The 91,582-nt window shown below is 64.5% G+C and carries 84 protein-coding genes, 6 tRNA genes, 1 pseudogene and 1 riboswitch; of the genes and pseudogenes, 41 read left to right on the top strand and 50 right to left on the bottom strand.

What is annotated here, in order from left to right:
- Positions 1 to 261 precede the first annotated feature (261 nt).
- Genes mksF through mksB form a run of 3 tightly spaced genes read right to left on the bottom strand, consistent with a single transcriptional unit; the run spans position 262 to position 5,073 of the window.
- On the bottom strand, positions 262 to 3,093 hold the full coding sequence (mksF, locus tag Q7C30_RS05030) for an Mks condensin complex protein MksF (RefSeq protein ID WP_116889206.1): 2,832 nt from the start codon (positions 3,091 to 3,093) through the stop codon (positions 262 to 264).
- Positions 3,090 to 3,797: an Mks condensin complex protein MksE gene (mksE, locus tag Q7C30_RS05025; RefSeq protein ID WP_029614188.1), complete on the bottom strand. Its 708-nt coding sequence runs from the start codon at positions 3,795 to 3,797 to the stop codon at positions 3,090 to 3,092. The genes mksF and mksE overlap by 4 nt, the downstream gene beginning before the upstream one ends.
- Complete coding sequence (gene mksB, locus Q7C30_RS05020) at positions 3,787 to 5,073, bottom strand: Mks condensin complex protein MksB (protein ID WP_295481398.1); 1,287 nt, start codon at positions 5,071 to 5,073, stop codon at positions 3,787 to 3,789. The genes mksE and mksB overlap by 11 nt, the downstream gene beginning before the upstream one ends.
- Before the next feature lie 221 nt (positions 5,074 to 5,294).
- On the opposite strand from mksB, the gene Q7C30_RS05015 reads away from it, so the two are divergent.
- Positions 5,295 to 6,098, top strand: a complete 804-nt coding sequence (locus Q7C30_RS05015; RefSeq protein ID WP_317870884.1) for an energy transducer TonB — start codon at positions 5,295 to 5,297, stop codon at positions 6,096 to 6,098.
- Positions 6,095 to 6,550, top strand: coding sequence for a ribosomal protein S18-alanine N-acetyltransferase (gene rimI, locus Q7C30_RS05010; protein ID WP_039580275.1), 456 nt, complete (start codon positions 6,095 to 6,097; stop codon positions 6,548 to 6,550). Before Q7C30_RS05015 ends, rimI begins: the two co-directional genes overlap by 4 nt.
- Before the next feature lie 6 nt (positions 6,551 to 6,556).
- On the opposite strand, the gene Q7C30_RS05005 is transcribed toward rimI, so the two are convergent.
- The 4 genes from Q7C30_RS05005 to Q7C30_RS04990 all read right to left on the bottom strand — a co-directional run bounded on the left by Q7C30_RS05005 (position 6,557) and on the right by Q7C30_RS04990 (position 9,898).
- On the bottom strand, positions 6,557 to 7,708 hold the full coding sequence (locus Q7C30_RS05005) for a hypothetical protein (RefSeq protein WP_317870883.1): 1,152 nt from the start codon (positions 7,706 to 7,708) through the stop codon (positions 6,557 to 6,559).
- A gap of 153 nt (positions 7,709 to 7,861) precedes the next feature.
- Entirely contained in the window at positions 7,862 to 8,617 is a 756-nt protein-coding gene (locus tag Q7C30_RS05000) for a hypothetical protein (RefSeq protein ID WP_317870882.1), read from the bottom strand.
- Between the two features lie 186 nt (positions 8,618 to 8,803).
- Positions 8,804 to 8,880, bottom strand: a tRNA-Met gene (locus Q7C30_RS04995).
- A gap of 94 nt (positions 8,881 to 8,974) precedes the next feature.
- Positions 8,975 to 9,898, bottom strand: a complete 924-nt coding sequence (locus tag Q7C30_RS04990) for a FecR domain-containing protein (protein WP_317870886.1) — start codon at positions 9,896 to 9,898, stop codon at positions 8,975 to 8,977.
- A 199-nt stretch (positions 9,899 to 10,097) separates the two neighbouring features.
- On the opposite strand from Q7C30_RS04990, the gene Q7C30_RS04985 reads away from it, so the two are divergent.
- The 3 genes from Q7C30_RS04985 (at position 10,098) to Q7C30_RS04975 (ending at position 12,954) form a co-directional block, all read left to right on the top strand.
- The gene (locus tag Q7C30_RS04985) at positions 10,098 to 11,321 is read left to right on the top strand and encodes an MFS transporter (RefSeq protein ID WP_317870881.1); all 1,224 of its coding nucleotides are present in this window, start codon (positions 10,098 to 10,100) and stop codon (positions 11,319 to 11,321) included.
- 246 nt (positions 11,322 to 11,567) lie between these two features.
- Complete coding sequence (locus Q7C30_RS04980) at positions 11,568 to 11,711, top strand: hypothetical protein (protein ID WP_295481403.1); 144 nt, start codon at positions 11,568 to 11,570, stop codon at positions 11,709 to 11,711.
- A gap of 82 nt (positions 11,712 to 11,793) precedes the next feature.
- A complete protein-coding gene (locus Q7C30_RS04975) occupies positions 11,794 to 12,954 on the top strand; it encodes an MFS transporter (protein WP_317870880.1) in 1,161 nt (386 codons plus the stop codon).
- A 3-nt stretch (positions 12,955 to 12,957) separates the two neighbouring features.
- Here Q7C30_RS04975 and Q7C30_RS04970 read toward each other — a convergent pair whose 3' ends face one another.
- From Q7C30_RS04970 to Q7C30_RS04960, 3 genes are all read right to left on the bottom strand, one after another.
- Positions 12,958 to 15,429 carry a TonB-dependent siderophore receptor gene (locus Q7C30_RS04970; protein WP_317870879.1) on the bottom strand — a complete coding sequence of 824 codons (2,472 nt, stop codon included), beginning with the start codon at positions 15,427 to 15,429 and terminating at the stop codon, positions 12,958 to 12,960.
- Between the two features lie 97 nt (positions 15,430 to 15,526).
- Positions 15,527 to 16,483 (bottom strand): FecR domain-containing protein, encoded by a 957-nt coding sequence (locus tag Q7C30_RS04965; RefSeq protein WP_317870878.1) that lies wholly within the window; start codon positions 16,481 to 16,483, stop codon positions 15,527 to 15,529.
- Positions 16,470 to 16,985 carry a sigma-70 family RNA polymerase sigma factor gene (locus Q7C30_RS04960; protein ID WP_317870877.1) on the bottom strand — a complete coding sequence of 172 codons (516 nt, stop codon included), beginning with the start codon at positions 16,983 to 16,985 and terminating at the stop codon, positions 16,470 to 16,472. Before Q7C30_RS04960 ends, Q7C30_RS04965 begins: the two co-directional genes overlap by 14 nt.
- A 182-nt stretch (positions 16,986 to 17,167) precedes the next feature.
- Between Q7C30_RS04960 and Q7C30_RS04955 the strand changes: the two genes are divergently transcribed.
- The 4 genes from Q7C30_RS04955 (at position 17,168) to Q7C30_RS04940 (ending at position 22,004) form a co-directional block, all read left to right on the top strand.
- On the top strand, positions 17,168 to 17,794 hold the full coding sequence (locus Q7C30_RS04955) for a DNA-3-methyladenine glycosylase (RefSeq protein ID WP_317870876.1): 627 nt from the start codon (positions 17,168 to 17,170) through the stop codon (positions 17,792 to 17,794).
- A gap of 80 nt (positions 17,795 to 17,874) precedes the next feature.
- A complete protein-coding gene (ada, locus tag Q7C30_RS04950) occupies positions 17,875 to 18,936 on the top strand; it encodes a bifunctional DNA-binding transcriptional regulator/O6-methylguanine-DNA methyltransferase Ada (RefSeq protein ID WP_317870875.1) in 1,062 nt (353 codons plus the stop codon).
- Between the two features lie 54 nt (positions 18,937 to 18,990).
- Positions 18,991 to 21,396 (top strand): DUF3772 domain-containing protein, encoded by a 2,406-nt coding sequence (locus Q7C30_RS04945; RefSeq protein ID WP_295481410.1) that lies wholly within the window; start codon positions 18,991 to 18,993, stop codon positions 21,394 to 21,396.
- Positions 21,393 to 22,004, top strand: coding sequence for an SMI1/KNR4 family protein (locus tag Q7C30_RS04940; RefSeq protein ID WP_317870874.1), 612 nt, complete (start codon positions 21,393 to 21,395; stop codon positions 22,002 to 22,004). Before Q7C30_RS04945 ends, Q7C30_RS04940 begins: the two co-directional genes overlap by 4 nt.
- 19 nt (positions 22,005 to 22,023) lie before the next feature.
- Here Q7C30_RS04940 and Q7C30_RS04935 read toward each other — a convergent pair whose 3' ends face one another.
- Positions 22,024 to 22,275 (bottom strand): hypothetical protein, encoded by a 252-nt coding sequence (locus Q7C30_RS04935; protein ID WP_317870873.1) that lies wholly within the window; start codon positions 22,273 to 22,275, stop codon positions 22,024 to 22,026.
- A gap of 418 nt (positions 22,276 to 22,693) precedes the next feature.
- On the opposite strand from Q7C30_RS04935, the gene Q7C30_RS04930 reads away from it, so the two are divergent.
- Positions 22,694 to 22,984: a DUF1778 domain-containing protein gene (locus Q7C30_RS04930; protein WP_029614347.1), complete on the top strand. Its 291-nt coding sequence runs from the start codon at positions 22,694 to 22,696 to the stop codon at positions 22,982 to 22,984.
- On the top strand, positions 22,942 to 23,463 hold the full coding sequence (locus tag Q7C30_RS04925) for a GNAT family N-acetyltransferase (protein ID WP_037028358.1): 522 nt from the start codon (positions 22,942 to 22,944) through the stop codon (positions 23,461 to 23,463). Before Q7C30_RS04930 ends, Q7C30_RS04925 begins: the two co-directional genes overlap by 43 nt.
- 72 nt (positions 23,464 to 23,535) lie before the next feature.
- On the opposite strand, the gene Q7C30_RS04920 is transcribed toward Q7C30_RS04925, so the two are convergent.
- Genes Q7C30_RS04920 through Q7C30_RS04905 form a run of 4 tightly spaced genes read right to left on the bottom strand, consistent with a single transcriptional unit; the run spans position 23,536 to position 29,130 of the window.
- Entirely contained in the window at positions 23,536 to 25,470 is a 1,935-nt protein-coding gene (locus Q7C30_RS04920) for an acetyl/propionyl/methylcrotonyl-CoA carboxylase subunit alpha (protein ID WP_317870872.1), read from the bottom strand.
- The gene (locus Q7C30_RS04915; RefSeq protein WP_317870871.1) at positions 25,467 to 26,267 is read right to left on the bottom strand and encodes a gamma-carboxygeranoyl-CoA hydratase; all 801 of its coding nucleotides are present in this window, start codon (positions 26,265 to 26,267) and stop codon (positions 25,467 to 25,469) included. Before Q7C30_RS04915 ends, Q7C30_RS04920 begins: the two co-directional genes overlap by 4 nt.
- A gap of 43 nt (positions 26,268 to 26,310) precedes the next feature.
- Positions 26,311 to 27,918, bottom strand: a complete 1,608-nt coding sequence (locus tag Q7C30_RS04910; protein ID WP_317870870.1) for a carboxyl transferase domain-containing protein — start codon at positions 27,916 to 27,918, stop codon at positions 26,311 to 26,313.
- A gap of 48 nt (positions 27,919 to 27,966) precedes the next feature.
- Complete coding sequence (locus Q7C30_RS04905) at positions 27,967 to 29,130, bottom strand: acyl-CoA dehydrogenase family protein (protein WP_029614344.1); 1,164 nt, start codon at positions 29,128 to 29,130, stop codon at positions 27,967 to 27,969.
- A 253-nt stretch (positions 29,131 to 29,383) separates the two neighbouring features.
- On the opposite strand from Q7C30_RS04905, the gene Q7C30_RS04900 reads away from it, so the two are divergent.
- Entirely contained in the window at positions 29,384 to 29,791 is a 408-nt protein-coding gene (locus Q7C30_RS04900) for a MerR family DNA-binding transcriptional regulator (RefSeq protein ID WP_317870869.1), read from the top strand.
- A 123-nt stretch (positions 29,792 to 29,914) separates the two neighbouring features.
- Here the strand turns inward: Q7C30_RS04900 and ychF are convergent, their stop codons facing one another.
- The 8 genes from ychF to Q7C30_RS04860 all read right to left on the bottom strand — a co-directional run bounded on the left by ychF (position 29,915) and on the right by Q7C30_RS04860 (position 36,720).
- Positions 29,915 to 31,015, bottom strand: coding sequence for a redox-regulated ATPase YchF (gene ychF, locus Q7C30_RS04895; RefSeq protein ID WP_029614336.1), 1,101 nt, complete (start codon positions 31,013 to 31,015; stop codon positions 29,915 to 29,917).
- 22 nt (positions 31,016 to 31,037) lie between these two features.
- Complete coding sequence (gene pth / locus Q7C30_RS04890; protein WP_295481418.1) at positions 31,038 to 31,622, bottom strand: aminoacyl-tRNA hydrolase; 585 nt, start codon at positions 31,620 to 31,622, stop codon at positions 31,038 to 31,040.
- Positions 31,623 to 31,701: 79 nt separating this feature from the next.
- Positions 31,702 to 32,301, bottom strand: a complete 600-nt coding sequence (locus Q7C30_RS04885) for a 50S ribosomal protein L25/general stress protein Ctc (RefSeq protein WP_029614334.1) — start codon at positions 32,299 to 32,301, stop codon at positions 31,702 to 31,704.
- Between the two features lie 121 nt (positions 32,302 to 32,422).
- Positions 32,423 to 33,364, bottom strand: coding sequence for a ribose-phosphate pyrophosphokinase (locus tag Q7C30_RS04880; protein WP_029614333.1), 942 nt, complete (start codon positions 33,362 to 33,364; stop codon positions 32,423 to 32,425).
- Positions 33,365 to 33,411: 47 nt separating this feature from the next.
- Positions 33,412 to 33,486 (bottom strand) — tRNA-Gln (locus tag Q7C30_RS04875).
- A gap of 20 nt (positions 33,487 to 33,506) precedes the next feature.
- Entirely contained in the window at positions 33,507 to 34,367 is an 861-nt protein-coding gene (gene ispE / locus Q7C30_RS04870; protein WP_039580213.1) for a 4-(cytidine 5'-diphospho)-2-C-methyl-D-erythritol kinase, read from the bottom strand.
- Between the two features lie 4 nt (positions 34,368 to 34,371).
- Positions 34,372 to 34,989: a lipoprotein insertase outer membrane protein LolB gene (gene lolB / locus Q7C30_RS04865; RefSeq protein WP_317870868.1), complete on the bottom strand. Its 618-nt coding sequence runs from the start codon at positions 34,987 to 34,989 to the stop codon at positions 34,372 to 34,374.
- A 3-nt stretch (positions 34,990 to 34,992) separates the two neighbouring features.
- The gene (locus tag Q7C30_RS04860; protein ID WP_317870867.1) at positions 34,993 to 36,720 is read right to left on the bottom strand and encodes a tetratricopeptide repeat protein; all 1,728 of its coding nucleotides are present in this window, start codon (positions 36,718 to 36,720) and stop codon (positions 34,993 to 34,995) included.
- A gap of 239 nt (positions 36,721 to 36,959) precedes the next feature.
- On the opposite strand from Q7C30_RS04860, the gene hemA reads away from it, so the two are divergent.
- The 5 genes from hemA to murI are packed head-to-tail and all read left to right on the top strand — an operon-like array spanning position 36,960 to position 41,688.
- Positions 36,960 to 38,237, top strand: a complete 1,278-nt coding sequence (gene hemA, locus Q7C30_RS04855) for a glutamyl-tRNA reductase (RefSeq protein ID WP_039580205.1) — start codon at positions 36,960 to 36,962, stop codon at positions 38,235 to 38,237.
- Positions 38,234 to 39,316: a peptide chain release factor 1 gene (gene prfA / locus Q7C30_RS04850; protein ID WP_317870866.1), complete on the top strand. Its 1,083-nt coding sequence runs from the start codon at positions 38,234 to 38,236 to the stop codon at positions 39,314 to 39,316. The genes hemA and prfA overlap by 4 nt, the downstream gene beginning before the upstream one ends.
- Positions 39,316 to 40,146, top strand: coding sequence for a peptide chain release factor N(5)-glutamine methyltransferase (prmC, locus tag Q7C30_RS04845; protein ID WP_317870865.1), 831 nt, complete (start codon positions 39,316 to 39,318; stop codon positions 40,144 to 40,146). The genes prfA and prmC overlap by 1 nt, the downstream gene beginning before the upstream one ends.
- The gene (locus Q7C30_RS04840) at positions 40,140 to 40,895 is read left to right on the top strand and encodes a molybdopterin-synthase adenylyltransferase MoeB (RefSeq protein ID WP_317870864.1); all 756 of its coding nucleotides are present in this window, start codon (positions 40,140 to 40,142) and stop codon (positions 40,893 to 40,895) included. Before prmC ends, Q7C30_RS04840 begins: the two co-directional genes overlap by 7 nt.
- Positions 40,888 to 41,688 carry a glutamate racemase gene (gene murI / locus Q7C30_RS04835; protein ID WP_317870863.1) on the top strand — a complete coding sequence of 267 codons (801 nt, stop codon included), beginning with the start codon at positions 40,888 to 40,890 and terminating at the stop codon, positions 41,686 to 41,688. Before Q7C30_RS04840 ends, murI begins: the two co-directional genes overlap by 8 nt.
- A gap of 36 nt (positions 41,689 to 41,724) precedes the next feature.
- Here the strand turns inward: murI and Q7C30_RS04830 are convergent, their stop codons facing one another.
- The 5 genes from Q7C30_RS04830 to Q7C30_RS04810 all read right to left on the bottom strand — a co-directional run bounded on the left by Q7C30_RS04830 (position 41,725) and on the right by Q7C30_RS04810 (position 46,796).
- Positions 41,725 to 42,429: an SDR family NAD(P)-dependent oxidoreductase gene (locus tag Q7C30_RS04830; protein WP_317870862.1), complete on the bottom strand. Its 705-nt coding sequence runs from the start codon at positions 42,427 to 42,429 to the stop codon at positions 41,725 to 41,727.
- Between the two features lie 10 nt (positions 42,430 to 42,439).
- Positions 42,440 to 43,867, bottom strand: a complete 1,428-nt coding sequence (gene phrB / locus Q7C30_RS04825; protein WP_317870861.1) for a deoxyribodipyrimidine photo-lyase — start codon at positions 43,865 to 43,867, stop codon at positions 42,440 to 42,442.
- 1 nt (position 43,868) lies between these two features.
- The gene (locus tag Q7C30_RS04820) at positions 43,869 to 44,759 is read right to left on the bottom strand and encodes a MerR family transcriptional regulator (protein WP_317870860.1); all 891 of its coding nucleotides are present in this window, start codon (positions 44,757 to 44,759) and stop codon (positions 43,869 to 43,871) included.
- Positions 44,749 to 45,714: a DUF523 and DUF1722 domain-containing protein gene (locus tag Q7C30_RS04815; protein ID WP_317870859.1), complete on the bottom strand. Its 966-nt coding sequence runs from the start codon at positions 45,712 to 45,714 to the stop codon at positions 44,749 to 44,751. The genes Q7C30_RS04820 and Q7C30_RS04815 overlap by 11 nt, the downstream gene beginning before the upstream one ends.
- Positions 45,715 to 45,809: 95 nt before the next feature.
- Positions 45,810 to 46,796, bottom strand: coding sequence for an NAD(P)/FAD-dependent oxidoreductase (locus Q7C30_RS04810; RefSeq protein ID WP_317870858.1), 987 nt, complete (start codon positions 46,794 to 46,796; stop codon positions 45,810 to 45,812).
- Between the two features lie 187 nt (positions 46,797 to 46,983).
- Between Q7C30_RS04810 and Q7C30_RS04805 the strand changes: the two genes are divergently transcribed.
- Both Q7C30_RS04805 and hemH read left to right on the top strand, forming a co-directional pair.
- Entirely contained in the window at positions 46,984 to 47,889 is a 906-nt protein-coding gene (locus tag Q7C30_RS04805) for a TIGR01777 family oxidoreductase (RefSeq protein WP_317870857.1), read from the top strand.
- Between the two features lie 13 nt (positions 47,890 to 47,902).
- Positions 47,903 to 48,916: a ferrochelatase gene (gene hemH / locus Q7C30_RS04800; protein WP_029615103.1), complete on the top strand. Its 1,014-nt coding sequence runs from the start codon at positions 47,903 to 47,905 to the stop codon at positions 48,914 to 48,916.
- 45 nt (positions 48,917 to 48,961) lie between these two features.
- Here the strand turns inward: hemH and Q7C30_RS04795 are convergent, their stop codons facing one another.
- Both Q7C30_RS04795 and upp read right to left on the bottom strand, forming a co-directional pair.
- The gene (locus Q7C30_RS04795) at positions 48,962 to 50,236 is read right to left on the bottom strand and encodes a uracil-xanthine permease family protein (RefSeq protein ID WP_317870856.1); all 1,275 of its coding nucleotides are present in this window, start codon (positions 50,234 to 50,236) and stop codon (positions 48,962 to 48,964) included.
- 2 nt (positions 50,237 to 50,238) lie between these two features.
- Positions 50,239 to 50,877, bottom strand: a complete 639-nt coding sequence (upp, locus tag Q7C30_RS04790; protein ID WP_029615105.1) for a uracil phosphoribosyltransferase — start codon at positions 50,875 to 50,877, stop codon at positions 50,239 to 50,241.
- A gap of 164 nt (positions 50,878 to 51,041) precedes the next feature.
- Here upp and Q7C30_RS04785 point away from each other — a divergent pair, with 164 nt between their 5' ends.
- The 4 genes from Q7C30_RS04785 to Q7C30_RS04770 all read left to right on the top strand — a co-directional run bounded on the left by Q7C30_RS04785 (position 51,042) and on the right by Q7C30_RS04770 (position 53,060).
- Positions 51,042 to 51,599: a hypoxanthine-guanine phosphoribosyltransferase gene (locus Q7C30_RS04785; protein WP_304484810.1), complete on the top strand. Its 558-nt coding sequence runs from the start codon at positions 51,042 to 51,044 to the stop codon at positions 51,597 to 51,599.
- Positions 51,600 to 51,602: 3 nt separating this feature from the next.
- Complete coding sequence (locus Q7C30_RS04780; RefSeq protein ID WP_039580179.1) at positions 51,603 to 52,076, top strand: WbuC family cupin fold metalloprotein; 474 nt, start codon at positions 51,603 to 51,605, stop codon at positions 52,074 to 52,076.
- A gap of 152 nt (positions 52,077 to 52,228) precedes the next feature.
- Positions 52,229 to 52,699 carry a hypothetical protein gene (locus Q7C30_RS04775; RefSeq protein ID WP_295481169.1) on the top strand — a complete coding sequence of 157 codons (471 nt, stop codon included), beginning with the start codon at positions 52,229 to 52,231 and terminating at the stop codon, positions 52,697 to 52,699.
- A 70-nt stretch (positions 52,700 to 52,769) separates the two neighbouring features.
- Complete coding sequence (locus Q7C30_RS04770; RefSeq protein ID WP_317870855.1) at positions 52,770 to 53,060, top strand: PA4642 family protein; 291 nt, start codon at positions 52,770 to 52,772, stop codon at positions 53,058 to 53,060.
- Between the two features lie 48 nt (positions 53,061 to 53,108).
- On the opposite strand, the gene mqo is transcribed toward Q7C30_RS04770, so the two are convergent.
- Together mqo and Q7C30_RS04760 are read right to left on the bottom strand one after the other, a co-directional pair.
- Positions 53,109 to 54,614 (bottom strand): malate dehydrogenase (quinone), encoded by a 1,506-nt coding sequence (gene mqo / locus Q7C30_RS04765; RefSeq protein WP_039580175.1) that lies wholly within the window; start codon positions 54,612 to 54,614, stop codon positions 53,109 to 53,111.
- 607 nt (positions 54,615 to 55,221) lie between these two features.
- Entirely contained in the window at positions 55,222 to 55,455 is a 234-nt protein-coding gene (locus Q7C30_RS04760; protein WP_317870854.1) for a hypothetical protein, read from the bottom strand.
- A 197-nt stretch (positions 55,456 to 55,652) separates the two neighbouring features.
- Here Q7C30_RS04760 and Q7C30_RS04755 point away from each other — a divergent pair, with 197 nt between their 5' ends.
- Entirely contained in the window at positions 55,653 to 56,237 is a 585-nt protein-coding gene (locus Q7C30_RS04755; RefSeq protein ID WP_317870853.1) for a YajG family lipoprotein, read from the top strand.
- 74 nt (positions 56,238 to 56,311) lie between these two features.
- Here the strand turns inward: Q7C30_RS04755 and Q7C30_RS04750 are convergent, their stop codons facing one another.
- The gene (locus Q7C30_RS04750; RefSeq protein WP_029615113.1) at positions 56,312 to 56,518 is read right to left on the bottom strand and encodes a hypothetical protein; all 207 of its coding nucleotides are present in this window, start codon (positions 56,516 to 56,518) and stop codon (positions 56,312 to 56,314) included.
- A gap of 146 nt (positions 56,519 to 56,664) precedes the next feature.
- Complete coding sequence (locus tag Q7C30_RS04745) at positions 56,665 to 57,831, bottom strand: 1-acyl-sn-glycerol-3-phosphate acyltransferase (RefSeq protein WP_317870852.1); 1,167 nt, start codon at positions 57,829 to 57,831, stop codon at positions 56,665 to 56,667.
- 126 nt (positions 57,832 to 57,957) lie between these two features.
- Here Q7C30_RS04745 and Q7C30_RS04740 point away from each other — a divergent pair, with 126 nt between their 5' ends.
- The 3 genes from Q7C30_RS04740 to Q7C30_RS04730 are packed head-to-tail and all read left to right on the top strand — an operon-like array spanning position 57,958 to position 59,037.
- Positions 57,958 to 58,143: a CPXCG motif-containing cysteine-rich protein gene (locus Q7C30_RS04740; RefSeq protein ID WP_029615114.1), complete on the top strand. Its 186-nt coding sequence runs from the start codon at positions 57,958 to 57,960 to the stop codon at positions 58,141 to 58,143.
- On the top strand, positions 58,143 to 58,403 hold the full coding sequence (locus Q7C30_RS04735; protein WP_317870851.1) for a DUF2007 domain-containing protein: 261 nt from the start codon (positions 58,143 to 58,145) through the stop codon (positions 58,401 to 58,403). The genes Q7C30_RS04740 and Q7C30_RS04735 overlap by 1 nt, the downstream gene beginning before the upstream one ends.
- A gap of 13 nt (positions 58,404 to 58,416) precedes the next feature.
- Complete coding sequence (locus Q7C30_RS04730; RefSeq protein WP_317870850.1) at positions 58,417 to 59,037, top strand: SOS response-associated peptidase; 621 nt, start codon at positions 58,417 to 58,419, stop codon at positions 59,035 to 59,037.
- A gap of 19 nt (positions 59,038 to 59,056) precedes the next feature.
- On the opposite strand, the gene Q7C30_RS04725 is transcribed toward Q7C30_RS04730, so the two are convergent.
- Positions 59,057 to 61,162 (bottom strand): methyl-accepting chemotaxis protein, encoded by a 2,106-nt coding sequence (locus Q7C30_RS04725; RefSeq protein ID WP_317870849.1) that lies wholly within the window; start codon positions 61,160 to 61,162, stop codon positions 59,057 to 59,059.
- Between the two features lie 156 nt (positions 61,163 to 61,318).
- Here Q7C30_RS04725 and Q7C30_RS04720 point away from each other — a divergent pair, with 156 nt between their 5' ends.
- A complete protein-coding gene (locus tag Q7C30_RS04720; RefSeq protein ID WP_039580166.1) occupies positions 61,319 to 62,134 on the top strand; it encodes a M48 family metallopeptidase in 816 nt (271 codons plus the stop codon).
- Between the two features lie 109 nt (positions 62,135 to 62,243).
- Here Q7C30_RS04720 and Q7C30_RS04715 read toward each other — a convergent pair whose 3' ends face one another.
- The 3 genes from Q7C30_RS04715 to Q7C30_RS04705 all read right to left on the bottom strand — a co-directional run bounded on the left by Q7C30_RS04715 (position 62,244) and on the right by Q7C30_RS04705 (position 65,193).
- Positions 62,244 to 62,828: a TMEM165/GDT1 family protein gene (locus tag Q7C30_RS04715; protein WP_029614231.1), complete on the bottom strand. Its 585-nt coding sequence runs from the start codon at positions 62,826 to 62,828 to the stop codon at positions 62,244 to 62,246.
- A gap of 97 nt (positions 62,829 to 62,925) precedes the next feature.
- A riboswitch (yybP-ykoY riboswitch) is annotated at positions 62,926 to 63,039 on the bottom strand.
- Between the two features lie 41 nt (positions 63,040 to 63,080).
- Positions 63,081 to 64,079: a class I SAM-dependent methyltransferase gene (locus Q7C30_RS04710; RefSeq protein WP_317870848.1), complete on the bottom strand. Its 999-nt coding sequence runs from the start codon at positions 64,077 to 64,079 to the stop codon at positions 63,081 to 63,083.
- Positions 64,080 to 64,227: 148 nt separating this feature from the next.
- Positions 64,228 to 65,193 (bottom strand): 2-hydroxyacid dehydrogenase, encoded by a 966-nt coding sequence (locus Q7C30_RS04705; RefSeq protein ID WP_317870847.1) that lies wholly within the window; start codon positions 65,191 to 65,193, stop codon positions 64,228 to 64,230.
- A 276-nt stretch (positions 65,194 to 65,469) separates the two neighbouring features.
- Here Q7C30_RS04705 and Q7C30_RS04700 point away from each other — a divergent pair, with 276 nt between their 5' ends.
- From Q7C30_RS04700 to Q7C30_RS04670, 7 genes are all read left to right on the top strand, one after another.
- A complete protein-coding gene (locus Q7C30_RS04700; protein WP_039580158.1) occupies positions 65,470 to 67,152 on the top strand; it encodes a fatty acid--CoA ligase in 1,683 nt (560 codons plus the stop codon).
- Between the two features lie 310 nt (positions 67,153 to 67,462).
- Entirely contained in the window at positions 67,463 to 69,349 is a 1,887-nt protein-coding gene (locus Q7C30_RS04695) for a DUF1302 domain-containing protein (RefSeq protein WP_317870846.1), read from the top strand.
- A 24-nt stretch (positions 69,350 to 69,373) separates the two neighbouring features.
- Entirely contained in the window at positions 69,374 to 70,738 is a 1,365-nt protein-coding gene (locus tag Q7C30_RS04690) for a DUF1329 domain-containing protein (protein ID WP_295481148.1), read from the top strand.
- A 187-nt stretch (positions 70,739 to 70,925) separates the two neighbouring features.
- Positions 70,926 to 73,490 (top strand): ATP-dependent chaperone ClpB, encoded by a 2,565-nt coding sequence (gene clpB, locus Q7C30_RS04685; protein WP_116889136.1) that lies wholly within the window; start codon positions 70,926 to 70,928, stop codon positions 73,488 to 73,490.
- A gap of 354 nt (positions 73,491 to 73,844) precedes the next feature.
- A tRNA-Asn gene (locus Q7C30_RS04680) sits at positions 73,845 to 73,920 on the top strand.
- Positions 73,921 to 73,924: 4 nt separating this feature from the next.
- Positions 73,925 to 74,001: transfer RNA gene (locus Q7C30_RS04675), tRNA-Pro, on the top strand.
- Positions 74,002 to 74,007: 6 nt separating this feature from the next.
- Positions 74,008 to 74,083 (top strand) — tRNA-Lys (locus Q7C30_RS04670).
- 216 nt (positions 74,084 to 74,299) lie between these two features.
- Here the strand turns inward: Q7C30_RS04670 and Q7C30_RS04665 are convergent.
- On the bottom strand, positions 74,300 to 74,737 hold the full coding sequence (locus Q7C30_RS04665) for a hypothetical protein (RefSeq protein WP_317870845.1): 438 nt from the start codon (positions 74,735 to 74,737) through the stop codon (positions 74,300 to 74,302).
- Positions 74,738 to 75,067: 330 nt separating this feature from the next.
- Complete coding sequence (locus Q7C30_RS04660) at positions 75,068 to 75,700, bottom strand: response regulator transcription factor (RefSeq protein WP_317870844.1); 633 nt, start codon at positions 75,698 to 75,700, stop codon at positions 75,068 to 75,070.
- A 102-nt stretch (positions 75,701 to 75,802) separates the two neighbouring features.
- Between Q7C30_RS04660 and Q7C30_RS04655 the strand changes: the two genes are divergently transcribed.
- Positions 75,803 to 77,419, top strand: coding sequence for a hybrid sensor histidine kinase/response regulator (locus tag Q7C30_RS04655; RefSeq protein WP_317870843.1), 1,617 nt, complete (start codon positions 75,803 to 75,805; stop codon positions 77,417 to 77,419).
- A gap of 57 nt (positions 77,420 to 77,476) precedes the next feature.
- Positions 77,477 to 79,093: a hybrid sensor histidine kinase/response regulator gene (locus Q7C30_RS04650; RefSeq protein WP_317870885.1), complete on the top strand. Its 1,617-nt coding sequence runs from the start codon at positions 77,477 to 77,479 to the stop codon at positions 79,091 to 79,093.
- Between the two features lie 6 nt (positions 79,094 to 79,099).
- Here the strand turns inward: Q7C30_RS04650 and Q7C30_RS04645 are convergent, their stop codons facing one another.
- The 3 genes from Q7C30_RS04645 to Q7C30_RS04635 form a co-directional block, all read right to left on the bottom strand.
- Entirely contained in the window at positions 79,100 to 79,780 is a 681-nt protein-coding gene (locus Q7C30_RS04645) for a response regulator transcription factor (RefSeq protein WP_317870842.1), read from the bottom strand.
- Between the two features lie 77 nt (positions 79,781 to 79,857).
- Positions 79,858 to 80,475 carry a hypothetical protein gene (locus Q7C30_RS04640; RefSeq protein WP_317870841.1) on the bottom strand — a complete coding sequence of 206 codons (618 nt, stop codon included), beginning with the start codon at positions 80,473 to 80,475 and terminating at the stop codon, positions 79,858 to 79,860.
- Positions 80,476 to 80,569: 94 nt separating this feature from the next.
- Complete coding sequence (locus tag Q7C30_RS04635) at positions 80,570 to 83,674, bottom strand: autotransporter domain-containing protein (RefSeq protein WP_317870840.1); 3,105 nt, start codon at positions 83,672 to 83,674, stop codon at positions 80,570 to 80,572.
- A 282-nt stretch (positions 83,675 to 83,956) separates the two neighbouring features.
- On the opposite strand from Q7C30_RS04635, the gene phnN reads away from it, so the two are divergent.
- Entirely contained in the window at positions 83,957 to 84,508 is a 552-nt protein-coding gene (gene phnN / locus Q7C30_RS04630; RefSeq protein WP_317870839.1) for a phosphonate metabolism protein/1,5-bisphosphokinase (PRPP-forming) PhnN, read from the top strand.
- 45 nt (positions 84,509 to 84,553) lie between these two features.
- On the opposite strand, the gene Q7C30_RS04625 is transcribed toward phnN, so the two are convergent.
- Together Q7C30_RS04625 and Q7C30_RS04620 are read right to left on the bottom strand one after the other, a co-directional pair.
- A complete protein-coding gene (locus Q7C30_RS04625; RefSeq protein WP_039580135.1) occupies positions 84,554 to 85,849 on the bottom strand; it encodes an NAD(P)/FAD-dependent oxidoreductase in 1,296 nt (431 codons plus the stop codon).
- Between the two features lie 270 nt (positions 85,850 to 86,119).
- Positions 86,120 to 86,749 carry a DUF1780 domain-containing protein gene (locus Q7C30_RS04620; protein ID WP_039580132.1) on the bottom strand — a complete coding sequence of 210 codons (630 nt, stop codon included), beginning with the start codon at positions 86,747 to 86,749 and terminating at the stop codon, positions 86,120 to 86,122.
- A gap of 112 nt (positions 86,750 to 86,861) precedes the next feature.
- Between Q7C30_RS04620 and Q7C30_RS04615 the strand changes: the two genes are divergently transcribed.
- Entirely contained in the window at positions 86,862 to 87,539 is a 678-nt protein-coding gene (locus Q7C30_RS04615; protein WP_317870838.1) for an energy-coupling factor ABC transporter permease, read from the top strand.
- 20 nt (positions 87,540 to 87,559) lie between these two features.
- On the opposite strand, the gene yacG is transcribed toward Q7C30_RS04615, so the two are convergent.
- Genes yacG through Q7C30_RS04595 form a run of 4 tightly spaced genes read right to left on the bottom strand, consistent with a single transcriptional unit; the run spans position 87,560 to position 90,576 of the window.
- Entirely contained in the window at positions 87,560 to 87,760 is a 201-nt protein-coding gene (gene yacG, locus Q7C30_RS04610; RefSeq protein WP_029614418.1) for a DNA gyrase inhibitor YacG, read from the bottom strand.
- On the bottom strand, positions 87,757 to 88,380 hold the full coding sequence (coaE, locus tag Q7C30_RS04605; RefSeq protein WP_116889126.1) for a dephospho-CoA kinase: 624 nt from the start codon (positions 88,378 to 88,380) through the stop codon (positions 87,757 to 87,759). The genes yacG and coaE overlap by 4 nt, the downstream gene beginning before the upstream one ends.
- Positions 88,380 to 89,246, bottom strand: coding sequence for an A24 family peptidase (locus Q7C30_RS04600; protein WP_317870837.1), 867 nt, complete (start codon positions 89,244 to 89,246; stop codon positions 88,380 to 88,382). The genes coaE and Q7C30_RS04600 overlap by 1 nt, the downstream gene beginning before the upstream one ends.
- Before the next feature lies 1 nt (position 89,247).
- On the bottom strand, positions 89,248 to 90,576 hold the full coding sequence (locus tag Q7C30_RS04595; protein ID WP_317870836.1) for a type II secretion system F family protein: 1,329 nt from the start codon (positions 90,574 to 90,576) through the stop codon (positions 89,248 to 89,250).
- 82 nt (positions 90,577 to 90,658) lie between these two features.
- Here Q7C30_RS04595 and Q7C30_RS04590 point away from each other — a divergent pair, with 82 nt between their 5' ends.
- On the top strand, positions 90,659 to 91,099 hold the full coding sequence (locus Q7C30_RS04590) for a pilin (RefSeq protein WP_116889120.1): 441 nt from the start codon (positions 90,659 to 90,661) through the stop codon (positions 91,097 to 91,099).
- Between the two features lie 52 nt (positions 91,100 to 91,151).
- A tRNA-Thr gene (locus tag Q7C30_RS04585) sits at positions 91,152 to 91,227 on the top strand.
- Positions 91,228 to 91,431: 204 nt separating this feature from the next.
- Here the strand turns inward: Q7C30_RS04585 and Q7C30_RS04580 are convergent.
- Positions 91,432 to 91,582, bottom strand: a pseudogene (locus tag Q7C30_RS04580) (IS256 family transposase); the annotation flags it as partial.

The raw sequence follows: 91,582 nt of genomic DNA, 5'->3' as shown, positions 1-91,582 counted from the left end.
AGATGAGCTGCGCCCCAAATGTTGGACACACCTCTACGTTCGGGACGCAGTTCAAACACGTGTGGGAGCGGCCTTGTGTCGCGATCGGGCGCGAAGCGGCCGCAAATCTGGCTACCGAGATCTTCCTGAAAGTCCGCAGTGGCTGATTTCACGGCCGCTTCGCGCCCGATCGCGACACAAGGCCGCTCCCACACGTGTTTGAACTGCGTCCCGAACGTAGAGGTGTGTCCAACATTTGGGGCGCAGCTCATCTTCACGATATCAGGCCAGTTCCTCGGCCTGATCCTCCCGCACGATCGCCTTCTCCACATCCCGCCGACTGATGTACTTCCAGTCCGATTCGTCGATGTAGATCCCGTTCGGCCCGCTGCCGCCCTCCAGGTCGATCGCCACGTGGGCCGACACCTGCGGCTTCACGCTTGCCAGGATCGGCACGAAGCCCAACTGCTGGCTGGTCTCCAACAGCGCCGCCTGGTTGCGTTCGTCGATGTCCGCCGCTTCGTCGAGGTAGTACGGCAGGCGGATGCGGCTGGCCAGGTCGCGATCCATCAGGTGCAGCAACAGGTACATGTTGGTCAGCGCCTTGATGGTCATGGTGGTGCCGTTGGAGGCGGCGCCGTCGATGTCGGCGTGGATCACCGGCTGACTGTTGATCTTGGTGATCTCGAAGGCCAGTTCGAACAGGTCCTTCAGGCCCAACTGGTTATGGTTGGCCGCCACCAGGCGCGCCAGGTACTCCTTGGCCTCTTCGTTCTTGTTGTCCTGCTCGGCGTTCTGCGTGAGGTCGAACACCGACAGGGTCTCGCCTTCCTCGTACTGGCCGGCGCTGTGGATGATCTGGTCGATGTGCTTGAGCGCTTCCTTGTTCGGCGCCAGCACCACGCGGAAGCTCTCCAGGTTCGACACCTGGCGGCGGTTGATCTCGCGGTTGAACAGGGCCAGTTGGTGCTCGAGGCTGTCATAGTCGCTGCGGATGTTGCGCAAGGTCCGGGCGATGTCGGTGACGGCGGCGCGGCGGGCCTTGGCCAGGGTCAGCGCTTCCTCGGTGCGGTGCGAATAGGCGTTGATCAACAGCGACAGGCGGCGCTCCATGTCGTCTTCGCTGTCGAACTTGGCCACGCCCTTGAGGCGTACCTGGGCATACAGCGCCTCGATCTGGTTGTCCACGCGCTGCAAGGCCTGCCAGCTGTCCTGGTAGTCGTTGAGCAGCGGCAGCAGGTTGTCCATCGAGTCGTCCACCGGCTCCATGAACGGCGTGCCGAACGGCAGGTCGGCCGGCAGCAGTTGGCGGCGACGCAGGGCGTCGTCCAGGGTGCGCTGCTTGGCTTCCATGTCGGCGATCTGGCGGCCGACCAGTTGCAGCTTGGCCGACAGTTGCTGGACGCGCTCGGTAAACGCGTCGCTGGAGCGCTTGAGCTCGTCCTGGGCCGCTTCGAACTGGGCTAGCTGTTCGAGCTTCTCCGGCTCTTCTGCGCTCAGCGTCTCGCTGCGGCGGAAGTCTTCCAGGGCCTTCTGCGCGTCCAGCACCTGCTGGTACAGCGCCTCGGTCTGGGCCTTGCTCGCGGCGCGATCCAGGGCCACGGCCTGCTGGGTCTTGAGCTGGCGCAGCTCTTTTTCCAGGCGCTCCTTCTGATCGCGCAGGGCGGCGCGGTCGGCCAGGGCCTGCAGCGCCGGCGGCTCGATGTGCGACAGGTCGATGGACAGCCCCGGCACCTCGAAACGTTCGCCCTTGAAGCGGTCGAGCACCTGTTCCAGGGTGCTCACCCACTGATCGCCGTCGTCCACCTCGATGCCGCGCTCGCCCAGCGGCAGGCTGAACAGCGCGCCGTTGAACAGGCGCATCAGGCGGTCGACGTCCTGCTGCGAGAATTCCTCGCGCAGGCGCGCATAGCTGTTGTTGTCGGCGTGCTCGAGCTGCTGCTTGACGGCCTTGAGGCGTTTTTCCAGGTCGCGCACGCGCTCGTCGAGGTCTTCGGCGGAGAACTGGCGCGACTGCGCCAGGGCGCCGGCCAGTTCGTCGTGGGCGTCCTTGGCCGCCAGCAGTTGCTGCTCCAGCACCTTGACGTCATCGACCAGGGCGAAGCGGTGCTTGAGCACCGACAGCTCGCCAAGCCAGCGCTGGATGCCGGTGATCTCCCGCTCCAGGCGCATCAGCTCCTGGGTGCCGCCGCGCTGGTCGTTCTGCAGGGCGTCCTGCTCGGCCCGGTAGTGCTCGGCCTGGATCACCAGTTCGTCCTTGCGCGCGGCCGCGTAGTCCTGCCAGGTGCCGAGCAGGCTGTCGAGCAGCGGCGAGAGGCGGTGCAGCTTGCCGCGCAGAATGTCGCGCTGGGCCACGCCACCGGCCAGGGCCTCGACCAGCGGACCGGCCGCGACCAGCGCGTTGTAGTCCTGCTCCATGCGTCGCACGTCGCGGAAGGCTTCTTCGCACGCCGCGATGTAGTCGACACTGCCCGAGCGCAGGCTGTGCTCGAAGGCGTCGAGGAACAGTTGCTTGAGCTTGGCGGCGGTGATCTCGCGCATGTGCAGCAGGTTGATGAACAGCGCGCGGAAGGTCTTCAGGCTCTGTTCGCTGGTCGAGCGCAGCGGAATCAGGGTCAGGTCCAGCGGCACCGAGGTGTGTCCGCCCACCAGCAGCCGGCGCAGTTCGTCCGGCTTGAGCTCGTAGGCCTTCAGGCCATTGCGCTCCAGGTTGGTGAACAGCTCCTTCTGGCGCAGGCAGGTGTCGTCTTTCTGGTAATGGGCCAGGTCCAGCTCACCCTGGTAGGCAAAGAACTGGTGACCGAAACCGCCGCCGGGTCCACGGCCGACCACGCCGATCACGTGCGGGCCGTGGGGCAGGTTCAGTTCGCAGAGGATATAGCTGGTGTCGCTGGCGAAGTAGAACCGCCGCGACTGCTCCAGGCTGTACTTGCCGAAGGCCATGTCCGACATGCGCGCCAGAATCGGGAATTGCAGCGCGTTGATCGATGCCGATTTACCCAGGTTGTTGGCGCCGTACACCGACAGCGGGTGCTCCAGCGGGAACAGGCCGAGGCTGTAGCCGGCGGTGTTGAGCAGTGCGAAGCGGCGAATGCCGTAGCGTTCCTGGCTCATGCGTCAATCTCCTGTTGCTCTTCGCGGATGGCACGGGCCAGGGCGTCTTCTTCGGACTCCTCGCCGTCGAACGGCGTCAGGTCCAGCGGGTCGTCGGTGCGGTGCAGTTCTTCGGGCGTTTCTTCCTCGATCAGCACCGGTGTCGGCAACGGCAGGTCGCTGTGCAGGGTGGCGGCCAGGTCGCGGTCCTGCTGGACTGACAGGCACACGTCGAGGAAACGGTGCATCGGCGGCAGGAAGCGGTAGATGCCACCTTCCTCGAAGGCGAAGCCCAATTGCGTCATGCGCCGCAGGATTTTCTCTTCGAGCTCCTCGACCGTCTGTACCTCGGCCTGCAGGAACAGGTCGCGGTACTTCTCCAGCAGCGAGGGCAACTCGTCGCGGCCGATGCTGCCGCCGTCGAGGACGGCGATCGGGTCGCGGCCCTGGTCGGCCAGGTGCTCGACCAGGATGAAGGTGAACAGTGCCAGGCGTTGGGCGGTCTTGTTCACCTGCGCGGCGGCCTGTTCGGGGACGAAGTAGTAGAAGCCGCGGGTGTCGCACACCAGTTCGAAGCCCAAGGCCTTGAACAGGCTGCGGTAGGCATCCTGGAAGTTCGACAACTGGGCGTACAGTTCCGGGTCGCGGCGGCTGATGTGGAAGCCCTTGAACAGCTCGCGGAAGATCGGCGCGAGCTGGGACAGTTCGGAAAGATCAAGATGCATGGACGGGACTCGCGGTGGATTCGGTGGCGGCCGGCGAGGGCTCGCGGCTGGAGGTCAGGGCGAAGGAGCGCAGGCTGACCACGTGTTCGCGGGTGAGGTAGTCCTGGCGCTCCAGGCGCGCGCGGTTGAAGCGCTTTTCACGCGACAGGCGCGAGAACCAGTACAGCAGTTCGTCGGTGGCGCCTTCGGGCTCCTGCTCCAGCAACCAGACCATCAGGTCGGGCAGCGGCAGGGCGTCTTCGCAGCGTTCGAGCATTTCCTTGACCGTGCGTGGCGCGCGCGGCAGCGGGCCTTTGTCGGTCCTGTGCGCCTTGGGGAAGCGCGCCGGCTTGGGCTCGAAGCGGGCCAGCGCATACACATAGGCTTCGACCTGGCTGGCGCTGCCAAGGAAGGTGCTCTGCGGTCGGGTGAACAGCGGCATGGCCGCCTGTGGCACGGCATCCAGGCCTTTCTTGCGGATCACCGACAGGGCCAGCGCGGCGCCGCGGGTCACGGCGTTGTGCCGACGGGCTTCCTCGCGCAGCGGCAGCAGCAGTTCACGGGCATGGCGCAGGGTGAGCTGGGCGCTGGTCTGCATCTCGAGGATGCGCGCGTGGGTGCGCAACAGCATGTCGTCGTCGACCAGATGACCCAGGCGCGCCTGCTCGCCGAGCAGGCGCAGCAGCACGGTCTCGACCTTGCGTACGCCCTGCTCGAAGGCGCCGTCGGCATTGACCAACTGGATCATCGGCTCGACGTATTCGTCCCAGGTCGCCAGCACTTCGGCGTAGCGCTGGCGCAGGGGGATCTGGCGGTTGCTGGTCTTGGCCCGTTCGGCCACGGCCACCAGCGCCTGCTCGTCGTTATCGAGCTTCTTCAGCACGTCGCGCACGCGCATGTCGAGCAGGCGCAGTTGGCGCGCCAGGTCGTCGCTGTCGCGGTTGTCGAAGGCGTCCTGGATATGCCCGGCCAGACGCTCGAGGTGGCGCAGGTAGGCTTCGATCTCCAGGCACAGGCCCAGGCGGTGCTCGCGGCGCAGGTAGGCGAGAAAATCGTGGATCTGCGCGTTGAGCTCGAAGCGGTTCGGGCTCTTGGCCACCGGGACCAGGATGTCCAGGCGGATCCACACGTCGAGCAGTTGGGTGATGTCCTGCGCGGTGCTCTCCACCTGCTGGCGGGCCAGTTGCTGGCGCAGCTCGACCAGGCTCAGGGTGCCCTGGTCGAAACGCTCGCACAGCGGCTCGATCAAGGCCCAGTGTTCGGCTAGGGCGCGCAGGACGCGCTTGGGTTCGATCATTGGCGGGTCGACTCGTTGCCAAATAAAAGCGGCGATTGTACTGCATCAGGGGGGCAGGGTTTCACCCCTTGGTCCGGGTTTTGCCCGGTCTGGGTGGCCTGGTCGCGGATGAACCCGCGCCTGGGCGGTGCGCGCGGCCTCGGAAGCGGGATTGGCTCGGAAAATTTCCGCCAACGGCGTTAGAATGCCCGACCGCCACCCAACCCTCCGGAACCTGAGCCGTGCTGACCGAGCCCCGCCGCCGCGCCTACCTGTCCGCCATGCAAGTGGTGCACTGGCTGCCGCGCGCCGAACTGCCGTTCGCGGCGCCTTCGCGGCCCGAGTTGCTGCTGCCGGTGGCGCCGGTGGAGACACCGGACTTCGAGGTGCAGCCGGCGCGCCCGGCAGCCGCCACTCAGTCCGAGGCCGTGCCGGTCGCCGGCCAGGTGCGTCAGATCGAGCGGCCGAAGATCGAGATTCCGCGCCCAGGCAGCACGCCCAAACCGGCCGCCCCGGTGGCCGAGCGCGAGCCGGAGGCGCCCAAGGTCGCAAGGCCCGCGCCGGTGCCGCCGCCGCGCTTCGCCTTGCAACTGCTGCGCGCGGGCAAGTGCCTGCTGTTGGTGGAGTTGGCCACCGGGCAGCCGTTCCAGAGCCGCGACCCGTCCTATCTGCTGCTCAAGGACATGCTGCGCGCTGCCGGCCTGCCCGACGCCCCGCAGATCGTCGGCGAGCCGGTGCGTTGGCCGCTGCTGTTGCGCAGCACCATGGACCAGGGCCCGGAGGCGGCGCGCGACTTCGTCCAGGGCTTTGTCCAGGCGCGCCTGGAGGAAGTCCCCAGCCACTGTGTGTGGTTGGTCGGCCTGCCGGCCATACGCTTCGCCGCCGCTGCCGACGAGCAGGCGTACTACCAGATGCTCACGGTCGAGGGCCTGGGCGAGGTCTGGGCACTGCCGGGTCTTGAACTGTTGATGGACGAGCCGCCGCGCAAGGCGCTCGTCTGGAAAGCCATGCGCCAGCTGATGGCGCGCTGGAAGAGCGTTGAATGAGTGACTCGATCAGTTTCCGCCCGATGACCGAGGCGGATCTGGATGCCGTACTGAAGATCGAATATGCCGCCTTCAGTCATCCCTGGACCCGCGGCATCTTTCAGGATGCGCTCAAGTCCTACGAAGTGTGGTTGATGTTCGACGGCCAGCAGCAGGTGGGACACGGGGTGATCAACGTGATCATCGACGAAGCGCACCTGCTCAACATCACCGTCAAGCCGGAGAACCAGGGGCGCGGACTGGGCCTGCGCCTGCTCCAGCACCTGATGGCACGGGCCTGGCAGCTCAATGGCCGGGAATGCTTCCTGGAAGTGCGCGCCAGCAACCAGTCGGCCTATCGGTTGTACGAGCGTTATGGCTTCAACGAAATCGGCCGGCGCCGGGACTACTACCCGGCGCCGGGCGGACGCGAAGATGCGCTGGTGATGGCCTGCACCTTGCTCGAGGACTGACGCGGGCTAAAGCTCCACTTCGGCCGGCTTGCGCAAATCGCGCAGGCTGCGCGTCACGCTCCCGGTGTTGCACTTGGCGGCGGCCTGTGCCGGCGTCATGTCGCGGATGCTGCGGTAGAACAGCTCGCAGGTCTGCTTCTTCTGCGTCACTTGCCACTTGGTCGCACAGGCCTCCAGCGTCGCCTTGGCATCGGCGTTAGGATTGCGCCCCATTCCGGCCTGCCAGCAGGCGGCGGTCAGATCCTGGCCCATCATCTTCAGCCCCGCCGCGTCGGCCTTGTCCTGATCGCCGCCGGTGTTGTTCTTGTCCGCTGCATACCAGATCGCACTGGGGTGGTTGGCGCCGAGCACCGGCACCTGGCTGTCGGCCTGCGGGCTGATGCTGACCAGCCCCAGCACGTTCACCTTAGGCCCGTACTGCTGCTGGATCCAGCTGCGCACCGGGGCGCCGAAGGCCACCATCGGCAGCGGCTGGGCGCCCTGGCGCAGGGTCATCTGCTTGACCATGCGCGTCTGGTAGTCGCTGAAGTAGCTGTAGGTACCCTCCAGGTCCTTGCCGGCGCTGGCGGGCGCGGCAATCGGGGCGATGTCGACGATGGTCTGGTAGGCCGGGGTCTGGCTGGCGTCGATGCCGTTGAAGGTGAGCAACTGTGCCCAACGGTCGGTGGTGTTCGAGCGCAGGTAGTCCTGGGCCTGGGTGAGCGAGTAATCCGGTGGGAAATGCAGCAGCTCGATGCTGCGGCGGTTCTCCAGGGCCATGCCCAGCGGCAGGAACAGGTACCAGTCGTAGGCCCATTTGCCGTCCTTGTTCAGACGGGTGGCGCCCTGATAGGCCAGCTCGCCACTGTCGAGCAACTGGCGCAGCGGCTCGGCGTAGCTCGGTGGGACATCGCTGATGAGGGCTTGCACATGGTCGTCGCTGTTTCGACTGACCTGAACCTGGGCGTTGGCGTAGCCGTCGCGACGCACGCTTTGGGTCAGGTAGTGCTCGACGGTCTGCTCCAGAGTCCAGTCGCGAAAGCAGATCACATGGCAATTATTGGGAAAGGCGAACAGGCGGGTGACCCGCTGCGCATCGCCCAGGTCGATGCGCGCATCGGCCTGGACCAGGCCGCTGAAGGCGAGGGCGGCCAGGGCCGATACAGCCAGCTTGTGCATGCGTAACTCCTTGTCGGTGGCCGCCGGGGCCGGCGGGCTGTCCATAATAAGGCGCTACGCTTGCAAACATCATGTCTCGACGCGTGAGCCGCCTGTTTTGCAGGGGCGGCGATGGCCGCTTGGGTGCAGCGTATGCAGGCCATCCCGTCTGATTCAGTCGTGTTCAGACTGCTTTGGCTTCACCAGTGTGCGTAGGGGCTTGGGTGAAAGTTGCGTTTCTCGAATGACACGCCCCGTGGCGCCATCAATCTTGTACACCGTCCTGTCAACCAGCAAGAACATACTCTTGCTATCGACCAAGATCAGATGTCCCGTCAATCTTGTTGACGTGCTTGTGATGACCGTCACTGTACTGTCGAGACCCTGGGAGGCCTCCAGGCCGGTGTATTTTGCAAAGTCGTCCAGACCATTCTTCAATCCCCGCTGCACGCCTATGGCCGGTGCCATGAAGGCTGTGAACAGGGTGATTCCAATCCATGTGGAGAGCCCTAATACAACCGGGAAGGGTAGTCGCTTGGTGACCAAAGACACGAAGATCGCGGCTATCACAATGAATGCCAGTGCCACGAGCGCAGGGCCGATGATTGGCACGCTATTCGCTGCACTCATCGCGCCCGACCATGCACTGACGTACCCATATAACAGTAGGGTCGGTATACCCAAGGCAATCTCGTTGATATCGATACCGAATCTGTCGTACGAGCCGATCAGCGTCGAATAACCATACACCAGCAGACCACCTTGAATGCTCCAAGCACCCGTAGCCACAAGTTTGAACGCGAGGTCAGTATTGGCTTTTGTAACTTTTGACTGATCAAGCGCTTGCGGTGGTTGTTCGGCGGCATGTGTAGAGATGGTCAACGGCGTCAGCCATTCAACTTTGAGCGTTTTATTCCTGTTCCAAAACACTGCACTGTCCTTAGTGGGAAATTGAGGAGCGCACGATACCTGGCCGCTTATTTGTGAACCAAACGGAAATGATGATCGAGCGACAGCACGTGGTTGACCGTGGCCGCGGCGGGCGTGCGCTGAAGAAGCTGAAGAAATCGCAGGCAAAGAAAAAGGGCTTACCTTGCGGTAAGCCCTTTTCAGGTTTGGTGGCTACACAGGGACTTGAACCCCGGACCCCAGCATTATGAATGCTATGCTCTAACCAACTGAGCTATGTAGCCAATGGCGCGCATTATTCTCTTGTGATGCCCCTGTGTCAACACTCATTTCAAAAAAAATTCACACGGTTTCAGACGCTTAGCCGTGCACCTCACCTCAATGGACGATCAGCGCCTGGCCGAGCAAGGGGTAGGCCCGCAGTTGCTGGCCGGCGATCAGCGCATCCAGCGTATTGCTGGCAGGGTCCAGCGCAAAATCGCCACTGATTCGGCGTTGCCCGATCTGCGCGTCCAGCACCCACACCCGCATACCCCGATAACCGGCCAGCGCCTCCAGCACCTGCTGCAAAGGCAGGTCGCGGGCGATCAAGCGACCGTCGCGCCACGCCTGAAGGCTGCGGGTGTCGACTTTTTCCACCGCCTCCAGATGCCCCGAATCGAACCGCACGCGCTCGCCGGCCGAGAGCAGGCGCTGGTCGCCGCCCTGGCGGATCAGGGCCTTGCCGTTGAGCACCACCAGCTCGTCGTGATCGCCGTAGCGGCTGAGCCTCAGGCGCGTGGCGAAGACCTGGATCGACACATCGTCCACCTGGACTTCCAGCGCGCGCCCATCGAGGTTGACCTCCAGATCCACCAAGCCCTGCACCAGTTGCAACTGTCGGGTGCGACCGCGCAAGTCCACGTTCATCGCGCTGGCACCGTCCAAGTGCAGGGTGGAGCCATCGGCCAGACGCACGCTGCGCCGCTCGCCAGCACTGGTGTGCAGTTCGCTGCCCAGGCGCTGCATCAGTGGCCAGTAGACAAAGGCCAGTGCGGCCAGCAGCAGCAGGAACAGCGCGCCGAGCAGGCTGCCCCAGTGGCTGCGGCGCAGCGCCAGCGGTCGTGGACGCGGCCGCCCGGCCGGGGTCGGCACTGAGCCAGGACGGTGCTGCAGGGCGGCAAAGGCGCGAGCGTTTTCCGGGTCCTGGCACCACTGGGCGAAGGCCTTGCGCTGCTGCGCGTGACTGCCGGGGCGGCTCAGCAGGGCCAGCCACTGCAGCGCTTCTTGGTGGGGATCAGGGTCGAACCGCGCGGCTGGCATCGGGCTCATGGTATCGGTCGGCTCGCGAAGCGGGCAGGGTGCCCGGAACTGAGGGAAGGGAGCGAAAGATGCTAATTGTAGTGAGAACCATTTACAAGTACGCATCGGATGGATGGCACCCCGCTGGCAAATTAGGGGTGGCTTCGTATCGAGATGTTTCTAATAATCGGAGCCCAACCAGAGCACGGATGTCGAGCCCATGGCCATCAGCAGTACCCCGAGCAGCCCCGCGATCCCCAGCGCTACGCCGACCTCCGGCAGCAGTCCGCTGGTGATGCGGATCATCACGTTCTGCGCGCTGGCGCACCTGATCAATGACCTGATCCAGTCGGTCCTGCCGGCCATCTATCCGATGCTCAAGGCCAACTACGACCTGAGCTTCGCCCAAATCGGCCTGATCACCTTGACCTTCCAGGTGACCGCCTCGCTGCTGCAGCCCTGGGTCGGCTTCTACACCGACAAACGCCCTACGCCGAACCTGTTGCCGATGGGCACCCTGTGCACCCTGGTGGGGATCGTCATGCTCGCCTTCGTCGACAGCTTTGCGATGATCCTCCTGGCCTCGGCGCTGGTGGGCATCGGCTCGTCGACCTTCCACCCGGAGACCTCGCGCATCGCCCGGCTGGCGTCGGGTGGGCGCTTCGGCCTGGCGCAGTCGACCTTCCAGGTAGGCGGCAATGCCGGCTCCGCATTCGGCCCATTGCTGGCAGCGGCCATCGTCATTCCGTTTGGCCAGACCCATGTGGCCTGGTTCGGTCTGGCAGCCCTGTTCTTCTTCGGCGTGACCCTGGTGCTGCGGCGCTGGTACAAGGACCACCTGAACCAGTACAAGGCGCGCAAGGGCGGCGTCGCCAGCCATGGGCTGTCGCGTCGACGCGTGCTGGCGGCGCTGGTGGTGCTGGGCCTGCTGGTGTTCTCCAAGTACTTCTACATGGCCAGTTTCACCAGCTACTTCACCTTCTATCTGATCGAGAAGTTCGGTCTGTCGGTGGCCAGTTCGCAATTGCACCTGTTCCTGTTCCTCGGCGCCGTAGCCGCTGGCACCTTCTTCGGCGGGCCGATCGGTGACCGCATCGGGCGCAAGGCGGTGATCTGGTTCTCGATTCTGGGGGTGGCGCCATTCACCCTGGCGCTGCCGTATGCCGATCTGTTCTGGACCACCGTGCTGAGCCTGGTGATCGGTTTCATCCTGGCCTCGGCGTTTTCCGCGATCGTGGTGTACGCGCAGGAACTGGTGCCGGGTAACGTGGGCATGATCGCCGGGATCTTCTTCGGCCTGATGTTCGGCTTCGGCGGCATCGGCGCGGCGCTGCTCGGCTACCTGGCCGACCTGCGCGGCATTGAGTACGTGTACGGATTGTGCTCGTTCCTGCCGTTGTTCGGCTTGCTGGCGGTATTCTTGCCATCGACCGGGAAGCGTTGAGCCGGGGCCGCTAAGCGGTCCAATCGCGGCACAAGGCCGCGCCCACAAAGTCCGCGTAAAGCCGTAGACATGGGGCTGCGCGGAACTTGTGGGAGTGGCCTTGTGCCGCGATGGGCTGCGCAGCAGCCCCAATGCCACCACTACAGATCTTGAGTGAACAGCATCATGGCGCTGCCTGGGCGTTGACGGATCGGATGGCCCTGGCCTAGAGTCCGACCCCCTCATCTTTTTGCAGCGAACCTCGCAATGCGCCGCACCCGTAGCCTCAGCCCCTGCTGCCAGCCTGTCGCCCCGACAGCGCGCCGCGCGTGGCCGAGCGACACGGTGCTCAAGCGTCGACGCAGCGTGCTGTTCGCCTTCACCTTCTCCCCGCACCTCGCCTCGAGCTGATCCAGGCCTGCGTCTGCCGTGTGTTCTCGACACGGCCGTGGGCGCCTGCGTTTGTCGATCCTTCGGTGGGGTGGAAAAGTACATGAACATGCGTTTGCTGGCGGGCCTGTTGTTCGCCGTGTCGGTGGTGGGCTTCAGCCTGGGGGCCAGCCTGCCGCTGGTGTCGTTGCGTCTGCACCAGGCCGGGGCGGGCACCCTGGAAATCGGCATGGTCTCGGCGATTCCTGCCGCCGGGATGATGCTCTCGGCCTTCATGGTCGATGCCTGCTGTCGGCACTTCAACCGGCGCACCCTCTACCTGCTGTGCTTCAGCCTGTGCGCCTTGAGCATCGGTTTGCTGGAATGGGCTTTCGACAGGCTCTGGCTGCTGGCGCTGCTGCGCCTGGCTTTGGGGATCGGCATGGGCATCGCCATCATTCTCGGCGAGTCGTGGGTCAATGCGCTGTGCGCGGAGCACAACCGCGGCAAGATCATGGCGCTGTACGCCACCAGTTTCACCGGCTTTCAGGTGCTCGGCCCGGCGCTGCTGGCGTTGCTCGGGCCGAACAGCCCATGGATCACCGCCGTGGTCACCGCCGGTTACGGCCTGGCCCTGCTGTGCATTGTGTTCAGCGTGCCGAACGACTGCGTCGAGCATGACGAGGAGGACGCGCGCAGCTTCACCCTGGCGGGGTTCTTCCGCGTCGCACCGGCACTGTGCGTAGCGGTGCTGTTTTTTTCGTTCTTCGACGCCGTGGTGCTCTCCTTGCTGCCGGTCTACGCCACCAGCCACGGCTTTGCCGTGGGCGTGGCGGCGCTGATGGTGACGGTGGTGTTCGCCGGCGACATGCTCTTCCAGCTGCCGCTGGGCTGGCTGGCCGATCGGGTCGAGCGTACCGGGCTGCACCTGCTGTGCGGCCTGGTGGCCATGGCCATCGGCATCGCCTTGCCCTGGCTGCTGAACCTGACCTGGCTATTGTGGCCGCTGCTGGTGCTACTTGGCGCAGTGGCCGGCGGCATCTACACCCTGGCGCTGGTGCTGATCGGCCAGCGCTTCAAAGGACGCGACCTGGTCACCGCCAACGCCAGCGTCGGGCTGCTGTGGGGCGCCGGTAGCCTGGTCGGTCCGTTGCTCAGCGGGGCGGCGATGGATGTCGCGCCCCACGGCCTGCCCATGGCCCTGGCGCTGATGGCCGGGCTGTTCGTGTGCTTCGCCCGCCAGGCGTATCGGCACGTTCAGCGGGTGTCAGTCCAGGCGGGCTAGGCCTCAGAAGCTGCCGCGCAAGGTGACCGAGACGTTGCGTGGGTCACCCCAGTAGTAGCCAGTCGGCGTCGGCGCCACCTGACGGTAGTAGCGGCGGTCGAACAGGTTGTTGGCGTTGACCTGCAGCGAGTACTGATCGTTGAAGCGGTAGTTGACCATGGCGTTGTACACCGCGTAGCCCGACTGGCTGGCCACCGCATTGCCGCTGCGGTTGTAGATGTCGCTCTGCGCCTGCACCCCACCGCCAACGGTCCACGCCTCCCATTCGCCTGGCAGGCGATAGCTGGTGAACAGGCGCAGCAGACGCTTGGGGTCGGTGGTGCGAATGGCGTTGCCGGTGTTGCCGGTGGTGTCCTTGAGGTATTCGGTGGTGTTGTAGGTGTAGCCGCCACTGACGTTCCAGCCCGGCAGCACTTCGCCGGAAATCTCCAGCTCGAAGCCCTGGCTACGGTTCTTGCCGGCCGCCACCTTGCAGTAGCCGCTGGTGTAGTTCGGCGGGCAGGGGTTGGGGCCGCTGATGTCGTCCAGCGGGTTGCCGACTTGGTAGATACGGAAGAACGCCAGCGAGGTGTTCAGTCGGCCGTCGTAGAACTCGCCCTTGATGCCCGTCTCGTAGGCTTCGCCGGTGACCGGTGCGAGCACCGAGCCGCTGGCGTTGGTGGCAGTCTGCGGGTTGAAGATTTCGGTGTAGCTGGCGTAGGTGCTGAAGGTGTCGTTGAGGTCGTAGATCAGCGCGGCGTAGGGCACCAGCTTGTTGTCGACGCTGAATGTGCCGTTGGAGCGGGTGTTGTTTTCCTGCTCGTAGTCATACCAGTTGCTGCGCGCGCCGATGATGGCAGTGAGCGGGTCGGCCAGGGAAATGCGCCAGGTGGCGTACGCACCTTCCTGGGTGGTGCGGGTGCGCACCGGGTGCGCGGTGATGTCGATCGGTGGATTGGCCAGGCTGCGCTTGGGGTCCCAGGTGCGGATATCGAACAGTCCCGACTGCACGAAATTGGTTGCCGAGGCGTAGGAATCGTTACGAATGCGCTCGACCCCGACCATCAGTTCATGGCGGCGACCGAACAGGTCGAATGGCCCGTTGAGGGTGGCGCTGAGATTGTTCTGCAGGCTTTCTCCGCCATCGCCCTCTGTGACCTGGTAGCGCATCAGGTAGGGGTTGTTGGTGGAATTGGCGGTGCCGGTGGCGCGGGTGAAGTAGGTCTGCTTGAAACCGTCGTCGGCCAGTTGGAAATGGGTGCGCTGGGCCATCAGCTTGAGCGTCCAGTCGTTGTCGAAGCGGTGTTCGAGTTCGGCGAAGCTTTGCAGGTTGCTGCGGTTCCAGCGGTTCCAGTCGGCGCCCAGGTAGGTGCTGCGGCCCAGCGGCAGGGGCGAGCCGTCGTAGTCGGCCGGCAGGTTGCCCCAGGCCCCGGTGGCATCGAGCTGGGTCCATTCAAGACCGGTGGTCAGGGTGGTGCTGTCGCTGAGGTCGAAGGCCAGCGCGCCATACAGCACGTCCTTGCGCTCCTGGCGCGAGCGCTGGAAGTGGTCCTTGTCGTCGTGCACGGCGATGATCCGGCCGCGGACATTGCCAGTGTCGGTCAGCGGGCCGGAAACGTCGGCCACATAGCGTTGGGCGTTCCAGGTGCCAAGGGTGAGGCTGCCGCTGCCCTGGTAGTCGTAGGTCGGCCGCTTGCGCACCAGGTTCACCGTGCCCGACGGGTTGCCCGAGCCGCGCAGCATGCCGGTGGCCCCGCGCAGGATCTCGGCACGGTCGATGATCGCGGCATCGCTCTGGATGAAAGAGCCGCCACCGCTGCTCTGCACCACGGTGGCGCCATCGTACTGGATGGCGTCGATGGAGTAGCCGCGTGAGTAGTACTGCACCCGCTCACTGTCGGTGAGGTTGACCACCACGCCGGGCGTCTGCTCCAGCAGGTTGGTCAGGTTGGTGATCTGCTGGTCGTCGATGCGCTGACGGGTGACCACGGTGACCGACTGCGGTGTGCGGCGGATGCTCTGCGGGGTTTTGCCGATGGTCACCGCACCGGTGGTGTAGGAGCCGGTGTGTTCGGTGGTTTCGCCCAGCAGGTCGCTGGAGATGCTGGTGGCGCCCAGTTGCAGGGCATCGCCGACGTCCAGCGCCGGCATCAGGATGAAGCTGTTCGCGCTTTGCTGCTGGGCCTGTACGTCGCTGCCCTGCAACAGGATCGACAGGGCCTGGGCGCTGTCATGGCGGCCCTGCACGCCGCCGGTGGTCTTGCCCGCGAGGCTGGCGGCATCGAACGAGAGGTTCAGCCCGCCTTGGCGCGCCAGTTGTTCCAGCGCTGCGGCCAAGGGCCCCGGAGCAATGTTCCAGGAAAGCTGCTGACGTTGGTCGGCCGGCGCGGCCACGGCTTGGACACAAAGGCCGCTGCCGGCCAGGCCCAGGCCGAAGGCGGCGGCGTGGATGGCACGGCGCAGTCCAGTGGAGGAGGGGGAACACGGGCGAATCATGGAGCGCTCCTGAAGTCGGGGTGAGCCACGTATGGGCTTGATTCCTTCAGGCCGGACGAGAATGAGATTCCACCTCATTTATTTTTGGCCAAGTGTGTCACACGTTACGGATCGACACCCAATACCGCGTCCGATAATCGACACGCACCGGCAGCGTGTTGGCGATCAGATACAGAATCTGATCGGTGTCGGCCAACTGATAGGTGCCCGACACCTCGAGCCCGGCCACTTGCGGGGCGCAGCGGATGAACCCTGGTCGATAGCGTGACAACTCCGTCACGAAGGCACCGAGCGGCATCTTCTGCACGCTCAGCACGCCCTCGGTCCAGCCCCACGGATCACCCTGCAACTGGGCCGCCTCGACCCCGCCTGCAGGACTGACGTTCAGCACTTCACCCGGCCCCACGCGCCGCGACTGAGCGGACGCCGGGAACAGCTGCACCTCGCCGCTGCGCACGGCCAGCAGCAGGCCGGCGTCATGCTCGCGCAGCAGGAGATGGCCATCGCGGGTGTTCAGCTCGCCGACCGGCGTCTGAATATGGAAGGGGCGCTTATCGTCGGCCTGGCTGGCCAGGCTGACCTCACCCCGGATCAGCGTCAGCAACCGTTGGTTGGCGCTGTAGCGCAGGTCGATGGCGCTGGCGGTATTGAGTTGCAGGCGGCTGCCGTCGCTGCCCCGCAGGTCGCGGCGCTCGCCCGTGGCGGTGCGGCTGTCGGCCATCAGCGCGGGCAGGCCCAACGGCTCGCGCAGGCCCCAGGCCGCGCCCGTGCATACCGCCAGGCCTGCCAGCAGCTTGAGCGTGTCGCGCCGGGCCAACCGCTGGCGCTGGCTGTGGTCGAGGGTGCGCCGGCTCAGGGCCGAGGGCAGACCCGCCAATTCCTCGCCCATGCGGCTGACTCGTTGCCAGGCCAGAGCGTTGAGCGGATGACGCTGCAGCCAGCCCTGGAACTGCCGTTCAAGCCGTGCATTCGGCTCGTCGAAGCGCAGCTTGACCAGCCAGGCAATGGCCTCGTCCACCTGCGCCTGGGCTGGTGACTGCTCAGTGTTCGGCATAGTGCACCCGGTAGCAGGCGGCCAAGGCCTTGGCCAGGTCGCGTTCGACCGTGGCCCTCGACACCTTCAGGTGTGCGGCGATCCGGGCGATGCTCAGACCGTCGAGCTGGGCCAGCAAAAAGGCCTCCCGCGTTCGCGGCTTGAGCTGATGCAGGGCGCGATCCAGGCGCTCGAGGGTGTCGAGGATCACCAGACGGTGTTCCTCGCTCGGCACCTCGCCTTCCGGCACGCCGGCCAAACTTTGCTGATAGGCACGCTCCAGGGCGCGGCGGCGGTACTGGTCGATCATCAGGCCGCGGGCGACGCTGCTCAGATACGCGCGCGGTTCCTTGAGCGGCGAAACGTTGCGCGCACGCAGCAGGCGCACGAAGGTGTCCTGGGCCAGGTCGGCGGCATGCTCCCGGCAACCGACCCGCGCCTGCAGCCAGCCACGTAGCCAGGCGTTGTGGGTCTGGTAGAGCTGATCGATGTCGGCAGACGCGAGCGTGTCGTTGAGCGGCATCAGACGGCGGTCCTGGAGGGGAAGAGGGTGGAAGTACGATTGTTAATGGTTCTCAATTCTAGGCGCGTGACGATCTGCCAGCAATGGCGCAGTGCGAATTCGCCGGGCAGGATTCGGCGATACGCTGAGCCGCGCGTGGTCTACCCTGTGGGCTTCGTCTCTGCGCCACCGGTAGCCGCCCCATGATCCACGCCGACCTTTCGCCCCAGGCTTTCGAGCAGGCCCGCGCGTTTCTCAGCGACCTGGACCCGGACTGGGCTCGGCTCGTTGCCCGCGTCGGCCACTGCCTGCACCGCGCCAAACCCGCACGGGAACCCTTCGAGGCGTTGGTGCGCGCGGTGGCCTACCAGCAATTGCACGCCCGGGCCGCCGAGGCGATTCTCGGCCGGCTGCTGGCGCTGTACCCGAATCAACGCTTCCCCGCGCCCGAGCAACTGCTCGCGACCGATCCGCAGCTACTGCGCGATTGCGGGCTCTCGGCGCGCAAGCTGGCGACCATCCTGGGCATCGCCCAGGCCCGCCTGGACGGGCAAGTACCGACGTTGCAGCAAGCGCGGACGATGGCCGACGCTGCGCTGGTCGAGCGCCTGGTGAGCCTGCACGGTGTCGGCCGCTGGACCGTGGAAATGCTGCTGATCTACAGCCTTGAGCGCTCGGACATCCTGCCGGTGGATGACTTCGGCATACGCGAGGGGTACCGTCGCCTGAAGGGGCTGGAGCGCGCGCCGACGCCTGCGCAGATGCGCGTGTTGGGCGAGCCGTGGCGTCCGTATCGAACCGTGGCAGCCTGGTATCTCTGGCGTGCCTGACAATAACCGAGCAAGAAGCGGAGTGCTCGCCTGAGCGGCGCCTGTCACCGTTGCAGCCAATTCCGTCAGAGGCGTCGATCATGTCTGTCATTCCCTACTGCACCGATGCTCAGCGCTGGCAGGCCGTACAGACCCGTGACCCTGCCGCGCGTGGCCACTTCGTGTATGCCGTGCGCAGCACCGGCATCCATTGCCATCCCGGTTGTCCCTCGCGCCTGGCCAAGCGCGAAAATATCGAGTTCTTCAGCGACACCGTCGCCGCCCAGGCGGCGGGCTACCGGCCTTGCAAGCGCTGCATGGCCAAGAGCGGCGAACCCGAGACCCGGCGCACCACGCTGGTGGCTCGAGCCTGCCGCCTGATCGAGTCCAGCGACAGCGCCGTGCCACTCGCGCAGTTGGCTGGGCAACTGGCGGTCAGTCCCTTCCATCTGCATCGCCTGTTCAAGGCCGAAACCGGCCTCACGCCCAAGGCCTACGCCACGGCGTTTCGGGCCAGGCGACTGCGCGATGGGTTGGAGCAAGCGGGCAGCATCACCGAGGCGATCTTCGCGGCCGGCTTCAATTCCAACAGCCGGTTCTACGCCGACGCCGACCAGCGCCTGGGCATGCGCGCCCGTGACTACCGGGCCGGTGGCGCCGGAGCGTGCATTCGCTTCGCGCTGGGCCAGTGTTTTCTGGGGGCGATCCTGGTAGCGCAGAGCGAGCGGGGCATTTGCGCCATCGCGCTGGGCGATGACCCGCAGGTGCTGCTCGAACACTTGCAGGATCAGTTTCCCAAGGCCGAACTGATCGGTGGCGACAGCGCGTTCGAGCGTCTGGTGGCCGAGGTGGTGGGCTTCGTCGAACAGCCGTCGCTGGGCTTGCGTCTGCCCTTGGACGTACAGGGCACGGCCTTCCAGGAGCGGGTCTGGCAAGCCCTGCGCGAGGTGCCGGCCGGCACCCAGGTGAGCTACAGCGATATCGCCGAGCGCATCGGCGCGCCCAAGGCGGTGCGTGCGGTCGCCCTGGCCTGTGCGGCCAATCGCATCGCTGTGGCCATTCCCTGCCATCGGGTGGTGCGCCGCGATGGCGATCTGAGCGGCTATCGCTGGGGCGTGGCGCGCAAACGTGCACTGCTGAAACGAGAAACGGTGCTCACCTGAGCGCGGAGGCAGCGTAGAATTCTTCGCCTATCGATTTGCATAGAGGGGAAGTCGATGAGGCATGTCAGCCTTGAGCGTTTTTATGCAGTGATCTTGGCTTTGTTGTTGTGCGTAGCGACGCCGGCCTGGTCGGCACCCGGCGATGCCCCGGCGAGCCTGGCGGCCGCCGAGCAGCAGACCCTGGACGAACACGCCAGCCTGCAGGATTTGAGCGACCGGCTCGACCAGATCCGCCAGGGCGTTACCACCAACGCCAACGACGATGTGCTGTCGCAACTGCGCCAGTCGGCCTTGCAGGTGCAGCGCCAGGCCGATGCCCTGGCCACCCAGCGCACCGCCGACGTCGCCCGTCTGGACGATCAGCTCAACGTACTCGGCCCGGTGCAGCCGGACGAGCCCGACAGCCTGACCCGCCAGCGCCAGCAACTGGACAAGCAGAAGAAGGCGCTGGTCGGCGAACAGACCGAGGCCACCCAACTGACCCAGTCGGCCCGCGACCTGTCCACGCAGATCGTCAACCTGCGCCGCAGCCTGTTCAACTCGCAGATCAGCAGCCGTGCGGCCAGCCCGCTGAGCCCGGCGTTCTGGTCGAGCTTCATTCGCCCCACCGATGAAGACGTGTCGCGCCTGCGCGACCTGCGCGGCGAAGCGGCCGATGCCGTGGCCACGGCGTTCAATGCCGAGCACCGCTGGTGGTTCATCACCTCGCTGGTGGCGGCGATTCTGGTCTGGACCCTGGTGCGCCGCGTGCTCGAACGGTTGTTGGCCGACGCCATGATCCGCTGGCTGCCCGAAGGCCGGTTGCGTCGCAGTGCCCTGGCCCTGAGCGTGGCCCTGGCCACCTTGGCGACCATTTCCGGGTCGGTGTCGCTGCTGCGCTGGGGCCTGGAAAGCAGCGCCGAGCTGGGCGCGGACCTGGCCAGCCTGACCAACCATATCCTCACCCTGGTGGTGTTCAGCGCCTTCATTTCCGGCCTGGGCCGCGCCATGCTGATGCTGCAACGGCCGTCGTGGCGCTTGCCGCCGATCCCCGACGAGGTGGCCGAAGCGTTGGCCTGGTTCCCGCAAGTGCTGGCCCTGACCCTGGTGCTGCTGCTGACCCAGGAGCGCATCAACAGCGTGATCGGCACCAGCCTGGCGCTGACCCTGGCCACCAACGGCCTGACCGCGCTGGTGGTGTCGCTGCTGTTCGTCGCGGCGCTGGTGCGCTACCGCCGCACCCGACGCCAGCACGGCCTGGAGCGCCCCGCCGGCCTGGCCGGGCTGATTCCGTTCGTGGTGGTGCTGTGGGTCATTGCGATTCTGGCGTCTCTGCTCGCCGGCTACCTGACCCTGGCCTACTTCCTCACCGCCAAGCTGCTGTGGATCAGCGTGGTGGCGGTGTGCGCCTACCTGCTGGTCACGGTGTTCGGCGACCTCTGCGAAACCCTGCTGTCGCCACGTCAACCCGGCGGCGCGGCCCTGGCCTCGGCGCTCGGCCTGCAGCACCGCCATCAGGCCCAGGCCAGCACCTTGCTGGGCGGGCTGGGGCGCACGGTGATGCTGTTCATCGCCGCACTGCTGGCGTTCATGCCCTCGGGCACCAGCCCCAGCGAGCTGCTGCTGAGCCTGGCCGACTGGGACGGCAGCGGCGGCAAGCTGCTGGGCAATTTGAACATCGTGCCCCAGGACATCTTCCTGGCCCTGGCGATCTTCCTCGGCGGCCTGTTCGGCTTGCGCGTGCTCAAGCGCTGGCTGAGCGAGCGGCTGCTGCCGGAAACCGACATGGACGCCGGCATGCGCGCCTCGCTGGTGACCCTGGTCGGTTACCTGGGCTTCCTGTTCCTGGCCATGCTGGTGATGTCGACCCTGCACATCAACCTGACCAGCCTCACCTGGGTGGTCAGTGCGCTGTCGGTGGGTATCGGTTTCGGCCTGCAACAGATCGTGCAGAACTTCATCTCCGGCTTGATCCTGCTCACCGAGCGACCGGTGAAGGTCGGCGACTGGGTCAGCCTGGCCGGCGTCGAGGGCGATATCCGGCGCATCAATGTGCGCGCCACCGAGATCCAGATGTCCGATCGCTCGACGGTGATCGTGCCCAACTCGCAGTTCATTTCCCAGAACGTGCGCAACGTCACCATGGCCAACGCGCTGGGTGTGGTCGGCGTGACACTGACCCTGCCGCTGGACACCGATGCCGGGCGGGTGCGCGAGTTGCTGCTGCAAGCGTTCAAGGAACATGAAGGCATTCTCGATGCCCCGGCGCCGTCGGTGACCTTCAAGGATTTGACCGCCAGCGGCATGCTGATCAGCGCCAGCGGCTACGTGGCCAGCCCCCGCCAGGTGGGGGGGGCGCGCAGTGACCTGCTGTTCACCATTCTCGGCCGCCTGCGCGATGAAGGCATTGCGCTGTCTTCGCCGCAGAGTATGGTGCTGCTGCAAGATGCCCAAAAGCCTTCTGAGGAACCGACGACATGACGCTCGACGCACATCAGCAAAGCCTGACCCTGGCCACCGATTACCTGGCCGAAGTGCGCAAGCGCCTGGGCGAAGACGAAGCCGAGCAGTTCGCCCGCGCCCATGGCGCTTCGCCTGAAGATCTGCAGCGCCTGGTGCAACGCTACCCACAGTGCCCGCCGGCGCTGATCGCCTTGCTGCAGCAGGTGGACGGCACCCATTGGCGCGAATATCCGGGCGGCGAAATCGCCGTACCGATCCTCGGTTCCGATGTGGTGGAGTACCCGTACTACCTGCGCTCGGTGGCGCAGATCCTCGAGGACAGCGAGGCCGCGCCGACCAGCATCGCGCAGATCTATGAGGAATATCTGGACGAAGACCCCGAGTTGCTCGGAGCCGGTATCGATGCTCATGCGCCGCTCAATCGACGGTTGTGCTTCGCCTACTGCATCAACAATGGCGGCACCTCGCAGTTGTACGTCGACTTCGACCCGGCACCGGGCGGGGTGTCGGGGCAGGTGGTGCGCTACCTGCACGACCCTGACAGCTACAAGGTGATCGCGTCTGATTTCAACGCTTACCTGCATGCGCTGTTCGAGGCCGAGTTCGACTTCATCTTCGAGGACTGAGCGACGCTAAGTGCCGTGCTCAACGGCTGCGGTTGGCGAGTGCATGCTCGGCCAACAGTCGGCCCAATTGCGCGCTCTGTGCGGCATTGAGCAACATCGCCGTGCCTGCTGCGCCCGCGTTGGCGCAGCAGAATTCGTCGAGGGTGTCCTCGATACCGCGCAGCAGTTGGATGAGATGGACGAGGCCGTCCGGGATCGGCAGGTTGGGTTGGAGGGTGAAGAGGGGATGTGGCCGAGTGGTGTCAGGAGGATCGGGGACGGTCTTTTTCATGGCTTTAATTCCGAGTTCGTCTCTAGAACCTGCCAGATGTCTTCCTCTCACAGAATCAGGTGGCAGCCGTACGCGGGGTGAGAGACCGGCGAACATCGGAATTCCGGCCAGGCCAAAGCCTGCCCGCGAACGGCTGCCATAACGCTGGCACGATGTATCGCCGGGCTCTCACACCCGGTCGCCAAATGACGACCTGGGGAAATTAGCCCTGCTTGCCATGCCCAACAACAGCGACGCTTCTGGAGCGGGCGTAGGATAGTTCCCAAGTAGTGGCACATGAAGATCCGCCCGAAGGCTTCAGAAAATTCCCACACTTGCTATCGGTAACGCCTTTAGCTATACAGCTATACATCTGCGTTACGCGGATGTACCTTTCGTTGCGGCGCCCAAAGCGCCATTCAGGTATCAGGAGCTCTCCATGAGTGAACTGCGCAGCCAGGATCGAAGTAAGTCCGTAGCGTTGAACATGCGAGTCGCCGAGCATCGCCGCGATCTTATCGATGCTGCCGTCGAAATCGTCGGCGGAGATCGAACAACGTTTGTGCTCGACGCAGCGTGTAAGCGTGCCGAGGAGGTGCTTCTCGAGCAACGTCTGTTCTTGCTCGACGACCAGGCGTTCGATCAGTTCGCCAAGGCATTGGAAAACCATCCCATCAGGAGCAATGCATGCGTGAAGAAGCTGCTGGCAAGGCCCAAACGCTGGGACTGAGCGCGCCGTGTCGATTGGAAGAACAGCATGATGTCCGCCAGTTCGACTGCGGCGAGGCGTCCATCAATCAGTATCTTTGGGACAAAGCGCTGGACGCGCAACGCGCCAGGCATGCCGTAGTGTACGTGACGTGTTTCAAAGGGACTCGTAACGTTGCGGGTTTTTACACCCTCTCCAATGGCTCAGTGGCCAGGGCCCACGCTGCGACAGCCAGGATCCGTCGCAATGCCCCCAACGACCTGCCAGTGGTCGTGTTGGGGCGCTTGGGCGTGACGCGTCAGGTAGCGGGGAATGGTGTAGCCACCGATCTGTTGCAAGACGCCCTAGAGCGAACGCTGGTCGCTGCTGAGATGGTCGGATGTGTCGCCTTGATCGTTCATCCATTGACCGAGCGACTGGAAGCGTTCTATGCCAAGACAGCCGGATTCATCGCCTGTCCAGGCCTCTCGCCCAAGACAATGATGCTGTCGCTGAAATAGCGGCCTTTCGATGCCCGTTGGGCGAACACGAGCGCCAATCGGCCTCCACCCGGCGCACGGCAGTCTGAAGGCTCAAGGCCCTTCCTCAAGCTCGACCAGCACAGCCCCATCGGCCACCAACTCACCCTCGTTGCAATACACCGCTTTCACCCTCCCGCTGTGCGGCGCGCGAATGCTGTGCTCCATCTTCATCGCTTCGAGCAACACCAGTGCCGCGCCGGCTTCGACCTGATCGCCCGGGGCCACTAGAACCTGTACAACGCTGCCATTCATCGGCGCGCTCAGACCGCCGGGGTGAGCGTGGCTGGCGCAGGCCGCAATAGGGTCGAAGCGGGTGATGGCGTGCAGCTCTCCCGCCCATTTCAGATACAGCGTGTCGCCCTGGCGAACGGCGGGGAGACGTTGACTCGGCTGGCCAGCCACCCGCAACTGCTCGCCCTGCAAGCGGTTCTGGCCATGGGCGCGCACGCGGCGCTCCACGCCCTGGCAGCTCAGGTGCAGTTCGATCTCGGCGCCGCCGCCGGACCGCCAGCCGGAGGTCGCCGTCCACGGTGAGTAGGCATCGTCGGCGCGGCTGCGCAGTGGCTCGCTCTGGATGAAGGCATCGGCGGCGCAGTGCCAGAAGGCGTCTGGCAGGGTTACGGGCGCAGGCAAGAGCTGCGCCTGATGCCTGGGGATGAACCCGGTGTCGAGCTCGGCACGGGCGAACGCGGGATGGCTGAGTACGCGCCTGAGGAACGCCAGGTTGGTCTTCACGCCGCCGACCAGGGTCTCATCGAGGATTGCCAGCAAGCGCAAGCGCGCCTCCTCACGGTTCTCGCCCCAGGCGATCAGTTTGCCCAGCATCGGGTCGTAGAACGGCGACACGCCGTCGCCCTGGGCCACGCCGCTGTCGATGCGCCGGCCCGGCCCCTCGGCGGCCTCGCGGTACAGCGAAAGGGTGCCGGTGGCTGGCAGGAAATCGTGATCGGGGTCTTCGGCATACAGCCGCACCTCGATGGCATGGCCGCGCAGTGGCACCTGCGCCTGCTGCAAGGGCAGCGGCTCGCCACGGGCCACGCGAATCTGCCAGGCCACCAGGTCGAGGCCGGTGATCAGTTCAGTGACCGGATGCTCGACCTGCAGGCGGGTATTCATCTCCATGAAGAAAAAATCGCCGCGTTCGTCGAGCAGAAATTCCACCGTGCCCGCACCCACATAGCCGATGGCCTGCGCGGCCTTGACCGCCGCTTCGCCCATGGCGCGGCGCAGCTCGGCGGACAAGCCCGGTGCCGGGGCTTCTTCGACCACCTTCTGATGGCGGCGCTGGATCGAGCAATCGCGCTCGTTGAGGTACAGGCAGTGGCCGTGGCGGTCGGCGAACACCTGGATTTCCACATGGCGCGGTTTGAGGACGTATTTCTCCACCAACATGCGCGCGTCGCCGAACGACGATTGCGCCTCGCGCTGCGCGCTGGCCAGAGCGTCGGCCAGTTCGGCTTCGCGCTCGACCACTTTCATGCCCTTGCCACCGCCGCCGGCCGCGGCCTTGAGCAGCACCGGATAGCCGATGCGCTGGGCCGCGGCGCTGAAGGTTTCCAGGTCTTGGGCCTCGCCGTGATAGCCCGGCACCAAGGGCACGCCGGCGCGCTCCATCAGCGCTTTGGCGGCCGATTTGCTGCCCATGGCTTCGATGGCCGAGGCGGGCGGACCGAGGAAGAGCAGCCCGGCGTGTTCGATGGCGCGGGCAAAGCCTGCGTTTTCCGAGAGAAAGCCGTAACCGGGATGGATCGCCTGTGCGCCGCTGGCCTTGGCCGCGTCGATGATCCTGTCGATCAACAGGTAGCTCTCGGCCGGCTTGGCGCCGCCCAGGTCCACCGCCAGATCGGCTTCACGCACATGCCGCGCGTTACGGTCGATGGCGCTGTGGACCGCCACGGTACGGATGCCCATGGCTTTGGCGGTGCGCATCACCCGGCAGGCGATTTCGCCTCGGTTGGCGATCAACAGCGTGTCGAGAAGGTTCATGGATGCGATTCCTGCCAGCTCGGTTGACGTTTTTCCAGGAAGGCATTCAAGCCCTCCTGACCTTCGGTACTGACCCGCAGTCCGGCGATGTCCGCTTCGGTGCGGGCGCGCAGATCGGCACTCAGGGCGCCGCTGCCGACGTCACGCAGCAGGCGCTTGCTGACGCGCATGGCCTGGGGGCTGTTCTGCAACAGTTGGGCGATCCAGCGATGGCACTGCGCGTCCAGCTCGTCGGCAGCACAGGTAGCGGCAAGCAGGCCGAGTTCGCGCGCGCACTGGCCATCGAAACGTTCGGCGGTCAGGGCGAAGCGTCGCGTGGCGCGCTCGCCCAGCGCCTGCACGACGAAGGGGCTGATCACCGCCGGCGCCAGGCCGATACGCACTTCCGACAGCGCGAACAGGCTGTCGTGGGTGCCGATGGCCATGTCGCAGCAACTGACCAGGCCGACCGCGCCGCCAAAGGCCGCGCCTTGCACCACTGCCAGGGTCGGCATCGGCAACTCGGCGAGCCTGTACATCAGCTCGGCCAATTGCTGGGCATCGCGCAGATTGGCGTCGTAGTCGAGCCCGGCTGCCTGCTGCATCCACGCAAGGTCGGCGCCCGCGCAAAAGTGCTTGCCGCGCCCGCGCAGCAGCAGGAAGCGCAGCGAGGCGTCGGCTGCGATCAGGTCCAGCGCTTGGATCAGTTCGCCAATCATTTCGGCGTTGAAGGCGTTGTGCTTGTCCGGGCGGTTCAGCCACAAGGTGGCGAATCCGCGTGGGTCGTGTTCCAGGTGCAGGGTGGTGAAGTCGGTCATGGTCAGGCCTGTCACGTGACGAAAGGAGGGCGCCCGAGGCGCATCACATACGGAAGACGCCAAAGCGGGTCGGCTCGATCGGCGCATTGAGGCTGGCCGAGAGCGCCAGGGCGAGCACCTCGCGGGTCTGTGCCGGGTCGATCACGCCGTCATCCCAGAGCCGGGCGCTGGAATAGAAGGCATGCGCCTGCTGCTCGTACTGCTCGACGATGGGTTGCTTGAGGCGCTGCTCGTCCTCGGCCGAGTAGTGCTCGCCGCTGCGCTCGGCCTGCTCGCGTTTGACCTGCACCAACACCCCGGCCGCCTGCTGGGCGCCCATCACACCGATCTTGGCGTTGGGCCACATCCACAGGAAACGCGGGTCGTAGGCGCGTCCGCACATGCCGTAGTTACCGGCGCCGAAGCTACCGCCGATGATCACCGTGAACTTCGGCACCTGGGCGCAGGCCACCGCGGTGACCAGCTTGGCGCCGTGCTTGGCGATGCCGCCTTCTTCGTATTTCTTGCCGACCATGAAGCCGGTGATGTTCTGCAGGAACAGCAGCGGGATGCCGCGTTGGCAGGCCAGTTCGACGAAATGGGCGCCTTTCTGCGCCGCCTCGGCGAAGAGGATGCCGTTGTTGGCCAGTATCGCCACCGGGTATCCCGCCAGCCGGGCGAAGCCGCACACCAAGGTGGTGCCGAACAGGGCCTTGAATTCATCGAACTGCGAGTCGTCGACCAGGCGCGCGATCACCTCGCGCACGTCGAAGGGCTGCCTGGGGTCTTTGGGAATCACCCCGTACAGCTCATCGGCGGCATGGCGCGGTGCGATGGGGGCGTGCACATCGAGCTGGCCGAGCTTGCGCCAGTTCAGGTTGGCGACACAGCGTCGGGCCAGGGCCAGGGCGTGCTCGTCGTTTTCGGCATAGTGGTCGGCCACGCCGCTGGTCTTGCAGTGCACGTCGGCACCGCCCAGTTCCTCGGCGCTGACCACTTCCCCCGTGGCGGCTTTGACCAGCGGCGGGCCGGCGAGAAAGATGGTCGCCTGCTGGCGCACCATGATGGTCTCGTCGCTCATGGCCGGCACATAGGCGCCGCCGGCGGTGCACGAGCCCATGACCACGGCGATCTGTGCGATGCCCAGGGCACTGAGGTGGGCCTGATTGAAGAAGATCCGCCCGAAATGCTCGCGGTCGGGGAACACCTCGTCCTGGCGCGGCAGGTTGGCGCCGCCGGAGTCCACCAGGTAGATACACGGCAAACGGTTCTCGCGGGCGATGGCCTGGGCGCGCAGGTGTTTTTTCACGGTCAGTGGGTAGTAGCTGCCGCCTTTCACCGTGGCGTCGTTGGCGACGATCATGCACTCCACGCCTTCGACGCGGCCGATGCCGGTGATCACCCCGGCTGCAGCCACCTCTTCGCCGTAGACCTCATGGGCGGCGAGCGGGCCGATCTCGAGGAACGGTGAGCCGGGATCGAGCAAGCGATTGATCCGCTCCCTGGGCAGCAGCTTGCCACGCGAGGTATGCCGCACCTGGGCTTTCTCGCCACCGCCCTGGTGGATGCGGGCGAGCAGTCGATGCAGCTCGTCCAGTTGATCGAGCATGGCCGCGCGGTTGGCGGCGAAGTCGGGACTGCGAACGTTGATCTGGGACGTCAGGATAGCCATGTGAGCCTCGATAGCGGTGCGCCAGTGATGCTTGAGCGTGCGGCGATTTCAACGGGTCTCGTTGAACAGCTCGCGACCGATCAGCATGCGGCGGATTTCGCTGGTGCCGGCACCGATCTCGTAGAGCTTGGCATCGCGCAGCAGGCGCCCGGTGGGGAACTCGTTGATGTAGCCATTGCCGCCGAGGATCTGGATCGCTTCCAGGGCGATCTGCGTGGCGCGCTCGGCGGTGTAGAGGATCACCCCGGCGGCATCCTTGCGCGTGGTCTCGCCACGGTCGCAGGCCTGGGCGACGGCGTAGAGGTAGGCGCGGCTGGCATTGAGCTGGGTGTACATGTCGGCGATCTTGCCCTGGATGAGCTGGAACTCGCCGATGCTCTGGCCGAACTGCTTGCGGTCGTGGATGTACGGCACCACCACGTCCATCGCGGCCTGCATGATGCCGACCGGCCCACCGGAGAGCACCACGCGTTCGTAGTCCAGGCCGCTCATCAGCACGCGCACGCCGCCATTCTCCTGGCCGAGGATGTTTTCCTCGGGCACCTCGACGTCGTCGAAGAACAGTTCGCAGGTGTTGGAGCCGCGCATGCCCAACTTGTCGAACTTCTGGCTGCGGGTGAAGCCTTTCCAGTCGCGCTCGACGATGAACGCGGTGATGCCATGGGCGCCCTTGTCCAGGTCGGTCTTGGCGTAGATCACGTAGGTGTTGGCATCCGGGCCATTGGTGATCCAGGTCTTGGAGCCATTGAGCACATAGCGCTCACCGCGCTTTTCGGCGCGCAGTTTCATGCTGACCACATCGGAACCGGCATTCGGCTCGCTCATGGCCAGGGCACCGACGTGCTCGCCGCTGACCAGCTTTGGCAGGTAGCGGGCTTTCTGGTCGGCATTGCCGTTGCGCTTGATCTGGTTGACGCACAGGTTGGAGTGGGCCCCGTAGGACAAGGCCACCGAAGCCGAGCCGCGGCTGATTTCTTCCATGGCGATGACGTGCGCCAGGTAGCCCATGCCGGAGCCGCCGTATTGCTCGTCGACGGTGATGCCGAGCAGCCCCATGTCACCGAACTTGCGCCACAGGTCCGCAGGGAACTGGTTTTCAGCATCGATGGCGCTGGCGCGTGGCGCCAGTTCGGCGGCGACGAAGCTCTGCACTTGCTCGCGGAGCATGTCGAGGGTTTCGCCCAAGGCGAAGTTCAGGCTGGGGTAGGTCATGGCTCACCTTGATTATTGTTCGGATGAGGGAGGGACATACGTCGTTCGATTTTCACTTTACGTTAACGTAAACTTGCAGCGGAAATGTGTCAACAGGTCGATGTGCTTACCGCACCTCGGTGAATTGAGGGATTGGGTGGTGGTGGCATCATGCGTTGACGTTAACGTAATGAGTTGCTAGCGTCGGTCTACCGCTTTTGCGAGCCCAAGTCGCTGCGCCTGGAGCTCGTGCTCTTTCTTAAAAGGATTCAACGTGGCTGCCAAGACCTACAGCATTTCCGAGCTGGCACGCGAGCTGGACGTGACCACCCGGACCATTCGTTTCTACGAAGAGCAGGGCATGCTGGCGCCGAGTCGGCGTGGCCAGGAGCGCATCTACACCCCCAAGGACCGCGTCACCCTCAAGCTGATCATGCGCGGTAAGCGCATCGGCTTTTCTCTTGCCGAATGCAAGGCGCTGATCGAGCTGTACGACCCGCAAGGCGACAACAGCAACCAGCTCACCAACATGCTGGGCAAGATCACCGAGCGGCGGATGCAACTCGATCAGCAGCTGTTGGACATTCAACAGATGCAGTTGGAGCTGGATATCGCCGAGGAGCGGTGTCGGGCGGCGTTGCAGGGTAAAAGCACGGTGCAGGAAGAGGACGTTCCAGGTTGAATCAGCGCCATCCGCAGTGACATTCAGCAGTGCACGCAAAAACTTTCAGACAAAGAAAAACCCCTGTCAGGCGTCAGCCCGACAGGGGTTCGTGGTGCGATCCGACAGGACCGGAACGCTGGCTCAGACGTTGAAACGGAAGTGCATCACGTCGCCATCTTTGACGATGTAGTCCTTGCCTTCCAGGCGCCATTTACCGGCTTCCTTGGCACCGGCTTCACCCTTGAACTGGATGAAGTCGTCATAGGCAACCACTTCGGCGCGGATGAAGCCTTTCTCGAAGTCGGTGTGGATCACGCCGGCAGCCTGCGGGGCGGTAGCGCCGACGCGCACGGTCCAGGCGCGAACTTCCTGCACGCCAGCGGTGAAGTAGGTCTGCAGGTTGAGTAGCTCGTAACCCGCGCGGATCACCCGGTTCAGGCCGGGCTCTTCCAGGCCCAGGGCTTCGAGGAACATGTCCTTCTCTTCGCCGTCGTCGAGCTCGGCGATCTCGGCTTCGATCTTGTTGCACACCGGCACCACCACCGCGCCTTCTTCCTCGGCGATGGCCTTGACCACGTCCAGGTGCGGGTTGTTGTCGAAGCCGTCTTCGGCCACGTTGGCGATGTACATCACCGGCTTGCTGGTCAGCAGGTGGAAGCCACGCACCACGGCCTTTTCATCGGCGCTCATGTGCTTCATCAGGCTGCGCGCGGGCTTGCCTTCGGTGAAGTGCGGGATCAATTGCTCGAGGATGGCTTTCTGCGCCAGGGCTTCCTTGTCGCCGCCCTTGGCGTTGCGCGCGACTTTCTGCAACTGTTTCTCGCAGCTGTCGAGGTCGGCGAAGATCAGTTCCAGGTCGATGATCTCGATGTCGCGCTTGGGGTCGACGCTGTTGGAAACGTGAATCACGTTCTCGTCTTCGAAGCAGCGCACCACGTGAGCGATGGCGTCGGTCTCGCGGATGTTGGCCAGGAACTTGTTGCCCAGGCCTTCACCCTTCGAGGCGCCGGCGACCAGACCGGCGATGTCGACGAACTCCATGGTGGTCGGCAGGATGCGGTTGGGCTTGACGATCTCGGCCAGCGCCGCCAGGCGGGCGTCGGGCATGGGCACGATGCCGCTGTTCGGCTCGATGGTGCAGAAAGGGAAGTTCTCCGCCGCGATACCAGATTTGGTCAGGGCGTTGAACAGGGTGGACTTGCCGACGTTGGGCAGGCCGACGATGCCGCAATTGAAACCCATGGGAATTCCCCTTTCTAGAGAGTCAGGCCTTCTGGCTGTGCAGCTCGCGCATGGCCTTGGCGAAGTCGCCGGCCAGGACGTCCGGCAGCACGCCGAGGGCAAAATCGATGCTGGTGTCGAGCTTGTCCTGCTCGGCGCGCGGCGCGCGGCCCAGGACGAAGTTGGAGACCAGTTTTGCATCGCCCGGGTGGCCGATGCCAAGCCGCAGGCGGTGGAAGTCGTTCTGGTTGCCGAGCTGCGCGATGATGTCGCGCAGGCCGTTATGCCCGCCGTGTCCACCGCCGCGCTTGAGCTTGGCGACGCCTGGGGGCAGGTCGAGTTCGTCATGCGCCACCAGGATCGCTTCCGGCTTGATGCGGAAGAAATTCGCCAGAGCCGCCACGGACTGGCCGCTGCGATTCATGTAGGTGGTGGGGATGAGCAGACGAACGTCTTGGCCTTGATGGCTGAACTTAGCCGTCAGGCCGAAATACTTCTTGTCGACGGTCAGCGACACGCGCTGGGCGTTGGCAAGGCGTTCAACGAAAAGAGCCCCTGCGTTATGCCGGGTCTGTTCGTATTCGGGGCCGGGGTTACCCAGGCCGACGATCAACTGGATGGCGGTCACGTCAGGGACTCTTCCTTGGAGTGGCGGGGTTACAGGGCGCGCGGCACTGTAACCCGACCGACACCGGCGCGCGAGTGGATTACTCGGCAGCGCCTTCTTCTTCGGCTTCAGCGGACACGCGTGGTGCGTGAACGTTGGCGATAGCCTTGTCATCACCGTGGGCCAGTGCGACGAATTCAACGCCTTTCGGCGCTTTCAGATCGGACAGGTGGATGATGGTGCCGATTTCAGCGTTTGCCAGGTCGACTTCGATGAACTCAGGCAGGTCTTTCGCTTCGCAGGAAACTTCGATTTCGTTTTCTACGTGGGAGACTTCACCGCCTTTCTTGACCGGCGCTTCTTCGCCGATGAAGTGAACCGGGACCTTGGCGGTCAGCTTCTGGCCAGCCACGACGCGGACGAAGTCGGCGTGCATGATGAAGCCTTTGGCTGGGTGACGCTGCAGTGCCTTGACCAGGACGTTCTGCTTCTTGCCGTCGACGTTCAGTTCCAGAACGTGGCTGAAGGCAGCCTCGTTTTCGAACAGCTTGGTGATTTCCTTGGTCAGGATGGTCAGGGACTCGGCGTCCTTGTTACCACCGTAGACAACGGCAGGGATGCTCAGCGAGTGACGCAGGCGGCGGCTCGCACCTTTCCCCAGGTCAGTACGCGCTTGGGCGTTCAGGGTGAATTCGTTCATTGTGTTTCTCCAAAATAGCCCCCCGAGGACGTTTGCGACCAGCGTCAACGGGGATGGCAAAAAAGCCCCGCCCCAACAACGGGTGTTGGGGCGGGGCGCTTTTCGTCAGCGTGCGTTCCGCTTAGCGGAACATCGCGCTGATCGATTCTTCGTTGCTGATGCGGCGGACCGCTTCAGCGACGACCGGTGCGATATCCAACTGGCGGATACGGTCACAGGCCTGAGCAGCGGCAGACAGCGGGATGGTGTTGGTCACCACCAGCTCGTCGAGTACCGACTTCTCGATGTTCTCGATCGCACGACCCGACAGTACCGGGTGAGTGCAATAGGCGTAGACCTTGGCAGCGCCGTGGTCTTTCAGGGCCTTGGCCGCGTGGCACAGGGTGCCGGCGGTGTCGACCATGTCGTCTACCAGGATGCAGGTGCGTCCTTCGACGTCGCCGATGATATGCATCACCTCGGAGTGGTTCGCTTTCTCGCGGCGTTTGTCGATGATCCCCAGATCGACGCCCAGCGACTTGGCCACGGCGCGCGCACGCACCACGCCACCGATGTCGGGGGAAACGATCATGAGGTTATCGAAACGCTGGTCTTCGATGTCGTCGACCAGTACGGGCGAGCCGTAGATGTTGTCGACGGGGATATCGAAGAACCCCTGGATCTGGTCTGCGTGCAGGTCGACGGTGAGTACACGGTCGATACCCACGACAGTGAGCATGTCAGCGACCACTTTGGCGCTGATGGCTACACGTGCCGAACGCGGACGACGGTCCTGGCGGGCGTATCCGAAGTAGGGAATCACGGCGGTGATTCGCGAAGCTGAGGAGCGGCGGAAGGCGTCGGCCATCACTACCAGTTCCATCAGATTATCGTTGGTCGGGGCGCAGGTCGGCTGAATGATAAACACGTCCTTACCGCGGACGTTCTCATTAATCTCAGTGCTGATTTCGCCGTCGGAGAACTTGCCGACAGAAACATCACCCAGTGGGATATGCAGCTGACGTACGACACGCCGAGCCAGATCGGGGTTGGCATTCCCCGTGAAGACCATCATCTTGGACACGCGCAGTACCTGAAGGCTGAGGGTAACCTGGATGAGTATAAGGAAAATGGCAGGGGCGGCTGGATTCGAACCAACGCATGGCAGGATCAAAACCTGCTGCCTTACCGCTTGGCGACGCCCCTGTATCTGTTGCTGCGAACGCTTATGCGCTCGACTTCTTGATCAGACTCTGCAGCTTGCGATGCAACATCGAAACGTTGCTTCCCTTTGCCACAAACCCTGCTTGGGTCGCTGAAAGAAGGGCCAGAACTCTACCAGCTTCGGCTTTGCTTGGGAAGGCCCCAAACACACAACTTCCAGTGCCGGTCATTCGAGCTTCGGTGAATTTACCCAGTGAATTCAGCGCATTGCGAACTTCTGGATACCGTTGCTCTACCACCGGTTGGCAGTCATTTCGACTGTTTCCCTCGGGAACGGGGCGCATCTTAAGGGGGAGGGAATCACGTGTCAACTCTGGATGCGAAAAAATTTCCGCTGTGCTGACAGACACTTGCGGCACCAACACCACATACCAAGGCTCGGGTGGATCGACCGGCGTGAGCTGCTCGCCCACGCCCTGGGCGAAGGCCGCGTGCCCACGGACGAACACCGGCACATCGGCGCCCAGGGTCAGGCCGAGCGCAGCCAGACGATCGACGCTCCAGTCGAGCTGCCAGAGATGGTGCAGGGCTAGAAGGGTAGTGGCGGCATCGGAACTGCCGCCACCGATGCCGCCGCCCATGGGCAGAACCTTGTCCAGCCAGATATCGGCGCCCAGGCCGCAGCCGGACTGCGCTTGCAGCGCGCGGGCGGCGCGCACGATCAGGTTGCTGTCGTGGGGTACGTGGTCGATGGCGGTGTGCAGGCGGATCTGGCCGTCGTCACGCCGCTCGAAGGTCAATTCGTCAGCGTGGTCGAGGAACTGGAATACGGTTTCCAGTTCGTGATAGCCATCGGCGCGACGCCCGGTGATGTGCAGCCACAGGTTGAGCTTGGCCGGGGCGGGCAGGGTGAGTCGGGACATCGGTTCAGTGCCCCAACTGACGCGGCTGCCAGTCCTTGATCACCAAGGTCACATCGATGTTCTCGCCGTGCAGCTTGAGGCGCTCGGGCAGCCAGTAGCCGTTCTGCTCGCTGTAGCTCAGGTACTCCACCTCCCAGCCATCCTGGGTCAGACGCGCCAGGCGGCTGTCGCCATCGAGGGTGAGCTGGCTTTTGCTATCGGGGGCCGGCAGGCCACGTACCCACCACACCAGGTGCGACACCGGCAGGCGCCAGCCGAGTTGTTCTTCGAGCAGGGCCTCGGGACTGGTGGCCTCGTAGCGGCCCTGGTTGGCCACTTCCAGCACCACGCCGCCGGGTCTCCCGGTCAGGCGCGCGGCACCGCGGCCGAGCGGGCCGGCCAGGCGAATGTCGTAGTAGTCCTGGCGCTGCAGCCAGAACAGCGTGCCGCTGCCAGAGTCGCGCGGGGCGCGGATGCCGACCTTGCCGTTGATCTGCCAGCCGTCGAGGCTGCTCAACTGCTGCTTGTGCTCGCGCCACAGTTGCGGGCTGCCCTTGCCCTGCACGGCTTCACGGGCGCCCATGCCGGCACAGCCGGCCAGCAGGGCGATGAGGGCGAAGGTAAGAAGATGACGCACAGGCATGGTTCAGAGGGTCTCGGATCCGGTCAGGCGCAGGACGGTCTTGCGCAGAATGGGGTTGTCGGGCTGCTCGGCGAAGGCCTTGGCCCACACCTGGCGGGCCTCGCGGCGCTTGCCATTGGCCCACAGCACTTCGCCCAGGTGGGCGGCCACTTCGGGGTCGGGCAGGCGCTCGAGGGCCTGGCGCAGCAGGCGCTCGGCCTCGTCCAGATGGCCCAGGCGATAATTGACCCAGCCCAAACTGTCGAGCACGGCGGGGTCATCGGGGGTGATCTGGCTGGCTTTCTCGATCAGCGCCTTGGCTTCGCCGTAGCGGGTGGTGCGGTCGGCGAGGGTGTAGCCCAGGGCATTGAGGGCCATGGCGTTTTCCGGCTCGCGGGTGATGATGGCGCGCAAGTCCTGCTCCATCTGCACGATGTCGTCGCGCTTTTCCGCCAGCATGGCGCGGGTGTAGAGCAGGTTGAGGTCATCGGGGTAACGCTTGATCGCCTGCTGCAGCACCTGGTCGGCCTGGTCTTCCTTGCCATTGTTGCCCAGGGTCTCGGCTTCGATCAGGTACAACTGGATCGCGTAGTCGGGCTGTGCTTCACGGGCTTCGGCCAGGTGACGCGAGGCCTCGGCGCTGCGGCCGTTGGCGATGAGGATGTCGGCCTGGCGCAATTGCGCGGGCAGGTAATCCGGGCCAGGACCTACCAGCGCATATTCGCGCAGGGCGGCGGCTGGCAGGTTGCGCTCTTCGCGGATGCGTCCCAGGTTCAGGTGCGCGGCGTCAACGTTGCTGTCGCGTTCGACCATTTCCTGCAAATAGCCTTCGGCTTCATCCCAGTCTTTGTTCTCCATGCTCACCAGTGCCAGCGAATAACGCAGTTCGTCGTCATCGGGGTACTGCTGCAGCAGGTTCTCGAACTCGGCCTTGGCTTCGCTGATGTGGTTCTGCTCGACCAGCGTGCGCGCGTAGGTGATGCGCAGGCGCTTGTCCTCGGGGTTGTCGCGGATCGCCGTGCGCAGCAGCGGCAGCGCTTCGTCGCCGCGCTCGAGGGTTTGCAGCAGGCGTGCGCGCAGCAGGATCGGCGCGATTTCGCCGTTGCGCGGCGGGTGCTGTTCCAGCAGGTCGAGCGCCTGTTCGGTCTTGTCGTCCTGGTTGAGCAGCAAGGCCTTGCCGAACACCAGTTGACCGTTGTCCGGGTACTTCACCAGCAGACGATCGAAGCTCTTGAGCAGACCGTCGCGGGTCGCCTGGTCGGTTTCGGCGGCCGAGAGCGCGAGGAAATCGAAATGGGTGTCGCCCTGGCCCTGAAGCACCTTCTCCATGTAGGCCATGGAATCGTCGTAGCGTCCGGCGCGGGCCAGTTGAATGGCCGCGGCACGCTGCGCGTCGAGGTTCTGTGGGTCGTTGCGTGCCCAGATCAGCGCGGTGTCCAGGGCCGGCTCGTCGGCGCCGAGGTACTCGGCGATGCGGTAGGCGCGTTCGGAAACACCGGGGTCCTGGGTCTTCTGCGCCTGGTCGACATAGTTGGCCAGGGCGATGTCGAAGCGGTTGCGCTGGCCAGCGAGCTCGGCCACCAACAGGCTATAGAGGGTGTCGGGCTTGAACGATCCATAGACCACCGGCGGTTTGGCTTCGGGCTTGTCGGCCTTGGCAACGGCCGGCTGTTCCTCGCTCTTGTGCGGGACCAGGCTCTGGCAGCCCTGGAGCAGGGCGAAGGCAAGCAGCAATGCGTAGGATCTGTTCATAGGGGCTTTGGAGGACTAACCGGCGGTCGGAGCATGATGACACAAGCGTGGGGGCAAACCCACCTGCGTAGTGTGTGACCGTGCCGGGCCCGGGACGTTCGGCGACCGGTCTCGTACGCGGCTGTCATCGGGTGCGCTGTCTATAGACGATGGTCATGGTCGCGATAGCGAACGGTGGTTGTCCTGAATCCTGCGAAGTAGGACAATTATCGGCTTCCCGTCCCCACCAGCGATCTTGCATGGCCTTTCTTGCCCTCGGTATCAACCATAAGACTGCCTCGGTCGACGTACGCGAGCGCGTGGCGTTTACGCCCGAGCAGCTGGTCGACGCCCTGCAGCAGCTCTGCCGAATGACCGCCAGCCGCGAGGCGGCGATCCTCTCCACCTGCAACCGCAGCGAACTCTATATAGAACAGGATCAGCTCAGCGCCGACGACGTGTTGCAGTGGCTGGCCCACTACCATCGCTTGAGCCTGGACGAACTGCGCGCCAGCGCCTACATCCACGAGGAGCACGACGCGGTCCGGCACATGATGCGTGTGGCGTCCGGGCTCGACTCGTTGGTGCTGGGCGAGCCGCAGATCCTCGGCCAGATGAAGTCGGCCTATGCCGTGGCGCGCGAGGCCGGCACCATCGGTCCGCTGCTAGGGCGTTTGTTCCAGGCCACCTTCAGCGCCGCCAAACAGGTGCGCACCGACACCGCCATCGGCGAAAACCCGGTGTCGGTGGCCTTTGCGGCGGTCAGCCTGGCCAAGCAGATCTTCGCCGACCTCGGACGCAGCCAGGCGCTGCTGATCGGCGCCGGCGAGACCATCACCCTGGTCGCCCGTCACCTGCACGAGCAGGGGGTCAAGCGCATCGTGGTGGCCAACCGCACCCTGGAGCGCGCCAGCCTGCTGGCCGAACAGTTCGGCGCCCATGCGGTGCTGCTGGCCGACATTCCACAGGAGTTGGCCCACAGCGACATCGTCATCAGCTCCACGGCCAGCCAGTTGCCGATCCTCGGCAAAGGCGCGGTGGAAAGTGCGCTCAAGCAGCGCCGCCACAAGCCGATCTTCATGGTCGACATCGCCGTGCCGCGCGACATCGAGGCGCAGGTGGGCGATCTGGACGACGTCTACCTGTACACCGTCGACGACTTGCACGAAGTGGTCGCGGAAAACCTCAAGAGTCGCCAGGGCGCGGCCCAGGCTGCCGAAGAGCTGGTGAGTGTCGGCGCCGAGGATTTCATGGGGCGCCTGCGCGAGCTGGCGGCGGTGGACGTGCTCAAGGCCTATCGCCAGCAGAGCGAGCGCCTGCGCGACGAAGAACTGCACAAGGCCCAGCGCCTGCTGGCCAACGGCGGCAACCCCGAAGAGGTGCTCGCCCAGTTGGCTCGCGGTCTGACCAACAAGCTTCTGCACGCCCCCAGCGTGCAACTGAAGAAGCTCTCCGCCGAAGGCCGCGTCGATGCGCTGGCCATGGCCCAGGAACTCTTTGCCCTTCACGAAGGCGCCACGGACAAGACCCCGCAATGAAAGCGTCGCTGCTGAAAAAACTGGAGATTCTCCAGGACCGCTTCGAAGAACTCACCGCCCTGCTGGGCGATGCCGAGGTCATTTCCGACCAGAGTCGCTTTCGCGCCTATTCCCGTGAGTACGCCGAAGTCGAGCCGGTGTTCGTCGCCTACAGCGCCTGGCGCAAGGTGCAGGACGACCTGGAGGGCGCCCAGGCGCTGCTCAAGGACAGCGACCCTGACCTGCGCGAAATGGCCGTGGAGGAAGTGCGCGAGGCCAAGGAACAACTGCTGGCCCTGGAGGCGCAACTGCAGCGCATGCTGCTGCCCAAAGACCCCAATGACGGGCGCAACGTATTTCTGGAAATCCGCGCCGGGACCGGCGGTGACGAGGCCGCCATCTTCTCCGGCGACCTGTTCCGCATGTACTCGCGTTACGCCGAAAAGCGCGGCTGGCGCCTGGAAATCCTGTCGGAGAACGAAGGCGAGCACGGCGGTTACAAGGAGATCATCGCCCGCGTCGAGGGCGACAACGTTTACGCCAAGCTCAAGTTCGAGTCCGGCGCGCACCGCGTGCAACGTGTGCCGGAAACCGAGTCGCAGGGCCGTATCCACACCTCGGCATGCACCGTGGCGGTACTCGCCGAGCCCGACGAGCAGGCGGCGATCGAGATCAACCCGGCCGACCTGCGCGTGGACACCTACCGTGCCTCGGGCGCGGGCGGTCAGCACGTCAACAAGACCGACTCGGCCATTCGCATCACGCACCTGCCGACCGGCATCGTGGTCGAGTGCCAGGAAGAGCGATCCCAGCACAAGAACCGTGCCCGTGCCCTGTCCTGGCTGTCGGCCAAGCTCAATGACCTGCAGACCAGCGCCGCGCAGAACGCCATCGCCAGCGAACGCAAGTTGCTGGTCGGCTCGGGCGATCGTTCCGAGCGTATCCGCACCTACAATTATCCACAGGGCCGGGTGACCGACCACCGCATCAACCTGACGCTGTATTCGCTGGACGATGTGCTCGCCGGCGGCGTCGATGCCGTGATCGAGCCCTTGCTCGCCGAATACCAGGCCGATCAACTGGCCGCCCTGGGGGACTGATGACCATCATCGCCAGCCTGTTGCGCAATGCGCAGTTGCCCGACTCCTCCAGCGCGCGTCTGGACGCCGAGCTGCTGTTGTCTGCGGCCCTGGGCAAGTCGCGCAGCTACCTGCACACCTGGCCCGAGCGCATCGTCAGCAGCGAGGCGGCCGACACCTACGCCGCCTGGCTGGAGCGCCGCCGCGCCGGCGAGCCGGTGGCCTACATTCTGGGGCACCAGGGTTTCTGGAAACTCGATCTGGAAGTGGCGCCCCACACCCTGATTCCTCGGCCTGACACCGAGCTGTTGGTGGAGGCAGCGCTGGAGTTGCTGCCGGCAAGCGTTGCGCAGGTACTGGACCTGGGCACCGGCACCGGGGCCATCGCCTTGGCCCTGGCCAGCGAATGTCCGGCCTGGCAGGTGACGGCCGTGGACCGTGTCGAGGAGGCCGTGGCCTTGGCCGAGCGTAACCGCCAGCGTCTGCACCTGGCCAACGTGCAGGTGCGCGCCAGCCATTGGTTCGAGGCACTCGCCGGTGAGCGCTTCGACCTGATCATCAGCAACCCGCCCTACATCGCCAGCGAAGACCCGCACCTGAGTGCCGGTGACGTGCGTTTCGAGCCGAGCAGCGCACTGGTGGCGGGCGTCGATGGCCTGGACGACCTGCGCCTGATCATTGCCCGGGCGCCCCAGCACCTGGTGGCCGGCGGCTGGCTGCTGCTCGAACACGGCTACGACCAGGCCAGCGCAGTGCGTGAATTGCTCACGGCCAGCGGCTTCAGCGATGTCGGCAGTCGCCGCGATCTCGGCGGTCATGAGCGCATCAGTCTGGGCCGCCTGCCGTGCTGAGCGACGACGAGCTGCTGCGCTACAGTCGCCAGATCCTGCTGGCGCAGGTGGATATCGACGGTCAGTCGCGGCTCAAGCAGAGCAGGGCGCTGGTGGTCGGACTGGGTGGTCTGGGCTCGCCTGTGGCGCTGTACTTGGCGGCCGCAGGCGTGGGCGAGCTGCATCTGGCCGATTTCGACACGGTCGAGCTGACCAACCTGCAGCGCCAGGTGCTGCATGACACCGACAGCCTCGGGCTGAGCAAGGTCGACTCGGCGCTGCGGCGCTTGCAGGCGATCAATCCGCAGATCCGCCTGGTCGCCCATCGCCAGGCCCTGGATGAGGATTCCCTCGCGGCGGCAGTGGCCAACGTGAACCTGGTGCTGGACTGCTGCGACAACTTCGCCACCCGCGAGGCGGTCAACGCGGCGTGCGTGGCAGCCGGCAAACCGTTGGTCAGCGGTGCGGCCATTCGCCTGGAAGGGCAGTTGTCGGTGTTCGATCCACGGCAGGCGCACAGCCCCTGTTACCACTGCCTGTATGGCCATGGCAGCGAAGCCGAATTGACCTGCAGCGAAGCCGGGGTGATCGGCCCGCTGGTGGGCCTGGTTGGCAGCCTGCAAGCGCTGGAGGCGCTCAAATTGTTGGCCGGTTTCGGCGAACCGCTGGTGGGACGTCTGTTGCTCATCGATGCCCTGGGTACACGCTTTCGCGAGCTGCGGGTCAAGCGCGACCCAGAGTGCGCCGTGTGCGGCAGCCGCCATGGCTGAGCGCTCGGCGCCGGTCGGCGTCATGGATTCGGGGGTGGGCGGTCTGTCGGTGCTGGCCGATATCCACCGCCTGTTGCCGGCCGAATCGCTGCTCTATGTGGCTGACTGCGGCCATGTGCCCTACGGCGAGAAGTCGCCGGACTACATCCGCGAGCGCTGCCGGCGCATTGCCGCGTTTTTCCGGGCGCGTGGCGCCAAGGCCATGGTGCTGGCGTGCAATACGGCAACGGTGGCGGCGGTAGCCGATCTTCGTCAGCGCTACCCCGAATGGCCATTGGTTGGCATGGAGCCTGCGGTCAAGCCGGCGGCGGCGGCGACCCGCTCTGGCGTGGTCGGCGTGCTGGCGACCACTGGCACCTTGCAGAGCGCCAAATTCGCGGCCTTGCTCGATCGCTTCGCAGGCGATGTGCGCGTCGTCACTCAGCCGTGTCCGGGATTGGTGGAATTGATCGAACGGGGCGACTTGAGCAGCCCGCCACTGCGTGTCTTGCTGGAGGGCTATGTCCAGCCATTGCTGGTGGCCGGCTGCGACACGCTGATTCTGGGCTGCACGCATTACCCTTTCCTGCGCCCGCTGCTGGCGCAGATGGTGCCCGAAGACGTGGCGATCATCGATACCGGCGCTGCCGTGGCCAGGCAGTTGCAGCGTCTGCTGCAGGGCCGGAATCTGCTCGCCGAAGGGCCGGCGCGCGACGCCGAGTTCTTCAGCAGTGCCGAGCCGCAGCGGCTGCGCGAGGTGTTACCGGCGTTGTGGGATGCGCCGGTGGCGCAGGTCATGGCGTTCAGCGGCTGAGGCGCAGCCGGCTCTGAGCTTCAGCCCGCGTTGCGCTCAGTCTTCGCTGGGCAGCGGCCATAGCAAGGTCGGATCCAGCACTTCCAGCACCAGTTCGCGGTGCTCGCTGTCCAGCTTGCTCAGCAATTGCTGCGCCGCGCTGTCGGCCGTCCACTGCTCCGGCAACGCCAGGGCATTGCTCACGGGCGATTTGGTCGACTGCGGTGCGGCTATCGTCAGCTTCACGCCCAGATCGCCCAATGCCTTGCGTTGTTCACGCAGCCAGTGCGGCAGACTGTTATGCCCGGCGGGACTTTGCGCTGGAGAGTAGCGCTGCAAGGCCGAGTAGCGACTGAAAATCGCCATCACTCGGGGATTTTCGCCCCGTGCCAGCAAGGGCAGGGCGCTGGCCAACGCCTGTTCGGTGGCGTGCCAGTTGCTCTGCAGGATCTGCTCGAAGATCTCTGCTGCAGGGAGGTTCGGGGCCAGGTAGTCACAGGTGCCTGCATTGATGATCAAGGTATCCAGCGTGCCCCACTGCGATTGCAGGCGTTGACCGGCCGATTGGGCCTCGGCGAGTTCGTGCAGGTTGGCCGGCAGGTGCAGCAGGCGTGCGCCGTGAAGCTCGATGAGGGCTTCGAGTTCGTGACTGTGCCTGCCACTGACCGCGACTCGATGCCCGTCGGCGAGCAGTTGCTCGGCCATTGCCATTCCGAGCCCACGGGTGGCTCCGGTAATCCAGAAACTACGAGTACTGCTCAATTCTGCGTCCCTAACTGGAGGCGGCGGACAGCCCCTTGAACGCCGCAAGTGCTCTTTGTCGACTTTTCCCTAGGTCAACGATCGGGCTGACGTAGCAACTTGTATCAAATAAATCAGAGGATTTCACTGGCAAATGAATGGTCTTGTTATCCAGTTGCGTGAGTTCGGGTAACCAGTGGCGAATGAATCGCCCGTCTGGATCGAACCGCTGCGACTGGGTTACAGGGTTGAAGATCCGGAAATAGGGCACTGAATCGGTTCCGGTCGAAGCGCTCCACTGCCAGCCGCCGTTGTTGGCGGCCAGATCACCGTCGATCAGGTGACGCATGAAATGTTGCTCGCCTTTGCGCCAATCGATCAAGAGGTTCTTGCTCAGGAACATGGCCACCACCATTCGAAGCCGGTTGTGCATCCAGCCGGTGTGCAGCAGCTGGCGCATGGCCGCATCGATCAGGGGAATGCCGGTGCGACCCTGTTGCCAGGCTTCGAAGTCGTCCGGCGCAGTGCGCCAGGGCAGTGCTTCGGTATGGGCACGAAATGCCTTGTGCTGCGACACCTGTGGATAACCCACCAGGATGTGTTTGTAGAACTCGCGCCACAGCAACTCTTCGATCCAGGTGCGTGCACCCTGACTGCCACTGTCCAGCTCACCCCGATTGCTGGTCAGGGCGGCATGCAGGCATTGCCGGGGCGAGATCACGCCAGCGGCCAGGTAGGCCGACAGTTGACTGGTGCCGGGCGTGGCCGGCAGATCGCGCGCTACGTGGTAATCGTCGATCAGCTCATCGACGAAGCGGCCGAGCCGGGCCTGGGCTTCCTGCTCGCCCGCCGGCCAGTGGTCGCGAATGCTCTGCGCGGGCTTGTCGAAACCGGTTATATGCTGCGGGATCGGGTCGTGGGCGATGGACAGTGGCGCCTGGGCTTTCACGCGGTGGGCCTGGGCGGGCAGGCTGCGGTGCAAGTGCTCGAGACAGGCCTTGCGGAACTGGCCGAACACCTGGAAGTAGTTGCCGGCCTTGGTCAGCAGCGTGCCGGGCTTGAAGAACAGTTGATCGAGGTGCGTTTTCACGGCCATGCCGGCGTGTTCCAGGCATTGGCGCGTCTGCTGATCGCGCTGCGCTTCGTTGAGGCCGTATTCGTCGTTCCAATGGACGGTCTGCACCTTGTGCTTCTGACAGACCGCTAGCACTGTTTGCGGCACCTGTTGCCAGGTGTCCGTGTGGCCGATGAGCAGCGGAATGTTCAAGGCGTCCAGTGCATGGCGCAGGTCACGCAGGTTGCGCAGCCAGAAATCGACCTTGGCCGGTGCGTCGTCGTGCGCTTGCCATTGCTCGGGGCTGGCGATCCACAAGGCAATGGTCGGCCCCTGCTGGGTGGCAGCGCTCAGTGCGGTGTTGTCGTCGATGCGCAGATCGCTGCGCAGCCAGATCAATTGCATGTCAGGGTCTCGCACTGAAGCTCGAGGTCGACTGCTGGAGCAGACGCAAGGCTTGCTGGGGTGTGTCGAACAGTTGCGAGGCGGGAAGGCCCAACGCGCGCAGCCGCTCTTCATGTATGGGAGCGCTGGCACCCCCCAGGAGTTTCACCAGCGTGACAGTGGCCAGTGGCATCAATGACGGAACGTCCAGTCGTGCGCCCAAGTGCAGCACCAACGCCCTGGGTTGCAAGCGGTCGATGGCGTGCAGTAGCTGTTTGCCGGTCACCGGCTGTTCGAGAATCTCCACCGCCATGCCACTGCTGCTCAGCAGCCAAGCGGTGAGCCACAGGCGTTCGTTGAACGGTTGCTCGGCGGTGGTGGCCAGCAGCACCGGTGGGCCTTCGAGCGAGTGATTGTCGTGATAGACCCGCGCTCCCAGCTTGCTGCGCAGCCAGGTGTGGAAGAAAGCCTGTTCCAGCCGTGCGTCGAAGTGATGGCGCCAGCGTTGCTCCAGTTGCTCGAGCAAGGGCAGCAGCAGTTGGTCACACAGGGTCGAGGCCGGGTACAGCGCCATGGCCTGGTTCAACTGCTGGTCCAGCGAGCGCTGGGCGAGGTTGGCGATGGCGTCGATGAGCTTCTCGCAACGCGCTTGCCAGTCGCTGTTGAGCACAGGCGTCGCGCTGCCGCTGTTCTCCAGCAGGTCGCGCACCTGGCTGACCGAGGCGCCACGTTCCAGCCATTGCAGAATCTCTTGCACCTTCTGGACATGCGCTTCGCGGTACAGGCGATGTCCTTTGGGCGTGCGGTCGGGCACCAGCAGGCCGTAGCGGCGCTCCCAGGCGCGCAGGGTCACTGGGTTGACGCCGGTACGCCGGGCCAGCTCGCCGATGGGCAGGTCGTCTTCAGAGTGCATTGCGCAGCCCCATGCTTTCCGGATGCGGTTGCAGGTAGGCCTGCTGCAGCAGATAGGGATCGGGGTGATTGCGCAGGTGATGCTTGAGCAGGGTCAGCGGTACCACGAGCGGGACGATGCCCTCCTGGTACTGGCCGATCAGATGCTGCAGCTCGGCCTTGTCGCTGCCGTCCAGGGCATCGCGCAGGTAGCCGCACAAGTGCTGCAGCACATTGCTGTGAGTGCCGCGGCTGGCACAGCGGCGCAGGGCCTGCATCAACTGCGTGAAGTAACGCGGACCGAGCTCGTCGGGATCATCGTTGCGGGTCATGCTGCCGAGCAGGTGGCCCAGTTGCCGATAGGCCTGGGGATTGTGCGCCATCAACAGGTACTTGTAGCGGGCGTGGAAACCCTGCAAGGCCGCGCGGCTCAAGCCCTGCGACAGCAGATTCTGCCAGTCGGCGTAGGCATAGACGCGGCTGATGAAGTTCTCGCGCAGCACCGGGTCGTGCAGGCGGCCTTCTTCCTCCACCGGCAGATCCGGTCGACGTTCGCAGAACGCCTGGGCATAGGCACCGCGGCCGCCTTGCAGCGATGGGCGGCCGTTGTCTTGATAGACCTTGACCCGTTCCAGGCCGCAGGACGGCGATTTCTGCATGAACACATAACCGCAGATATCGTCGAGCGCCTCGGCCATCTGCTGGCCATAGGCACGCAGCGGCGGCGCCAGGTCGGTGCCGGGATTGCGCGGATTGATCACTTCCGGCGACTGAGGGTCGCCCACCAGGCGGATCGCCTCGCGGGGAATGCCCAGGCCAATGGCTACTTCAGGGCACAACGGCACCCAGTCGAAGTGCTCGTCGAGCGACTGACACAAGTCCGAGGCCTTGTGACCGCCGTTGTAACGCACGTCCTGGCCGGCGAGGCAGGCGCTGATGGCGATGCGGGGTTTACCTGTCGAGTGCTGGGGGTCCATGCTGCCGCTCCCTAAACTTGTACAAGGTTGATTTCTTGTACAGGTCTATTCCAGCACATCGAAAAACTTATGCAAGAAGAATTTCTTGTACAACGCTATTCGAGGTGCTCCAGCAGACGGCGCGCCGCCTCCTGGCCGCTCAGCCAGGCGCCTTCGACCCGCCCGGACAGGCACCAGTCGCCACACGCGTAGAGCCCCTGGTCTGCATCGGCGAGCGCGCCCCACTCATGGCTGCCGGCGGGCCGGGCGTAGAGCCAGCGGTGGGCCAAGGCAAAGGTGGGTGCGGGCACGACGCACCCGACCAGTTCGGCGAACTCACCATGCAGCGTATCGATCACCTCGTCCTTGGGCAGGTCGATGTGCTGCCGGCTCCAGGCGGAAGTCGCATGCAGCACCCACGTATCGAGGTGCTCGTCACGGCCGGGCTTGCTGCGGTTGCGCGCCAGCCAGTCGAGTGGACTGTCCTGCACGAAGCAGCCTTGCATCGGGGTGCTCAAGGCCGCGTTGAAGCCCAGCGCGACCGCCCAGGTGGGTTCCATCTGCACGCTCGCGGCAACCGCCGCCAGCTTGGGTGTGGCTGCCAGCAGCGGCGTGGCCTGCGGTGCCGGCACGGCGATCACTACGCGGCTATAGGGGCCGTGGCTGCAACCTTCGGTGTCCTGCAGGTGCCAGAACTGCTTGCCGCGAAACACTTCGGCGATGCGGCAGCCGAAGTGCACGGTGACGTCTTCGAGCAGGCCTCGGGTGATGGCGCTCATGCGCGGTACACCGACCCAGCGGGTCTGCTCGTCGGGGGAGGGGGTGAGTTGGCCGTCGCGATAGTTGTAGAGCTGCGGCTTCCATTGCGCCGCCCAACCGGCGGCGACCCAGCTCTGCACGTGTTCGACGAAGCGTCGATCACGGGCGGTGAAGTACTGTGCGCCCAGATCGAGGGCGCCCGCCTCGCTGCGCTTGCCGGCCATGCGCCCGCCACTGCCATGGCCCTTGTCGAACACATGCACGGTCTGCCCGGCCTTCTGCAGGGCCTGGGCGGCGGACAGGCCGGCGATGCCGGCCCCGATGATCGCGATAGGTACTGTCATGATGGCCTCTTCGAACCGTGCTGGAAGCAGACTACGCTGTCAGACAAACCTGTACAATGCAGAAGTTTTGTATAAGGTTATTCCACCCGGTGGAACAGGTTGGCCTATGTTTATCCGAGAGCGTCGGGTTGAAAAAGTGCCTTGAAGTTAAAAATAGACCATAGCCACAGCATGCGAGGACACAGCCATGCACATCGTGCTGACAGGGGGTACAGGCTTGATCGGACGGCATCTGTGCCGACGCTGGTTGAGCCAGGGACATCGCTTGACCGTCTGGAGTCGCGATCCCGCCCAGGTGCCTCGGCGCTGCGGCGAAGGCGTGCGCGGCATCGCTCGGCTGGAGGATATTGCGTCGAGCGATCAGGTCGATGCGGTGGTCAACCTGGCCGGTGCGCCCATCGCCGATCGACCGTGGACGGCTTCGCGCCGTCACCTGCTATGGGCCAGCCGTATCACCCTCACCGAGCAACTGCTGGCGTGGCTCGAAACGCGTGAGCAGCGCCCCGAGGTGCTGGTGTCCGGCTCTGCAGTGGGCTGGTATGGCGATGGCGGCGAGCGTGAGTTGACCGAGGCGTCGCCGCCGGTCAAGGAGGATTTCGCCAGCCAGTTGTGCATCGCCTGGGAAGAAACCGCCCAACGCGCCCAAGCGCTGGGACTGCGAGTCGTACTGGTGCGAACCGGGCTGGTGCTGGCTGGCGACGGCGGCTTTTTGTCGCGCCTGCGGCTGCCGTTCAAACTCGGCCTGGGCGGGCCGCTGGGCGATGGACGGCAATGGATGCCGTGGGTTCATATCGAGGATCACATCGCCCTGATTGATTTTCTCTTGCAGCGCACCGACGCCAGCGGTCCCTATAATGCCTGCGCGCCGGAGCCGGTGCGCAACCGGGCGTTCGCCAGGGCACTGGGTCGCGCGCTGCATCGACCGGCCGTACTGCCGGTGCCCGCCCTGCTGCTCAAGGCGGGGTTGGGCGAGCTGTCCACCTTGTTGCTGGGTGGACAGCGGGCCCGCCCGGCACGGTTGCTGGAAGAAGGCTTCACGTTCCGCTTCGACGATCTGCAATCGGCGTTGGACGATCTGTCCGAACGCCTCTGACATAGGACGCTGCATGACCGATCACGCCCTGCTGCTGGTCAACCTGGGTTCACCGGCTTCCACTTCGGTTGCCGACGTGCGCCGTTACCTCAACCAGTTCCTCATGGACCCCTACGTCATCGACCTGCCCTGGCCGGTGCGTCGGCTGCTGGTGTCGCTGATCCTGATCAAGCGCCCGGAACAGTCGGCCCACGCCTACGCGTCGATCTGGTGGGACGAGGGCTCGCCGCTGGTGGTGCTGACCCGCCGTCTGCAAGCGGCCATCACCCCGCACTGGCCCCACGGTCCGGTGGAGGTCGCCATGCGCTACGGCCAGCCGGCGCTGCCCCAGGTCCTGGAGCGGCTCGCCGCGCAAGGTGTGCGCAAGGTGACCCTGGCACCGTTGTACCCACAGTTCGCCGACAGCACCGTGACCACCGTGGTGGAGCAGGCGCGCAAGACCCTGGCCGAGCAGAAGCTGGCGATGGAGTTGCGAGTGCTGCAGCCCTTCTACGACGAACCCGACTATATCGACGCGCTGGTGGCCAGTGCCCAGCCTTATCTGCAGCAGGAGTACGACCACCTGCTGCTGAGCTTCCACGGTCTGCCGGAGCGCCATCTGAAGAAGCTCGATCCGACCGGTTCGCACTGCCTGCAGAGCGCCAATTGCTGTGAAACCGCCTGCCCCCAAGTGCGCAAGGTCTGCTATCGCTCGCAGTGCCTGGCCAGTGCGGCCGCCTTCGCCAAGGCGGCAGGCATTCCCGACGGCAAGTGGTCGGCCTCGTTCCAGTCGCGTCTGGGGCGGGCCAAATGGATCGAGCCCTACACCGAGACGCGCCTGGACGAACTGGCGGCGGCCGGGGTGAAGAAGCTGTTGGTGATGTGCCCGGCGTTCGTCGCTGATTGCATCGAGACGCTGGAAGAGATCGGTGACCGCGGCAAGGAGCAGTTCATCGAGGCCGGCGGCGAAGCGTTGGTGCTGGTGCCGTGCCTGAACGATCACCCGCAGTGGGCGCAGGTGCTGGCGGGGATGTGCGAGAAGGCGTGAAAACAGCAGGGGCTGCAGTGCAGCCCCCGTGAGTTCAACGCAGGCTCAAGGCAACTGATCGTCCAGCGTCTTGTTCTTCCAGCCATCGTTGCCCGGCAGAATCAAGTTCAGGGCGATGGCCACTACCGCGCACAGCGCGATGCCCTTCAGGCCCCAATCGTCGGGGCCGTCGCCGCTGCCGATCAATACGCCGCCGATACCGAACACCAGGGTCACCGAGACGATCACCAGGTTGCGCGCTTCGGCCAGGTCGATCTTGTGGCGGATCAGGGTGTTCATGCCTACCGCCGCGATCGAGCCGAACAACAGGCACAGAATGCCGCCCATCACCGGCACCGGGATGCTTTGCAGCAGCGCGCCGAACTTGCCGATGAAGGCCAGGGTGATGGCGAACACCGCCGCCCAGGTCATGATCTTCGGGTTGTAGTTCTTGGTCAGCATCACCGCGCCGGTCACTTCGGCATAGGTGGTGTTGGGCGGGCCGCCGAACAGGCCGGCCGCGGTGGTGGCTAGGCCGTCACCGAGCAGCGTGCGGTGCAAACCGGGCTTTTTCAGGTAGTCGCGCCCGGTCACGCTGCCCACGGCGATCACCCCACCGATATGCTCGATGGCCGGGGCCAGGGCCACTGGCACGATGAACAGGATCGCCTGCCAGTTGAACTCCGGCGCGGTGAAGTTGGGCAGTTCCAGCCATGGCGCGGCGGCGATCTTCGCCGTGTCCACCACACCGAAGGCGAAGGACAAGGCGAAGCCGACCAGCACGCCGGCGATGATCGGCACCAGGCGGAAAATGCCTTTGCCGAACACCGCGACGATCAAGGTGGTCAGCAGCGCCGGCATGGAGATCAGCATGGCGGTCTGGTAGGGCATCAACGCGCTGCCGTCGCCGCCCTTGCCCATGGCCATGTTGGCGGCGATCGGCGCCATGGCCAGGCCAATGGAGATGATCACCGGGCCGATGACGACCGGCGGCAGCATGCGGTCGATGAAACCGGTGCCTTTGACCTTCACCATCAGGCCCATGAAGGTGTAGACGAAGCCGGCGGCCATTACCCCGCCCATGGTCGCAGCAAGGCCGAACTGGCCCTTGGCGAGGATGATCGGTGTGATGAACGCGAAGCTGGAGGCCAGGAACACCGGCACCTGGCGCCCCGTGACCAATTGGAACAACAGCGTGCCCAGGCCCGCGGTGAACAGCGCCACGTTGGGGTCCAGGCCGGTGATCAGCGGCATGAGCACCAGCGCACCGAATGCCACGAAGAGCATCTGTGCGCCCGAAACGACCTGACGCCAGAGCGGGTCGTTGTAGCCGTCCTGCATGGTCAGGCGTCCTTCTGCTTGGTGCCGAAGATCTTGTCGCCGGCATCGCCCAGGCCCGGCACGATGTAGCCGTGCTCGTTCAGGCGCTGGTCGATCGAGGCGGTGTAGATCTGCACATCCGGGTGCGCCTTGTTGACCACCTCGATGCCTTCGGGCGCGGCCACCAGCACCATGGCGCGGATTTCCTTGCAGCCGGCTTTCTTCAGCAGGTCGATGGTGGCGACCATCGAGTTGCCGGTGGCCAGCATCGGGTCGATGATCAGCGCCAGGCGCTGGTTGATGTCCGGCGCGAGCTTCTCCAGGTAGGTATGCGCTTCGAGGGTTTCCTCGTTGCGCGCCACGCCCACGGCGCTGACCTTGGCGCCCGGCACCAGGCTGAGCACGCCATCGAGCATGCCGATACCGGCGCGCAGGATCGGCACGACGGTGATCTTCTTGCCGGCGATCTTCTCGACCTGGACCTTGCCGCACCAGCCGTCGATCTCGTAGGTTTCCAGGGGCAGGTCCTGGGTGGCTTCATAGGTCAGCAGTGCGCCGACTTCCTGGGCGAGTTCGCGAAAATTCTTGGTGCTGATATCGGCACGGCGCATCAGGCCGAGCTTGTGGCGGATCAGCGGATGGCGGATCTCACGAGTGGGCATAGGGGAGGGCTCCGGAAGGCGGGCAAAAAAACCGCGTAAGATTAATCTATTCAGTCCGTGCTGTCGTGCAGTCATTGTGCACGTTAGTCCATAAAGGCTTGATCTGCGGCGAGCGGGTGCGTACCTTTGCCCGCTTTTCCAAAATGCACCTGCTGGAGAGCGCCATGTCCGCCGATCTAGAGCATATCCGCCAAGTGATGAGCGAGGCCGATTGCCTGTACACCGAAGCCCAGGTCGAAGCGGCCATCGCCCAAGTCGGCGAGCGGATCTGCAAGGACCTGCACGACAAGAACCCGGTGGTGTTCTGCGTGATGAACGGCGGATTGATCTTCGCCGGCAAGCTGCTCACCCACCTGCAGTTCCCGCTGGAAGCGTCCTACCTGCACGCCACCCGCTACCGCAACCAGACCAGCGGCGGTGAGCTGTTCTGGAAGGCCAAGCCGGAAGTGTCGTTCATCGACCGCGACGTGCTGATCGTCGACGACATCCTCGACGAGGGCCACACCCTCAGCGCGATCATCGACTTCTGCAAACATGCCGGCGCGCGTTCGGTGTACACCGCCGTGCTGATCGACAAGGACCATGACCGCAAGGCCAGCCCGGACCTGAAGGCCAACTATGTCGGCCTGCCGTGCGTGGACCGCTACATTTTCGGTTACGGCATGGACTACAAGGGCTACTGGCGCAACGCCAATGGCATCTTCGCCGTGAAGGGGATGTAAGCCATGCGCCAGCCTGCTTTCATCGACAAGACGTTGTTCGACGGGCTGGCCGCCAAGGCCGCCAGCAATCCACGCGGCCGCCAGCACCACAACTTCCATGACATGGAAGAGCCCTGCCATCGCATGGCGGTGGGCCTGCAGACTCACACCTACATTCCGCCGCATCGCCACCTGAGCGCAGACAAGGCCGAGGCGCTGATCGTGCTCAAGGGGCGCCTGGGCCTGCTGATCTTCGATGAGCAGGGGGCGGTGACCGACACGCGCGTGCTGCAGGCCGGGGGCGACTGCCTGGGCGTCGATGTGCCGCCGGGCACCTACCACGGGCTGGTGGTGCTGGAAGAAGACAGTATTCTGTTCGAATGCAAGGCCGGGCCTTATCGTCCGGTCAGCGATGGCGAGATGGCGGCCTGGGCGCCGCGCGAAGGCGAGGACGGCATGCCCGAGTACCTGGCCTGGATGCGCGCTCAGTTCGACTGATCGCGTGTGACCCTGCCATGCTAGGGTTCTGTCTCGGTAATACGTTCACGTTTGGCGAGTGACTTGGGGGTTCGGGCAAGGCGCCACCAACAGTGAACAGCCTATTTCCAGGACAGGACACTCGAGTGCTCCTGCCCGCCAAGGAGCCTCTCATGCGTGCCGTTATCCCTCTGCTGCTGGCGCTGAGCCTGCCGCTGTCTGCTGCACCGCTGCACAGCCAGTTCCTGCCACCTGACGACCTTTCCCTGCGCCAGCAGGCGCCCGAGTCCCAGCAACTGCTGCAGGTCACCGATTACTCGGTGGTGGTCGGCGCCCAGCGCCAGTCCAATCAACAGCCGATTCCCATCACCTCGTCGCTGACCCTGCGCCTGAAGGGCAAGCCGATGAGCAAGGGCGCGACCATCAGCCAAGTGCTGGTGACCTTCGACGGCGAGGGCGGCAAGAGCCTCAAGCGTCCCGCTTACGACGAGGCCACACGCACCCTGACCCTGAATTATCCCCAGGCCGACTACCGGGTGATCATGGACCTGCTGCGCAACGAAACGCTCTACGTGCAATTCCTCAGCTATGCCAACGGCCATGTCTGGGCCGATCTGCACACCGGCACTGTACGTACGCGTTGAGCGCCGTGGCGCACGCCGGGTACACTGCCCGCCTTTGAAACGCCCGTGATGGCACCGTTGGAGTCGGCAAATGCGTAAAGACAAGAAGCAGGTTATCGGTGACGAGATCAGCGACGACTACATCAAGACGTTCCTGCAGTTCGAGCCGGCCGATGGCCAGACCTCGCCCTCGCACCACAAGCTGATCAAGGCCTATCGCGGCTTGCGCATCGACGACTTCGAGCGTTTCGTGGGGTTCTTCGTGGAGGCCGGGTATGACGTCGACGGCAAGGACGAGCACGGCAAGACCTTCGTCGAGGCCATCGCCGACCAGCGCAATGCGCCGGAGTACATCGAGGTAATCGGCAAGGCGCGGGGATGAGGCCAGAGGAGCGGCGAGCGCCGCTCCTCCATTACGTGCGCCTGCGCCTCAGGCGTAGTGCTTGGCCGGGTTTTCCTGGGCCAGGCCCAGGGCGGCATCGTTGTCCGCGCTGATCTGGCGATACAACGCGGCATCGGTGGCCAGGGTCTTCTCGCGGGCCGGGAAGATGTCCTTGAGCTTGGTTGCCCATGCGCCTTTGGTCTGCTCGGGGAAGCAGCGCTCGAGCAGCTCGAGCATGATCGAGACGGTGACCGACGCACCCGGCGAAGCGCCGAGCAGGGCGGCCAGGCTGCCGTCGGCGGCCGAGACCAGCTCGGTGCCGAACTGCAGGATGCCGCCTTTCTTTGGATCCTTCTTGATGATCTGCACGCGCTGACCCGCCACTTCCAGGCGCCAGTCCTCGGCCTTGGCCTGGGGGTAGAAGCGGCGCAACGATTCCAGGCGCTGCTCCATCGACTGCATCACTTCGCTGACCAGGTACTTGGTCAGGTCCATGTTGTCGCGGGCCACGGCCAGCATCGGACCGATGTTGCCCATGCGCACCGACAGCGGCAGGTCCATCAGCGAACCGTGCTTGAGGAACTTGGTGGTGAAGCCGGCGTAAGGCCCGAACAGCAGCGACTTCTTGCCATCGACCACGCGCGTGTCCAGGTGCGGCACCGACATGGGCGGGGCGCCCACCGCTGCCTGGCTGTAGACCTTGGCCTGGTGCTGGCTGACGATCTCCGGATTGTCGCAGCGCAGCCACTGGCCGCTGACCGGGAAGCCGCCGAAGCCCTTGCTTTCCGGAATTCCCGAGGCTTGCAGCAGCGGCAGCGCCGCGCCGCCGGCGCCGAGGAAGACGAAGCGGGCGTCGACGTCGCGGCTGCTGCCGCTGTTGACGTCCTTGACCGTCACCGTCCAGCCATCGCCTTTGCGGCGCAGGCCGGTGACCTTCTTGCTGTACTTGACCTGGGCGTCGGGGCTGTCGCCCAGGCGCTTGAGCAACTGGTTGGTCAGTGCGCCAAAGTTGACATCGGTGCCCTTGAGCACGCGGGTGGCGGCGATGTGCTGGTCGGCCGGGCGGCCCGGCATCATCAGCGGCATCCACTGGTTCATCACGGCCTTGTCTTCGGTGTACTCCATCTCGGCGAAGGCGTGATGCTGCTTGAGCATGTCGAAGCGCTTTTTCAGGAACGCGACGCCTTTGTCACCTTCGACGTAGCTCAGGTGCGGTACCGGGTTGATGAAGGCGCGGGGATCGCCCAAGCCGCCCTGGCGGCTGAGGTAGGCCCAGAACTGGCGCGAAACCTCGAACTGGGTATTGATGTGCACCGCCTTCTTGATGTCGATGCTGCCATCGGCGGCCTGCGGCGTGTAGTTCAGTTCGCACAGCCCGGCGTGGCCGGTGCCCGCGTTGTTCCAGGGGTTGGAGCTTTCTGCGGCCCCGGAGTCCATCGCCTCGACGACTTCCAGCGTGATCGCAGGGTCCAGCTCCTTGAGCAGTACGGCCAGGGTGGCACTCATGATGCCCGCGCCTACCAGTACTACATCAACCGATTCGTTCTGCGCCATTTAACGCGTCTCCACAATCTACAGCACCTAATTGACAGCATAGGACCCCTGGGTTGGCCAGGATCGCCATGTCCGACTCTTCGCAGTTGTTGCAACTCCAGCGGACACCGCCAATCGGTCTTTGGGTGTTCGGTCATTGAACGCCATTTGCCACCACTGCGGCAATTCGACTTATGGTCAGGTGGTCCGTCGTGGGTTATGGACCGGCCTCAGGCTCCCATCCAGGATGAGCGCCTGGGCCGTCTGCTCAGGGCTGTAGAAAACGTCTTTGTCGCACCTGCACATGCCAGACTGTTCATTTGCTCGCCACACTCTCGTGAAGTTGTGAAAAACCGTTTTTTCACGCTCTTTTGGAGTCGTGAACCTCAAAAGTGGACTGCGCGAGGGCAACCCGCAGGTTCATGTGCAGCAGACGGCCAGAGACAGCAGGCACGACAGCCGATGCAAGACCTGAGTGGAAGGCTCTCTGTGGGCGAAGCGGTGAAGGTGCCGGGGTCAAGCGGCGAATGCGGGGCCCGATCAGGAGACGTCCTTATAATCGGGGGGAGATTATAACGAGGTCGCGGGCAGAAAGGTCGTACTTCTTGGGTTTTTATTGCCGCGTTTGTCAGGCCGCGAGCAGGCGTTGCTGCCAGCGGCGCCGTGCCGGCGGGCTAACCCGGGCGCTGGCCGGCAGCGCCTGGCCCAGCCAGCCCAGGTGGGCTTCGCTGACCTGGACCCAGCCACTGCCGGCCGGGGCCTGGGCGCAGTGCTTGAAGGCCAGGCACGTGCCGTCTTCGGCGAGGCGGGCATAGGTGGTGTGACGCGGGCGTTGCAGGAGCAGGGTCCAGAGCGAGGCCATGGCGGAAAATCCTGTCTGATTCGGACGTGCGGCAAGCTTACCCGCAGCACCATTAAACCCTCGTGACAGCGGCGTGTTCCCGGCATGACAATCGCGTGCCCAGACGGCGCCGAGGCTTCATCTCGCGAAGCTTGCCGCGGGTAGCGTGCCTCTCGTTATACTGTCGGCCTTTGCCGCTTTTTTCTGGAGAAATGCGCATGCTGCAACGTCTGTTGTTCGGTTTGATGGCGGTGGCTACCCTGAGCCTGGTCGGCTGTGCCCACAGCCCGCAGCAGTTGAGCCCGCAACCCAAGCTCACCACGCAGCTCAACGCGGTCGGCCGCGGCCAGCCGGTGGAGGTCAAGGTGGTCGATGGCCGTGCTTCGCAGTCGCTGGGTACCCGCGGCGGCATGTACCCCGAGACCAGCACCATCAGCGTCAGTGGCAGCGATGTGGTGCCCAAGCTGCAAGCCCAGGCCGAGGCTGCCGTGCGTCTGCTGGGCTTCACCCCGACCCGCGGCGGTGGCAACGCGCCGCAGTTGACCGTGACCCTGGCCGAACTCAAGTACCAGTCGCCCAAGGACAAGATGTACGTCACCGAAGCGACCATCGGCGCCACGTTCCGCGCCGACGTGTCCAACGCCAACCGTCGCTACAGCGGTCGCTACGGCGCCTCGCTGGACCAGCGTTTCGGCATGGCACCGAACCAGGAAACCAACACCAAGCTGGTCAGCGATGTGCTCAGCGACGCCCTGACCCGTCTGTTCAAGGATCCGTCGATCGGTCAGATGCTGGCTGAGTAATCCTTTCGATGCCCTGAAAAAGCCCGCTGCCTGGGACCAGGCAGCGGGCTTTTTCGTGGGTGATGCACCGTGGATCAGGCGGCCTCGATGGCAAAATCCAGCACGCTGAAGCCGGTGCCCAGGTCCACTTCCGGCAGGTCATGGTGCGCATGGCCGCCGAGGGCGCAGTACACCAGCCAGCCACGGTCGTGGACGTTGATCGCGAAGCCGTCGATCAATGCCTGCTGCTCGTCGCTGGGCGCGACGAGGTAGAGACGGTCCTGGTTTTCGGCATGCAGCATGTCTAGCTCCGGTATCGAGAAGGCCGACAGGGTGGCCTCTTCGGATGACGAGCGTATGACAGGCGAAATTTAGGGGGCGATGTCTTGGCGCTGACCAATGGCGCTCCGGCCGCACAGTGTGCCAGGAGCGCCACAAGAGCCTGCACTCAGGCCACTTCTGCCTGGCGCTTGACCTGATACTGATTGCGCACCGGCGTGGCGTACTGCTGCACCAGGTAAGGCCGATGCTCGACCGGGCAGGCCTCCAGGCGGCGCTGCCATTCTTCCTGCGCCCGCGCCAGCTCATCGGCCGGAAACAGCTTGTCGGCGGTGGGCACCGCCAGCGCCGTGTCCTGTTGATCCCACATGGCATAGGCCAGGTAGTGCACCGGGAATAGGCGATAGCCGGCGAGAATCTGTCGGTCGATGGCCTGGGCCAGTTGCTTGGTGTCTTCGTGGTACTCGGTCACCGGCGGCGCGAAATTGATGTGCACCCGGCCTTTGTAGCCGGTGATGCCCAGGGCGATGCTGTTGTCGTCTTCGCCTGGCACCTTGCTGTAGCTGCCGGTGCTGGCGCGGATGTACAGCTCGCGGGCCTTGGCCTGGTCGCAGGGGTCGTATTCGTAGCTGATCGACACCGGAATCAGGTTCAGGCTCTGGATCACCGCGCCGAAGGCTTCGTCCTTGCGGCTCATGTGGAACATCTTGAGGATCGCCGAATCGGTGCGATCGTCACCGTCCTTGGCGCGGCCTTCGGCCTGGGCGATCCAGATCGAGGTGCCGTCGTCGCGGATCGAGTGGTTGATGTAGGCCGAGAGCAGTTGGTAGGCCGCCAGCTTCTCGCGGCGACCGCTGATGGAGCGGTGCACGATGAAGCTCTTGTTCAGGCGCATCATGTCGCTGACGAAAGGCTTCTGCAGCAGGTTGTCGCCGATGGCGATGCGCGGGGTGGGCAGGCCGGCGTGATAGACCGCGTAGTTGACGAACGCCGGGTCCATGACGATGTCGCGGTGATTGGCCAGGAACAGGTAGGCGCTGCCGGCCTTGAGCTGCTCGACGCCGGTGTAGGTGACCCCGTCGGTGGCGCGGTCGATGGTGCGGTCGACGTAGTACTCGACCTTGTCCTGCAGCGTCGCGACGCTGCTCACGCCGGCGAATTCCTTGCGCAGGCGGCGCGCGATCAGCGGCTTGAGCAGCCAGCCGAAGGCGCCGGCCAGGCGCGGGAAGCGAAAGTGGGTGAGGATATCGAGAAATGCCGGGTCGCTGAGCAGGCGTGCCAGAACGGCAGGGACTTCAGCGTCGTCGTAGGGTCGGATGGCATCGAATGCGCCCATCATGCTCTCTTGTTGGAAACGGCTAGAGTAATAAAGTAGGGGCGGGGCCGAGAAAACGGCTCGGACACACACGGACCCCGTAAACAGACCGGCAATTATACGCATAAGTCACCGCGCAGGCCCCCGATGCTCGAAATCGACTTCTATGACTGTCCCTACTGCGGCGAACGCGTCGAAACCACCGTCGACATTTCTGCCGGCGATCAGCACTACACCGAGGACTGCCAGGTCTGTTGCCGGCCGATCGTGTGCATTTTGCAGGTGCACGATGACGAATGGTTGCTCGAGGTGCGCCGCGAGGACGATGCCTGATGCGCAGAATCTACGAGCCGGAAAGCCTGATCGAGGCGCAGATGCTGGTGGGCATGCTGGCCAGCGAGGGCATCGACGTGCACCTGATTGGCGCCGATCTGGTCGGCGCGATGGGTGACCTGCCGCTGCAGGGGCTGTTGGCCCTGGCGGTGGACGACGAGCAAGCGGGGTACGCACGGCAGTTGATCGATGCGTACAATGCCGCTCAGCCCCTTGCCGGTGACGAGCCCGACGCCTGTCCCGGCACCTTGATCTGCTAGGTTTGCCTGTCTTATGTGTGGACGCTACGCCCTGTTTCGCTGGTCCCAGGCCTTCGCCGCCCTGCCGGGGTTTCCCGTCGACCAGCAGGCGCAATGGAACATCTCGCCCGGTGCCTCGGTGTTGATCCAGCGCCAGATCGACGACCAGTTGCAGCTGGCCAGGGCGCGCTGGGGGCTGACGCCGCCGTGGCTCACCGACCTCTCGCGCACCCCCGCCCATGCCCGCGCCGAAACCCTGGCCGAACAGCCGATGTTTCGCGACGCCTTTCGCCTGCGCCGTTGCCTGATGCCAGCCAACGGTTTCTACGAATGGCGCGGCACGGCGCGCAAGCGGCCGTACTGGGTGACGCCCGGGGAGGGCGCCTCGCTGTTCTACGCGGCGGTGTGGGAGGCGTATCCGGTGCAGGAGCAGGTCTGGCTCAGTTGTGCCGTGGTCACCCAGGCGGCCATGAACCAGCGTCGGCCATTGATTCTCGACGAGGCAGGCCAGGCCGCCTGGCTGGATCCGCAGACGCCGCAGGCGCGCCTGCATGAACTGCTGGCCAGCCCGCCGGCGAGCTTGCGCGAGCGGGCGCTGGCGCCTCTGGTCAACGACCCGCAGCTCGATGGACCGCAGTGCTTGACGCCGGCCTGAGCCCAGCGCGCTTGGCCGGTCACACCCTGAACTGATTGATCAGGCGCCGCTGCTGTTCGGCCAGTTGGGTCAACTCGGCGCTGGCCTGGCTCGACTCGTCGGCGCCGCCGGCCACCTCGCTGGCCACCTGGCCGATGTTGGTGACGTTGCGGTTGATGTCCTCGGCCACCGCGCTCTGCTGCTCGGCAGCACTGGCGATCTGCGTATTCATGTCGTTGATCACCGACACCGCCTGGGTGATGCTCTCCAGCGCCAGCGCCGCACGATTGGCCTGCTGCACGCTGTCGTCGGTCTTGCCCTGGCTGTCTTCCATGACCTTGACCACGTCGCGGGTGCCCTGCTGCAGTTGCTGGATCATCTGCTGAATTTCCTGGGTCGCCTGTTGGGTCTTCTGCGCCAGGTTGCGCACCTCGTCGGCGACCACCGCGAAGCCTCGACCCTGCTCGCCGGCACGGGCGGCCTCGATGGCGGCGTTGAGCGCCAGCAGGTTGGTCTGCTCAGCGATGGCGCGGATGGTCACCAGGATGGTGTTGATGTTCTCGCTGTCACGGGCCAAGGTCTGCACCACGGTCACCGCGCGGCCGATTTCGCTGGCCAGGCTGCTGATGGACTGCGAGGCGTCATGCACGATCTGCATGCCCTGGTTGGCGGCCTGGTCGGCGTTGCTGGCGGCCTGGGCAGCTTGGGTGGCGTTGCGCGCCACGTCCTGGGCGGTGGCGGTCATTTCCTGCACGGCAGTGGCCACCTGGTCGATTTCGGCCATCTGCTTGTGCACGCCCTGGTTGGTGCGAATGGCGATGTCGGCGGTGTGCTCCGAGGAGTCGCTGACCTTCTGCACCGAACTCACCACTTGGCTGATCATCGCCTGGAGCTTGGCCAGGAAGGTGTTGAAGCCGCTGGCGATGGCGCCCAGTTCGTCGGCGCGGTCGCTGTGCAGGCGGCGGGTGAGGTCGCCTTCGCCCTGGGCGATGTCGTCGAGCATGGCCACCATCTGCTTCAGCGGACGGGCGATGCCGTGGGCCAGCAGCCCGATCACCAGCAGGCCGAGCACGGCGATGCTCAGGCCGACCGCAGTCATGCCGAAGATATCGGTGCGGCGCTGCTCGCCGAGGTCTTTCTGCAATTGCGTGACTTCGGCCATCACCGTGCTCAGCGGCAGTTGTAGCAGCAGCACCCAGCGCGCATCGGTGTTGGCCACTTTGAACGGCAGGTACAGCTCGATACGGTCCTTGTCTCGGTCGAGTTGATAGTGCAGCGCATCGCCATTGCTGCTGGCCAGTGCGGCCGACTCGGCCGAATCCAGCACGTCACTGGCTTTTTCGCCGAACTTGGACGGGTCTTTGGTGTAGGCCACCAGGCGACCGTTGCTCGACACCAGGGCCAGTTCGCCGGCGCCATCATAGAGTTGGCGGTCGGCGGCGTTGAGCAAGTCCTGGATGAAGTCCACCGACAGGTCGGCCCCGGCGATGCCCTGGAATTGGCCGTTGAGCATGATCGGTTCGACGAACGAGGCGAGCATCACTGTCTTGTCGCCCACCTTGTAAGGCGCGGGATCGATCACGCAGGCCTTCTTGGTTTCCTTGGGGCACAGGTAGTACTCGCTGGCGCGCACGCCGGTGGCCAGGATGGTCTGATCGTTGACGTCGACCAGGCGATCCTGGCCGAGGCTGCCGTCGGCGTTGCGGAACCACCAGGGCAGGAAGCGCTCGCCGTTGACGTCGGCGTGGTCCAGGGCGTTGGGTTCCCAGCCCAGGTAGGCGCCGAGCACGCTGGGGTTGTCCTCGACGGTGCGCTTGAGCAGGTTGCTCAGGTAGGCGCGGTCGATCTGCATCAGCGGTTTGCCATCTGCATCCTGTGCGCCGAGCAGGCCGTTGAGCGTGGCCAGGCTGCGGCTGATCAGCAGCGGCGCTTCCAGGCCGCGCTGGATTTCGCTGACCTGGGTGCGCGCCAGCGCCGACAGGCGCTGTTCGATGACCGTCTCGAACTGCTGCTGGGTGCGCTGCTGTACTAGAGCCTGGGTGCGCGCTCCGGCGTACACGGCGTAGAGCACCAGGGCAGCGACGATGCTCAACACGATGGCACCGGCCAGCGCCGCCACGGAAAACTGGATCGACTTGAACTTCATGATCGAAAAGCTCCACGCCAGGAGGTCGTTGTCCTGGATTATCGGCGTGGGCTGGGCAAAGCATGAGGACGGTTGTCAGAAATCTTCGACGCACCTCTGGCAGGGGCGCACGACTGGGCCTAGGATACGCGGCATGTAAAAAGAGGGAGTCTTTTCATGCGTAAATCATTCGTGGTCAGCCTGTTGAGTGCCAGCATCCTGCTGGGCGGCTGCCAGGCGGTCAACACCACCAGCGGCGGCGCGGTGGGCGTGGAGCGCAAGCAGTACATGTTCAGCATGCTGTCCACCGACGAGGTGAACCAGATGTACGCCCAGTCGTACCAGCAGACCCTCGGCGAAGCCTCGAGCAAAGGCGTGCTGGACAAGACCAGCAATGACGCGCGGCGCGTGCAGTTGATCGCCGACCGCCTGATCGCCCAGGCGCCCAAGTTCCGCCCGGATGCGGCGCAATGGAAGTGGGAAGTCAACGTGATCAAGAGCGATGAGCTCAACGCCAACTGCGGCCCTGGCGGCAAGATCATCGTCTACACCGGTCTGATCGATCAGCTCAAGCTCACCGATGCCGAACTGGCGGCGGTGATGGGCCATGAAATCGCCCACGCCCTGCGCGAGCACGGCCGTGAAGCCATGTCCAAGGCCTACGGCATCAACATGGCGCGCCAGGGCGCCGGTGCCATCTTCGGCCTGGGCCAGGACAGCATGGCGCTGGCCGACACCGTGGTGAACTACGCCATGACCTTGCCCAACAGCCGCGCCAACGAGAACGAAGCCGACCTGATCGGTCTCGAGCTGTCGGCCCGCGCCGGTTATGACCCGAACGCGGCGATCACCTTGTGGAACAAGATGAGCAAGGCCTCCGAAGGCGCCCCGCCCGAGTTCATGAGCACTCACCCCGCCTCGAGCAGCCGCATCGCCTCCCTGCAAGCAGCCATTCCCAAAGTCATGCCCTTGTATCAACAGGCGGCTAAGTAGCAGCTGCAAGCTGCAAGCTGCAAGCGGCAAGTCAAGCCGCGCCGCGCCTTCTTGCCGCTTGAAGCTTGAAACTTGCGGCTGCTTCACCCCCTTGCAGCTTGCCGCTGCCCTACACCCAACCGCTGGTTTTCATGGCCGAGTAGACGGCGACGGCGGCCAGTACGAAGAAGGCGGCGGCGGCCAGGCGGCGGATCAGGGTCAGGGGCAGTTTGTCGGCGGCGAAGTTGCCGGCCAGTACCACCGGCACGTTGGCGATCAGCATGCCCAGCGTGGTGCCCACGATCACCAGGATCAGATGCGGGTACTGCGCGGCCAGCATCACCGTGGCGACCTGGGTCTTGTCGCCGATCTCGGCCAGGAAAAACGCGATCAACGTGGTCAGGAACGGTCCGAAGCGCCGCGCGTTGCTGCTCTCGTCGTCGTCCATCTTGTCCGGCACCAGGGTCCACAGGGCCGTGGCGGTGAAGCTTGCGGCGAGGATCCAGTGCAGCACGCTTTCGGTGAAGAAACCGCTGACCCAGGCGCCAACCGCACCGGCGGCCGCATGGTTGGCCAGGGTCGCGGCGACGATACCGGCGATGATCGGCCAGGGCTTGCGGAAACGGGCGGCGAGAATGAGCGCGAGCAGTTGCGTCTTGTCGCCAATTTCGGCGAGCGCAACGATGGCGGTGGGGACCAGCAGGGATTCGAGCATCAGGCTTCCTACGGGGGCGGGTCGACACGGCTATGACACGTACAACCTTCCCGCCCCGGGTAAGGTGTGCGTGTCATAGGTCTTGTCAAACCCTGGGCTCATCTGTGTGAGCCGTGAGGTCGCACGCGCCATGGCCTGTGGGCCAAGTGTGTTGACGCGTGCCGGGCAAGCTGAGGACGCTTGCGGGAGACTACTCCCCTAGGACGGAGCGGATTCTGCCTAGCCGATTCGGTTTCGGCAAGCGCTTTTTTTCTAGCCGCGAATGGCCCGATAAATTCGGAATCCGTCCCGTTCGGCGCGCGTTTCGCAGTTGCCCAAAGCCTGTTGGATGAGCGGTTGATAGCGCAGGAAACTGTTGGCGACTATCCGCATTTCTGCGCCTTTTACCAGCTTTTTAGCCGATTTTAGCAGCAGGTTTTCCGAGGCCTGATAGTCGGTGTGAACCCCGGTGTGGAACGGCGGATTGCTGACGATCGCGCTCAGTTCATCGGGGGCAGCGTCGATGCCGTCGCCGCTGATGACCTCGCCCTGCAGGCCGTTTGCGGCCAAGGTCAGGCGACTGGCCGCGACGGCGAAGGCATCGACGTCGAGCAGGGTCACCTGGCTTTTCGGGTAGCGGCGCTTGAGGGTGGCGCCCAGCACTCCGGCACCGCAGCCGAAGTCCAGCACATGGCCCACTGGTAGGTGCTCCAGGTGCTGCAGCAGCAGGGCGGTGCCGCGATCCAGGCGCCCATGGCTGAACACGCCAGGCAGGCTGATCACCTGCAGTGGGCCATCGTCCAGCGCCAGCTCGAAGCGCTGGGCCAGGCTGTCCAGCGGCGTAGCCTCGGGGGCGTGGTCCACCGTCACCTGCCACAGTTGGCAGTGGCGGGCGCTGTCGAGCTTGCGCGGCTTGCCGAACGCCTGCAACAGCTTGGCCGCGCCCTCGATGCCACCGCGCTTTTCCCCCACCAGGTACAGGCTGCGTCCGGCCAGGCGCGCGGCCAGTGCGTTGAGCAGATAGGCGGCCAGCTCGCGCGACTTGGGCAGGCACAGCACGGCGGCGTCGAAGGCCACTTCGGGAACGTCCACGCCGAAGTGGCTGCGACCGGCGAAGCGCTGTTGCAGCCACCCGTGGTCCCCCGCATGCCAGGTCCAGGCCTGGGCCTGCGGCAGTTGCCCCAGCAGGCCATCGGCGGCGGCTCCGGCGATCAGCAGCGGGCCTTGGAACAGGTCCGCCTGGCGGAGCAACACTTCACTGCGCGGGTCCATGTCGGACGTCTCCTGAAAAAAGCGCGAAGTGTATCACTTGGCAAGCGCGGCGCCGCGAGCGGACCGCGTCGCGCCCCCAGGTGATCAGCTTCGCCGCGGCCATTGGCGCAACAACCGGAGCCGTGCATGGCCGCTGCTACCGGCCCCGTCAACCCACCACCCGCCGTGGTTGTCCCGCGAAGTACGCCTGGGCGTTCTCGGCCAATTGCCCAACGATGCGCTGGCGTGATTCCACCGCGCCCCAGGCGCTGTGCGGGGTGACGATCAAGCGCGGGATGTCCGCTGCCAGCAGCGGATTGCCGTGCACCGGCGGTTCCACGCTGAGCACATCGGTCGCCGCGCCGCCCAGATGCCCGTTGCGCAGCGCGTCGGCCAGCGCCTGCTCGTCGATCAACCCGCCACGTGCGGTATTGACCACCAGCGCCCCCGGCTTGAGCAATGCCAATTCGCGGGCGCCGAGCATATGGCGAGTCTGCTCGTTCAGCGGGCAGTGCAGGGTCAGGGCGTCGACCTGCGGCAGCAGTTCGTCCAGTGCCAGGCGCTCGGCGCGCGCCGGGCGTCCGGGAATCTGCCCGCTGAGCACGCGCATGCCGAACGCTTCGGCCAGCTTGGCCACGGCGCCGCCCAGCTCGCCATGGCCGAGCAGGCCGAGGGTCTTGCCCTGCAATTCGACGATGGGGAAATCCAGTAGGCAGAACTGGCTGGCCTTGGCCCAGGCGCCGTCCTGCACCGCCCGGTGGTAATCGCACAAGCGAGTCGCCAGGGCCAGCAACAGCGCCAGGGTGTGCTGGGCCACCGACGGCGTGCCGTAGCCCTGGCAGTTGCACACGGTGATGCCCTGGGCGCGTGCCGCCGCGAGGTCGACGTTGTTGGTGCCGGTGGCGGCCACGAGAATCAACTTCAGCTGTGGATTGGCAGCCAGCACCTCGGCGTCGAGCAGCACCTTGTTGCTGATCGCCACGCTGGCGCCGCGCAGGCGTTCGTTCACCTGATCGGCCGACGTCGAGCCGTGCAAGGTCAGCTCATCGAAGCATTCGCGCAGGACGGCGAGGTCCAGGTCGCCCAGGTCGAGCGAGTCGTGGTCGAGAAAAACGGCGTGTCGGCGGATGGTCATTGCGACTCCTGTGGAAAACGAGACAAGGCCGCGACTGCACGGCCTCGTGACGAAAATATGCAGCAAACGCTGCCCTATGCGCTATGCCTAATGGCTGGTCATTCTTCGTCGTTGGTTCACAGGTGGTCGAGTCAAGCGCTTGATGCTCCGACCGGTGTTACCCGCAGGCACCGCGCGCCAGGCGCGAATCATTCCTTCGGCTGATTTGACCGGCGCCTGGCCGCTCTACAGTAGCGCCTTGACACTTCGGCACGCATTTTCAGAAAAGGGACAATCATGCTGCAGACCCGAATTCTCGAACCCACCGAGGGCGCCTACGCCTATCCGTTGTTGATCAAGCGCTTGCTGCTGTCGGGCGGGCGCTACGAGAAAACCCGCGAGATCGTCTACCGCGACCAGGTCCGCCTGAGCTACCGCGAGCTGGGCGAGCGCATCGCGCGGCTGGCCAATGTGCTCACCGAGGCTGGGGTCAAGGCCGGCGACACCGTGGCGGTGATGGACTGGGACAGCCATCGCTACCTCGAATGCATGTTCGCCATCCCGATGATCGGCGCGGTGGTGCATACCATCAACGTGCGCCTGTCGCCGGAGCAGATCCTCTACACCATGAACCACGCCGAAGACCGCTTCGTGCTGGTCAACAGCGATTTCGTCGCGCTCTACCAGGGCATCGCCGGGCAATTGACCACGGTCGACAAGACCCTGCTGATCACCGACGGCCCCGAGCGCAGCGCCGAGCTGCCGAACCTGGTCGGCGAATACGAACAGCTGCTCGCCGGCGCCAGCCCTCGCTACGACTTCCCCGACTTCGACGAAAACTCGGTGGCCACCACCTTCTACACCACCGGCACCACGGGCAACCCCAAGGGCGTGTACTTCACCCACCGCCAACTGGTGCTGCACACCCTGGCCGAAGCGGCGGTGCTCGGCGGCGACGACAGCGTGCGCCTGCTCAGCAGCAGCGATGTGTACATGCCGATCACGCCGATGTTCCACGTGCACGCCTGGGGCATTCCCTACGTGGCCACGCTGATGGGCATCAAGCAGGTGTATCCCGGACGCTACGAGCCGGACATGCTGATTCGGCTGTGGCGCGAGGAACAGGTCACGTTCTCCCACTGCGTGCCGACCATCCTGCAGATGCTGCTCAACTGCCCCACGGCCAAAGGCCAGGACTTCGGCGGCTGGAAAATCATCATCGGCGGCAGCGCGCTCAACCGCGCCCTGTACCAGGCCGCGCAGGCCCGTGGTATTCAGCTCACGGCGGCCTATGGCATGTCCGAGACCTGCCCGCTGATTTCCTGTGCGCACCTGAACGACGAACTGCTGGCTGGCAGCGAGGACGAGCGCGTCAGCTACCGCATCAAGGCGGGGGTGCCGGTGCCGATGGTGGAGGCGGCGATCATTGACGAACACGGCCGCTTCCTGCCCAACGACGGCGAGTCCCAGGGCGAGCTGGTGCTGCGCGCGCCGTGGCTGACCCAGGGCTATTACCAAGAGGCGGACAAGAGCGCCGAGCTGTGGCGCGGCGGTTGGCTGCACACCGGCGACGTGGCCACCCTCGACAGCATGGGCTTCATCGACATCCGCGACCGTATCAAGGACGTGATCAAGACCGGCGGCGAATGGCTCTCGTCCCTGGACCTGGAAGACCTGATCAGCCGTCACGAGGCGGTGCGCGAGGTGGCGGTGGTCGGCGTGCCCGACCCGCAGTGGGGCGAGCGGCCGTTCGCGCTGCTGGTGGTGCACCCGGATCGGCAACTGGACGCCAAAGCGCTCAAGGAACACCTCAAGCCGTTCGTCGAGCTTGGGCACATCAACAAGTGGGCCATTCCCAGCCAGATCGCCGTTGTTACTGAAATTCCCAAGACCAGCGTCGGCAAACTGGACAAGAAGCGCATCCGCGTGGAGATCGGTCAGTGGCAGGCCAGCAACAGCGCCTTCCTGTCGACCTTGTAACGACCGCGCCAGACAGTCCGATCGGCGAGTTAGAGCCATCGCGGCTTGTCAAACGCGGAATTTCAGCCATGCTTCAGCACGGCCAGCGAACACGGTGGCAAATTGCAATTGCCGCCGGCGACACGACGCAAATCACACTTTAGAGGGATCAAGCGTTGTCGGGCGCTGGCTATAGTCGGTTCAGGGGATTGTCAGGAATGGGGAGGGGCACGCCCTGCGCGCCGCCTGCCGGTGCATCTGCCGTTCAGGTGCCGGGGTCGTTTCTGCAAGCACTCGTTGCCATAACAAAAATGTACATGGAGTAGCGTCGATGACATCTGCAAACCCGCTCTGGCGTCGGGCCAAGCTGCCCTTGGCCGTCAGTCTCGCTTCCACGCTGGCCAGTCCTGCTTTCGCTGTGAGTTTCAACATCGGGGAAATCGAAGGTCAGTTCGATTCGTCGCTCTCCGTTGGGGCCAGTTGGTCCACGGCCAACCCCAACCGCAACCTGATCGGCGTCAACAATGGCGGCAAGGGGCTGTCGCAGACCTCCGACGACGGTCACTTGAACTTCAAGAAGGGCGAGACCTTCTCCAAGATCTTCAAGGGCATCCACGACCTCGAGCTCAAGTACGGCGACACCGGCGTGTTCGTGCGCGGCAAGTACTGGTACGACTTCGAGCTCAAGGACGAAAACCGCGAGTTCAAGAACATCAGCGATTCAGGGCGCAAGTCCGGGGCCAAGTCCTCGGGTGCGCAACTGCTCGACGCGTTCGTCTATCACAACTACTCCATCGGCGACATGCCCGGCTCCGTGCGCCTGGGCAAGCAAGTGGTGAGCTGGGGCGAGAGCACCTTCATCGGCGGTGGCATCAACTCGATCAACCCGATCGACGTCGCTGCCTTCCGCCGACCTGGCGCCGAGATCAAGGAAGGCCTGATCCCGGTCAACATGTTCTACGTGTCCCAGAGCCTGACCGACAACCTGTCGGCCGAAGCCTTCTACCAGCTCGAATGGGACCAGACCGTCACCGATAACTGCGGCACCTTCTTCTCCCAGCCGGACATCATCTCCGACGGCTGCAACGACAACCTGCGCGTGCTCAACAGCAGCCGCACGGTGCCGGCCGCCGCCCAGCAGTTCCTCGCCACCCGCGGCGTGAACATCAACCAGGAAGGGGTGATGGTGCGCCGTGGCGGTGACCGCGACGCGCGCGACAGCGGCCAGTTCGGCGTGGCCATGCGCTACATGTTCGAGCCGTTGGACACCGAGTTCGGCGCCTACTTCATGAACTACCACAGCCGCGCGCCGATCTTCAGCGCCACCGGCGCACCGCCGGGCGTGTTCGCCGGCATCCCGTCGCTGCCGGCCAGCCTGCGTCCGCTGGCGCCGTTGATCGTCGCCGGCAACTCGAAGTACTTCGTCGAGTACCCCGAGGACATTCGCCTGTACGGCCTGAGCTTCTCCACCACCTTGCCCACCGGCACGGCCTGGAGCGGCGAGATCAGCTACCGGCCCAACGCCCCGGTGCAGTTGAACACCACCGACATCCTGTTCGCCGGCGTGCGCCCGCTGGGCGGCGCGCTGGCCAACGCCTCGCTGCTCAACGGCACGCCTGGCCAGGACCTGCACGGCTACCAGCGCAAGGAGATCACCCAGTTCCAGACCACCCTGACGCACTTCTTCGATCAGGTGATGGGCGCCAGCCGCATGACCGTGGTCGGCGAGTTGGGCGTGACCCATGTGGGCGGCCTGGAGAGTGCCTACGACACCCGCTACGGTCGCGACCCGGTGTTCGGCCCAGGGCCGCTGCCGGCCACCGGCGGCGCCAATACCTGCCAGGCGCTCAACGCCAGCACCATCGCCGGCGCCGGTGCCGGGGCCTCCACCGCCAACCTGAACCGCAAGTGCGAGAACGACGGCTACACCACCAGCACGTCCTGGGGCTACCGCGCCCGGGTGATCTGGGACTACAACGACGTGTTCGCCGGGGTCAACCTCAAGCCCAACGTGGCCTGGTCCCACGACGTGTCCGGCTACTCGCCGGGTCCGGGCGGCAGCTTCGAGGAAGGGCGCAAGGCGATCAGCCTGGGCGTGGACGCCGAGTACCAGAACACCTACACGGCGAGCCTGTCCTACACCAACTTCTTCGACGGCAAGTACAGCACCGTGGATGACCGCGACTTCGTCGCCCTCAGCTTCGGCGTGAATTTCTAAGCACTCAGATTCAGGATGACGACGATGACGATGACCACAAGTCTGCTCAAGGCCGGTGTGCTGGGTGTGTCCCTGCTGGCGGGCAGTGTCATGGCGGCGGTGTCCGCCGACGAAGCGGCCAAGCTCGGGTCCACGCTCACCCCCATGGGCGCCGAGAAGGCCGGCAACGCCGATGGTTCCATCGGCCCCTGGGAGCCACTGGCCAAGAATGCCGGCAGCGTCGATGGGCGCGGCTTCCTGGCCGACCCGTACGGCAGCGAGAAGCCGCTGTTCACCATCACCGCTGCCAATGCCGAGCAGTACAAGGACAAGCTCGCCCCTGGCCAGTTGGCGATGCTCAAGCGCTACCCGGATACCTACAAGCTGCCGGTGTACAAGACCCATCGCGGTGCCACCGTGCCGGATTCGGTGTTCGCCGACATCAAGGCCAACGCCACCAACGCCACCCTGGTGGAGGGTGGCAACGGCCTGAACAACTTCCGCGGCGCGGTGCCGTTCCCGATTCCCAAGAGCGGTGTCGAGGTGGTGTGGAACCACATCACCCGTTATCGCGGTGGCAGCGTGGCACGCCTGGTGACCCAGGCCACGCCGCAGCAGAACGGCTCCTACAGCCTGGTGTACTTCAGCGACCAGTTCGTGTTCCGCGACAAGATGAAGGACTACGACCCGAACAACCCGGGCAACGTGCTGTTCTATTTCAAGCAGGAAGTGACCGCGCCCGCGCGTCTGGCCGGGACCGTGCTGCTGGTGCACGAGACCCTCGACCAGGTCAAGGAGCCGCGCAAGGCGTGGATCTACAACGCCGGCCAGCGTCGCGTGCGCATGGCGCCGCAAGTGTCCTACGACGGACCGGGTACCGCCGCCGACGGCCTGCGCACCTCCGATAACCTGGACATGTACAACGGCGCGCCCGATCGCTACGACTGGAAGCTCGAAGGCAAGAAAGAGATGTACATCGCCTCCAACGCGTTCAAGCTCGACGATCCCAAGCTCAAGTACGCGGACATCATCAAGGCCGGTCATATCAACCAAGACCTGGCGCGTTACGAGCTGCGTCGGGTGTGGCACGTGGTCGCGACCTTGAAGCCGGGTCAGAAGCACATCTACGCCAAGCGTGACTTCTATATCGACGAGGACACCTGGCAGGCGGCGGTGATCGACCAGTACGACGGTCGTGGGCAACTGTGGCGCGTATCGGAAGCCTTCGCCCAGCCGTACTACAACAACCAGGTACCGTGGTACACCCTCGAAGCCATCTACGACCTGCAGTCGGGGCGCTACCTGGCCCTGGGCATGAAGAACGAAGAGAAGAAGTCCTACGACTTCACCTTCACTGCCAACAAGGCTGACTTCCAGCCGGCCGCCCTGCGTCAGAGCGGGGTGCGCTGAAGTCTTCGGGAGGGGCGGCCAAGCGCCCCTCCTGTCACGTTCCGCACCTTGCCCACACTGATCCTGGTCAACCCCGCTAAGCTTGAATCTTCCAGAATTGGCCCTATGTATTGGTCATCTCCGGCAGGTTCTTCTTAACGGGTGCTGTTTATCGCTCCGCCTGCCCTTTTTAAGGAAGGTATCCCCCATGCGAATAGACCGACTGACCAGCAAGCTGCAACTGGCGTTATCCGACTCCCAATCCCTGGCCGTGGGCATGGACCACCCGGCCATCGAACCTGTGCACCTGCTGCAGGCCCTGATCGAGCAGCAGGGCGGCTCGATCAAGCCGCTGCTGATGCAGGTTGGCTTCGACGTCAACAGCCTGCGCAAGGCGTTGACCAAAGAGCTCGACCAACTGCCCAAGATCCAGAATCCCACCGGCGACGTGAACATGTCCCAGGACCTGGCGCGCCTGCTCAACCAGGCCGACCGCCTGGCCCAGCAGAAGGGCGACCAGTTCATTTCCAGCGAACTGGTGCTGCTCGCTGCCATGGACGAGAACAGCAAGGTCGGCAAGTTGCTGCTCGGCCAGGGCGTGAGCAAGAAGGCCCTGGAAAACGCCATCAACAACCTGCGCGGCGGCGCGGCGGTCAACGACGCCAACGTCGAGGAATCGCGCCAGGCGCTGGACAAGTACACCGTCGACCTGACCAAGCGCGCCGAGGAAGGCAAGCTCGACCCGGTGATCGGCCGCGACGACGAAATCCGCCGCACCGTGCAGGTGCTGCAGCGCCGCACCAAGAACAACCCGGTGCTGATCGGCGAACCCGGCGTGGGCAAGACCGCCATCGCCGAGGGCCTGGCCCAGCGCATCATCAATGGTGAAGTGCCCGATGGGCTCAAGGGCAAGCGCCTGCTGGCTCTGGACATGGGCGCGCTGATCGCCGGCGCCAAGTACCGCGGCGAGTTCGAGGAACGCCTCAAGGGGCTGCTCAACGAGCTGTCCAAGCAGGACGGCCAGGTCATCCTGTTCATCGACGAACTGCACACCATGGTCGGCGCTGGCAAGGGCGAGGGCGCCATGGACGCTGGCAACATGCTCAAGCCGGCGCTGGCGCGCGGCGAGCTGCACTGCGTGGGCGCGACCACCCTCAACGAGTATCGCCAGTTCATCGAGAAGGACGCGGCGCTGGAGCGACGCTTCCAGAAGGTGCTGGTCGAGGAGCCGAGCGAGGAAGACACCATTGCCATCCTGCGTGGCCTCAAGGAGCGCTACGAGGTGCACCACAAGGTAGCGATCACCGACGGCGCGATCATCGCGGCGGCCAAGCTCAGCCACCGCTACATCACTGATCGTCAACTGCCCGACAAAGCCATCGACCTGATCGACGAAGCCGCCAGCCGCATTCGCATGGAGATCGACTCCAAACCCGAAGTGCTCGACCGTCTCGACCGTCGCCTGATCCAGCTCAAGGTGGAATCCCAGGCGCTGAAGAAGGAAGAGGACGACGCGGCGAAGAAGCGTCTGGAGAAGCTCACCGAGGAAATCGCCCGTCTGGAGCGTGAGTACTCCGACCTGGAAGAGATCTGGGCGTCGGAGAAGGCCGAGGTGCAGGGTTCGGCGCAGATCCAGCAGAAGATCGAACAGGCCCGCCAGGAACTCGAAGCGGCCCGGCGCAAGGGCGACCTGAGCCGCATGGCCGAACTGCAGTACGGGGTGATCCCGGACCTGGAGCGCAGCCTGCAGATGGTCGACCAGCATGGCAAGACCGATAACCAACTGCTGCGCAACAAGGTCACCGAGGAGGAAATCGCCGAGGTGGTCTCCAAGTGGACCGGCATTCCGGTGTCGAAAATGCTCGAAGGCGAGCGCGACAAGCTGCTGAAGATGGAAAGCCTGCTGCACGAGCGGGTGATCGGCCAGAACGAGGCGGTGACCGCCGTGGCCAATGCGGTGCGCCGCTCGCGCGCCGGTTTGTCCGACCCCAACCGGCCCAGCGGTTCGTTCCTGTTCCTCGGCCCCACCGGTGTGGGCAAGACCGAGCTGTGCAAGGCGCTGGCCGAGTTCCTGTTCGACACCGAAGAGGCCATGGTGCGCATCGACATGTCCGAGTTCATGGAGAAGCATTCGGTCGCGCGGCTGATCGGTGCTCCGCCGGGCTACGTGGGTTATGAAGAGGGCGGTTACCTGACCGAGGCGGTGCGGCGCAAACCCTACTCGGTGGTGCTGCTCGACGAAGTGGAGAAGGCCCACCCGGACGTGTTCAACGTGTTGCTGCAGGTGCTGGAAGATGGCCGTCTGACCGACAGTCACGGCCGTACCGTGGATTTCCGCAACACGGTGATCGTGATGACCTCGAACCTGGGCTCGGCGCAGATCCAGGAACTGGTCGGCGACCGCGAGGCCCAGCGTGCAGCCGTGATGGATGCCGTGGGCGCACACTTCCGGCCGGAGTTCATCAACCGTATCGACGAAGTGGTAGTGTTCGAGCCGCTGGGCCGCGAGCAGATCGCCGGTATCACCGAGATCCAGCTTGGTCGTCTGCGCGGTCGTCTGGCCGAACGCGAGCTGGCCTTGAACCTCAGCCCCGAGGCCTTGGACAAGTTGATCGCAGTGGGTTACGACCCGGTGTATGGCGCGCGCCCGTTGAAACGGGCGATCCAGCGCTGGATCGAGAACCCGCTGGCGCAATTGATCCTCGCGGGCCAGTTCGTGCCAGGTGCGGCGATCACGGCGCAGGTGGAGGGCGACGAGATCGTCTTCGCCTGAGTCGTCACGTGGCAGAGAAGCCCCGCATCCGCGGGGCTTTTTCTTGTCACCGTGCAGGGGCGAGGTGCGCAAATCCCTGATTTTTCTCGCTCCGTGCTAACTCGCTGAAAATTTTGAAAAAAATGCTTGCACAATGAAAACGGTACGCCTAATATTCGCACCGCTGTCAGGCACTACCCAGATCAACGGCGGTACAGGTGATCTGAAAACAACTTACAAATCAGTAAGTTGGGTGAAAAAAAGTGGTTGACAAGCAAAACGAAGAATGTAGAATAGCCGGCCTCAGCAGCGACAACGCTAAAGAGATCGAAGCTAACACAAGCTTCGCAGTTGTAAGGTTGTACGAAGTGCAGTTCCGCGATAGCTCAGTCGGTAGAGCAAATGACTGTTAATCATTGGGTCCCTGGTTCGAGTCCAGGTCGCGGAGCCAATTTCGGGGTGTAGCGCAGTCCGGTAGCGCGCCTGCTTTGGGAGCAGGATGTCAGGAGTTCGAATCCCCTCACCCCGACCATTTTCCGGGTCGTTAGCTCAGTTGGTAGAGCAGTTGGCTTTTAACCAATTGGTCGTAGGTTCGAATCCTACACGACCCACCATATTCACAGAGGTTCCTGAGGTAGTGGGAGCTGAATGAAGCGAGAAGAAGTTCTGCTTCAGTGTGATGAGGACAAGAAACAGCCCGCCTATATGGCGGGCTTTTTCGTTTTTGCCATTGCTTGCCCGATGGCGCTTCCAGAGGCTATGTCGGGCGTCCCTGCCCGGCGATGTGCTCGACCTGCCTCCAGCGGGCGCGCCACCGCGCCCTACCTTGATCAGTACAACTGGTAGTGATCCATCACGTCATCCACAAAATAGATGACCAGCCGAGAGCCTTGGGCTTGGCTGGAGGGCTTGTTCATCCCGGTGACGCTACCCACGTCGCTCATCACGCCCTGCGCCTTGGAAACCTGCGCAGAAGCGTTGTACATCTTCAGGCTGTTTTCGGTGGACACATACTTGTGGGCCAAGGCCATGTACTTGTCCAGACCTTCTTCGCTCTTGCTATACGTCCAGTTAGAACCATTGCTGCGGCTGGAGGCGTCCAGCGCTTCCTCTGCGGGCGTGCCGAACAGTTGTTGCACCTGGGACTTGGTGGTCTTGCCGGGGATCAACGTCTGCTTCAGGTAGGCCACGTTGTACTTCTGTGAACCCGAATCGAGTGGGTTGACGAAGTTGCCTGAGCTGCTGCAGCCGGTGAGAGCACCGGTCATCAGGCATACAGCCAATCCGATGTGCATGAATTGTTTATGTGTGCGAGCCATAGCGTCACCTGTAAAAGGTCGAGGCTGTTCCAGTGGAAGTTGACGGCTATCGAATCGAGACACACAGGTGCCCACAACGCGACGCCGAAGTGTGAACTAGAGCAGCCTTTTCAATGAGTGAAAGTGCCGGCAGAGGGTATGCCTGCTGCTCTTTCTCGGCTATAGCACACCTGTACTAACGGCGCGCAGAAGTGGAGTGTTTATACTGGCGACGGGTGGCTATTCATTGCCAGGTAACTGTACTAGCCGCCGCTGAGTCAGCTCACCAACTTAAAAATTTCAGCGCTCCAGCGTCCAACTACCGGTCACCGGAAAGTTGCTGAATTGAGCCGCCGCTGCCGCCCGAGTGGGCACGCCCAGTGTCTTCAGCAGCGTAGAGACATGAATGCGCACGGTGAACGGCGAAATGCCCAGGTCCTTGGCGATCTCTTTGTTGGTCTTACCGGCGGCGATCAGGCCAAGCACCTGTTTTTGCCGGGCGGTGAGGTTGGAAAGACTGGGGTCCAGGATCGGGTTTTCCGGGTTGTAGCGGACCACCACTTCGCCCTCGCGAATGGCCATGATGGCCTCGGCGATACCGGCAGGGTCGACATTCTTGCCGATGAAGCCATCGGCGCCTTGGCCGATGACCTGGGAAATGACGTCCAGGTCATCGACCATGGACACCACGATGATGGAGGTGCGCTTGAATTCCTGGCGCAGTTGACCGATGACCGACAGTGACGTGAGGCCCGGAAACCGCAGGTCGAGCACTAACGAATCGATTTCGCCGCCGTGGCGGGCCAGAGTCAGTACTTCATCCAGGTTGCCGGCCTGTTCGATCTGCGCGCCCGGCAGGAGCCGTTCCAACGTCCGCAGCATGCCCTCGCGAAACAGCGGGTGGTCATCCGCCACTATGATTCTGCACGACATGTTTCAGACCCATCCGACGCCCGAGTGGGCGCATAGTAACGCAAACCTTGACCCAGGGTTCAAATTCAACAGCGCCCAGACGCGCGCAGAGGTGCAGATAACATGACCGAGAAGAACAGCGAACTCGACCAGGCCACGTTGCGCCTGACGGTCAGTACCTGCGCATCGCTGTACATCTTCATCGTGGCCTGCCTGCCATCGAGCAACTTCGCCACTTATGCGCCGATCCTCTGGTACATGGCGTTCTTCATCAGCGTGGCAGTGCCTCTGCGCATGCTGATCAAACGGCGGCCGGGGCACTTCTTCTGGCGGCGGATTTTCGCCATGTTCCATGACTATGCCGGCATCTCCTTCGCCTTGTGCGTCGGCGGCGAGGGCGCACTGCCGGTCTACGCGGCACTGCTCTGGGTGACGTTGGGCAACGGCATGCGCTTCGGCTCGCAGTACCTGGCCTGGGCGACCATGATCGCGCTGTCGATGCTGGTCGTGGTGTTCTGGATCAACCCCTTCTGGTACTCGCAGCCTTACATGTTCCTGATGCTGATGGTGACCACCATCGTGGTGCCGGCCTACGCGCACATTCTGCTCAAACGCACGCGCATCGCCTCCGAAGAAGCCATCGCCGCCAACCAGGAAAAGTCGCGCTTCCTGGCCCAGGCCAGTCACGACCTGCGCCAGCCGATCCACTCCATCGGCCTGTTTACCGCCTGCCTGCGCGACGCCCACCTGGGGCGCGAGGAACTGCGCCTGGTGGACAACATCGACCGCTCGCTGCACACCGTTTCGCAGCTGTTCCGCTCGATCCTGGACATCTATACCCTCGACAACGGCCAGCTCGAACCGCAATCGGAGCCGGTCAACCTCAACGCGCTGCTGCAGGATGTGATCAAGCAGAACCAGGAGGCGGCGCGCTGGGCGGGGGTCGAGCTGCGCCTGCGGCCCTGCCAGCACTGGGTGAACGTCAATCCGGGGCTGCTGAGCACCATGGTGCAGAATCTGGTCTCCAACGCCCTCAAGTACGCCGCCGGTCAGCCGGTACTGGTGGGGGTGCGCCGCCACGGCAAGGGCCTGTCCATCGTCATCTACGACAAAGGCCGTGGGATCGCCGCCGAACACTTGCCCGAGGTGTTCAAGGAGTTCTACCGGGTGCGTCATGCGCGCGACAAGGACGTGGAAGGCTTGGGCCTGGGCTTGTCCATCGTCAGGCGTATCGGCGAGTTGATCGACCTGCAGGTTCGCTTGGATTCGCGGGTCGACCATGGCACCTGCGCAACCATTCATGGCTTGCAGGCCATCGCCCCCGGTCAGGAGATCGTACGCCAGGCCCCCGTGCAGAGCCGCCTGCAAGGTCTGCGCGTGTGCCTGGTGGAAGACGACGCGAGTGTCCTGATGGCCACCTCGGCGCTGCTGGAGAAGTGGGGCTGCGAGGTGGAGGGCCATAGCGATGGCCTGAACGTGATCACCGAGTGCGACATCATCATTGCCGACTATGATCTGGGCACCCAGATTTCCGGCGCCGAGTGCATTGCTGCCATTCGTGAGCGCCGCGGCTGGGACGTGCCGGCGATGATCATGACTGGCCATGAAATGGCGCGTATCCGCGCCTTGGTGGCTGACCAGGACATCTCGGTGCTGGCCAAGCCGGTGCGCCCGCCGGAGCTGCGCGCCGTATTGCTCGAACAGGTCAAGGCCATGGAAGACGCCCGCCTGCCGGTCTGACGACCCAACAGGAGTATCGATTTGAACAGCACAGTTTCGGGTTCGCGCGCGTTGTACATGAGCGAGGTGAAAAGCGAGGTCGATCAGGCCACGTTGAGGCTGATCGTCAGCAGTATCGCGCTCGTCTACATGCTGGCACTGGCGGTATTCAACGCGGACCGCGCGATGACCTACTTGCCGATCATCACCTACATCACCACCTTCATTTTTGTCTCGGTGTTCCTGCGCCTGGCGATCAAGCGCTGGCCCGGGCATTTCTTCTGGCGCCGGCTACTGTCCATGTTCCACGATTACGCCGGCATCGCCTTCGCCCTGGCATTGGGCGGAGAGGCGGCGTTGCCGATCTACGTCGCGCTGTTGTGGGTCACCCTGGGCAACGGAATGCGCTTTGGTTCGCGCTATCTGGCCTGGGCCACCGGGATCGCGCTGGCCACGTTGGTCCTGGTGTTCTGGTTCGACCCTTACTGGCATTCGCAGCCTTATATGTTCCTGACGTTGATGGTGACCACCATCGTGGTGCCAGCCTACGCCGATGTCCTGCTCAAGCGCACGCGCCAGGCGTCCCAGGAGGCCATGGTTGCCAACCAGGAAAAATCCCGCTTCCTGGCCCAGGCCAGTCACGACCTGCGTCAGCCGATCCACTCCATCGGGTTGTTCACCGCTTGCCTGCGCGACGCCAACCTGCCACGCGAAGAGTTGCGGCTGGTGGATAACATCGACCGCTCACTGCACACGGTTTCGCAGTTGTTCCGCTCGATCCTGGACATCTATACCTTGGACAACGGCCAACTCGAGCCTCAGTCCGAGCCTGTGAACCTCGACGCGCTGTTGCAGGATGTGGTCAAGCAGAACCAGGAGGCGGCGCGCTGGGCGGGGGTCGAGTTGCGCTTGCGGCCTTGCCGGTACTGGGTCGAGGTCAATCCGGGACTGCTGACGACCCTGGTGCAGAACCTGGTGTCCAACGCGCTGAAGTATGCGGCCGGTCAGCCGGTGCTCATCGGTGTTCGGCGGCGCGGCAGTGAACTGGTCATCGTCATCTATGACAAAGGCCGAGGTATCGCCGCCGAGCATCTGCCTGAGGTGTTCAAGGAGTTCTACCGGGTGCGCCACGAGCGTGACAAAGACGTCGAGGGATTGGGACTCGGGCTGTCCATCGTCCAGCGCATCGGTCGCTTGATCGGCCTGCAAGTCCACTTGCACTCGCGTGTCGAGCGCGGTACCTGTGCCAGCGTCCGAGGTTTGAAAGCCATTGCGCCGCGTATCGATGTCGCCCGTCCGGCGCCGGTGCAGAGCCGCCTTCAAGGCCTGCGCGTGTGCCTGGTGGAGGACGACGCCAGTGTCTTGATGGCGACTTCGGCCTTGCTCGAGAAATGGGGCTGCGAGGTGGAAGGCCACAGCGACGGCCTGAACGTGATCACTGACTGCGACATCATCATCGCCGACTATGACTTGGGCACGAAGATTTCCGGCGCCGAGTGCATCGCCGCCATCCGTGAGCGACGGGGCTGGGAGGTGCCGGCGATGATCATGACTGGCCATGAGATGGCGCGCATCCGCGCCCTGGTGCAGGACCAGAACATCTCGGTGCTGGCCAAGCCGGTGCGGCCGCCGGAGTTGCGCGCGGTGCTGCTCGAACAGGTGAAGGTGATGGCTGCCGAGCGCTGCGCCGTATAGGCGCCTTTACAACGGCTGTCCGGCGTAGAGGCCGGCGAAGCGGGCTGCGGCCACGGCGCGATTGGGCACGTTCAACGCGCGTATCAACGACGATACGTGCACGCGCACGGTGTAGGGGGAGATGTCCAGGGCGGCGGCAATTTCCTTGTTGGTCTTGCCCTGGGCGACCAGATGCCAGACTTCACGTTGCCGGGCGGTCAGGCGGCACACCGGGTCATCGCTGTCGAAGGCGGCCGCTTCAATCGCCTGGCAACTGACCACCACCTTGCCTTTGCGGATTTCCCCGAGTGTCTTGCGCACTTGTTCGGCGCAGCAACTTTTGCCGATGAATCCATTCACTCCGGTTTGCAGAACCAGTTCGACCAGTTCAGGATCTTCCAAAGCCGACATCACAATAATGATCAGCGAACTTTCCGTGGTCTCGCGCAACTTCGCGAGTTCGGCGATGGACGCCAGGCCGGGCAGGCGTAGTTCGATCATCAACATGTCGGCCGAAGGCAGATTGCCGAGCAGTAACCGAACCTGTTCGACGTTTCCGGCCTGGCTGATGTGTGCATCCGGTAGCAAGCATTTCAGTAGCCCAATCATCCCCTCGCGGTATAGCGGATGTTCATCTGCCACAATTATTTGGCAAGTCATTTGAGGACGTGGAATCCGTTCAGCACAAGTATGAAGAGGCATGATCATGTCGAACTCATACCGCATTAGAAATAGCGCACGTGGGCTAGTACAGGTGTGCTAGACGAGGGTTCTCAGCAGGCTCTTCACGGGGTTGCCGGCTGCGGCCGTGCAGTGATCGCCAGCGGTTTGCTCTCGACGATCAACAGTCCGGCGCCGAAGGCGTAAGCGCACAGGTGCACCCAGATGTCTCGATCTTCCCGATGGATGACGAACACGTGCGCAGGGTTGTTCCAGACATCGCCCAGGCCGCTGTTGTATTTCTCGGCGAAATGGCGTGGCCAGTTTTGCAGTGCGTCAGTGGTTTCTCGCGTCAGGGTGCCGTCGAAAATCTTCTGGCCGCCCAGTGCCTTCACCACGGCTTCGATATTGCGTGCCAGTTCGAGGTCGGAGAAGGTCTTGCCTTCGGTATTGGTGATGTTCGCTGACCAGACGCGACCTTCCACCGGTTCCAGCCGATCGCCGGTCCAGAACGGAATCTGATCGAACTCGGACACTTCCGGTGTGCTGCCGGTGGTGTAGCCGTCAGGCAGGGCGATGTAGGGGAAAGCCCCCGGGGACACGGTCGAGACCGGCAACTGCGAGACATCGAACGCCTGGGTTTTGGCGGTTGCCTGGGCGTCAGTGCTGGCGTGGGCTGGACCACCGGCGATCAGGCCCAGGCCGATGACCAGCGCCAGGGCTGTCGAGCATGCTGTTTTCATGAAGATTCTCTTGAAGGCGCGCGGACCTGCTGCTGTCGTCCAGCAGCAGGTCCGCGCGGGTGAACGGTGGCCGGTGCAGGCCACCGCAGTACGTTTAGAAGCGAACCGTGATGCCCGCATTCACCGAATGGAAGCGGGTGTCCGAACCGAACTGGCCCTGGTACGACAGGTCCAGGTCGGTCTGGCGGGTCAGACGCATCTTCGCGCCCACTTCGGTCAGTGCCACGTTGCGTGTCTGGGCGATGCCCTGCACTTCGAAGTCAGGACCGCCCGCGAAGGACTGCTCGTTGCGTGGGTCCAGGTCGCCATAAGCGCGGCGCCAGCCGAGCGAGCCATACACCTGGGTGTCGCGGTTGGCCACGCGGGTATGGGTGGAGGCGCGCATGCCCACGGTCGAGAACCAGGTGTCCTGTTTCTCGCTGGACACGTCCAGCGCCGCGGCACCGCCTTTTTCGCGGAAGCTGTCGGCGTCGTACTTCACGTAGGACACGCCCACGAACGGCTCCAAGGCCACTGCGCCCAGGCCGATGCGGTAAGCCGCCTCGCCACTGGCTTGCAGGGTATTGGCGTCGCGCTTGCCCTTGAGGTGGTCGTTGAACCCGGCGAAGCCCACGTTGCGCTCGCTGTCGAGCTTGTGCCAGGTGTAGCCGACATCCGCACTCAGACGCAGGGCATCGAGCTGGGCACCGGTGTACAGACCCAGGTGGTAGTTGTCGCTGTTGCCCTTGGCGTCGCGGTCGTCAGCATCGAACTTCGAGCGGCTGTAGCCCCCGTAGACGCCCGCGCGCCAGTCCTGGGTGATGCTGCCGTCGGCACCGATCAGCACACCGCCGGTGCGCTGGCGCAGGCCGCTGGAGCCGTTGTTGCCGTCCAGGCGCGACCAGTTGCCGAAGGTCTGGGCCCAGGCGCCGCCCTGGTAATCGGGTGCGGCGGGCATGAAGCTCGAGGCGCCGAGCGGCATGCGCACGGTGTTGCTGTCGAGCAGCGTGCGCAGGCGCGAGCCCAGTACGCCGGACACCACCTGGCTGTTGGCGATCAGCGCGGTACCGGTGCTGCTGTGGTAGTCGCCGGAGAGCTGATCGATGGCGTTGCGCGCGCTGGCGGCATCGAGCACCAGCAAGTTGTTGTACAGGCGCAGCGGATCACCGCTCTGCTGCAGCACGCTCAGGGCTCCGGCGGTGTTCCACTGGTTCTCGGTGAGCGCCACGGTCTGGAAGATGCCTGGCGTGCCGCCGGTTGCCGGTGGCTCGACCGGAGGCTGCACAGGCGGTTGGACGGGTGGCTCGACCGGGGGCTGAACCGGCGGCTCTACGGGTGGCTCGACCGGAGGCTGAACCGGCGGCTCTACGGGTGGTTCGACCGGAGGCTGAACCGGCGGCTCTACGGGTGGCTCGACCGGAGGCTGAACCGGTGGCTCTACGGGTGGCTCGACCGGCGGCTGAACCGGTGGCTCTACGGGCGGCTCTACCGGCGGCGTGGTGGTCTTCTGCGCGATGGTCAGGTTCAGGGCGTTGGCCGTGCGCTGCAGGCTGACGTCGAGGAAGGCCGAGTTGCTGAAGGCTTGCGCGTAAGCCGTGCCGGCCGCCGCACCGTCGACCACGCCGCCTTGGGCGGTGAGCAAGGTGTAGGTCTGGCCGTTCTGGTAGCTCTGCGCTTCGTTGAGCGTGGTGACGTCCACGCGGGTGCCCCGCAGGGTGGCGGTGCCGCTGACGTTGACTTGGTCAGAGCCGCCATCGCCGGCGATGTCCGCCGCGTAACGCGAGCCCGCCGCCATGTCCAGATCGCCTTTGATCGACAGGTTGCCCAGTGCGCCTTCACCTGGCGACAGGGTACCGCCGGAAGCCACCTGGGTGTTGCCGACCTGGCCGCGACCGGCCAGCACACCGCCGTCCAGCACTTGGGCGCGGTTGCTGTAGTTGCCGGAGGCGTCGGTGTGGCCGACGGTGCCGTTGACCACCAAGGTGCCGTTGCCCACGCTCAGCAGCGAGGTGCCGCGCGGGTTGGTCTGGTCGACGTCGCCGGCCAGCACCAAGCGACCGCCACGTACCACGGTGCTGCCGGACAGCCCGGTGAGGTCGCCGCTCAGGGTGGTGTTGCCGCTGAACGAGTAGACCCGGCCCGCGCCGCTGATGCGGTTGCTCAGTTGCAGGTCGCTGTCGGTATGGTTGAAGGCCAGCGCGCCGCTGCCGGCACCGAAGCGGATCGCCGTCTGCGGGTCGAGGCGACCGGCGGCCTGGGCGGCGCTGGCGGTGATCGAGTCGATGTCGGTACGGTCGTCGTCGCGCACCACGGCGCCACCGATGCTCAAGGCGCCACGGGCCGCAGAGTTGATGCTGGTCAGCACGCTGATGTCGATGCCGTCGGTGCTGCTCAGTTCGGCGCCATTGGCCAGTATCAGGTTGGTGCTGTTGGTGGAGGTGCCCAGGGTCATTGCACGGGTGGCTAGACGGGTACCTTCGCCGGAAACGCTGACCACGGTGTTACGGCTGATATTGGCCGCGCCCAGCGTCATGGAGTCGCTGGTCAGTACGGCGCCGTCGCTCACGCTGAGGTCGTTACGGTTCCTGAAGGTGCCGGTATTGTCCCAGCGGGTGCCCGCGCCTGTCAGAGTACTGATCGAGTTGATGTCCACGCGTTCGCTGGCGAGCTGGCCGCCGTTCTGCAGGTTGATGCGCGAGTCGTAGATGAAGACGCCGCCGGAGGTCACATTGACCGCATCCACCTTGGCGTTCTGGCCGCTGACCAACAGGTTCGCCCGGGACAAACCGTTGCCGGCGTTACCGTTGTCGCTGAGCTGGAGATCGCGCACCGACACCTGGCCGCCGTCGAGCACGTTCAGCGTCCCCTGGCCCGCACCGCCTATGACGATGGCGTTATCCAGCACCGCGTTGGTGCGTGGCACGACCCAGCGGGTGCCGGCGCCTTCGACCACGACGGTGGCCATGGCCGTGCTGGCTTCGCTGTTGGTCGATGAGCCGCCGATTCGTCCGCCTTTGCTGACGACCTGGGCACCGTTGTTGATGGTCAGGCCGGCTGGGGTGCCGTTACTGGGGCGAAGCGAAATCGAGCCATCGATGCCGCGATCGCTACTCCAGGTTTCCTGCCCACTGTTGATGTTGTAGTCCGCCGCCTGGGCATTCGGGAGCACGCTGAGCGTGATCGCGAACGCGAGCGGGGAGAGTTTGAATAGGGGGTTCATAGCGACTCCAGATACTCCATTAGAGGCCACGTTAGTGGCTGCCGGCCATCAAGGCCTTGGCGTTCCATAGGTGCGACGTGTCAACAGGGGGAGTATCCGGAGCGCTCGGCGCGCTGGAAATAGTACGCATGTGCTAGCGTCTTGCAGAACGTGATGCCGCGCACATCAAGGGTTGCAGCCCGATGTCGGGGTACAGGTCGCGATCTGCCGCGCACATTGCGACAATTCGGTCATGACGCCCTGTCACGCTGGCGCAGTGGGTCGAAGGTAAAGGGGAAGGCGATGGCAGGCAGGTTGATCTACCTCATCGGGCCGTCCGGTTCAGGCAAGGACAGCCTGCTGGACGCGGCCCGCGAACAGTTGACAGCCAAGGGCGCGTGCATCGCCCGGCGCGTCATCACTCGCTCGGCCGAGGCCAACGGCGAGGCCGCCATGGCGGTCAGCGCGGCGCAGTTCGAGCAGATGCGCGAGGAGGGCGCCTTTGCCTTGCATTGGCAGGCCAACGGATTGCAGTACGGGATTCCACGGATCATCGACCAATGGCTCGAACAAGGGCACGACGTGCTGGTGAACGGCTCACGCGGGTACCTGGCCCAGGCCCGGCTGCGTTATCCACAGTTGCAGGTGGTGTTGCTCAGTGTGGCGCAGGACGTGTTGCGTCAGCGGCTGCTGGCGCGCGGTCGGGAAACCCCGGAGGAAGTGGAGGCGCGCCTGGCGCGCAACGCCCGTTTCGCCAGCGAAGCGCGCGAGGCCGACCCCCGTTTGTTGCTGCTGGATAACTCAGGGCCGCTGGCAGAGACGGTGGCGCGGTTGCTCGCCCATCTGCAGCAATAGTGGGCGAGGAGTTGGGGGAGCGGCTCAATGGCTCCCCCGATCGACTCAGTGCAGCTTCAAGCGCGGCTCGGTGCCGCGGCCGATCTTGCTGCCCAGCATCAGCATGGCCGTGCGGAACACACCGTACAACGCCATCTGGTGCATGCGGTACAACGACACATAGAACATCCGCGCCAGCCAACCTTCGAGCATCACGCTGCCGGTGAGGTTGCCCATCAGGTTGCCCACCGCCGAGAACCGCGACAGCGAGACCAGCGAGCCGTAGTCCTTGTAGGTGTAGGTGGCCAACGGCTTGTTCTCCAGCCGAGCCTTCAGGCTCTTGGCCAGCAGCGACGCCTGCTGGTGTGCCGCCTGGGCGCGCGGCGGCACGTTGCGGTCGCTGCCCGGCTGCGGGCAGGCGGCGCAGTCGCCGAAGGCGAAGATGTCGTCGTCGCGGGTGGTCTGCAGAGTCGGACGCACCACCAACTGGTTGATGCGGTTGGTCTCCAGGCCATCGATGTCCTTGAGGAAGCCCGGCGCGCGAATGCCCGCCGCCCACACCTTCAAGCTCGCCTGGATCACCTCGCCGCTGGCGGTCTTCAGGCCGTCCTCGGTCACCTCGCTGACGGCCGCGTTGGTCATCACCGTCACCCCGAGTTTTTCCAGGGTCTTGTGCACCGGCTGGCTGATGCGCTCGGGCAGCGCCGGCAGTACGCGCGGGCCGGCCTCGATCAGGGTGATGTGCATATCTTCCGGACGGATACGGTCCAGGCCATAGGCCGCCAGCTCGTGGGCCGCGTTGTGCAGCTCGGCCGCCAGTTCCACGCCGGTGGCACCGGCGCCGACGATGGCCACGCTGATCTTCTCGCTGGCGGTGTCGCCGGCGTGGGCGCGCAGATAATGGTTGAGCAGTTGCTGGTGAAAGCGCTCGGCCTGCTTGCGGCTGTCGAGGAACAGGCAGTGCTGCGCCGCGCCCAGGGTGCCGAAGTCGTTGGTGTTGCTGCCTACGGCGATCACCAGCGTGTCATAGCCCAGGGTGCGCGCCGGCAGCAACTCGCGGCCTTCTTCGTCGAGGGTGGCGGCCAGTTGGATGCGCTTGCCTTCACGGTCCAGGCCGCTCATGCGCCCGAGCTGGAAGTTGAAGTGATTCCACTTGGCCTGGGCCACGTAGTTGAGCTCGTCTTCGGAGGAATTGAGCGAACCGGCGGCCACTTCGTGCAGCAACGGTTTCCAGATGTGCGTCAGGTTGGCGTCGACCAAGGTGATCTCGGCGCGCTTGCCCTTGCCCAGGCTCTTGCCCAGGCGGGTTGCCAGTTCCACGCCGCCGGCGCCGCCGCCGACAATCACGATGCGATGAGTCATGGGGATATCTCACAAGTTTTACGGAATTCGGGGACACCAGGTCCGGCCGCTTCGACACAGGGGAGGGCGAGCGCAAGGCAGCTCATAGCACCGGTCCACGTGGCGGGCAGCTCGACGGGCAGCGTCCGGGGCAGGACGGCGCGTCGTGGGGTAGACGTCTTGGAGTGCGGGCGCGGTACAACGTTTCCTACAGCCTTGGAAAGAAGTTGAAACGAATGATCATACCTTTCATCTGCGCCGCCGAGTGTACGTCATTGCAACGTCACACGATCAAAGGCTGATGCCGACGTCGAACACGATGCTGCGGCCCAGGTTGGCGCGCAGGAAATCCGGCGCGTCCGGATGAGCGAACAGCACCCGGGCGAAGGTCGGTCCCACCAGCGACAGCGAGCGCCAGCCCTGGCGCAAGTACTCGGTGGGCGGCGGGAAGTGGCTGTTGAGGTCGAGCACTTCGCGCTTGAGGCTGGCGAAGGCGATGATGTCCAGCTCGCCCAGGTCCAGCCCGCGCTCGCGGTAATTGCGCGCTTTCTTGCCCAGCGTCGGCCCCAGGCGGCCGATCAGCTCCTGAGCGCTGATGCGCCGTGGGCGCGCCTCGCGACGCACCAGTTGCGCCAGCGAAAAGGCGCTGCGCCGACGCTGCAGTTCCTCGCGCCATTCGTCGTTGAGCCGGCGGCCCTGGTCGAGCACGAAGAACACTTCGAAGGCCGCATCGCGAAACAGCACGTCCGGTGGCTCCTGGCCGGCCGGGGTGAAGTCTTCGCTGCGGTAGGGAATGTTCAGCCCTTGCAGCAGGCGCTGGCAGACCCAACGCTCACGCTCCCATTTGCGGGCATTGGACAGGAAGGCATTGGCTTGTTCGGCCTGGATGGTAAGCAGGCGCAGGTAATCTGAGTCATCCATGGCAACAAGCTTAGTCTGCAATTGTGAAGGTTAAGGTCTTGTCTTCACGCAAGATTCGCGAACCGGCTTCGGGTGTAGACTCGGCGGCATCCGCCACCGATGCGAGGTCGTCATGATCAGTGCCCAGGTCCTGTCCAGCACCAGCCTGACCCTCGGTTGGCTGGCCTACGCACCGCTGCTGCTGTGGGCCGCCAGCCGCACCCGCTGGGTCGAGCTGTTCAGCGACCCGCGCCGCCAGCACCTGCTGTTCGGCACGGTGCTCGCGCTGTTTGCGCTGTGGATGGTGCGGCGCGATTTCGACTCGGGCGTGTCCTACCATTTCCTCGGCATGACCGCCGTGACGCTGCTGCTGGATTGGCCGCTGGCCGTGCTCGGCGGCTGCCTGGCGCAGCTCGGCCTGCTCGCCCTGGGGCGCCAGGACCTCGCCGCCCTGGGCATCAACGGCCTGCTGATCGTGGCCTTGCCCGTGCTGGCCACCGAAGCCTGCGCCACGCGGGTCGAACGGGCCCAGCCACGCAACCTGTTCGTCTACATTTTCTGCTCCGGCTTCTTCGCCGCTGCCCTGGCAACCCTGGTGTGCCTGCTGGCAGGCATGGCGCTGCTGTGGCTGGACGGCCTGTTCGCCATGCCCGAATGGCTCGGCGACTTCATCGGCTACCTGTGGCTGACGATGTTCCCCGAGGCCTTCATCAACGGCACCGTCATCAGCGCGTTGGTGGTGTTCTGTCCCGAGTGGCTGGAAACCTTCAACCGCACCCGCTACTTGCAGGCGCCGTGGAAGGAAGACTGACGGCGTTCAGCTCGCCGCGCTCAATGCCGGGGTTCAAGATCCCCCGAATACAGTTCGTCTTCGGACTCCGGTGCCGCCGGAATCTTGTGCTCTTCGGCCGCCCAGGCGCCCAGGTCGATCAACTTGCAGCGGTCCGAGCAGAACGGCCGGTTCGGGCTGTTCGCGCTCCATTCAACGGGCGCGCCACAGGTGGGGCAATCGACGGTCATTGGCTGGCTCAAGGCTGGCCTCCTCGTAAAGTCAGGTAAAAGGCATGCAACTGATCGATCTGCTGATGCAGCCACGGCAGGTCGCGGTCGTTGACCACCACATCGTCGGCATGGCGCAGACGTTCCTCGCGCGACAGCTGCGCTGCCAGGATCGCCTGCACCTGGGCTTCGCTGGTGTCGTCGCGTTGCAGCGTGCGAGCGATCTGCACGCTTTGCGGCACATCGATCACCAGGATGCGTTGGGTTTTCTGGTACTGGCCGGATTCGATCAGCAGCGGCGAGACATACACCGCGTAGGGCGATTGCGCTTTGGCCAGGTAGCTGAAGATCTCCTGGCCAATCAGCGGATGCAGCAACTGTTCGAGCCAGCGCCGCTGCGTGGGGTCGCTGAAGATGCGCTCGCGCAACGCCGAGCGGTTTAGCGTGCCGTCCTCCAGCAAGACCCCTGCACCGAAGCGCTCGACGATGCTGGCCAGGGCCGGCCGGCCCGGTTCCACCACCCAGCGCGCGGCCTGGTCGGCGTCCACCAAGTGCACGCCGAGCTCGACGAAGCGTTCGGCCGCCGCACTCTTGCCGCTGCCGATGCCGCCGGTGAGGCCGAGAATCCAAGGGGTGAAGGCTGCAGTGGTCATCAGTATCCAAGCAGTTGCAGGTAGGAAGCGTGTATTTCATCACCCCAGAGCCAGGCGATCCACCCCGCGATGGCCAGATAAGGTCCAAACGGCAGTGTGGTCTGCAACGACGCCCTCTTGATCTTCAGCACACACACACCGACCAGCGCCCCCACCAACGAGGCCAGCAGCAAGGTCAGCGGCAGCACCTGCCAGCCGCCCCAGGCCCCGAGCAGCGCCAGCAGTTTGAAGTCGCCGTAGCCCAAGCCTTCCTTGCCGGTGATCAGCCGGAACACCCAGTACACCGACCACAGGCTCAGGTAACCGAGCACCGCCCCCCACAGCGCATCGGCCAACGGCACGAACACCCCGAACGCATTGATCACCAGGCCCAGCCACAGGGTTGGCAGCACCAGTACGTCCGGCAGCAACTGATGGTCCGCATCGATCAGGCTCAGGGCCAGCAGGCACCAGGTCAGCAGCAGGCCCAGCAGCGCCTGCTCGCTCACGCCGAAATGCCACGCCACCAGCCACGACAACAGCGCGCAACTCAGTTCCACCAACGGATAGCGCAGACTGATCCGCCCCCGGCACGCCGAGCAGCGCCCGCGCAACAACAGGTAACTGAGCAGCGGAATGTTTTCCCACGGCCGAATCCGATGCTGGCACGCCGGGCAGTGCGACGTAGGCAGGCACAGGTCGAAACGCGGGTAGGACACCTGGCCCAGGCCCAGCACCTCACGCGCCTCCTTCTGCCACTGGCGCTCCAGCATCACTGGCAACCGCAGCACCAGCACATTGAGAAAACTGCCCACCAGCAGGCCAAGCAGCGCCGCTCCGGCCAAGAACAGTCCCGGCTGGTCGACAAGCAATATCCACAGGTTCATGTCAGATCAGGCTACCCAACTGGAAGATCGGCAAGTACATGGCCACCACCAGGCCACCCACCAGCACGCCGAGGATCAGCACGATGGCCGGCTCCAGCAGGCTGGTCAACTGTTCCAATACCAGACCCACCTGTTCCTCGTAATGACAGGCCGCCTTGTCCAGCATCGCGTCCAGCGTGCCGCTGGACTCGCCAATGGCCGTCAACTGCACCAGCAGCGGCGCGAACAGCGGCTCTAGCGCCATGGCCTGGTGCAGCCCCAAACCATTGGCCATGCCCTGACGCAACTGCCCGACCGCTCGCTCGTGCAGCGCATCGCCACACGCCGGCGCCACCGTGTGCAGTGCATCGAGCAACGCCACCCCCGCGCCATAGGCCGTCGCCAGACTGCGCGCGAAGCGCGCCAGCGCCGCATGGCTGAGCAGCCGCCCGAACACCGGCAGCCGCAGCGCCTGACGAATCATCCACAGCCGCGCCGGCAGATGCCCACGGTACAGTTGCACCCAGCCCACCCCGGTTATCCCCAACACCGTCAGTATCATCAGCAGATGCCGACCCAACCCGTCGGACACATCGATCACCCACTGCGTGAACACCGGCAGCTCCTTGCCCACCCCCGTGAACATCCCCTCGAAGCGCGGCACCACCTCCAGCAGCAACAAGGCCGCCACCGCCAGCCCGGTCAGCAGCAGGATCAACGGATACAGCATCGCCTTGCGCACCCGCCGCTTGAGCGCCTGACGCCGTTCGAGCATGTCCGCCAACTGTTCCAGTTGCCGATCCAGCGTCCCCGACTGCTCACCCACCCGCACCAGGTTGCAGTACAACCCGTCGAAGCCGCGCGGCTGACGCTGCAACGCTTCCGCCAAACCCAACCCCGCCGCCACCTCCTGCTGCACCCGCCCCAACAGCGCCACCATTGCCGCATCCGCGCCACTGCGCCCCATCACCTCGAACGCCTGCAACAACGGCACTCCCGCCTTCAGCAGCGTCGCCAACTGCCGCGAAAACCCCGGCGCATCCACCTCCTCGCGCCGCCCCGGCAACCGCCAGCCCACCTCGCTCGCCGGCCACACCCGCGCCGCCTGAATACCCTGGCGCAGCAACCCCGCCCGCACATACGCCGGACTGCGCCCCTGCACCCGACCCGTCAGCCGCGCCCCGTGCGCATCCGCCCCTTCCCACGCATACCACCGCATCGCCCCCATCACAGCCTCCTTGGCCACCGACAAGCCCGGTAACAGCTCGCCACGCCCTTCCCAGGGCAGAAATTGCAGACGCTCACTAGAGTAGGTCAGCGGACATGACGTCCCACCGCGCAGGGGTGACAAAAGGTGTCCATTGGGCTCTACTGCGCGCCAGCCGGCCCCCGACCCCAGGTCGCGGCCAGATCGAATCGACAAGGAACCTGTTATGAAAGGGCAACGCGGCATCACCCTCATCGAACTGATGATCGTCGTAGCGATCATCGGCATCCTCGCCACCATCGCAATCCCCATGTACACCAACCACCAGGCACGCGGTAAAGCGGCCGCCGGGTTGCTGGAAATCTCCGCCCTCAAGACCCCGATGGATCTGCGCTTGAACGAAGGCAAGGACGTGACCGACGCCGCCAGCCTCGGCGGACAGGCCAGCACCGCGCACTGCGCCATCCTCGCCAGCGGCACGGCGGCGGCGGGCACCGGCAGCCTCGTCTGCACCCTGCTCGATGCACCCGCCAACGTACTGGGCAAACGGCTGACGCTGACCCGTTCGGCCACGGGCTGGGCATGCAGTACGGACCTGGAAAGCGACCTCGCGCCCAGCGGTTGCGCCGGGTTGCCGGGGCAGGGCGAGGGGCAGGGGAATAAGTGAGGCGAAACAGAGGTTTGCGTAACGCGCACGGCAGTGGTAGCGTTGCGCACACGCCGGTGTAGCTCAGTCGGTAGAGCAGCGCACTCGTAACGCGAAGGTCGCAGGTTCGATTCCTGTCTCCGGCACCAGTTCAGGTTTCAGCGAAGGCTACACAAATCTCTGGAACCCCGGTAAAACCCGCCTTTTGGCGGGTTTCTTCGTTATGGCGTTCCGTTGGATTTCGACAGATGTCGGCCGATTTAGGGGTAACGTTTGGGATAAAGTCGATTCGGAGAGTGTCAGATTTTTTGTGTGCGGGCCGATAACGGCCTGCCGTCAGGCTGGCCATGCTTTTACCAGGTCGGCCTGATAAATCGATCTCCGTACAGCATCGCGAATTGATTCATCGCATTTTTCCAATCATGGGCCGCTGAGCCCCAGTTTGCCGTGATGTTCCGCAGCCCCAGCCAAATCAGCTTGGTGGCGGCCTCATCCGTTGGGAAG

The sequence above is a fragment of the Pseudomonas sp. RAC1 genome (genome assembly GCF_030658255.1).
GTDB lineage: Bacteria > Pseudomonadota > Gammaproteobacteria > Pseudomonadales > Pseudomonadaceae > Aquipseudomonas > Aquipseudomonas boreofloridensis.
The sequence above is the reverse complement of the archived record's forward strand: the minus strand, read 5'-3'. Positions and strand labels throughout refer to the sequence as shown.

Bases quoted from the DNA above. Each gene is read 5' to 3' on its own strand.
- mksF (WP_116889206.1), bottom strand. From the start codon at position 3,093: ATGAGCCAGGAACGCTACGGCATTCGCCGCTTCGCACTGCTCAACACC.
- mksE (WP_029614188.1), bottom strand. From the start codon at position 3,797: ATGCATCTTGATCTTTCCGAACTGTCCCAGCTCGCGCCGATCTTCCGC.
- mksB (WP_295481398.1), bottom strand. From the start codon at position 5,073: ATGATCGAACCCAAGCGCGTCCTGCGCGCCCTAGCCGAACACTGGGCC.
- rimI (WP_039580275.1), top strand. From the start codon at position 6,095: ATGAGTGACTCGATCAGTTTCCGCCCGATGACCGAGGCGGATCTGGAT.
- Q7C30_RS05005 (WP_317870883.1), bottom strand. From the start codon at position 7,708: ATGCACAAGCTGGCTGTATCGGCCCTGGCCGCCCTCGCCTTCAGCGGC.
- Q7C30_RS04990 (WP_317870886.1), bottom strand. From the start codon at position 9,898: ATGCCAGCCGCGCGGTTCGACCCTGATCCCCACCAAGAAGCGCTGCAG.
- Q7C30_RS04985 (WP_317870881.1), top strand. From the start codon at position 10,098: ATGGCCATCAGCAGTACCCCGAGCAGCCCCGCGATCCCCAGCGCTACG.
- Q7C30_RS04980 (WP_295481403.1), top strand. From the start codon at position 11,568: ATGCGCCGCACCCGTAGCCTCAGCCCCTGCTGCCAGCCTGTCGCCCCG.
- Q7C30_RS04975 (WP_317870880.1), top strand. From the start codon at position 11,794: ATGAACATGCGTTTGCTGGCGGGCCTGTTGTTCGCCGTGTCGGTGGTG.
- Q7C30_RS04970 (WP_317870879.1), bottom strand. From the start codon at position 15,429: ATGATTCGCCCGTGTTCCCCCTCCTCCACTGGACTGCGCCGTGCCATC.
- Q7C30_RS04965 (WP_317870878.1), bottom strand. From the start codon at position 16,483: ATGCCGAACACTGAGCAGTCACCAGCCCAGGCGCAGGTGGACGAGGCC.
- Q7C30_RS04960 (WP_317870877.1), bottom strand. From the start codon at position 16,985: ATGCCGCTCAACGACACGCTCGCGTCTGCCGACATCGATCAGCTCTAC.
- Q7C30_RS04955 (WP_317870876.1), top strand. From the start codon at position 17,168: ATGATCCACGCCGACCTTTCGCCCCAGGCTTTCGAGCAGGCCCGCGCG.
- ada (WP_317870875.1), top strand. From the start codon at position 17,875: ATGTCTGTCATTCCCTACTGCACCGATGCTCAGCGCTGGCAGGCCGTA.
- Q7C30_RS04945 (WP_295481410.1), top strand. From the start codon at position 18,991: ATGAGGCATGTCAGCCTTGAGCGTTTTTATGCAGTGATCTTGGCTTTG.
- Q7C30_RS04940 (WP_317870874.1), top strand. From the start codon at position 21,393: ATGACGCTCGACGCACATCAGCAAAGCCTGACCCTGGCCACCGATTAC.
- Q7C30_RS04935 (WP_317870873.1), bottom strand. From the start codon at position 22,275: ATGAAAAAGACCGTCCCCGATCCTCCTGACACCACTCGGCCACATCCC.
- Q7C30_RS04930 (WP_029614347.1), top strand. From the start codon at position 22,694: ATGAGTGAACTGCGCAGCCAGGATCGAAGTAAGTCCGTAGCGTTGAAC.
- Q7C30_RS04925 (WP_037028358.1), top strand. From the start codon at position 22,942: ATGCGTGAAGAAGCTGCTGGCAAGGCCCAAACGCTGGGACTGAGCGCG.
- Q7C30_RS04920 (WP_317870872.1), bottom strand. From the start codon at position 25,470: ATGAACCTTCTCGACACGCTGTTGATCGCCAACCGAGGCGAAATCGCC.
- Q7C30_RS04915 (WP_317870871.1), bottom strand. From the start codon at position 26,267: ATGACCGACTTCACCACCCTGCACCTGGAACACGACCCACGCGGATTC.
- Q7C30_RS04910 (WP_317870870.1), bottom strand. From the start codon at position 27,918: ATGGCTATCCTGACGTCCCAGATCAACGTTCGCAGTCCCGACTTCGCC.
- Q7C30_RS04905 (WP_029614344.1), bottom strand. From the start codon at position 29,130: ATGACCTACCCCAGCCTGAACTTCGCCTTGGGCGAAACCCTCGACATG.
- ychF (WP_029614336.1), bottom strand. From the start codon at position 31,015: ATGGGTTTCAATTGCGGCATCGTCGGCCTGCCCAACGTCGGCAAGTCC.
- Q7C30_RS04885 (WP_029614334.1), bottom strand. From the start codon at position 32,301: ATGAACGAATTCACCCTGAACGCCCAAGCGCGTACTGACCTGGGGAAA.
- ispE (WP_039580213.1), bottom strand. From the start codon at position 34,367: ATGTCCCGACTCACCCTGCCCGCCCCGGCCAAGCTCAACCTGTGGCTG.
- lolB (WP_317870868.1), bottom strand. From the start codon at position 34,989: ATGCCTGTGCGTCATCTTCTTACCTTCGCCCTCATCGCCCTGCTGGCC.
- Q7C30_RS04860 (WP_317870867.1), bottom strand. From the start codon at position 36,720: ATGAACAGATCCTACGCATTGCTGCTTGCCTTCGCCCTGCTCCAGGGC.
- hemA (WP_039580205.1), top strand. From the start codon at position 36,960: ATGGCCTTTCTTGCCCTCGGTATCAACCATAAGACTGCCTCGGTCGAC.
- prfA (WP_317870866.1), top strand. From the start codon at position 38,234: ATGAAAGCGTCGCTGCTGAAAAAACTGGAGATTCTCCAGGACCGCTTC.
- prmC (WP_317870865.1), top strand. From the start codon at position 39,316: ATGACCATCATCGCCAGCCTGTTGCGCAATGCGCAGTTGCCCGACTCC.
- murI (WP_317870863.1), top strand. From the start codon at position 40,888: ATGGCTGAGCGCTCGGCGCCGGTCGGCGTCATGGATTCGGGGGTGGGC.
- phrB (WP_317870861.1), bottom strand. From the start codon at position 43,867: ATGCAATTGATCTGGCTGCGCAGCGATCTGCGCATCGACGACAACACC.
- Q7C30_RS04820 (WP_317870860.1), bottom strand. From the start codon at position 44,759: ATGCACTCTGAAGACGACCTGCCCATCGGCGAGCTGGCCCGGCGTACC.
- Q7C30_RS04815 (WP_317870859.1), bottom strand. From the start codon at position 45,714: ATGGACCCCCAGCACTCGACAGGTAAACCCCGCATCGCCATCAGCGCC.
- Q7C30_RS04810 (WP_317870858.1), bottom strand. From the start codon at position 46,796: ATGACAGTACCTATCGCGATCATCGGGGCCGGCATCGCCGGCCTGTCC.
- Q7C30_RS04805 (WP_317870857.1), top strand. From the start codon at position 46,984: ATGCACATCGTGCTGACAGGGGGTACAGGCTTGATCGGACGGCATCTG.
- hemH (WP_029615103.1), top strand. From the start codon at position 47,903: ATGACCGATCACGCCCTGCTGCTGGTCAACCTGGGTTCACCGGCTTCC.
- Q7C30_RS04795 (WP_317870856.1), bottom strand. From the start codon at position 50,236: ATGCAGGACGGCTACAACGACCCGCTCTGGCGTCAGGTCGTTTCGGGC.
- upp (WP_029615105.1), bottom strand. From the start codon at position 50,877: ATGCCCACTCGTGAGATCCGCCATCCGCTGATCCGCCACAAGCTCGGC.
- Q7C30_RS04785 (WP_304484810.1), top strand. From the start codon at position 51,042: ATGTCCGCCGATCTAGAGCATATCCGCCAAGTGATGAGCGAGGCCGAT.
- Q7C30_RS04780 (WP_039580179.1), top strand. From the start codon at position 51,603: ATGCGCCAGCCTGCTTTCATCGACAAGACGTTGTTCGACGGGCTGGCC.
- Q7C30_RS04775 (WP_295481169.1), top strand. From the start codon at position 52,229: ATGCGTGCCGTTATCCCTCTGCTGCTGGCGCTGAGCCTGCCGCTGTCT.
- Q7C30_RS04770 (WP_317870855.1), top strand. From the start codon at position 52,770: ATGCGTAAAGACAAGAAGCAGGTTATCGGTGACGAGATCAGCGACGAC.
- mqo (WP_039580175.1), bottom strand. From the start codon at position 54,614: ATGGCGCAGAACGAATCGGTTGATGTAGTACTGGTAGGCGCGGGCATC.
- Q7C30_RS04760 (WP_317870854.1), bottom strand. From the start codon at position 55,455: ATGGCCTCGCTCTGGACCCTGCTCCTGCAACGCCCGCGTCACACCACC.
- Q7C30_RS04755 (WP_317870853.1), top strand. From the start codon at position 55,653: ATGCTGCAACGTCTGTTGTTCGGTTTGATGGCGGTGGCTACCCTGAGC.
- Q7C30_RS04750 (WP_029615113.1), bottom strand. From the start codon at position 56,518: ATGCTGCATGCCGAAAACCAGGACCGTCTCTACCTCGTCGCGCCCAGC.
- Q7C30_RS04745 (WP_317870852.1), bottom strand. From the start codon at position 57,831: ATGGGCGCATTCGATGCCATCCGACCCTACGACGACGCTGAAGTCCCT.
- Q7C30_RS04740 (WP_029615114.1), top strand. From the start codon at position 57,958: ATGCTCGAAATCGACTTCTATGACTGTCCCTACTGCGGCGAACGCGTC.
- Q7C30_RS04735 (WP_317870851.1), top strand. From the start codon at position 58,143: ATGCGCAGAATCTACGAGCCGGAAAGCCTGATCGAGGCGCAGATGCTG.
- Q7C30_RS04730 (WP_317870850.1), top strand. From the start codon at position 58,417: ATGTGTGGACGCTACGCCCTGTTTCGCTGGTCCCAGGCCTTCGCCGCC.
- Q7C30_RS04725 (WP_317870849.1), bottom strand. From the start codon at position 61,162: ATGAAGTTCAAGTCGATCCAGTTTTCCGTGGCGGCGCTGGCCGGTGCC.
- Q7C30_RS04720 (WP_039580166.1), top strand. From the start codon at position 61,319: ATGCGTAAATCATTCGTGGTCAGCCTGTTGAGTGCCAGCATCCTGCTG.
- Q7C30_RS04715 (WP_029614231.1), bottom strand. From the start codon at position 62,828: ATGCTCGAATCCCTGCTGGTCCCCACCGCCATCGTTGCGCTCGCCGAA.
- Q7C30_RS04710 (WP_317870848.1), bottom strand. From the start codon at position 64,079: ATGGACCCGCGCAGTGAAGTGTTGCTCCGCCAGGCGGACCTGTTCCAA.
- Q7C30_RS04705 (WP_317870847.1), bottom strand. From the start codon at position 65,193: ATGACCATCCGCCGACACGCCGTTTTTCTCGACCACGACTCGCTCGAC.
- Q7C30_RS04700 (WP_039580158.1), top strand. From the start codon at position 65,470: ATGCTGCAGACCCGAATTCTCGAACCCACCGAGGGCGCCTACGCCTAT.
- Q7C30_RS04695 (WP_317870846.1), top strand. From the start codon at position 67,463: ATGACATCTGCAAACCCGCTCTGGCGTCGGGCCAAGCTGCCCTTGGCC.
- Q7C30_RS04690 (WP_295481148.1), top strand. From the start codon at position 69,374: ATGACGATGACCACAAGTCTGCTCAAGGCCGGTGTGCTGGGTGTGTCC.
- clpB (WP_116889136.1), top strand. From the start codon at position 70,926: ATGCGAATAGACCGACTGACCAGCAAGCTGCAACTGGCGTTATCCGAC.
- Q7C30_RS04665 (WP_317870845.1), bottom strand. From the start codon at position 74,737: ATGACCGGTGCTCTCACCGGCTGCAGCAGCTCAGGCAACTTCGTCAAC.
- Q7C30_RS04660 (WP_317870844.1), bottom strand. From the start codon at position 75,700: ATGTCGTGCAGAATCATAGTGGCGGATGACCACCCGCTGTTTCGCGAG.
- Q7C30_RS04655 (WP_317870843.1), top strand. From the start codon at position 75,803: ATGACCGAGAAGAACAGCGAACTCGACCAGGCCACGTTGCGCCTGACG.
- Q7C30_RS04650 (WP_317870885.1), top strand. From the start codon at position 77,477: ATGAGCGAGGTGAAAAGCGAGGTCGATCAGGCCACGTTGAGGCTGATC.
- Q7C30_RS04645 (WP_317870842.1), bottom strand. From the start codon at position 79,780: ATGATCATGCCTCTTCATACTTGTGCTGAACGGATTCCACGTCCTCAA.
- Q7C30_RS04640 (WP_317870841.1), bottom strand. From the start codon at position 80,475: ATGAAAACAGCATGCTCGACAGCCCTGGCGCTGGTCATCGGCCTGGGC.
- Q7C30_RS04635 (WP_317870840.1), bottom strand. From the start codon at position 83,674: ATGAACCCCCTATTCAAACTCTCCCCGCTCGCGTTCGCGATCACGCTC.
- phnN (WP_317870839.1), top strand. From the start codon at position 83,957: ATGGCAGGCAGGTTGATCTACCTCATCGGGCCGTCCGGTTCAGGCAAG.
- Q7C30_RS04625 (WP_039580135.1), bottom strand. From the start codon at position 85,849: ATGACTCATCGCATCGTGATTGTCGGCGGCGGCGCCGGCGGCGTGGAA.
- Q7C30_RS04620 (WP_039580132.1), bottom strand. From the start codon at position 86,749: ATGGATGACTCAGATTACCTGCGCCTGCTTACCATCCAGGCCGAACAA.
- Q7C30_RS04615 (WP_317870838.1), top strand. From the start codon at position 86,862: ATGATCAGTGCCCAGGTCCTGTCCAGCACCAGCCTGACCCTCGGTTGG.
- coaE (WP_116889126.1), bottom strand. From the start codon at position 88,380: ATGACCACTGCAGCCTTCACCCCTTGGATTCTCGGCCTCACCGGCGGC.
- Q7C30_RS04600 (WP_317870837.1), bottom strand. From the start codon at position 89,246: ATGAACCTGTGGATATTGCTTGTCGACCAGCCGGGACTGTTCTTGGCC.
- Q7C30_RS04590 (WP_116889120.1), top strand. From the start codon at position 90,659: ATGAAAGGGCAACGCGGCATCACCCTCATCGAACTGATGATCGTCGTA.